We start from the raw sequence: 81,572 nt of genomic DNA, 5'->3' as shown, positions 1-81,572 counted from the left end.
GGCCTCGCCCGCACCTCCCGCCACACCCCCCTCATGATCGACGCCACCATCCGTGCCGAACTCGGACGCGGCATCACCCCCGACCGCCTCATCACCCGAGCCACCGACCGCTGGCACCTCCGCGGCTACGACGACGCCCAAACCGACGGCCGCATCCGCCGCCCCCTCGGCGTCGCCAACGCCCTCCTCCGCAACGACTGCACCAGCCCCCGCTGCGACGACGGCACCGACATCGACACCAGCCAGCCCTGCCGCACCTGCCAACGCGCCCGAGAAGACCACCGAGCCACCGCATGACCCACACCCACCTCCCTCGAGGAACGACCGCCATGCCCATCCGCCCCGAGAACCGCCACCGCTACCCCGACAACTGGCGAGAGATCAGTCTCCGCATCCGCACCATCCGAGCCGCCGGCCTCTGCGAATGCATGGGCGAATGCGGACGCGGCACCCACACCGGCCGCTGCCCCAACCGCCAAGGCCTCCTCGCCTACGGCACCGGCTCCACCGTCGTCCTCACCGTCGCGCACCTCGACCACACCCCCGAGAACTGCCACGACGACAACCTCCGCGCCATGTGTCAGGGCTGCCACCTTCACTACGACCGCGACCACCACGCCCAGACCCGATCCGCCACACGAGCAGCCGCACTCGCACAAGCCGGCCAGACCGCCATCGACCTTCAGGAGCACACGCCCATGAACCCCGCCGCCCATCGCCAGACCGAGACAACGACCCAGCCCAGCACGGAGGCACAGCGATGACCCACCCCACGCTGAGCAATGCCGAACTCCGCGTCCTCCGCGCCATGGCCAACGGCCTGTCCAACGGCCAGATCGCCCGTGAGCACTGCGTCACCGTCGACACCGTGAAGTCCCACGCGCGGCGGCTGTTCCGGAAGCTGCACGTGGAGCGGCGGATCGATGCGGTGCGGGTCGGCCGGCAGTTGGGTTTGGTGCTGGGTGGGTGTCCGATGTGTGGCCGGGAGGGCGGAGGCTCTGTGCGCCCGTCTGAGACGTTGGGCGGCGTGTCGATGTCCGTAGACATGTCCGAGGGGCCGAGCGGCTCTCAGGCGGCCGCTGGGGGCGTCTCGTGAACGGCCCTCGCTCCGACGTCCGCACCAGCCAGACGACCACGTGGCACATCGAGGTCGGCCACAGGGGTGGCTGGCACGCCACCAGCGTCGACTACGACGACCGCGACGAGGCCGTCGAGCGCCTGGCCGTCTGCCGCGACGCCGTTCCCAGCCAGCAGTTCCGCCTCGTCCGTCGCGAGCGGACCACCACCGAGACCGTCGAGGAGGCGTGATGGCGGCCAGAGGGCGTGGTCCGCGCTGTGGGAACAACCCGCGGTTCCAGATGTCCGAAGGCGACCGCGCGGAGGTGGAGAAGTTCCGCGCCTACCTCGCCGAGCGCAAGAGCCCCAAGCGCATCCAGCGCCGCCGAGTCAAGGGCTGGCGCAAGCCCGACAACTGCGTGGTCGTCAGCCGCCCGTCGCGCTTCGGCAACCCGTTCACGATCAAAGACGCCATCGCAGCCGAGATGACCGATCCACGGAGCGCGGTCACCCAGTTCTACAGCGAGTGGCTGCGCGTCGGCACCGAAGGCCACTGGTACCAGGAGACCTACCGGATCGGCCGCCAGGTCTTCGACCGCCGCCGGATCCTTGCCGACCTCCACCTGCTCCGCGGCAAGGACCTCGCCTGCACCTGCCCCCTGCCGGAGCCCGGCCAGCCCGATCACTGCCACGCCGCGGTGCTGCTGCAGCTGGCCAACCCGACCAAGGAGGCGCAGCGATGACGACCGAGCACACCCCACGCCCCGGCGCCCACTGGAACACCCAGATCACCTACGTCGAAGTCATCGACGACCAGGCCGACGACGCCGACAGCTGGGGCGAATTCACCAGCCGCCTCATCCGCGAGCAGATCACCACCGAGACACCCGGCCAGAACGAGCCCGCCCCGCTGCGCCTCAACCGCCGGCAGCGCCGCGACCTCGCCCGCGCCCTCCGCCGCAAAGGACGCACCCGATGAAGTACTCCGTCGTCCACACCAGCCCCGCCGAAGAGATCGCCGCCACCGCGACCACGCTCGACGAACTCACCGCCAGCCTCCGCGCAGCCCTCACGGAGCGCTTCGGCGAGCCCATCACCACCGCAGAGATCGGCGAGTACGGCGGCTTCCCCCTCGTCTCCGACGAGTCCCTGCCCCGCGGCGTGGTCCACTTCCGGCCGGCCGCCCGCCCGGTGATCCCGCTGCCGCTGCTCACCACCGTGTGCGAGCAGGACCACGGCGAGTCCCCGTTCGGCTGGACGGAGCCGACCCCATGAGCCAGGACACCGGCGTCCTCGTCGCCCTCATCTGCGCCGCGCCCGTCGTCCTCGGCTTCGCCACGTTCGCGGCCTGGATCGCCGTCTGCGAGCTGTACCGCCACTGGCGCGCCGTCGGCCCGTGGCTGCTGGTCGCCCTCGCCATCGCCGCGGTCATCGCGGCCGCCGCCTACATCGACTGAACGGACACCGCCATGACCGACGACCTTGACCAGCTCGCCGAACTCGCCGCCCAGGTTCTCGACGGCGACCAGCCCGCCTCCGACCTGCGCCCCGTCGTCGAAGCCGTCCTCGCCGAGGCAGCCGCCGAACGCTGGATCCAAAAGCAGCTCGACGAGACCGGCATCCGATCCATGGAGTTCCGCAACGGCGCCCACATGGACCTCGAACCCGCCCGCGAACTCGTCGCCCACTGGGTCGGTGCGGCCCGCGGACTGCTCGGCGACGCCCCCAACTACAGCGAGACCAAGCTGGAGTTCGACGTCAAGGTCGCCGAGTCGCCAGAGATGTACACCCTCGTCGTGCAGCGCCACGCCCCGGGAGCCCTGACCCCGCACGAGGCGCGGCAGGAGGCCGAGCGTCGCCTCGAAGCCGTGCGCGCCCTCCACCACCCGCGGACCGAACGCCGGGACTCCTGCTGTGTGCAGTGCGGGCTGGTCTACCCCTGCCCGACCGCCAAGGCCGCCGCCTGAGCCCGCCCGCGCCCGGCCGCCCCTGCGCGGCCGGGCCCTCAACCCCGGAGCACCACATGCCCAACCCCGCGCCCAACGAGACCCGCATCGCCCGCCACCTCGCCGCCGAAGACTGGCTCGAAGACCCAGGCGACGATGACTGGTGGAACAGCCGCCCCGAGAAGTTCCGCGCGGACTACATCGAGTCCGCCCGCGAGGTCATCGCCATGGTCCTCCCCAACGGCACCGCCCCCGCGTCCGCGGCCATCGACCTCCTCACCCGCACCGAGCACTACCTCTCCGCCCTCCACGGCAGCGTCGCCCGCCACGACCAGCTCGCCGCCAACCTCGCCTGCGCCGGCTGTGAACTCCGTGACCAGATCCGCCAGGCCCTGCCGGCCCTCACCGAGACGAGCACCACATGACCGACCAGACCGCCACCAGCTGCTCCTGCGCCTACGACCCGGCCGCCGAGGCACACCACCGCCCCTGGTGCCGCACCTTCGACCAGCCCGCCGAGCCCGACGGCCCCAAGTGCCAGCACTGCGGCGCCGACACCAGCAACGGCCGCTCCTGGGACGGCGGGGACAAGCACACCTGCCCCCGCTGCTCAGACTGGCGCGCCCAGGTGAACCGAGTCAGGGGGCGGCTCGAACTCGAGGTCGCCCGGCTGCGCGCCGGCGCTGACCCCACACCAGTCCCCGAGGCTGTCGCGCCCACCGACGCGCAGTGGCTGCACCGGCTGCTGGAGACACCGGCCGACGAGCGCCTGGAGGTGATCCGCCGCGTACTCGCAGATGCGTACCAGGGTGGCCAGTGCTTCTACAGCAACCACGGCGCGCTCGGTGATGAGCTGCGCGCGGCGCGGGAGGAGTTGTGGCAGCTGCGCGAGCGCCTCGCCGCCCGTTCCCACGTGTGGGTCAAGGGCCGCTGCCCGGCCTGCGGCGGCTCGCTCTTCCTCGGCGAGGGCGGGTACGTCACCTGCTCCCGCCTCGACTGCCCCGACCCGGACGCCCCGAACGAGGCCCTCGACCCTGCGATGCGCGCCAAGGCCGACCGGCTAGAGCCCGCCATCATCGAGCAGGAACGCCTCGCCGAGGAGCTGCGCATCACCCGCGGCATGCTCGACGACGACGGCAAGCGCACCGTCGACTCGATGCTCAGCCACGCAAAGTTCGTCACGGCGAAGGCCCACGAGGTGCGTTACGTCCTTGCCGAAGTCCTGGCCACGTTCAGCAAGGTGACCAGCACGGGGACCGGCGAGGCGCTGGGCTACCAGGGGGCGCCGATCCATCCGGACGACTTCGCGCGGTGGCTGATGATCGCCGACGGGCCGAGGACGGCACCGGATCAGCAGGACGCTGGGTTCTCGGACCCGAGTGAGTGCGGGCACGAGGCCGCATGGAGGGAGGTGCGTGCAGCCGAGGACAAGCTCCGTCGCGTGCGTGAAGTTGTCGCCGACATGCACGCCACCACCGGCGCCCGCCACTGGGCCGGCTGGCTCGACAGCGCCCTCGGCGACCAGCCCACCCCCGACCACGACCAGCCCACCTGGAAGGTCGGCGACCGTATCCGCGTCACCTACGAGGGGACCTGGCACCGCCTCGGCGACGGCGAGTACCTCATGGTCCGCGCGGGGGACGACCCGAACAATGTGTGGCACAACATCCTGCCCCGGCACTCCATCGTCGAGTTGATCGAGGCTGCGCCCGAGCCCGAGCCGCGGCCCTGCCAGTCCGGCCGGCACGTGATGCACCCGGCGGAGACGTGCGAGGACATCGACGGGCAGCAGGTTGCCGAGGTCCCGCTCGCGGAGAAGACGCTCACCGTCAAGGTCATGCACTACGCGGCTCCCGAACCGCCCCGACCCCCGGCCCTGTCCGCGGACCTGGAGCAGCAGCTGCGCGCCGCGTTCGAACGCGAGAAGCTCTGCAACTGCGCCCGCCCCTGGGTGCCGTGGCCGGGCGTGGCGGGCGGCTACCAGGTGCGCCACGCCTCAACCTGCCCCACGGCACTGGCGGCGGAGACCCACGAGGACGGGCCTCGCCAGCCCACCGGCCACGACGCCGTCGCGCACTTCTACGACAGCCTCAACGCAGTGCTACGCCAGGGCGCCGCGGACGCGATGGAGGCCATCGACAACTGGGGCGACAAGCCCGACCGGGTCGTCCACGTCGAGGGCATCCTGACAGCCGAAGAGTTCGAGGCCGTGCGCGCGGCCGGACCGCCGCCCGGAACGGTGATCACACGCGACGCCGTGCGTGAAGCGGTGGCCGCCTACTGGGGCCCGGCGAACGACGCCCCCGCCACCACGGGCAGCCTGTTCTGCACCGCCACCATCCAGGCCAACGCCCGCGGCGACATCGCCCGCTGCACCCGCGAGGCCGGCCACTACGACCCCACCGCCGACAGCCGCGACACCCCCAAGCGCGACACCTGGCACCACGGGACGTACGGCGCGGGCACGCCCGTCGACTGGGCCGACTGGGCCCGCCTGGCCAGACCGCACGCCGAGGCGCAGCGGTGACCACCGCCGCCATCCAACTGTTCACCGTCGCCGCCGTCGGCCTGGCCCTCCTCGCGGGGCTCGGCCGGTGGCGGCGGCGCCGACCCCCGAAGGAGAAATGACCATGGGATACCCCACCCAGGAGCAGCGCGAGCGCATGAAGGGCATCACGCCCGGCACGCCGCCCGGCGTCGAGCTCACCTACGAGCCCCTCACGATGACCCGCGAGCTCGGGCACCCGATCACCGTCGACACCGCCCCGGCACGCACGAAGATGGACCTCGGCCTGCTTATGAACGGCCGCGCCTACATCTACCTCCTCGGCGACGGCAGCCTGAACATCGCCGACCAGGTCGTCTACCGGATCACCGGCTACGACCCGGCGGACGGGGCGTTGCTCCTGGAGCTGGTCGCGGACCACCGGCCGGCGGATGCGCCGGGGTTCGCATGATCTGCCAGCCGTGCCGTGACGCGGCCGATCTCCGCGCCCCGGCCTCCGAGCACTGCGGAGGCGCGCCCGGCCCCGGCGCCCCATGCGACTGCCAGCACCGCACCGACCGCTACCGACCCGCGCCCGAGACGGACACCTGCCGCGTCATCGACGTCGACGGCGAACCCATCCGCCTCCATGGCTCGGGCGCGCTCACCGAGGAGGGCGTCGCCGCCGTAGGTGATGTCATCGCCGCTGCCCGCCGCCATCTCGAAACCCACCCACCCGTCGTGCCAGACGACGACGGCACCGAATCCGAGCTAACCCGCCGCATCCGCGCGCAGCAACGCGGCGTCATCACGGAGGCCTGACATGAAGCACTGGTCCGAACGACGCGAGCAGCTCTGCGCCTGGTTCACCGCGAACGGCGTCGACCCCCACGACATCCCGATCAACGGGGACTGCACCATCGTCGAGGAGAACGACCAGCGGACGATCCGCTACGAGGCGCACGTCCGCACCCCCGACGGCAAGCTCACCCTGAACGAACGCGGCACGGACGTGGCAACCGAAGTCCGCACCGCCCCGCTCATCGTCGAGCCGCCCGACTGGTGGCAGCCGTACGAGAAGCCCACCCGCGAGCAGCTGGCCGCCGAACGCGACGGCGCATACCGCGAGCGCGCCCACCTCATCGCGCTCCTCGCCGAGCTCACCCCGGGCGCCGTCATCACACCGGCTTCGGACGTCGACGAGGACGGCTGGCTGATCGTCTACCTGACGATCGGTGGCCACCAAGCGTCCTGGCACATCAGCCCGCGCGACGGCCACCTATTCGACAGTGTTGAGCTCGTCGAGCCGGACGACCCGCGAGCACGGTGGAACGGCCACACCACCGAGGAGAAGTACGAGCGGATCCGGGAGTACACGGCGCGCCTGGCCGTGGGGAACTGAGCGTCAGCCTCAGGCGTCATCTCAGACATCAACACCCCATCGCCACAAGGAGGACACGCCGTGTCCCTGCAGAACCACGTCGCCGCCAGCGCCGACCCCCGTAAGGCGACCCGAGCGGCCCTGCTGACTGCCATCACCGAAGGCGTCGACGAGGTCAAGAAGGAGGGCGGCACGCTCGACTACAAGCTGGACCGCCTGAAGACCCTCGCCGAGACGTACGCCCTGGTCGTGCACGGCAGCAGCGACTGACCCCAAACACGCAGAGGCCCTGCCAGCCTGGGACTGGCAGGGCCTCACGCATGCCCGGGGCTACTCCTCGGGCGCCACACCCCTCGTGCTCCGCCCACGCTCGCCAGCCTCGATCTGCTGCACCCGCGCCACCGAGATCCCCAACGCCGCAGCGATCTTCCGATAGCTGACCTTCTCCGCGCGCAGCCCCACCACCGCGTCCTGCCGGATCTTCCTCAACTCCGCCTGCTGCTCGGGCAGCCCGGACAGCAGGACGCCAGCACCCCGCGCCTTCGCGATCAGATCGTCGGCGGCCGCGAGACCCTCCACGGTCACTTTCACCGCATCCAGCACGGACCGGGCCTCCTGTTCTCCGCCGTCATTGCCAGGCAAAAGCCGCTCCCTTCCGGGGATGGGGGGCTCACCTGCTGGACGAGCGTACAGGGACCCTGTACGGTCGTCCATGAGGAGGCGCCCCGCCTCTCAACGCAAGCGGCCCCGGCCGGAGTTCGCAGCTCCACTGGCCGGGGCCAGACCTCCGCAGCCCGCGAAGACACACGGAGATCCACGTGAAGGGTACCGACAGCACCACCAGCCAGCCCAGTACCGAGCACCGCGACGACGTGCCCGCCCTGCCTAAGCTTCCGCGACCCGGCGAGCCCACCAGCGTTCAGCAGCTGCTCGCCGACGCCGCCGCCGACTACACCCACGCGCAGCACCCCGACACCAAGCTGGCCGCGCACATCCAGGGCATCCACGCCCGCGCCCACGCGGTTGAGAGTGCCGCGCTCGCCGTGCAGATCCGTAAGGCCGGCTGATGCTCGGCTGGCTACGAGGCGGCAACGACCGCGACATGGCCGCGACCAGATACGCCGGCCGCGAGTCCGCCACCGACCGCAAGGCCCGCAAGGAGCAGCAGCGCTCCGAACGCCGACGCCACACCCACCACCGCACCGGCGCAACCGCCGCCGACCGCGACGGCTGGACCTGGACCGACCGCCAGCGATAACCCCCCTGAACGGCCGCGCCCACCGCCATTCCCCGTCTCCCCCACGGGGCGGTGGGCGCGGTCACGACCCGGAGCACCCGATGCCCACACGCACCGCCCTGATCCTCCTCGCCGCGACCGCCTGCGCCATGACCACCACCGCGCTCCTGGTGCTCCTCATCGCACCCGACATGGCGCTCCTCGCCGCAGTCGTCGTGTACCTCGCGGCCGGCCGGATCAGCCGCCGCGTCTGGGGCATCGGCCTCGCCGTCGCAGCCGCCGCCATCTGGTACGCCGCCACTCGCAAGAACGGAGACCCCCGGTGAAGACCCGCCCCGTCCTCCGCAAGCGCCTCGTCCCCCACACCGTCGACGGCCGCGAAGAGCTCGTCCTCGACGAGTACTGGGAGCAGGTACCCGTCCCCCCGCGCGACTGGGACGGCATCGTCCTCACCGCCGTCACCGCCATCGCCGCGCTGCTCCTGGCCGTCGCCGTCGTCTGGTCCACCGCCAGCATCGGCGACCTCCTCGCCCGCGTCACCGTCACCGCCGCTGCTTATGCCGCAGCTGTCGCCTTCGACCTCGCATGGATCGTGTGCATGGCCGTCGAATGGCACGCCCGCTACGACCCCGCCGGAGCCCGCCGCCCCCGCATCGCCGGGCGCTTCGCGCTGCTGATCGCCATGGCCGCGGTCGGCGCACACGGCTGGCTCGCCGGACAGGCCGCGATCGGCATCATCGGCGCCACGGTGTCCGGCATCGTCAAGGAGCTGTGGTCCGTCGTCCTCGGCCGGCACGCCAAGCCCCTCGACCCGAAGACCCAGCAGTGGGTGGACATCCAGCGCGCGAAGGCCGGCGGCGAGTTGGCGATGATTCCGGTCCGCCGGGAGTTGCAGCGGGCGCAGGGCGCTGTCGCCGCCGAGGCCGCAGCCCTCGGAGCCGTGAATCCGGATCGGGTTCCGGACGCGGATCCGGCCGATCCGGAGACGGATCCGCACGGATCCCCGGATCCGGATGCCGACGTCGTGCCCTTGGCCTCCGGTCCGATGACCGTGCTGGAGGCAGTCCGGACCGCCACGGATGCGGGGATCCACGAGCCGGACCGGGTCCTGCGCTACGTCCAGAAGGTCGCCAACGCGAACGCCCGACAGGAGACCGTCGACCGGTACTTGCGGGGCCTGCGGAGGAGCGGATGACCGCCCTCGGCCTCTTCTTCACCGGCGTGATCGTGTTCGCAGTCGCAGTCTTCGGCGGCCAGCGCCCGGCCCCGTTCATGGCCGGGTTCGGCCTGGGCCTGTGCGGCCTGGCGTACGTGCTGGTCGTCGTCCAGTTGATCGGCTGGGGGATCAGTGGCTGACGTCGACTGGTGGCGCCTCCCTCCACCCCCGCCGATCGAGCAGCCGGCGCCGCTCACCCCGCCCGAGCCCGTCTATCCGTACGCCACGTTCCCCCCGGATCCGGAGCCGGAGGCCGACAGCGACCCGTGGTGGCACAGGCTGCGCCCCGTCTACAACGGCACCGCCCTCGTCGCCGCCCTCCCCATGGGGGAGTGGTGGGCCGGCGCCCTCACCGACTGCGCCCACGACCAAGGCCCCGCCGGGGCGTGGGTCCTGGCCGCGGTCATGCTCGCCACCACCGCCGCGGGCGCGCACGGCTACAGGCACCACACCGTGCGCCGCTGGATCACCCGCGTCCTGCTGTTCGCCGCCGTCCTCGGCCCCGTCCTGGCGCTGCCCGTGGTCCGCGCCACCGTCTACCTGATCACCGGAGTCGCCCCGTGAACACCCTCGCCGCGCCCCTCCTGCAAGGCACCACAGCCATCACCGGCGGCGGCCTCGCCATCGGCGTCTTCCTCGTCGTCCGCGAGCTCTACCTGTGGTTCCGCACCGGAGGCGGAGGCGGAGCAGCACCCGGCGGCAAGGGCAAGGGCGGGCCGCCCGGCGGAGGAGGAGGCCGCAACCCCAAAGCCCTCATCCCGTTCGGCGCGGGCCTGGCGTTCGGGACCCTCATGGTCGCGTGCCCGGCCGGCCTCCTCGGCAAGCTCGCCGGGCTGCTCCGGGGGATCGGTAACGGCATCGGCGACGGCGTCACCCGCGCCGCGACCGGCCACTCCACCGCGACCGTTGCAAACGGGTCCGCGCCCGGCCTCGACGGCAACGGAGCGATCGTCGTGGTCGTGGCGATGCTGCTGGTCATCGTCGCGTGGAAGCGCCTGGCCAAGACGCTGAAGGGCAAGTTCGGTTCGGGCGTGTGGTGCGGCACCCTCCTCGGCATCTCCAGCGGCCTGTTCGCGTTCCTCGGCCAGCTGGTGGTGCCCACCGCCAACGACCTCGGCGCGCAACTGCTGGGCACCGTCGCGAGCGGTGCCTGGACGTGAGCGCGGCCCCGACGACGATGGAGTGGATCCGGACCGCGGTCCGCCGGATCGGCGACGGATCCGTGATCCTCGCCGTGCGCATCGCCCGCTTGGGCGCGAAGTCCGGTCGCGCCCGGGCTGCCGGCATTCGGGGGTGGCTGGGGGAGAGCAGCGGCCTGGTCGACACCGCGCTGCGATGGGGCCTCCTCTACGCGGCCGCGCGGGTGCTGCTCCACGTTGCCCCCGGCCCGCTGCACTTGCTGCTCTCGACGTGGCAGTCGATCCCCAGCGCGATGTGGTGGACCTGCGTGGTGTGGGCAGTCCTGGCCTACCGGGCCAGCGGCAAGCCGAAGGAGCAGCCCGAGGGGAAGACCGGCGAGGACGACCATCCCGGCCCCGACGAGGTGCTCCGCGTACTGCACCAACTCATGGCCGACGGCCGCGGCCTGCACGTCGCTGCGGTCCGTGACCACCTTGCCCGGGCGTTCCCGTCGCGCGAGTGGAGTCAGGCCGACGTGCGCCAGGTGCTGGCCGACGCGGGCATCCGCGTGCGGCACTCGGTGAAGGTGCGAGGCGTGGGCGTGGCGGTGGGGGTGCATCGGGACGACCTGCCGCCGCTCCCCTCCCCCGCTACTGAGGAGGCTGGTAGCGGGGTAGCGCCGCAGGTCACGGCCGCTACCGCTACCGCTACCCCAGCAGTTGAGGACATCGGGGGAGGGGCTGGGTTCATTGTGAAGCCGGCCGACGACCGGCGCCAGGAGGTGGCGTAGCGATGATCGCTCGCATCTGTGCCGTCCTCGGCTTGGACTACTGCGCCGTCTGCGGGTGGTGGGTGAACTGCCCACACCAGTAGTGACCATGCACCACATCGCGTGGGTTTCAGATAGTTCGATACGCCATCAGTCGGTACGCGGAAGGATGCCCACCATGAACGAGGACCGGTCCGACAACCTGTGCGACCACTGCCACGGCCCGGACGCTGATGGGCCAATGGGGCTGGAGCACTGCGCGTGCGCGGCCGGCCTGGGCGCGGCGCCGGAGGACTGCGAGTGTCGGCCGCCGTCGAGGCGTTGACCCTGGCACACTCGAAGCGAGGCCCCACCGCGTCCCCCCGTCGCGGTGGGGCCTCGTCGTGCCACACTGGGGCTGCGCGACCAACGCACCATGCCCCTGGCCTGGAAAGGTCTGCCGGGATCAGGCCGGGACCAGGCAACTGGACCCTCAACTCGCGGGTAGTGGCCCCCGGAGACGACGACGCCCCCTCGCTTCGGCAAGGGGGCGTTGCGCTGCCCCGGGCATGGGCCAGCCCCCGCCGAGGTGGCGCCAAAGCGGGGGCTGCGGGAGGGGCCGACGGCCACTTGGGATGGGGAGCCGGCCTGCCCACCAGCACCGTAGATCGCCGTCCGTCGCCCTGGCCACCCCTGTGCGTGGATCTCCTTCGGGCGCGGGGTGCCACCGAGCGTGTCACTGTTCAATCACGACCCTGCACAGGTCCCACACAACGGCGCATCATGGCGGTCACCGCACCAACGACCCGGGGGACCCGCGATGCCCGAGCCCACCTACAGCGACATACAGCGCGCCGTCAGCCGCGAGAAGCGCCAGATCTGGGCCGCGTGGCTGTCCGGCGGCGTCATCTGGTTGATCATCACGAACGCGACGAAGAACGTCGCCGTGGTCAGCGTCATCACCCAGGTCTTGCTCGTGGTGCTCGGTATCGCCTCCACCTACATCACCATCAAGATGACCCGGGCGCTGAACCGGAAGGCCGACGCGGCGCGCCGGCAGGTGCTCGGCGACGGCTAACGGGAACGACACGACACAAGCGCGCGTTCCGGGTATACGCAGTCTTCCGCCCGCCCAGGGGTCCCTCGTACGCTGGGCCCCATACGCGGCCACACCGACCACATCGGGAGGAGCCGTCCGCTGATGGGTATGGTTCGTTACGTGGGAGCAGACCCAGACCCTCAGGAGATCGCAGTGAGCGAGCTGCCAGACTTTGAACGGCCACCCGTGATCGAGGTGGCCTGCGGAGTGCAGTTCCGTGCGGTTCAGGGCCTTCGAGGCGTGGCACTCGCACCGCTGTACAACCAGTGGCGAGAGCAGTTCCCCACCGTTCAGGAGCAGCCTCCGCTGCCCCCGGTCGTCGAGCCCAACGCGGCAGGTGGCCCCGCGATCCAGCTGTTCTTCGGGAACGGGCAGGACGTGCGCCTCTGGTTCATCGACCCATCCGGCCACGACCTGGTGCAGCTGCAGCAGGACCGCCTGATCGTGAACTGGCGTGAGGGTGAGCCGCGGGGTGAATACCCGCGCTTCGCCAGCGTGCGCAAGAACCTGGCCGACCGGCTGGCTGACCTCTCCGACTTCTTGGACCGCGACGGCCTTGGGAAGCTAGAGATCACGCACGCCGAGGTGAGCTACATCAACGCCATAGAAGCGACGGGCGGGTCTCTCGGCACGCTCGACGGCGTAGTGCGCGGCTGGCCCACATTCCCGGGCCATCACCTGGGGCAGCCAGTGGGAGCCAGGGCCGCATTCGACTTCCCCGTTCCGGGCCTCGGCCCTGCCGGGCATCTGGCGGTAGCCCTGGGGCCAGGCGGCCGGCTCAACGGCGAAGTAGCAGTCTTCATGACCATGACGGCCCAAGGCCGAACCGACGGTACGTCCATCGACGCGGCGCTCGCCTTCATCGACGACGCCCATGAGCATGTGGTTCGCAGCTTTGCAGAGCTCACGACCGAAGCGCAGCACGCACAGTGGGGGAGGCGTTCATGACGCTTTTGGATGACCGGCCAGTGACCGGCCTGACGACGCCGTATCCGTGCGACGCGTCATTCGATTGGCCTACCGGGCTGAGCGCTATGTCCACTGAGGTGCCGGTGCCAGTGGCACAGGAGCGGGCGGTCACGTTCTCCTCTGGCGGCCGCATGGCGCTGCCGGCCTACGTGCGCGACATCGAGGAAAAGATCAACCAGCTGCTGGCTCTGCAAGATGGCTGGAACCATCGCGGAGCCAAAGCAGTCAGAGATGAAGCTGTCTGGCCGACGATTCAGGTACTGCTCGCGGTGATGAACTGGCAGAGCTTGCCGGTCCAGCTCTTTCCGCTTCCGAGCGGGGGCATCCAGGCGGAGTGGCACGCGGCCGGCAACTCCATCGAGATCGAGATCGACGCCGACGGTGAGCCGTTCGTGAGCGCTGAGAGCAGCGACGGCAGGATGATCGCTGAGGGGGAGCTGGACCCTAGGTCGATGAAGGGCCTGATGAAGGACACGCGCAGGTTCCTGGCTCACATGTCACGCTTGGCTGCCAATCGCTAAGCATGGGAAACAACGAGGGGGGATGGGACCGTGGCGGGCGAAGACGACCCGACGATCCCGGATGAGGAGCTCGTCCTGCGCTGGGTGCCGGCCTTCAATCCCAGTCTGATGGTCAGGGACTCGGACACCGGGGAGGTAATCGGCCCCAGTAGCGCGGCTTTCAGCCCGGATACGGATGGTACGTCCGTGTACCTGGACTCCGTGGTGCAGGAAGAGGGTCTTGACCCAGCGGATGTAACCCACGCTGAAACGGACTCCGTCTGGACGCTGCCAGTCGATCAAGTGCGTGGGCTGGATCTTGGTGTGCGCCGTGACCCATGGCCGCGTGATGTTGGGGATCCGGATCACCCGCGTTATGCGGCCCATGCCCTGATCACGGGTCTGTTGGAGATGTCCAAGAAGCAGCGCATCAGGGCGCAGAAGGGGTTGGCGCGGTCGGCCTCCCTCAAGTGCGTGTTCATGCCGTCTGACCCGAACTGACGGTCTATCCACGTCGCCTCGGCGTACCGGGCTTCCAGGAACGCCACCAGGTCATCGCTCACGATCAGTCTCCTTCCGGCCGGCCGCCGGCGGCGTGATGGCAACGGTCCCCGTCCAGCCGTCGTCGGCCAGGCCCTCCAGCCCGTCCATGACCGCGTCGATGCGGGCCCGGTCATCGCGGCTGAGGTGGGCGAGACGGCGGTCCAGCATGGCGCAGACGAGCCGGTGGCCGACGTCCTGTTCGGGCTGGGGGTGGCCGCAGTCGCAGGCGACGGAGCGGTCCAGGTTCGGCATCAGGTCGGCCTGGAGAAGTAGGCGATCCAGCCGACTACGACAGCGCCCAGCACCCAGAGCCCCACGTCGGCCCATGCGCCGCCGACGTAGAACATGTAGGCGGGCACCGCGACGCTGACGATCACCCAGAAGAACGTGTGCTCTTCAGGGATGCCGCTCATCTGCCCTGCTCCTGGCTGCTCTTCACCAGGCGCCGGACATACTCGCGGGTCCAGCCGGTGATGCGGACGACGGAGGCCTGCGCACCGCGCTCGGTGGTGCCCTGTAGGTAAGCGACGGCCTCGGTCTGCAGGTCGGTGCGGGCGGCGTCGAGGGCGGCTTCGGCGTCGCGGTAGCGCTGGGCTGCGAGTTCGAGCTTGGCGGTGTCCATAGGGAGGAGTCTCCCACAAGATTGGCCAATCGAGTAGGCCAAGTGCCTTGACTAAGCCTACTGGGTAGGCCAACATTGGTCACGTAAGGGAGCGCCGCACCAGGGGGACCCAATGGCCAGCACCATCGACCACACCAACTGCCTCCGCTGCGGCCGCACCCTCACCAGCGCCAAGAGCCGCGCCACCGGCTACGGCCCCACCTGCGCCGCCAAGATCCGCCACGCCAACGCCGGAACCGACTTCAAGCCCCACCAGATCGCCTCCGCCCGCGAACTCATCGCCGACGGTGCGATCATCCCCCTCCGCAGTGTCGTCTTCCTGACCGTCTCCACCGACGGCACCGAGACCTATAAGACCGCCCCCACCGGCTGCACCTGCCCCGCCGGCCTGAAGGGCTCCCGCTGCTACCACCAGCTGGCCGCACGCCTGCTGCTCGCCGCCTGAGAAGGAGCGCACGTGATCCACACCGACCGTCTCGACCACATCACCGCCCACGGCATGGGCCGTCTGCCCCGCAAGATCCGTCTCACCGACGACACGGTCATCTCCGTCCACGCCGGACCCGGCGCTTACTCCACCCCGCGCCCCATGAGCCACGGCCTCGGCAACGCCCCCGAGGACTACGCCGGCCCGTACACGCACCTGGAGGTGTACCTGATGGAGCCGGGCACCGCCCCGGACACCTGGGCGGAGTTCACCGCCGACGGCGAGGCGCCGGCCGAGCGCCGCCTGTACGGCTACGTGCCGCAGGAGCTGGTGTACGGCCTGGTCGTCGCGCACGGCGGCGAGCACATCCAGCAGGACACCGGCGACGACTTGATGAAGGCACTGACGGAGGGCATGGTCGACGACGTCCTCCGAGGCAAGTAGCCCGCGCCACGCACGACTGAGGGCCCGCCCCGACCGCCCGGGGCGGGCCCTCCACCTTGCCATCGCCATTACCATCACACCATGACTACCGGTAACGAAGCCAGCGACAGCGGCCAGGTCCGCGACGGCAGAGGCCAGTTCCGGCGCACCACCGAGACCGCCGAACGCGAAGCCAAAGCCTGCGAGCTGTACAACCGCGGCTACACCTACCGCCGCATCGCCAAAGAACTCGGCTGCGACCTGCGCACCGCCTACGACGACGTTCAGAACGCGATGCGCGCGATCATCGAAGAGCCCGCCAAAGAGGCCCGCGACAAGCTGCGCTCCCGCCTGGAGTACCTGTACGAGCGGGCCGCCGAGGTCGCCGACCGCCAGCATGTGACCGTCTCCCACGGCAAGGTCATCACCGTCAAGGACCCGGACACGCAGCAGGAAGTGCCACTCGTCGACGACGCCCCCGTGCTCCAGGCGGTCGACCGCATGGTCCGCATCACCGAGCGCCTCGCCCAGCTTGACGGCCTCAACGCCCCGCAGCAGGTCACCCTTGGCGGAGAGGTCAAGTACTCCGTCGTCGGCGTGGACGTGGAGCAGCTGAAGTGACAGCGGTGGTCGAGCACGTCTACGAGCCGCGCGGGGCGGCGAGGGCGCTGTTCGACTGCCGTGAACCGGAGGTGCTGCTGTCCGGTCCGGCCGGCACGGGCAAGTCGCGGGCGTGCCTGGAGAAGCTGCACACGATGGCCCTGGTGAACGGCGGGATGCGCGGGCTGATCGTGCGGAAGACCCGCGAGTCGCTGGGGTCGACGGCGCTGGTGACGTGGCGGGAGCACGTCGCGAAGGAGGCGCTGGCGACCGGGTTGGTGCAGTTCTACGGGGGTTCGGCCGAGGAGCCGCCGCAGTACCGGTACACCAACGGCAGCCGGATCATGATCGGTGGGATGGACAAGCCCACGAAGATCATGTCTTCGGAGTACGACGTGGTCTACGTGCAGGAAGCCATCGAGCTGACGACCACCGACTGGGAGAACATCACCACCCGCCTCCGCAACGGCAAGGTCTCCTTCCAGCAGCTCATGGCCGACTGCAACCCCGACATCCCCACCCACTGGCTCAAGCAGCGCTGCAACAAGGGCGCCACGACCATGCTGCACTGCCGACACGAGGACAACCCGCGCCTGTTCGCCCCGGACGGCGCCCTCACCATGGAAGGCCGGGCGTACATCGGCACCCTCGACCGGCTCACCGGCGTCCGCAAACAGCGCCTGCGCCACGGCCAGTGGGTTGCCGCAGAAGGCCTGATCTACGAAGGCTGGGACGAGTCCAAGCACCTGCTCGACCGCTTCGACATCCCTGACTCCTGGACCCGCTGGTGGAGCGTGGACTTCGGGTACACCAACCCCTTCGTCCTGCAGTGCTGGGCCGAGGACCCCGACGGACGGCTGTACCTGTACCGGGAGATCTACTGCACCAAGCGCCTCGTCGAGGACCACGCCAAGAACATCTTGCGCGAGGTCCGGCGCTGCGCCGGGTGCTGCAAGTCCAAGGCCCGTGGCCACGACTGCCATGACTGTGAGGCGTGCCGCCTGGAGTGGACCGAGCCGAAGCCGCGGGCGATCATCTGCGACCACGATGCCGAGGACCGGGCGACGCTGGAGAAGCACCTGGGCATGTCGACCGTGGCAGCGAAGAAGTCGGTGTCCGACGGCTTGCAGGCCGGGCAGACCCGGCTCAAGCCCGCAGGCGACGGCAAGCCCCGCCTGTACATTCTGCGGGACTCGCTGGTGGAGAAGGACAAGGCGCTGGAGGCAGCGAAACGCCCCACCTGCACGGTGGAGGAGATCGTCGGCTACGTGTGGGACCGGGGCACGGCGAAGGCACAGGCAGACGAGAAGCCGCCGAAGGAAGCGCCCGTCAAGGAGAACGACCACGGCATGGACACGATGCGCTATGTGGTCGCGGAGCGGGATCTGGGTGGCCGGCCGCGGCTGCGCTGGGTGTAACGGACGGAAGGATTTACGACGATGCGACGCATGACCCTCCCCAGGGTGAAAAATCTTCGGTCACCACTCGTCTTGACAGGAGGATTTACACTGATCTCGATTGGGCTGGGCATGCGCGTTGGCCTATGGCTCGGTCTGGTTGTGGCCGGCGTCCTCGCCGTCGTCCTCGACTGGCACCTCGCCAAGGGCGACTGACCGGAGGGAGGCGGGGCGGTGGGCAGGTCCCTCCTCGGCTCCCTCGGTCAGAGCATCGCCACCGTCCTCAACCGCACCCCCGTCCCTTACGCCACCGCCGGAGCCCGCGGCAGCCTCGGCGTACCCATCGCCCACCCCGCCGGCCAAGAAGCCCAGATGCGGGCCATGGGCGGCGTCGGCACCCTCTACGCGATCGTCGACCGCATCATCACCAGCTATTCCCAGGTCGAGTGGCACCTGTACCGCAAGGCCAAGTCCGGCCGTGACGAGGACCGAGTCGAGGTCACTTCGCACGCAGCACTGGACCTGTGGAACAGCCCGAACGAGTTCATGACCGGCCCCCAGTTCCGCGAGTCCACCCAGCAACACGAGGAACTGACCGGCGAACAGTGGTGGATCATCAGCAAGCACGAGCGGTTCGACATCCCCCTCGAGCTGTGGTTCGCCCGCCCGGACCGCATGCAACCCGTCCCGGATCCCGAAGAATTCCTCACCGGCTACGTCTACCGCGGCCCGTCCGGGGAGCGGATCCCGCTCGGCCGGGACGAGGTGATCTTCCAGCGGCGCCCGAACCCCATGGACCCCTACCGGGGCATGGGCGCGGTGCAGACCATCCTCATCGACCTCGACGCCACCCGGGCCTCCGCCGAGTGGAACGCCGCGTTCTTCCGCAACAGCGCTGAGCCGGGCGGCATCGTCCAGGTCGACAAGCGCCTGTCCGACGAGGAGTTCGAAGAGTTCCGCACCCGCTGGGCCGAGCAACACCGCGGCCTCGCCAACGCGCACCGGGTCGGCGTCCTGGAGAACGGCCTGGAGTGGGTCGACCGCAAGTACACGATGCGAGACATGCAGTTCGCCGAGCTGCGCGACGCGTCCCGCGAGACCGTCCGCGAGGCATTCGGGTTCCCCAAGCCTCTGCTCGGCGCCGTCGACGACGTCAACCGGGCCAACGCCGACGCAGCCGACGCAGTCTTCGCCCGCTGGCTCGTCAAGACCCGGCTCACCCGCACCCGCGAGGCCCTGAACACCAGGCTCCTACCCATGTACGGGCCGACCGCGGAGGGCCTGGAGTTCGACTTCGACAACCCCGTCCCCGAGGACGCCGAACTGGAGGGCAAGCTCCTCACCGCCCGCGCGTCCGCCGTGAGAGACCTGGTGGAAGCCGGCGCCTACGGCCCAGCCGTCCTGGAGGCCGTGGGCCTGCCGGCGATCCCGTTCGGGCAGCCGGACGCGGACCCGGACCGGGAGCTCCTCATCAAGCTGGTCACGCGCGCGCCGACGCTGGCGCCGATGATCCTGCCGATGCTCGGCTTCCAGCTGCCCGAGGGTGCCGCGAACTCCCTGGCGGCGGCTCAGCGGCCGCAAGCCCGACTCTCGCTGCCCGCTTCGTCCGCGTCTACAGACGTGGACATCGAATGGGGGGAAGCGGTAGCGGAGCTTCTCGGTGGCGACGGTGACGACCAGGAGGTCCCGGACGTCGAGGACGCCATGCGGTGGGAAGCCGTCGCCGAGATCGACGACAACACCTGCAAGCCCTGCGCGGACAACGACGGCAAGGTCTACCGCAACCGACGGGACGCCTACAAGGACTACCCCGGCGGCTCCGGCTACGTGCACTGCGTCGGCGCCGAGTACGGCAACGACTGCCGCTGCAAAGTCATCAAGCGGCGGAAGACGAAGGAGGACGACGAGTGAGCGCCCGTCACACGCGGCGGGACTTCCTCGCCGCCGCCCAGCACATGTCCGCCGCCGGAGCGACTGTCGCGCAGCTGGTCGCTGCCGGCGTCACTGTCGGGCCTGCGCGCAGCACCGAACCCCACGGTGAGGATCGCTCCTGGTACCGCATCACGAACGCCACCTCGGACGACGAAGCGGAGATGCTGATCTACGACGAGATCGGCGGCTGGTGGGGGACCGGCGCGGAGGACTTCGTCGCGGACCTGCGGTCGGTCACGGCCCCGAACCTGAAGCTGCGCATCAACAGCCCGGGCGGGTCGGTGTTCGAGGGCATCACGATCGCGAACGCCATCCGTAACCACCCGGCGCAGGTGACCGTGCAGGTCGACGGCATTGCGGCGTCGATCGCCTCGGTCATTGCGATGGCCGGTGACCGGCTGGTGATGATGCCCCAATCGACGCTGATGATCCACGACGCGTCCGGCGTGTGCATGGGCAACGCCGCCGACATGCAGGAGATGGCCGACCTCCTCGCCAAACTGTCCGACAACATCGCCGACGTGTACGCCTCCCGGGCAGGCGGCACCCGCGATGAGTGGCGCGCCGCGATGCAGGCGGAGTCCTGGTACCTGGCGCAGGAGGCCGTTGACGCAGGCCTCGCGGACGAGGTCGGCCAGTCCGCGAAGCAGGCCGCCGCCGAGCCGGAGATGCGACAGCCTTTCGATCTGAAGGCGTTCGGCTACACCGGCGGCCCGGCCGCCACCGAACCGGAGCAGCAGTCGCCAGTCCAGGTGCAGCTCCACCTCGACGGCAAGGTCCTCGCCGAGTCCCTCATCACCCCGCTGCGGAACCTGATCCGCGATGACGCCCAATCTGCTGCCGATCCCGAGGCGCCGGCCGAGCCCACCGCAGAAGCCGACCCCGATACGACGGCCACCCAGGCCGACGACACAGACCCCGTTGAGCCCGAACCGGTCCACGACCAGGCGGCCGACGGCACCGAGGACGACAGCGCGTGGGAGCACGTCGTCGCCCATCTCCTCACGCCGGACCAGGACGACTGGGCCGCGCTCGTCTCCCACCTGACCACCGACGCGTCGTCCAGCGCGGCGACGGACGCCTGAAGGAGGCACCCAAGTGGCACCCACGATGACCATCCCGCGCAACTCCGGCGAGCTCGCGGAGATGCTGGCGGACGGCGCGAAGCTGAAGGAGGTCATGGCCTCGCGAGAGTCCCTGACCGAGTTCATCACCGCGTACGGCAACGCCCTGCAGGGCGAGGGCACCGACCTCAACCGGCTCGTCGCCGAGGAGACGCAGCGCGTCTTCGCGCAGATGATGCGCGAGAACGGCATGGACAAGCTCGGCAAGGACGGCATCCAGCGCCTCGACCTGGACCCGCAGGCCAAGCGCGGCGGCGGCATGCTGACCTCGCACCGGCAGGCCACCGCGCACAACCCGAAGGCCATCGGCGCCCAGGTCGACAGCCACTTCACCGACTCCATCGACTACGTCAACACGATCTGGCACCGCAACCCCAAGGCCGACGCGGGCAAGCTCGACGCACTCCGCAACGCCGCGAGTAGCGTCAGCCCCGCCGACGGCGGGTTCCTCGTCCCGGAGACCCTGCGCTCACAGCTGCTGCAGCTCGCCCTGGAGCTGTCCGTCGTCCGCCCGCTGGCCACCGTCGTCCCGATGGACTCCGCCCGCGTGCCGTTCCCGATGATCGACACCACCACCAACTCCGGGTCGGTCTTCGGCGGCATGGTCGCCTTCTGGGGCGAGGAAGGCGCGCCGCTCCAGGACTCCAGCCCGAAGTTCGGCAGGGTCACGCTCGACGCGAAGAAGCTCACCGGTCTGTCCGCAGTGCCGAACGAGCTGCTGCAGGACAGCATTACCTCGTTCTCCGCGCTCATCGAGACGCTGTGGCCGCAGGCCCTCGCGTTCGAGGAGGACGCCAAGTTCCAGACCGGCAGCGGAACGGGCGAGCCCCTCGGCTTCCGCGGCGCAGGCAACGCGGCTGCGATCGCCGTGACCCGCACCACCGCTAGCCAGATCAAGTACACGGACATCGTCAACATGTTCGCGCAGATGCTGCCCTCCAGCCTGTCGCGCGCCGTGTGGATGTGCTCCCCGGACGCCCTCCCGCAGCTCCTGCAGATGTCGCTGACCGTCGGCACCGGCGGCAACAGCGTGTTCGTCGTCAACGCCGCGGCCGGCATGCCGATGACCATCTTCGGCCGCCCGCTGATCATCACCGAGAAGGCCGGCGCGCTCGGCACCCGAGGCGACCTCGCCTTCGTCGACCTGTCTTACTACCTGGTCGGCGACCGGCAGGTCATGACCGCTGACTCCAGCACGGACTACCAGTTCGGCGCGGACAAGACCACGTTCCGGATCATCCAGCGCGTCGACGGCCGCCCGTGGATCCAGTCGGCGATCACCCCGCAGAACGGCAGCAGCAACAAGCTCTCCCCGTTCATCGAGCTGGCTGCCTAACCCCCCTGGCCGGCGGCGGCATTCACACCCCGCCGCCGGCTTCCACCGGGCCGGCAGTGTCGCCCCGGCTTCGCACCCACAGACAGGAGAAGGGCCATGTCGCAGAAGGCGCTTGGCAGGATCATCAACGTCACCCCCGCTGCGGACGGCGTGTGGATCGCCCTGCGGGGCTCAGCCGCCGGTGTCACGTTCTCGTGCTTCCTCACGGGCGCGGTCGGCGACACGTACACGCTGCAGGAGGCTAAGGACGCGGCCGGTACCGGCGCGCAGAACCTGGCGATCATCACCGAGTACCACACGAACACCGGCAACGGCAGCGACGCGTGGACCCGGCGGACTCAGGCGGCGGCCGCGACGATGGTCACCGCCGCGGCGGCGACGCAGAACGCGGCGGTCGTCGAGGTGGAGGGCACGTCGCTGTCGGACGGCTACCGGTACGTGAAGCTCACGTCGACCGGTGCGGGTGCGGTCACGGCGATCCAGCGCGACCTGGGTACCGGGCGCGCCCCGGCGAACCTCCCGGCGATGGCGGTCTGACATGGCCCTGTGGGAGTGCGCCGAGTGCACCGCGAAGTACTCCGTGGGCGCCCCGAAGTGTCCGCAGTGCGGATCGGTCGTGCGGGTCAACGAAGCCACCCAGCCGCAGGAGGAGGAACAGGAGATGGCCAAGGTCACACTTCACGGCGGGCCCAGCAACGACGCCGCCAACGCCGAGGCGAGCGAGCACGCGCCAGCGGAGGCCAGCCCTGAGGCGCCCGCTGAGTCGGGCTACGAGGACTGGACCGTCGAGCAGCTCAAGGATCAGCTCACCGAGCGCGGCCTGCCCAAGAGCGGGAAGCGGGACGACCTCGTGCAGCGCCTCCGCGACGACGACGCGCAGGACACGGAGTAGGCCATGGCCGAAGGCTTCTCCACCGCCGCCGCCAACAGCGCCCTGGACGCCCAGGTCACCGCCTACCCGTGGCTCAAGCTGCACGTCGGCGCACCCGGCGCAGCGGGCACCGCGAACCCGGCGACCGAGACGACCCGGAAGAACCCGAGCTTCGCCGCGGCATCCGGTGCATCGAAGGCCACGAGCGCGGACGCCGTGTGGACCGCGGTGGCGGGCACCGAGGACTACACCCACTTCTCCATGTGGACCGCATCCTCGGGCGGAACCTTCGGCGGCTCCGGCACGATCACCGCCAACGCCGTCACCAGCGGCGACACCTTCACCATCCCCGCCGGAACCCTCGTCCTCACACTGCCCGTCGCGTCCTAACCACCCAACAGCCCAGCCCGAAAGGAGGTGACCAAGAATGTCCCAGCGCGCCGACCAGGCCAGCGACCGCGTCAGCTACACAGCCAGCGCCCCACCCGCCCCCGCAACGGCGTTCACGGCCACCTTCTGGGCGCGGCTGAGGGTCGACCTCGACACCTTCTCAACGATGCTGCGCCTGCACTCGTCATCCGGCGGGTCGACCTCAATCAACATTGCGACCGGTAGCAGCGGCACCACCCCGGTCGTCGTGAGCCCCGGCAACACGAGCGGCATCATCGGCACTGACTCGCTCGCAGTCGACACCTGGCGCATGCTCGCCGTCACAGTCGCCGGAACAGGCGCCACCGACGGAAAGATCTACACCAAGACCATCGGTGGATCGACGAACGTCGCCACCGGCCAGGTGTCCGGCGGTGGCACTCCCGACGGGCTCACACTGTTCGGCCGATCCGCCGGCGATGCGGGCGAGTGGTTCAACGGCGGACTGGCCTACGTCCGCGTGTGGTCCGCTGTTCTGTCGCAGGCCGAAATTGAGGCCGAGTGGGCTTCGACCACGATCGTCCGTACCTCCGGGGTGTGGGCGAACTGGCCGCTGCTGACGAACATCAGCGACATCTCCGGCAATGGTCGGAACCTCGTCGCCGGGACGACGGCGCTGAGCACTGAGGATGACCCGCCGATCGGGAACGTCGTCACCGGCTCGGCAGCAGCCGCGTTCGCCGGCCTCACTGGCACGGCGGCCGGCACCCGCCGGGTTACCGGCACGGCTGCAGGTCTGTTCAGCGCGATGAGCGGTACAGCAAGCGGCACGCGGAAGGTCATCGGCACCGCCGCACTTGTGGGCGGCCAGTTGACCAGCAGCGCCACCGGACGGCGCATCGTCATCGGCTCCGCGGCCGCCCAACTTGGGGGGCTTGTCGGAACTGTGTCTTCACCGTCGGTCGTGATCGGGTCCGCCACCGCCACCTTTGGCGCGCTCACCGGAACGGCGCACGGCCGCGTACCAGGCGCCCCGGAACAAGGGTCGTGGTACGGGCTCCTCGACATCCTCCGCGAAGGCGAGCAGCTGCGCCGCGAGGAACTCCAACGCGACCCCGTGGCCTGTCTCGACTGCGGCGAGCCGCTCCGGGGCGGCCCGCACGGCGAACTGTACTGCCCGTTCGACGGCTCGACCTGGGCAGCGGGCAACCGCCGCACCGGCCACGTCAGCACCCGCAACTGAGAAAGGAGGTAGCCCCGTGCAGCCCTGGTACGCAACCCGCGAGGACCTCAAGCGCTCCCTCGGAGTGAAGGAGACGGCCGGCGCCAACGCCGCGATCGACCGTGCGCTGGGCGCTTCCTCTCGCTCCATCGAGGGCCTACTCCACCGCCGGTTCTACCCCGAGTTGGCGACCCGCTCCTGGGACTGGCCCAACGGGCAGGGCACGGCGCCCTGGCGGCTGAGGCTCGACAGCAACGAGCTCATCTCCGTCGAGCAGCTGCTCACCGGCGGCCAGGTCATCGACGCCGCCAACTACTTCCTGCGCCGCGCCGACAACCGGGACGACCCGCCGTACACGATGCTGGAACTCAACCTCGACAGCAACGCAGCGTTCGGCGGCGGCCCGTCCACCCAGCGCGACATTGCGGTACTCGGCCTGTACGGGTACCGGAATGACGAGACCACGGCCGGCACCCTCGCGGCCGGGATCGGCACCACGGCCGCGAACACCATCACGGTCGACGGGCCAGCTTCGGCAGCGGTCGGCGTCGGCTCACTCCTGCGGATCGACACCGAGCGGGTCATCGTCACCGAGCGGGCGCAGGCCGACACCGGCCTGACGCTGGCCGCCAACGTCGACGCCAGCATGAAGACCGTTCTGATCCCGCTCAGCGGCCCCGGGGTCGCGGCGGGTGAGACCGTGCTGATCGACTCGGAGAAGATGCACGTCACCGACACCGTCGGCAACAGCCTGATCGTGGAGCGGCAGTACGACGGCCTGCCCCTGGCCGCGCACACGGCTGGCGCCACGGTCTACGCCCCTCGGCTGCTGACCGTCGCACGCGGTGTCCTCGGCACCACCGCGGCGGTCCACTCCAACGGGGCCACCGTGCAGCGCTTCGACTGGCCCGGCCCCGTAAACGAGCTGTGCATCGCCGAAGCCGAGAGCGCCCTGCTGCAGTCCCGCGCCGGATGGGCGCGCACGATCACCAGCGGCACCGGTGGCGGGAAGGCCGCCACTTTGGACGCGCTCATCGACCTGCGCGAGCAGGTGTACACCTCGCACGGCCGTAAGGGGCGGGTGAGGGTCGTATGAGCGACGTCGAGATCCGCATGACCGGCCCCCTCTTCGACGGCGGCGCGGAGCGCGCCATGCAGCGCGCCTGCGACGACGCCCGCGATGACATCGCCGAGTTCGCAGAGGACTACGCCCTGTCCCTCATGGGCGCCACCTTCAAGAACCCGACCGGCTACTACGAGGAGCACGTCAAGACCGAGCTGGTCTCCTCGGACACCGCCCTGGTCCACGACGACGGCGTGGTGTACGGGCCGTGGCTGGAGGGCGTCGGCACCCGCAACCGGCCCCGCCCCGGGTTCCCCGGCTACGGCCACTGGCGCAAGACCAAGGACATGGTCGCCACACGCGGCCCGGAGATCGCTGAGCGCGCCGTGCAGCGTCACCTCCCCGAGATGAGGGGGTGACCCATGGCAGAGACCCCGCTCGCGATCGCCGACATCCTCGACAAGGCCATCAGCCACGCTGCCTCGGGCGGCTGGTTCGACACGGTTAACAGCTACGAGCAGCTGGAGAACGCCCCTGGCCGCGGGCTGACTGCCGCGGTGTGGGTCGATGACATCGCGCCGATCCGTGGCTCGGGCCTGGACTCCACGTCGGTACGCCTGGCCCTGTACGTGCGGATCTACACCAGCAACGATCAACTGCCGCGTGACGTGATCGACCCGCACATGGTGTCGGCGACCGACGACCTGATCCGGGCGTACGTCGGCGACTTCACCCTCGACGGCCTGGTCCGCCAGGTCGACGTGCGTGGCATCTACGGGCCCGGGCTGCAGGCGCGCGCGGGCTACCTCAACTTGAGCGGGGCCGTGTCCCGCGTCATGACGATCACGCTGCCGCTGATCGTCAACGACCTGTGGGACGAGGAGGAGTAATGGCGAAGACCGGCGGCCTCGGCGACAACCTGTACGTCCACGGCTTCAACGCCAGCGGCGACATCATGGCGCTCGGCGCGATCGGCGGCGGCCCGGCTGTCCTGCCGTTCACCGGCATCGACAAGGCCGCGTACGAGCGCAAGGGTGGCCTGCTGTCCGGGCGGATCGAGACCACCAGCTTCTTCAACCACGACTCGGTCACGCCGGCCACGCACGAGAAGCTGTCGGCGCTGCCGCGTACCGATGTGCACCTCACGTACTGCCGTGGCACCACGGTGGGCGACCCGGCCGCGTCGATGGTGTCGAAGCAGATCGGGTACGACCCGACCAGGGGCGACGACGGCTCGTTGACGTTCGGGGTCGAGGCGCAGTCCAACGGGTTCGGCATCGAGTGGGGCCAGCAGCTCACTGCTGGGATCCGTACCGACACGGGCGCGACGCTCGGCACGAGCATCGACACTACGGCGTCCGTCAGCTTCGGCGGCCAGGCGTACCTGCAGCTGTTCGCGTTCACGGGCACCGACGTCACCGTCAAGATCCAGGATTCGGCGGATAACGCGACCTTCGCTGACGTCGTCGGGTTCGCCTTCACCCAGATCACAACGAACACCCCGACCGCGGAGCGCATCGTCATCTCCAACGTGTCGACGCTGCGCCGCTACCTGCGCGCGGTCACCGTCACCACCGGCGGATTCACCAACGTCCAGTTCGCCGTCAACGTGATCAAGAACCAGATTGCTGGGGTGACGTTCTGATGCAGGTATCCCGCCCCGACCCGCTCATGCAGCCGGCCGCCTACAAGACCTACCAGGTGCTGCAGCCGCTCGCTTCGCACTGGCGCCCGGCCACGTGTGCTGAGGTCCAGTGCCCGCACTACGAGGAGGGCTGGGGCGTCCGCGTCGAGAACCTCACGCCCGACCTGCTCCACGACGCGAAGAACAGCGGCCGCCGCTACCACGAATGGCGCGTCGCGGAGGGGGAGACCTGGCTGCTGTTCGAACCGGGCCAGCCGTGCTTCCGCGCCAAGACGCACCGCATCCAGGTCGGCCGACCGCCGCTGTACGTCGTCCGGGACGGCGACCACCGCGGGAATCCCCGCGGCACGGCGGCCCGGCTGCACCACAACCCGGACAACTGGGTCGAGGACTTCGCTGGCCACCAGCAGCGCCTCGCTGACGAGATCGCGAAGGGGTGATGGGAATGGCGAAGAGCACCGGTGGGCGGCTCATCGTCGACGGGGTTGACCTGTCCGATGAATACGACGACTTCGAGGCGGCGACTCCCTCGCTCGTGCACGACATCCCCGACGACGGGCCGCACCTGTCGCGAGTGCTGGGGCCCAAGAGCTTCACCCTGCTGATCGTCAACCCCGGCGACCGCCTCTACGAGCTGGTGGACGCAGGCAAGGCCGTGCACCAGGTGACGGTCAGCGCCAGCGGCTACTCCATCACCCACCCGACGCACTTCCACAAGGGCTGGGTGGGCCGGGACGGAGTGCGCAGGATGTTCGGCTCCCTCGCCCCCGACCGGGACAACGAGGCCAAGTGGATCGAAGAGCGGCAGCCCGTCGGGGCGAACGCCGACAGAGCAGAAGGGAACTGAGCCATGGCGAAGGCATCTGGCCTCGGACAGACAACTCTCTCGGTGGACGACGCGGCCGGCACCGCGCGCGCCATCAAGAACGACATCACCAACTGGCAGATGAGCACCCCCAGGGGTGTCCAGGACGTCACCGGCGTCGACAAGAGCGCGAACGAGCGGATCCTGCTCCTGGCCGACGGCTCCGTCACCCTGAACGGGGTGTTCAACGCCGCCGCGAACCAGTCGCACGACGTCTTCAAGACCGTGTCCTCCACCTCGGTGGCGCGGACCGTCACACAGACCGTCAACGGCGTGACGCTGGCGATGGAGATGCTCCCCACCGACTACCAGCTCACCCGCGCCGACTCCGGCGAGCTCACGTTCTCCGTGCCGCTCTCCCTCGCCGACGGCACCGTCCCCACCTGGGCCTAAGGAGCATCGCATGGGATACCGCAAGACCACCCGCCGCCTCGAGGTCAGCCTCCAGGGCCACAAGGAGTTCGGCCAGGACGAGGAGTTCCCCGTCGCGTACGCGCGCGGGAAGAGCCTCCACGAGTACCTGACGCTCATGGGCTACACCGACGCCGACGGCGACGACCGCAGCGCCATCGTCCGCCAGCTGGAGGAGTTCGGGGACTCTCTCATCTCCTGGAACCTCGAAGCCGAGGACGGCACCCCGCTGCCGGCGACGCGGGAGTCGCTGTTCGCCATTGATAACGACCTGGCGCTCGCGCTGGCCACGCAGTGGATGGATGTGCTTGGCGGAAAGGTGGACGAGAGCGGCCCTTTGCCGAGCAGCTCGCCCTCTGGCGAGCCGTCCCAGGTGGAGTCCATCCCGATGGAAGCACTGTCCAGCCTCCTGCCGCCTTCCAGCGTGCCCGCTTGATCCTCGGCCTCTGCGACCGCTTCCACAAGCTCCCCTCGGAGGTGTTCGCCGAGGACTCCGAGCTGCTCCACCTGATCGAAATCGAACGACTCGGCACACCCGACATGGAGGGAGGCGACGGCGGCTATGGGCAATGACATCCAGATCAGTGTCCGCGTCTCCAACGACACCGGTAGCGGCCTGGCCGCCGTCAACACCTCCCTCCGCCGTCTGAAGGACTCCGCGAAGGACGCCGGTCAGGCGCTCACCACCCTGGCCACGAAGTCCTCCGCGGCCGCCGCCGCGCTGCTGGTCTTGCAGGCCGCTGCGGACCGGGCTGAGCACTCGCTGCGCGGCCTCCACTCCCGCACCAACCTGGCCGCTGGCAGCCTCGGCGAGCTCCGCTCCCGCCTGGATGGCGCTAACACCGGCCTGCGCTCCCTCAACACCCGCGCCCAGACCGCTGACGGTCGCCTGGAGACCCTGGCCACCCGCACCCGCACGCTGCGCACCGACCTGGACGACCTCCACACCAGCGCCACCCGTACCGGGTCGTCTCTCGGTGGCCTGCGCGGAAGCCTCGGCAGCGTTTCGACGTCGGCCGGCCGCGGGAGCCAGGCACTGAATGACCTGAAGAAGGTCGCCATCAGCCTGGCGCCGGCGCTCATCCCGATCGCGGCGCAGGCGGGCCCCATCGCGGCCGGGTTCGGTGCCGGTGCGGTGGCGCTGACGGCGTTCACCGCGGCGCTCATCCCGCAGCTGGGTGCCCTCAAGGACGCGTCGGACGCGCAGAAGAAGGCCGGCGACGCGGTGAGCAAGTACGGGGCGGCGAGCAAGCAGGCGGCGGAGGCGCAGGACGCGGCCGCGGAGTCGCTGAACACCCTGCCCGGGCCCACGAAGCGCGCGGCGGCCGCGTTCCTGGTCCTCAAGGACTCCTATAAGCAGTGGTCAAACGGCCTGGCGGGCGACACCATGCCCGTGCTGACCAAGAGCTTCGCAACGTTCGGGGCACTGCTGCCCAAGCTCAACCCCCTCGTCCGCGACACCAGCACGCAGCTGGACCGCCTCGTCACCGCGGCCGCGGGCGGCGTCAACTCGAGCGGGTTCGACGCCCTGGTCAAGCGGTTCGAGGGCTTCTCCCAGCGCACGCTGAAGGAAGCGACCGACGACCTCATCCACTTCTCCCGGGTCCTGTCCGAGGGCCGCGCGAACGGGCCCATCGCGGCGTTCATGGACTACGCCCGCGCCAACGGCCCCCAGGTCCGCCAAACGCTGAGCAGCATCTCCGAGGCGGTCACGCACCTGCTGGAAGCGGCCGCCGAGGCCGGGCCCGGGCTGCTGACCCTGGTCAACACCTTGGCCAAGCTCGTGTCCGCCGTTCCGACGTCGCTGCTGGCGAACCTCCTGCAGGTGTACACCGCCTTCAAACTGATCAAGCTTGCGGGCCTCGGGATCGGCGCCGTCACCACCAGCGTCACCGCCCTCGGCACCAGGCTCACCGCGCTGCGCGCAGCATCCGTGGCAGCCGGCGGTGGCCTCGCCGGCCTGCGGGCGGCGTTCCTCTCCCTGGGCACGGTGGCCCGGGCGACCGTCGTGGTGGCCGGCATCGCCGCGCTGGCGCTGATCCTGACGCGCCTGTCGAACATCGGGAAGGAAGCGCCACCGAACGTCGACCGGCTAACCACCTCGCTGGGCAAGCTGGCCCAGTCGGGAAAGGTGTCCGGAGAGGCCGCCCGGGTATTTGGGTCGGACTTCGGGAAGCTGGGTGACGCGCTGCGTACCCTCTCCCGGCCGAGCAATCTGGACAAGACGCAGCAGTTCCTCACCCAGCTGATCGGCATGGACTCCACGCCGGTCGCCGACGCGAAGACCGCGTTCCAGGGCCTGGACGAGGCGCTGTCGAACCTGGTCAAGGGCGGTAAGGCGGACCTGGCGGCGTCCGCTCTGGAGATGGCGATCGCGAAGCTGAAGAAGCAGGGCTTCACGGCGGATGAGGTGAAGTCTCAGCTCGACGGCTACAAGTCGGCGCTCGCCGACGTGGCGTTCGAGCAGGAGCTGGCTGCGCAGAGCATGGGCGTGTTCGGGCAGCAGGCCCTTGACGTGCAGGCCAAGCTCGATGCGCAGAAGCGGTCGGCGGATGGTTTGCGTCAGTCGATCGTGGCGTTGAACGAGACGAACCGCAGCGCGTTTGACGCGCAGACGAAGTTCGAGGCCGCGATCGACAACGTCACCAAGTCGCTGAAGGACAACGGCCGCACTCTCGATGTCGGCACTGAGAAGGGCCGAGCGAACCGTGATGCCCTGAGCCAGCTGGCGTCGGCGACGGACGACCTGGCGACGAAGAAGCGCGACGAGGGGGCCTCTTGGTCTTCGGTGAACGCGGTCTACGAACGCGGCCGGGCGAAGATCATTGAAGCGGCGCGGGCGATGGGCTACAGCCGCGGGGAAGCGAAGAAGCTCGCCGACCAGATCCTGTCGACGCCGAACAAGACCGCGTTGCTGAAGGCGGACATCAATGACCTGAAGACCAAGCTGGCAGAGGCCCGGGACCGTCTGGCGAGGGCCCCGCTGTCGAAGCGGGCGGCGATCTGGGGTGACATCGCCGACTTGCAGCGGAAGCTTGAGGCTGCGCAACGTAAGATCAACGGGCTGCGCGGCCGGATCGTGAACGTTGGTATCCACACCGTCTACTCCTACGCCGGTCACGCCGGCCCGGGCGGTGTGCCGAAGTTCGCCGACGGCGGTGAGGTGACCGGCGGCTCCGGCACCCGGGACGACGTGCCGATCCTGGCCATGGGCGGCGAGTTCATGGTCAAGAAGAAGCAGGCGCGGAAGTACCTGCCGCTGCTGGAGGCCATCAACGAGGACCGGGTGCCGAAGTACGCCTCGGGTGGTCTGGTCAAGAGCGATGCGGGGAAGCAGGCCCGGTCGGAGGCCGCGGGTCTGCTGACGATCTCCTACTTCGGGCAGCGCGCGGGCTACAAGAACAGCGAGATCGCGAACAGTCTCGGTAGCCCGGACTCCCTCGGTGATTTGGTGTCGTCGCTGAACAAGTGGCGGAGCCTGATCAAGGGGGCGACCGCGGGGGCGACGGAGTCCCGCCTGCTGAAGGCGCTGAACTCCGCGGCATCCGGTCTGATCAAGAACGAGAAGGCTTTGACGAAGGTCAACTCGGAGCTGGACAAGGCCAAGGACAAGCTGTCGTCCCTGAAGGACGCCGCGGCGCAGTTGAACAGCCAGGTCTCCTCCGGGATCCTGGCGTCCGGCAACATCACCGGCATGGCCAGCGGCGGCGGCCTGGTCACCCTCGGCGGCATCAAGTCTGGGCTGGCCGGGAATGTCGACGAGGCCAAGGAATTCGCGGCCGCACTCAACACTCTCAAGTCCCGTGGCCTGAACGGGCAGTCCATCAGCGAGATCGCACAGGCCGGTCTCAGCGGCGGCGGCCTGGCCACCGCCCGCACCCTCCTCGGCGCCTCGTCCGCGGACATCAAGGAAATCAACGCCCTGGAGTCGCAGCTCAAGAGCGCCGCAAGCAGCGCGGGCAAGACGACAGCGGATGCGTTCTACGGCGCCAGCCTCAAAGCGGCTGACGTCGTGGTGAAGGGCCTGCAGAAGCAGCAGGACCGCCTGGAGGCCGCCATGGCCAAGGCGACGGCCTCGCTGGAGCGCACGCTGGAGCGGGCGCTCGGGGTGAAGGGCAAGGCGGCCGGCGGCATCATCGGCGCCGCTTCGGGCGGCCCCCGTGCGGGGTGGACGCTGGTGGGCGAGCAGGGCCCCGAGCTGGCCCGGCTCCCGTATGGGTCGACGGTGTACCCGGCTGGCGCGACGCGGCAGATGCTCGGCGGCGGTGGCGGGGGTGGCGGGCAGGTCATCCAGGTCAACCTCGTCCTCGACGGGAAGGTGGTCGCCCGGCAGCTCATCGACCCGATGGCGTACGTCATCCGCAGCATCAACGGGGGCGACGTCCAGGGCGTGCTCGGGCAGGGGAAGGTGCGCATCTGATGGCGTTCCCGCAGGACGTGCTCGGGATCCGGGTCGAGCTGCTGCTCGGCGACACGTGGACGAGCATCAGCTCGCCGAACTATGTGATGCGCCGCGACGGCATGATCGGCATCAGTCGGGGCCGCACGGACGAGGGCGGCACGATCAACCCCTCTCGGTGCAGCCTCAGCCTGAACAACCGCGACGGACGCTTCACCAGCCGCAACCCAGTCGGCCCCTACTACGGCACGATCGGCCGCAACACCCAGATGAGGGTCAGCGTCCCCTACGGCGCGACGTACTTGCGCATGACCGGCTTCAGCGGCGAAGGCGCATCCGCCCCGGACTCCGCCGGCATCAGCGTGGTGGGGGACATCGACATCCGCGTCGACCTGTCGCTGGACTCCTGGCGCTCCAACCAGAACCTGTGCGGGCAGTACGCGCCTGCCGTCGACCAGCGCAGCTGGGCCCTGCAGCTCGGCCGGGACGGACGTCTCTCGCTGGCGTGGTCCACCGATGGCACGAGCGTGACCCGCCGGTTCGCCACGTCCACGCTGCCGGTGCCCGCGCCCGGCGACAAGCACCTGGCGGTCCGCGCCACGCTGGACGTCAACAACGGCGCCTCGGGCTGCACGATCACGTTCTACACAGCGTCCACGATCGGCGGCACGTGGGTGCAGCTCGGCGACCCCGTCGTCCAAGCCGGGACCACGTCGATCTTCAACAGCAATACCTCGCTCACCGTCGGCGACGTCCCCTCCCTGTTCGCCCACGTCGACACCCTGGAAGACGCGGCCGCCTGCGTAGGCAGGGTCCACGCCTTCCAACTCCGCAACGGCCTCGCCGGAAGCGTTGTCGCCAACCCCGACTTCGCCATCCCGGCCCCGGGCGCTGGTTCGTTCACCGACTCCGCCGGGGTGCTGTGGTCCATCGCCCAGCCCTCCGAGCTCACCGACCGCCGCTACCGCTTCCACGGCGAGATCAGCGAATGGCCGCAACGCTGGGACACCTCCGGCACCGACATCTGGACACCCATCGAAGCCTCGGGCATCCTCCGCCGCCTGCAGCAGGGCGCATCGCCCATCCACTCCAGCATCTACCGCGGCATCACCTCCCCAACCGCCACAGACCCGCCGCTCGCCTACTGGCCCTGCGAAGACGGCTCCACCGCCACCAGCTTCGCGTCCGCCCTCACCGGCGGCACCCCCATGACCTGGGTCGGCGCACCCACCCTCGCCACGGACAGCAGCTTCGCCTGCTCCGAGCCACTCCCCACAGTGGGCTCCAGCATCTGGACCGGCCGCCCGCCGTTCTACACACCGACCGGCCAGACCCAGGTCAAATTCCTGCTGATCATCCCCACAGGCGGCCTCGCCAACAACTCAGTGATCGCCCGCGTCTTCCTCACCGGCACCCTCGCCCGCGCCGACCTGGTGTACACCACCGCATCCAGCGGCGGCCTGGAAATGAAGGCCTACGACGACGCCGGCACCCTCATCAACACCACGGGCGTCAACGCCAGCTACAACGGCAACCGCCTCCGTGTCAGCATGCAGTTCGAAGAGAACGGCGCGGACGTGGACTACGCGTTCGCCACCACCGAGGCCGGCACCGGGGATGGCGGCAGCTTCCTCCAGACCGCGACGTCCCGCACCGCCGGCCGGGTCAGCCGCGTGGTGATCTCCCCGGACGCCACCATCAGCGCGGCCGTCGTCGGCCACGTCAGCGTGCACGACATCATCACCAACATCCTCGACCTCACCGAGGAACTGTCCGCCTACACGCAGGAGACCGCCGGCCGCCGCGTGCAGCGCCTGTGTCGCGAAGAGGGCATCGCTTTCCGGTGGCGGGGTGACCTGGACGACACCGCGGAGATGGGCCCGCAGGGCGTGACCACGCTGGTGTCGCTGCTGCAGGAGTGCGCGGAAGCCGACGGCGGCCTGCTGTACGAGCCGCGGGATGCGTTCGGCCTGGGCTACCGGCCGCGCACCAGCATGTACACCCAGGACGCGTGCCTGACCCTGAACTACGCCCAGAACCAGCTGTTCGGTGACCTGTCGCCGACAGATGACGACCAGCTCGTCCGCAACGACCGCACCTATGTCCGCACGGGCGGATCCTCCGCACGGTACGAGGAGACCACCGGGCCGCTGTCCACGCAGGCACCCCCCGACGGCGTCGGCAGGTACGCGGACTCCACCACGGTCAACATCTACAGCGACGACCCGCTGCCCGACATGGCCGCCTGGGCCGTCCACCTGGGCACGATCGACGAGGAGCGGTATCCGCAGGTCACCGTGGATCTATCCAACCCGCGCATCGCCGCCAACACCGCCCTGTCCGCGGACGTGCAAGAGCTCGACGTCGGCGACCGGATCATCATCACCAACCCCCCAGCTTGGCTCCCGCCCGGGCAGATCGAGCAGGTTGCCCAGGGCTTCAACGAGACCCTCGGCAACAAGGAATACAGCGTCACCGCGAACTGCAGCCCGGCCTCCCCATGGAACGTGACCTTCCTCGACAACAGCGGCCCATACGGCCGCGCCGACACCGACGGCACCGTCCTGGCCGAAGACCTCACCACCACCGAAACCGACATGGACGTCAGCATCACCGACGGCCCCCTGTGGGTAACCACCGCCGGACAACCCGCCGAGTTCCCCTTCGACGTGACCTGCGCCGGGGAACGGATGACCGTCACCGCCTGCACCAGCAGCGCCCTGGACGCCTTCGGCCGCACCTCCGCCAGCGGCTGGGGCAGCGCGGACATCGGCGGCGCCTACACCCTGTTCGGCGGCGTCGCGGGCGACTTCACCGTCACCGGCGGCACCGGCCGCATCAGCATCACCGCGATCAACTCCAGCCGGATCGCCCTGATCCCTGCGGCCGCCGCGAACGTGGACCTGCGCGCGCAGTTCCAGACACCGGCACTGGCCACCGGCGGCCCCCAGTACGGAGGCATCGTCGCCCGGGCACTCGGCGGCAACGACCACTATTACGCCCGGTTGTCGTTCAACACCAACCAAACCGTGACCCTGGTCCTACAACGCCGCCTGGCCAGCGTGCAGACCGACCTCGCCACCGTCGTCGTGCCTGGCCTCACGCACGCCGCGAACACTCCGGTGATCGTGCGCCTGCGCGTGTTCGGGTCGTCGCTGCAGGCCCGCGCATGGCTGGTGGGTGCGCCGGAGCCTGCGTGGTGGCACGCCGAGGCTTCGGATAGCACGCTCCCGGCGGCCGGGTCGATCGGGGTCCGCACCATCCTCGACGGCGCCAACACCAACACGCTCCCGTTCCTCGTCCAATTCGACAACGTCGAGGTCCTCAACCCGCAGAGGTTCACGGTGACCCGCTCCGTCAACGGCGTCGTCAAGGCTCAGTCGGCGGCGGCCGATGTCCGGCTGGCCCAACCCATGATCCTCGGACTGTAAGGAGGCCACGTGCAGACATGGCTCGCAGGCCAGCGCGTCACCGCAGGCGGCCTCAACAAGATGCTGCCGCTGGTCGCATATAAGCCGGCGACCACCAGCCGCTCGTCAAACACGACGGCGACAGCGGACCCTGACCTGGCCATCTCGATCCCTGCCGACGCGCTCGTGTCGTACATCATCGAAGCTTTCCTGAGCGTCACTGGCGCGGCCATCAGCACGGGCGACATCAAGGTGGGCCTGAGCTACTCGGGCACGCTGTCGATGGCCACGTGGATGGGCACCGGCACGACCACGGCGTCGATCACCAACACGAACTTCTTCGGTAAGTCCGTCGACGGCACCACGCAAAGCTACGGCGTCAACGGCGGCCAGTTCAGCCAGGTGGTCCTGAACGGCCAGATCACCCCCACCACGGCCGGAACCCTGTCCGTGGTCTGGGCGCAGAACACATCGAACGCCACAGCCACAAACGTGCGGCTGAGTTCGTGGATCAAGCTCACCCGCATCGACCCCTGACCCCTGCTCCACGCCCTGGAGGACTCATGGCCTGGTATCCAGGCGCCAAGAAGATGGAGCTGCAGCCGGAGTCGGACAGCCAGCAGGCCATCCGTCCGACGCAGCTCATCTGCCACTCCATCGCAGGTCCGTGGACCGCGAAGCGGACCTACGAGTACTGGCGCGACTCCACCAACCTGGAGTCGCACTTCGGTCTCGGCTACAGCGGCGACCTTGGCCAGTACATCGGCACCGAGACCCGGGCCGATGCCAACGCCAGCGCCAACCGCCGGGCCGACGGCACCGGTGCCGTCTCGGTGGAGACCGCGTCCAACGTCAACGCCAGCGACCCGTGGACCGACGAGCAGGTCGAGGAGCTCATCAAGCTCGGCGTGTGGATGCACACCACGCACGGCATGCCCCTGCGCCTGTGCCGCACACCATCAGACCCGGGCGTCGGCTACCACAAGCAGTTCGCCGAGTGGAACCCCGACGGGCACGCCTGCCCCGGCCCGGCCCGCATCAAGCAACTGAAGGAGGTCGTGCTGCCCGGGATGATCGCCCGCGCCGCCGGCCAGACCCCCGAGGAGGACGACATGCCGCTCAGCGCAGACGACCTGAAGAAGGCCGGCGAGGCCGCCTGGAAGGCCGACGTCATCACGGCCGCCGCGCCGCCGTACAACAACAGCGACTACGACACGAACAAGCAGTGGACCGCAGGCTATGCCCTCAGCTCCGCCGTGCTGACTAGCCGGAAGATCGAGGCCAAGGTCGACGCGCTCACCAAGAAGGTCGACGGGCTCGCGGTCGGCGGTGTCGACCTGGACGCCCTCGCCGCCAAGGTCGCTGACCTCCTGTCCGCCCGCCTCGCCAAGTAGCTCCGCCGGGCGCACCCGCGCCCGGCGGATCCCTCCCCGAGAAACGGATCACACCCATGTCCTCCTCTCTGAACCTGCCCGGCACCGACACCATCGTGAAGAACGCCGCCACCTACGGCAGAGACCTCGCCGAGCGCGTCACGACCACCTTCCTCGAGGGCTTCCTCGGTGGGGTCGTCGTCACCACCCCCTTCGACGGCCACATGTGGCAGGCCGCCGCCATCGGCGGAGTCAGCGCCGCGGTGTCCCTCGTCAAGGGCCTCGTCGCCCGCTGGCGGTCGGTCACCAACTCCGCGTCCCTCGCGAAGGGCGTGTAGCCCCCGTGACGTCACCGCGCCGCCTACGCCGAACGAATCGACTCACCCTGTAGGAGGCCGCCTTGGACGCCACCACCATCGGTGCAGTCCTCGCGTTCGTCGGAGTGCTGTCCGGCTCGGTGGTGGCGTTCATCGGCAAGCGCGGGGAGAACTCGACCACGCGCTTCAACTCGGTGACCGACCAGGTCCAGGAAGAAAACGCGAAGCTCAGCGAGCGCCTCGCGACCCGCGAAGCCCGGATCGACGCCCTGGAAGAACAACGCCGCCAGGACCTCGAAGCCATCACCCGGCTCCGCATCAAAATCATCCATCTCGGAGGAGACCCAGACCAGTGACCCGGACCAGGCGCACGATCGTCCTGCACTGGCGCGGCATCGCCACGTTGTGCGCGATCGTCGCGCTGTTCGGAGGTGGTCTGGTGCTGTGGCATCGCGCCGACGCCTCGGACCGCCGCGCGGCCCAGCTGGCGGCGGAAGCCGACCGCCGCGGTGACGCCGTCACGACCCTCGCCGGGAACGTCCGCGCGCTGCGTGAGCAGGTGAAGGCGGAGGGGAAGACGCCGGTGGCGCCGGACCCGGCCCGGGCGGTGGAGGATCTGCCGGACCGCACGGTGGTGCCGGTGCCGATCCCTGGCCCGCCGGGTAGCCCGGGCCCGGCGGGCCCGTCCGGTTCGCCGGGTACCGCCGGGCAGCCGGGCGCGAACGGCACGGCTGGCAGCCCGGGTGCGGCTGGAGAGCCGGGCCCGTCCGGTGCGCCTGGTCCCGCAGGTCCTGCCGGCCCGGCGGGCCCTGCGGGCAGGGACGGGACAGACGGTAGGGACGGGCAGGACGGCCGCGATGGGCAGACCTGCCCGGACGGGTACTCGCTGCAGGCGCCGGCGGGGGATCCGGATGCGCTGGTGTGCCGGCGGGATGGTGCGCTGGATCCGTCACCGACGGGCGGGCTGCTCGGACTGGGGGCGTTGATGACGGGCGCGGCGTACCGGTGGGACGGGCGTCGCTGGGCTTGACCTGCGCCGTCATAGAGGCTGGCATATTTTCACGGGGACAATTAAGCCCAAAGCCCCAACCCCCGACTGGCACGCCCGGCTACGGTGACGGCATGCCGACCGCCACCACCCTCACGCCCACCGACGCCCGCGCCCTCCTCGCCCACACCGCGCCCAGCGTGGAACTCCACGCCGGGGTCTGCCTCATGCTCTACGCAGGCCTGCGCCGCGGCGAACTCACCGACCTCCACGTCCGCGACTACACTCCCGGCGCGGAGCCGACGATCAGGATCGGCGCCCTCCGGCACCCCCGCACGATCCGTCTGGCACCCACCGCGGCCGCGGCTGTTGACGCCTACCTGGCAACACAGGACGCCGACCCCGACGACTACCTCCTGCCCGGCCTCACCGACACCAAGTTGGCTGTGAGACTCCGCGCGGCCGCCAACGCGGCCGGAGTGACAGCACGAAGCCACGACCTGCGTACCACGGCCGTGTCCGCTGTGCTGGAGTCTGGCCTGCCCATGCTGTACCTGCAGCCGTACTTCGGGCTGTCCGCAGCACTCGGCCCGAACGATCTCGACGGGCCGCCCAAGGGCTACGACCAGGCGGTCGCCCTCGCGCTCGAGGTGGCGTACCGCTAAGCCGCCTTCACTAGACCGCGCTCCGCGAGCAACCACGCCCGACGTAGCTCCGCCAAGCGTTCCAGCTCCTCCGGCGACCATGGCCGGTCGCCATGGGCGCGCACGTAGGCGCGCACAGCCTCATTCGCCTCATCAGAAGATCCCCCGGGCACACCCCAATCCTAGGTGCGCGCGCCGACACCGCACAGAAAGCATCAGGCCCCGCAACGAATCCCGTTACGGGGCCTGCGCCCGCCCTAAGACGGCGGTACGGTCCATATGTCCAGTACGGAACACGCACCAAGGCGGTGTCCAGTATGCCCGAGTGGGCGGACTACACCCAGGCCCAGAGATTGAAAATTCTGCGGGGCAAGGAATTCACCCAGGAGGCCCTCGCAGCACGCGCTGGCCTTTCACCAAAAACCATCCAGAAAGCAGAACAGGGCGGCACGGTCTCATTGGCGACACTGCTCGCCCTAGCAGCCGCACTCGGCACAGACGTCTCAGTAATCGTGGGCCAACGATCACCCGAGCAGGGCGTCAGCCGCAGCCAACGCGCCATGCTTCAAGGCATCGCGGCCGCCGTCCACGACACCGCCGCCGGCTACATCCCAGAGCACGCGCCGACGTCCACGCGGCGAGAGCTGCAAGCCGTCGTCGACAGCGCCTGGCAGATGTACTGGGCAGCGGACTACAGCGAGGCCGGGGCCCTGCTGCCTCCGCTGCTCTACGCGGCTCACAGGGCGGCGCATGAAGCCGCAGACGGTGAGAGCGGGCCCGCACTGTCCGCGCTGTCCGACGGCTACCAGGTGGCCGCCTACGTGGCCAACCAGCTGGGCAGGCGCGACCTCGCGTACACCGCGGCAACTGAAGCCTCGGCGGCCGCCCGACGCGCCGGCGACCCGATCCGCACGGCCCGAGTCGAAGGCTGCCGCAGCTGGATCTACCGCAAGGACGGCAGGGTGAAGGACTCCCTGGCCATCGCCGAGCGCGCGGCAGCCAGCATCGAACCGTCCTACTCCGCCGCCAGCACCGCGCAGCTCACGGCGTACGGCAACCTGGTCATGCACTGCGCCGTCGCGTCCTCGCGCCTCGAGCGGGAACAGCCGGCACGGGACTACCTGTCGCAGGCGCACGCAGTCGGCGCCCGGCTCGGACGGGAGTACCACGCCCACGGCGGACAGTTCGGCCCTGCCAACGCGGCTGCGAAGGCCGTTGACGTGCTGCTGGCGGTGAAGCAAGTCGGCCAGGCCCTGGACCTCATCAGTACTTTCCACGGCCAAGCCGACCTGGCACCTGCCGTCCGCCACCGCTACCAGCTGGACGTCGCCCTGGCGCAGTGCGAGGCCCGGCAGTGGGACACCTGCCTGGACACCCTGCTGGCGGTCTGCACCGAAGCCCCGGACTGGGCCCGCCACCAGACCCTGCCCGCGGTCATCGTCAGCCGCTTGCAGGGCGGCTCACAGTCCCGCCTGCGGAAAGTCTCCGCGATCCTGGGCAGCACGCCCGCATGACCGAACGGGACTCCCACGCACCGTAGGAGTCCCGCTTCAACGACTTCCCGTACTACCCCTTGACGCGCCTTCAGCATGTCCTTTCCGCAGGTCACCATCGGTGCATGGCCTCCACACCGACCCGGGTGCCGGTCGTGCTGTACGTCAGCACGACATCGGCCCAGTCATGCGAGCGCTTCCTCGAGGGAGCACGCCGATACGCAGAATGCCGAGACTGGGACGTCATTGCCGCGCTCTACGACCTGTACGGCCTCAACCGTGACGGTGCCCGACCTGCGTGGCAGCAGGCGCGGGACCTCATCGACAGCCGTCAGGCCGCAGGGATAGTGACCCGATACCAGACCATGGTCACCTCCCACGGCGACGCTCACACGCTCCAAGCCTGGCTCGCTGAACGCGGCGCATGGCTCGCCTGCACCTGGCAGGGCCAACTCCAGCTGGCGACAACATGAGCCCCGGCTACCACCAGGTCCCGGGGAGCCTCACGGGCTTGCCGTCCGGGCCGGGCTTGACCGCCAGGTGCAGCCGCACTGTGGCCGGATCGCCGTCCTCAAATGACAGCGCCTGCAGCGCCAGCTGCTCCTCGCGCAGGTGGAGCCAGGTCGCGGCGTCGATGAGGGCCCGCGTCAGGGTCGGCGCCTCGAACACTGCGGTGGGGGTGTCGGCAACGGTCACCGCGGGTTCGGCGGTGGCGGGGGACGGCAGCTCGGCCATCAGAACCTCCATGGGGGCTGAGGCCCCACCGTATCGGCCCAGTAGTAGAGGACAGGGAGATGGGTCATGAGCAGCGAGACGGCGCCGGTATCGGTGGCCGGCCCCGTGGTGTCCGCGCGCGTGACGGCTTTGGAGGGCCGGGCGCAGGTGGCCTACCGCCACTACCTGGACCACGCAGCGCTGTGCACCTCTTGCCGTACTGGCGGGGACCGGTGCCAGCCGGGCGGCACGTTGTGGACCGCGTACCGCGAGGCGAGGGACGGTGTCATCGCACGTACCTCCGTCGTTACGACACCGACACCGCCTCCGAGTAGCGAGGGACACTCCTCATGAAGAACCTGATCGCACGCGTTTGGCGCATCATCCGCGGCCCGCTGCAGTGGCGGATCCTCTGGCTCGGCCACAGCAAATTCATGGCCGGGATCACCGGCGTCGTGCGCGACGACCAAGGCCGCGTCCTGCTGCTGCGGCACCGCATGTGGCCCGAGGGCCGCCAGTGGGGCCTGCCGACCGGCTACGCCACCGCCGGCGAGGAGTTCACCGCGACCATCGTCCGCGAGGTCAAGGAAGAGACCGGCCTCGACGTGAAGCCGGGCGCCCTGGTCCGCCTCAAGAGCGGCTACAAGCTGCGCATCGAGGTCGCCTACGAAGCCGTCCTGATCGGCGGCACCCTCACCACCGACTCGTTCGAGATCCTGGAGGCACGATGGTTCACTCCGGACTCCCTGCCCAACGGCCTGCAGGAGACGCACCGGCTCCTGATCCTGGGCACGGACTCGCCAGCCGGACACGTCCGGTCGGCATCTCTCCCCGGCTGTTAGCACCCAACGAGCACCTCGCCGGCACCACCAGCCTGCCCGCCCTGCTGAGCCAGCTGGCGAACCTGCGGCGCGACGCCGGCACGCTGACGCAGCAGCACCCGGCCGTCCACTTCCGCCCGCTCCCGGTAGTCCTCCGCCACTGGACGACCGCCGGACTCAGCACGGCGCCCTTCCACGAAGGCCTGGCCATCCTACGGACCCGGTACATGAGCCTCGGGCTGTTCCGGATGCTGCCGATGGACCGTGTCCTCGTCGGCATCCGGGCAGACCGCGACGGGGCTTGGGGCGGGTTCCACTACCCCAACCAGGGCTACCGGCACCTGCAGATGCGCGCCGTCATCACCATGCAGGGGCCGCTCGATACCGGCCTGCCGGCCGACCCTGACCTGGCCTGCCTGGATCTGCTGCGCGCCTACGCCCACGACTGCCTGCACTACGGCTCGTACCGCAGCTACCGCCTCGACGGCGACGACCTGGTGCGCACCCAGTACGGCCTCAACTTCCGCAGATCCGACGGCCGGACGTACTCCGCCCCGGACCACTCCGGATCGCCCACCACCAGGAACCTGGGCATCGTGATGGAGGGGGCCTGCGACCGGGAGGCCCGGCTCATCACGCAGGCCGCGGCCCGGCTCTGCGGCGTCGTCCGGGATGCGGGGATGGCCCGCTACGCCTACCGGGACGTCACTGGCACCCTCGACGACCACGACCAAGCAGTGCTGGACGCCCCCGAAGCCCGGGCGGCCGCAGCTCCAGGGCCGGAGGCAGAGCAGTACCTCGCGGCCATGGGCGGATACGAGCGGGGTGTCAACGCCCGCTACCGCCGGTTCCTCGCCGAAGTTGGCGACGACGAGGCCGAGCTGCTTCACGACCTGGTCCTCGGGGCCATCATCTCGGGAGACCTCCGGCGGCTGTCCGGGTGGCTCGATGCACGCCGCGGTCCCAGGGCGTTCGTCGGTCTCTTCAGGGCAGCTGGCTACACCGGGGGACGCCAGAGTGCTGTCAGTCGCTGACACCGTGTCGCAGTCCCGTAGCTGACCTGTGAGTTTCCTGTTACACGCTCACGGGGACAGGACCCTTTGCCCCGTGCATCAATTGAATAGTGAAGCAACATCCACACCGAGGGCCCGCGCGATACGCCCCAGCAGGTCGATCGACGCGGCGTGGGTCCCCAGCTCGGTCCGGTAGACCGAGTGCCGGGCGACGTCAGCCCGGTGAGCCAGCTGCTCTTGTGACAGCCCACTCTCGGTCCGTAGCTCTCTGACCCTGTCGCCCACCCGGCGGCGCTGCGCGAGCAGCCACTCGGGTACGGGATCAGGAGACACCCCACGAACATCGTGGGACAGTGATCATTTTGTCAGCCACAAATATGCGGCAGTTCAGACCGCCGTCCCTCCCGGGCCTTGCTCAGGGGGGACGGTTCGGGCCCGGGTAGGCGCTTCTGGCGAGGGGCGTCGTTCCGTCCAGATGACGGGCTCGGGCTCTGAGCCGCCCCCGGTCCACTACGGTGGGTCCCGGGGGCGGTGCAATCCCGGGGGGTGAATCTCACCCCAAGGTATTGCAGAGCACAGGGGCCTCGGGTCTCCTGCAAAAACCCTGGTAAGCACAGAAGACAGCCAGTCATAGTCCGCGACTACCTGGACTGATCCGGCAGGACGCCCGGACGGGCCCGCGACCGCCACGGCGGCCGCGGGCCCGTCGGCCTTTCCGGACAGTTCTCCGGATGCGGCTCCCGTTCCCTCACGTCACTGTGGGTGTTCTGGGCATTCCGGAGGGTGAGGAGAATGCATGCGTTCCTCGATCAGCACGCTGATCGGCGGGCTCATAGCCGGGTCCGCGCTCGCGCTGTCGCTACCGGCTTCCGCCACCGCCGCGGCGGTGGAGTACGCCCCCGGCGCCCCGGGCGCCGACAACGGTGTCATAGGTGGCACGCCGGTCACCACGGAGCAGCACCCGTGGGCGGTGGTCCTGTCGAGCCGGTCCCGCTACGGGACAGGCCGTTCGGGGCAGTTCTGCGGCGGAGCGCTCGTCGGGCCGAACACCGTGGTCAGCGCGGCGCACTGCTTCAGTCCGACCGCACTGGGCGGGGACTGGGACCAGGTGCCCGACCTGCGCATCATCGCGGGGCGGACGGACCTCGCCGGTTCCGACGGCCGGGAGGTGGCGGTCCGCAACGTCTGGGTCAACCCCGCGTACGACCCCACGACCAACAGCGGCGACGTGGCGGTCGTCACGACCGCGGAGCCGTTCCCCGCGGGAAGCGCGATACGCATGGCGGCACCGGGGGACGTGAACTCCTACGAGGCGGGCGCGCCGGCACAGGTCTTCGGCTGGGGGGACACGGCGGGCCTGGGGACCTACTCGAACGTCCTGATGGCGGCGAACGTCTCGGTGCTCGCCGACTCGGTCTGTGAGCAGGCGTATCCGGGCAGTACGGAAGGCAAGTACCAGAAGAGCGACATGGTCTGCGCCGGCGACCTGGCCGGCGGGCACGACTCGTGCCAGGGGGACAGCGGCGGTCCGCTGGTGGCGGAGGGGCGGCTGATAGGGCTTGTGTCCTGGGGCGCGGGATGCGCCCAGGCGGGGCATCCCGGTGTGTACACCCGGGTCTCTGCGGTGGCGGGACTGGTCGGCCAGCACTCTTCGTGACGTGCGGCGGACAAGCCGACGGGCGGCCTCCCGCAAGGGGGGCCGCCCGTCGTGAGAGCTCGTCGCAGTGCTACGCGTCAGCGTTCGTCTTCGGCCGCGACGGCCGGGGTGGCGGTGAGCCGACCGGTCTCGTCCTGTATCTCCGTAGCGATCTTCTTCAATTCGGGCTCGAACTTACGCCCGTGGTGCGCGCAGAAGAGCAGCTCGCCGCCACTGATGAGTACGACGCGCAGGTAGGCCTGGGCGCCGCAACGGTCGCAGCGGTCCGCCGCCGTCAGCGGGCTCGCGGGGGTCAGAACTGTAGTCACGTCGCCTCTTCTCTAGCTCGACGAGCTGTCGTACCAGGGTCAACATCCAACCAGGCCCAAAGTGTTCCCGCTCAGGTCTTTTCCTTGGAAACTGTCGTTGTAGCGGCCGGATGCTACCGATTGGCGGCGAAAGATCCTCTGGCGTCTTATCTGTCGGCTTCGGGTCGTTCTGGCAGAACTGGTCAGATTGTTCGGTTGTGTCCCCCCGGCCCGGAAGCCGGTTGTTGAGGAGGACGTGCCCCGAGCCTAAATGGTTCATGCCCCCAGGGGAACGTGACATGTGTATCACTCAAACGAGGGATCGAACGTACCTTCGAAAAAGGGCTAGCATGATGCCCGTACCGGGTCGCGGCGAAACGGCCGTGCGTGACCTCGGTACCCTCTCACCGATACGGCTGAAGAACTTCATGAGGAGACGTTCGCGTGACCGCCGAAACATCCGTGCCGTCCACCGCGTTGCTGACCGGTGCAGATCGTGACGGCTCCAACTACACCGCGCGACACCTGCTCGTGCTCGAGGGCCTCGAAGCGGTCCGCAAGCGCCCGGGCATGTACATCGGTTCCACCGACAGCCGCGGCCTCATGCACTGCCTGTGGGAGATCATCGACAACTCGGTGGACGAGGCCCTGGGCGGCCACTGCGACCACATCGAGGTCGTCCTCCACGGCGACGCCTCCGTCGAGGTGCGGGACAACGGCCGCGGCATCCCCGTCGACGTCGAACCCAAGACCGGTCTGTCCGGCGTCGAGGTCGTCATGACCAAGCTGCACGCCGGCGGCAAGTTCGGCGGCGGCTCCTACGCGGCCTCCGGCGGTCTGCACGGTGTCGGCGCCTCCGTCGTCAACGCGCTCTCCGCGCGGCTGGACGTCGAGGTCGACCGCGGCGGTCACACGCACGCGATCAGCTTCCGCCGCGGCGTCCCCGGCAGCTTCGCCAAGGTCGGCCCCGAGGCGGCCTTCGAGCCGGGCAACGGGCTGGACAAGGTCAAGAAGGTGCCGCGGGCCCGCACCGGCACCCGCGTCCGCTACTGGGCGGACCGTCAGATCTTCCTCAAGGACGCCAAGCTCTCCCTGGACACGCTCCACCAGCGCGCCCGCCAGACCGCGTTCCTGGTCCCCGGGCTCACGATCGTCGTCCGCGACGAGCGCCCCGACAACGGCTCGGAGGACGGGAAGCCGGTCGAGGACACCTTCCACTTCGACGGCGGCATCAGCGAGTTCGCCGAGTACCTCACCCCGGACAAGCCGATCTGCGACGTGCTGCGGCTGACCGGCAGCGGCACCTTCAAGGAGACCGTCCCGGTCCTCGACGAGCTCGGCCACATGACCCCGACCGAGGTCACCCGCGAGCTCGGCGTCGACGTCGCGCTGCGCTGGGGCACCGGCTACGACAGCACGCTGCGCTCCTTCGTGAACATCATCGCCACCCCCAAGGGCGGCACCCATGTGCGCGGCTTCGAGGGCGCCGTCACCAGGACGTTCAACGAGGTCCTGCGCGCCACCAAGATGCTGCGCGTCGCCGAGGACGACATCGTCAAGGACGACGCCCTGGAGGGCATGACGGCGGTCGTCACGGTCCGGCTCGCCGAGCCGCAGTTCGAGGGCCAGACCAAGGAGGTGCTGGGCACCTCGGCGGCCAACCGCATCGTGGCCAACGTGGTGTCCCGCGAGCTCAAGGCGTTCCTCACCTCCACCAAGCGGGACGACAAGCAGCAGGCCCGCGCCGTCCTGGAGAAGGCCGTCGCCGCGGCCCGCACCCGGATCGCCGCCCGGCAGCACAAGGACGCGCAGCGCCGGAAGACCGCGCTGGAGTCCTCGTCGCTGCCGGCCAAGCTGGCCGACTGCCGCAGCGACGACGTGGACCGCAGCGAACTCTTCATCGTCGAGGGCGACTCGGCCCTGGGCACGGCCAAGCTCGCGCGCAACTCCGAGTTCCAGGCGCTGCTCCCGATCCGGGGCAAGATCCTCAACGTCCAGAAGTCCTCGGTCACGGACATGCTGAAGAACGCCGAGTGCGGCGCCATCATCCAGGTCATAGGAGCAGGCTCGGGCCGCACCTTCGACATCGACCAGGCCCGCTACGGCAAGATCATCATGATGACGGACGCCGACGTCGACGGCAGCCACATCCGCTGTCTGCTGCTGACGCTCTTCCAGCGCTACATGCGGCCCATGGTCGAGGCCGGCCGGGTTTTCGCCGCCGTGCCGCCCCTGCACCGGGTCGAGCTGACCAACCCCCGCAAGGGCCAGGACAAGTACGTCTACACGTACTCCGACCGGGAGCTGCGCGAGACGCTGCTGGAGTTCGAGCGCAAGGGCATCCGCTACAAGGACTCCATCCAGCGCTACAAGGGTCTCGGCGAGATGGACGCCGACCAGCTGGCCGAGACCACGATGGACCCGCGCCATCGCACCCTGCGCCGCATCAACATCAGCGACCTGGAGGGCGCGGAGCTCGCCTTCGACCTGCTGATGGGCAACGAGGTCGCGCCGCGCCGTGAGTTCATCGCCAACTCCGCAGCCACGCTCGACCGTTCGCGGATCGACGCCTGACGGACCGGTTCCCCGTGCCGGCGCCCTCCGCGGTCACCCACCCGTGGAGGGCGCCGGAGCCTCCCCACCCCCAGGAGTGGGGCACCATCACCCGATGAGGTGAAGGTTTCTGCTTGGAGGCTCCCGGATCTTCCCGCAATGTCCATGCTTGGGCGCACGGCCGATCGGCCCGTGAGGCGAGGAGAGTTCGTGAAAGAGCACGACCGGGCGGAAACCGGAGGGCTGTGGGTGGACGACCCCTGGTACGACGTCCTGGCCGCGGGGGAGTGGGAGGGCCCCGAGCCACCGCCGGTCTCCCTCCCGACGCAGGCCCGCCCGGCCGACGCGCACGCCCGGGTGTACCGCGAGGTGCAGGCCAGCGGCCCCTTCCAGGAGGTGCGTTCCCGGTACCGGCGGTTCGTCTTCCCGGCGGCCGCCGCCTTCCTCGCCTGGTACCTGCTCTACCTCGTCCTGGCGACGACCGCGCCGCGGCTGATGGCCCGGCCGCTGGTCGGCGAGTTCAACGTGGCCATGGTCCTGGGCCTCGCCCAGTTCGCCACGACCTTCATCCTGACCTGGGCCTACGCCCGGCACGCCCGGCTGCGCCGGGACCGGGCCGCCCTCGACCTGCGCTGGGACACCCAGGAGCGGATGCGGTGACCGGCAACCACCAGGGCCTGGCGCTGGTCCTCTTCACCGTCTTCGTCTCCGTCACCCTGGCGATCACCGCCTGGGCCGGCCGACGGCGCAGTTCGTCCGTGGAGTTCTTCGCCGGCGGCCGTCTCTTCTCCCCGCTGGAGAACGGATTCGCCATCGCCGGCGACTACATGTCCGCCGCCTCCTTCCTCGGCATCTCGGGGCTCATCGCGCTCTTCGGCTACGACGGCATGCTCTACTCCGTCGGCTTCCTCGTCGCCTGGCTGTTCGTGCTGCTGCTCGTCGCCGAACTGGTCCGCAACTGCGGCCGCTACACCCTCGCCGACGTCCTCACCGCCCGTATGCGCCAGCGCCCGGTCCGGATCGCCGCGGGCACCTCCGCGGTCACCGTCTCCGTGCTCTACCTGGTCGCGCAGATGGTCGGCGCCGGAAGCCTGGTCTCCCTCCTGCTCGGCGGTCAGGGATCGGCCGCCCGCACCTGGACCGTCATCGGCGTCGGCGCGCTCATGGTCTTCTACGTCGCTTTCGGCGGCATGCGCGCCACGACCTGGATCCAGATCGTCAAGACCGTGCTCCTCATGGGCGGCACGATCACCCTCACCGTCCTGGTCCTGGTGCGCTTCCACGGCGACCTCGGAGCGCTGCTGCGCTCGGCCGCCGACGGCAGCGGCCAGGGCCGGGAGTTCCTCGCCCCCGGCAGGCTGTACGGGCAGAGCTGGACCGACCGGCTGGACTTCATCAGCCTCGGCCTCGCCCTCGTCCTGGGCACCGCCGGGCTGCCGCACATCCTGTCGCGCTTCTACACCGTGCCCACGGCACGCTCGGCGCGGCGTTCGGTGGTCTGGGCGATCGGACTCATCGGCGGCTTCTACCTGATGACGATCGTGCTGGGCTTCGGCGCAGCGGCGCTGGTCGGCTCGAACACCGTGCGCGCGTCCAACGCCGCCGGGAACACGGCGGTGCCGCTGCTCGCCCTCGACCTGGGCGGGGGAGCGGGCTCCACCGGTGGAACGGTCCTCTTCGCGGTCGTCGGGGCGGTCGCCTTCGCCACGATCCTGGCCGTCGTCGCCGGCATCACGCTCGCCTCGTCCGCCTCGGTCGCCCACGACCTCCACGCGACGCTGCGCCGTCGAAGGACCGCACCGGGCGGCAGGCGCCGGGAGAACCAGGACGTGCGGGTGGCCCGGGTGGCCGCCGTCTGCATCGGCGGGGTGGCCATCGCGCTGAGCCTGTTCGCGCAGGGCCAGAACGTGGCCTTCCTGGTGGGGCTCGCGTTCGCGGTGGCCGCGTCCGCCAACCTGCCCGCGCTGCTGTACACGCTGTTCTGGCGGAGGTTCACCACCCGCGGCACGGTGTGGGCGATCTACGGGGGCCTTCTCCCGGCGGTCGCGCTGGTGGTGCTGTCCCCGGTGGTGTCGGGCAGCCCGCAGTCGCTCTTCCCCGGCGTGGACTTCCAGTACTTCCCGCTGGAGAATCCGGGCCTGGTGTCCATCCCGCTGGGCTTCGCGGCGGGCTGGCTGGGCACGGTCCTGTCCCGCGAGCGCGCCGACGAGGACAAGTTCGCCGAGGTCGAGGTCCGTTCGCTCACCGGGGCCGGAGCGGTCTGACACCCGTTCCGCCTGGCGGAACGCATCGATTGCCGCAGGCCCGCGGCGCCTCCACGCTGTGCGGCATGCCATCGAGCCGTGTGCGTTGGCTGCTGCGCGACGAGACGGGCGTGGCAGCGGTACTGGTCCTGCTGGTGCTCGTCGTGGGCATCGCCGAGCCCGACTTCCTGACGTGGTCCAACCTGACCGGGACCGCCCACAACGCCTGCTACGTGGGGCTGATGGCGGCCGGCATGGTCTTCGCCCTCGCCATGCGCGAGGTCGACCTGTCGGTCGGCGGGGTCTACGCGCTCGGCGTGACCGCCGGCGCGGTCTGCATCCGCGACGGCTGGTCCCCGTGGGCGCCGGCCGCTGCTGCGCCGGCGTCGTCGACGTCACCGACGCGGCTGCGGTGGCCGTCCCGGTCGCCGAGGGCCTCGCCCGCTTCGGCCGCCTCGACGTCGTCTTCAGCAACGCCGGGATCACCGGTGAGTCGCGGCCGTCGAGGACTACCCGGAGGAGGTCTTCCGGCGGGTCGTCGAGGTCCACGTCGTCGGAGCCTTCCTCCTGCTCAAGCACACCCTCCCGCACCTCGGGCCCGGTGCCTCCGTGATCATCAACTCCAGCGTCGCCGGACGCACCGCCGACCCCGGCATCAGCGGCTACGCGGCGGCCAAGCACGCCCAGGTCGGGCTGATGCGCGTCGCGGCACGCGAGTGCGCCGCCCGCGGCATCCGCGTCAACACCATCCACCCGGGCCCCACCGACACCCCGTTCATGCGGCGCATCGAGACCGCCGCCACCGGGCAGCCTTCCGAGCACGCGGCCAGGGCGTTCGACGCGATGGTCCCCCTCGGCCGGCACGCGGCACCCGAGGAGATCGCCCGCACCGTGCTCCACCTCGCGGGCGACGACGCGAGCTTCACCACCGGAGCCACCGTCGCGGTCGACGGCGGCATGAGCGTATGAGAGGCGTCCCCGCCATGACGACCGCCCTGCGGGCCCTGCTGGAGATCCTCGCCGACGAGGGGGTGGACCGGGTCTTCGGCAACCCGGGCACCACCGAACTCCCCTTCCTCGAGGCGCTGTCCGGGCCCCGCCCCTCGCCCGAGTACGTCCTCGGCGTCCACGAGGGCTCGGTCGTGGCCATGGCCGACGGCTACGCCCGGGCCACCCGCCGTCCCGCGTTCGCCAGCCTGCACATCGCCGCCGGCACCGCCAACGGCCTGATCGGGATGCTCAACGCCCGGCGCTCCCGCACCCCGCTGGTCGTCATGGCGGGCCAGCAGGACCGGCGCCACCTGCTCCAGGAGCCCATGCTCGCCGGGGACCTGGTCGCCCTCGCCGCCGGAGCGGCCAAACGGGCCGAGGAGGTGCATCGCCCCGAGGACCTGCCGCTCGTGCTGCGCCGCGCCTTCGCGCTGGCCCGGCAGCCGCCGCAGGGCCCGGTGTTCGTCTCCGTGCCGATGGACGTCCTCGAGGACGCCGCACCCGTGGAGATTCCCGCACGCTCCCCCCTCGCGCCGCCCGGGCCGGCCGGCGGGCTCGACCGGGCGGCGGCCCTGCTGGCCGCCGCCGGACGGCCCGCGGTCGTCGCCGGTGACGGGGTCGGCCGGGACGGGGCGGTCGCGGCGCTGGTACGGGTCGCCGAGGCGCTCGGCGCGGTCACCTACCACCAGCCGATGAACGACCACCTGGACTTCCCCGGCTCCCACCCGCTGTACGCCGGACCGCTGCCGCCCGTCAACGCCCGCATCCACGAGCGGTTGAAGGGCCACGACGCGCTGCTCATCGCCGGCTGCCGGGCCTTCACCCCCCACCACTACAGTCCCGGCCCGCCCGTCCCCGAGCACCTGACGGTCGTGCAGATCGACGCCGACCCCGCCGAACCGGGCCGCAACTTCCCCGTCGCCCTCGGCCTCACCGGGCCACTGGACTCCTCGCTGGCCGCGCTCGCCGGCCATCTGGCCCGCCTGGTTCCCGAGGACACCGCCCGCGAGCGGATACGGGAGGCGGGCGCCCGCCACGCCGAGGCACGGGACCGGCTCGGCCTGCGGGCCCGGTCGGCGCGGCACCGTGCCCCGGTCGACCCGCTCGCCGCCGCGCACGCCCTGGCCACCGCGCTGCCGGAGGAGGCGGCGCTCGTCGAGGAGTCGATCACCGTCGGGGTGCACCTGCGCGGTGTGCTGCGTCGGGACCGGCCGGGCGGCTTCGTCCACACGGTCGGCGGGGGCCTCGGCTGGGGCATCGGCGCGGCCGTCGGCCACCGACTCGGCGCGCCCGGACGCCCGGTGGTGGCCGTGCTGGGGGACGGCTGCGCGATGTTCGGGCTGCAGGGGCTGTGGAGCGCGGCGCACCACCGGGTGCCGGTCCTGTTCGTGGTGATGGCCAACGGCGAGTACCGCACCCTGAAGGACACCCTCGACACCCGTGGCGGCCGCCCCTCCGCCCCGCACCCCGGTCTCGACCTGGGCGAGCTCGACTGGCGGCTGGCCGCCCGCTTCTTCGGCATCCCCGCGATCCGTGCGGACGGCACGGAGGAACTGGCGCGGACGGTCGCGGCGGTGGGCGGGCTCGACGGCCCGCTCCTGGTCGAGGTGCCCTTGCGGGGGCACGCATGAGCGCCGAGGATGCGACCGTGACGGAGAGCCGGTCGATGCTGGCCCGCGGGGCCGCGCTGCTCGGTGCCTTCGCCGCGGGCGAGGACGGGATCCCGCTCGGCGAACTCGCCGCCCGCACCGGCCTGCCCAAGTCGACCGTGCACCGGCTGCTCGCCGAACTGACCGCCGTCGGCCTGGTGGAGCGCGGGACGGACGGCTACCGGCTCGGCCTCGCCCTCTTCGAACTGGGCCAGCGGGTGCCGCACCGGCGGCTGCGCGAGGCGGCGCTGCCGTTCATGGAGGAGCTGTACGAGGCCACCCACGAGAACGTGCACCTCGCCGTCGTCGACGGCGCCGACACCGTCTTCCTGGAGAAGCTCACCGGCCGCCGCTCGATGCAGATCATCTCGCGGGTCGGCGGCCGCCTCCCCGCCTACTGCACCGCCACCGGCAAGGCGCTGCTCGCCTACGGGGCCCCGCCCGGCCTGGCGGTGGTGCTCGGCGGCGGGCTGCGCCGTCGCACCCCGCGGACCATCGTCGTGCCGCGGCTGCTCCAGCAGGACCTCGTCCGCACCCGGGTCCGCGGCTACGCCGTGAACTGGGAGGAGGCCGAGGTCGGCGTCTCCGCCGTCGCCGCCCCCGTCTACGGGCCGCGGCTGGGCCCGAGCGCCTTCCCCGTCGCCGCCGTCTCCGTCACCGGCGCCACGCGGGGGCTGCGGCCGGACCGCGTCGCGCCCGTGGTGTGCGCGGCGGCGCGGGCGCTGAGCCATGAACTCGCCCGCCGGTGAACCGGGTCAGCCGGTCCGCGCCCACGCGTACCGGTGCTCGGGGCGGCCGGTGTCACCGTACTTGAGGGTGAGGCTGATCCGGCCCTCGCGCTCCAGGAACTTCAGGTAGCGCTGCGCGGTGGAGCGGCTGATGCCCGCGCGTGCGGCGACCTCGTGGGCGGAGAGCGGCTGCGCGGCCTCGGTGAGGACCTTGCGCACCAGGTCGGCGGTGGGTGCCGAGTGCCCCTTGGGCAGGTCCGCCGGCGCCGCACCGGCCGTGCGCAGCGCGCCGAAGATGCGGTCCACCTGCTCCTGGCCGGCCTCACCGCGCCCGCCGACGCCGTCGAGCGTGCGGCGCAGTGCCGCGTAGGCGTCCAGCTTGGCCCGCAGTCCGGCGAAGCTGAACGGCTTGACCAGGTACTGCAGCGCGCCGAAGCGCATCGCCGCCTGCACCGTCGCCACGTCACGGGCGGCCGTCACCATGATCACGTCCGCGCTGTGGCCGAGCTGGCGCATGCGCCGCACCAGGGTGAGGCCGGTCTCGTCCGGCAGGTAGTGGTCGAGCAGGACGAGGTCGACGTGCATGCGCTCCAGCGTCGCCAGCGCTTGGGCCGCGGTGTGGGCGCGGGCGGTCACCCGGAACCCGGGGAGCCTGGCGACGTACGCCGCGTTGATCTCGGCGACGCGGAAGTCGTCGTCCACGACCATGACGTCGATCATCGTGCTCCCCCCGCGGACGCCCCGGAGGCCGCGGACGCGGCCGAGGTGAGTTCCACGCCGGCCAGCGCCTCCGGCAGGACGACGGTGAAGACCGCGCCGCCGCCCGCGCGGGCGGTCACCCGGGCCATGCCGCCGTACCGTTCGGCGAGCCGCCGCACGAGCGCGAGGCCGAGCCCGCGGCCGCGGTGGGCCGGTGACCGCTTCGTCGTCCAGCCCTCGGCGAAGATCTGCTCACGGGCCTCGGGCGGTACGCCGGGACCGTCGTCGGACACCCGCAGCACGACCGTCGTGCCCTCGGCGCGCAGCTCCACCTCGACGCGCGAACCCGCCGCGTCCAGGGCGTTGTCGATGAGGTTGCCGAGCACGGTGACCAGGTCCCGCGGGTCCACGACCCGGTCCGGGAGCAGGGTCACGGGGGAGACCGACAGGGCCACCCCCCGCTCCGCGGCGATCGCCGACTTGCCGACCAGCAGCGCGGACACCAGCGGGTCCCTGACCCGTTCCGCGACCTGTTCCGCGGAAGCCCGCTGCGCGTCGGCGACCTCGCCGACGAAGTCCACCGCCTCGTCGTACAGACCGAGTTCGAGCAGCCCGAGCAACGTGTGCAAGCGGTTGGCGTGCTCGTGGTCCTGGGCGCGCAGCGCGTCCAGCAGACCGTGCGTGCTGTCCAGCTCCCGCCCCAGCCGCTCCAGTTCGGTGCGGTCCCGCAGGGTGGCCACCGCCCCGCCGTCCCCGGTCGGCATCCGGTTGGCGACCAGCACCCGCGCCCCGCTGACGGTGAGCAGGTCGGTGCCCGCGACCCGGCCGGTCAGCACCTCGGTCGTCCGCCCGGCGGGCAGCACCTCGTCCAGGGCGCGGCCGGCGGCGTCCGGACCGAGGCCGAGCAGCCGTTGCGCCTCGTCGTTGAGCAGCCGCACCCGCCCCTGGGCGTCCAGGGCGATGACGCCCTCACGGATGCCGTGCAGCATCGCCTCGCGCTCGTCGAGCAGCGCGGAGATGTCGGCGAAGGCGAGCCCGTGCGTCCTGCGCTGCAGCCGCCGCGACACCAGCAGAGCCGCGAGGACGCCGACCGCGAGCGCCGCTCCCGCGTACAGCAGCAGCACCGGCACGGTGGCCAGCAGCCGCTCCCGCACGCTGTCGTACGCGATGCCCACCGACACGGCGCCCACGATCCTCCCGCCGGCCCCGTGCAGCGGCACCTTGGCGCGCGCGGAACGCCCGAGGGTGCCCCGGTCGATCTGCATGATCTCGCGCCCCGACAGGGCAACGCTGGGGTCGGTGGAGACGTGCCGGCCGATCTGGGCGACGTCCGTGTGCGACCAGCGCACACCGCGGGTGTCCATGACGACGATGTACAGGGCGCCGGTGGCACGGCGGATCCGCTCGGCCTCCTCCTGCACCGGCCCGGTGACGCTCGGGCGCGTGGTGACCAGGTCGTGGGCGAGACCCGGGGTCGCGGCGGTGGTCTGGGCGATCGACAGCGCCTGCCGCATCGCCTGCTGGTCCAGCTGGGAGCTGAGGGGGGCGAGGAACAGCCCGGTGGCCAGGGTGATGACGCCGGTGGTGAGGACCACCTGGACGAGCAGCACCTGGGCGAAGACGCGGCGGGGCCAGCGGATGCGCATCGACGTCACCCCTGTCCTTCCCGGTGTTCCGCGCCCTTGCGGAATTCGCCCGTCCGTTCGCCTGGCTGTGAACGCAACGTAAACGCGGCCAAGGCCCGCTGCCCAGCCCCCGTGGCCCTTTCGTTGTCGTAGCGCGAGCAAAACGAGCAGAACAGGGGGTTGTGGGCACAAGGCGCAGTTGTGACCGCAAGGGTGCCGCCGTGACCCGGGCCACGCCTACCGTCCCGGCGCATGAGCACACAGACCGGCCCCGCCATCGAACTGCGGGGAGCGAGCAAAGCGTTCCGGACCCCGTCCGGGGCCCTCCACACCGCCGTCCGCGACCTGGACCTGACCATCGGCCGCGGGGAGTTCGTGGCCGTCGTGGGCCCGACCGGCTGCGGCAAGTCCACGACCCTGACCCTGGTCAGCGGGCTGGAGGAACCCACCGAGGGCGAGGTGCTGGTCGCCGGCGAGCCGGTGCGCGGCATCGGCGACAAGGTCGGCTACGTCTTCCAGCAGGACGCCGTCTTCCCCTGGCGGACCGTGCTGTCCAATGTCATGGCCGGCCCCCGCTTCCGCGGCGTGCCCAAGGCCGAGGCCAGGGAGCGGGCCCGTGAGTGGCTCGCCCGCGTCGGCCTGTCCGCCTTCGAGGACCGCTACCCGCACCAGCTGTCGGGCGGCCAGCGCAAGCGCGTCGCGCTCGCCGCCACGTTCGTCAACGACCCCGAGATCCTGCTCATGGACGAGCCCTTCTCCGCGCTCGACGTGCAGACCCGCGCGCTGATGTCCGACGAGCTGCTGGAGCTGTGGTCCGGCACGGGCGCCTCGGTCGTCTTCGTCACCCACGACCTGGAGGAGTCCATCGCGCTCGCCGACAAGGTCGTCGTCATGACCGCCGGGCCGGCCACGGTCAAGGAGGTCTTCGAGATCGACCTGCCGCGCCCGCGCCAGGTCGAGTCCGTGCGGCTGGAGCCGCGGTTCATCGAGATCTACCGGGAGATCTGGGCCTCGCTCGGCGAAGAGGTCCGCATCACCCGCGAGAGGGGTGCGGCCGATGTCGCCTGAGACCGTGGCGGCCCCCTCGGCCGCCGCCACCTCGGACCCCGCGGGCACCGACCGCGCGCGCTCGCGCGCCCGTGCCGCCCGCAACCGCAGTTACCTCGTCCACGGCAGCCGCGTGCTGCTCCTGGTCGCCGTCCTCGGGCTGTGGGAGTGGCTGGCCAGGGCCGGGGCCGTCGACCCCTTCCACTTCTCGATGCCCTCCAGGATCTGGGAGCAGATCCGCACCTGGGCCGTGGACGGCACCGCGCAGGGAACCCTGTGGGAGCAGATCTGGTACACGCTCTACGAGGCCCTGCTGGGCTGGGTCATCGGCGTCGTCGCGGGCGTGGTGCTCGGCATCGCCCTCGGGCGGATCCGTTTCCTCGCCGACGTGCTCGGCCCGTACATCAAGGTGCTCAACGCGCTGCCGCGGATCGTGCTCGCGCCGATCTTCCTGATCTGGTTCGGACTCGGCCCGGCATCCAAGGTGGCCTCCGCCGTCGTCCTGGTCTTCTTCCCGGTCTTCTTCAACGCCTTCCAGGGCGCCCGCGAGGTCGACCGCAACCTGGTGGCCAACTCCCGCATCCTGGGCGCCCGCGACCGTCAGGTCACCTTCCAGGTCGTCATCCCCTCGGCCACCTCGTGGATCTTCACCAGCCTCCACGTGAGCTTCGGCTTCGCCCTCATCGGCGCCATCGTCGGCGAGTACATCGGCGCCACCAAGGGCCTGGGCCTGCTGGTCGCCGCCTCGCAGGGCACCTTCAACTCGGCGGGCGTCTACGCCGCGATGGCGATCCTTGCGGTCGTCGCGCTGCTCGCCGAGGGCCTGCTGACCTTCCTGGAGAAGCGGCTCTTCCGCTGGAAGCCGGGCGAGTCCGGCTCCGCCCGCTGACCCCGCAACCGCCTCCCGCCCACCCCCCTTCACAAGGACGTGAACCAGATGCGCGCAACCCTCAGGGCCGCGGCCGCCGTCGCCGCCTCCGCCGTCGCCCTCACCACGCTCACCGCGTGCGGCGGCGACTCCGCCTCCGCCTCCGGCGGCAAGGGCGACAAGGTCAAGATCATGGTCGGTGGCCTGGACAAGGTCATCTACCTGCCCGCGATGCTCACCGAGCGGCTCGGCTACTTCAAGGCCGAGGGCCTGGACGTCGAACTGCTCACCGAGCCGGCCGGCGTCCAGGCCGAGACCGCGCTCGTCTCCGGCGACGTGCAGGGCACCGTCGGCTTCTACGACCACACGCTCGACCTGCAGGTGAAGGGCAAGCAGGTGGAGTCCGTGGTGCAGTTCTCGCAGGCGCCCGGCGAGGTGGAGATCGTCTCCAACGCGGCGGCCGGCGACCTCACGGGCCCTGAGGACTTCAAGGGCAGGAAGCTGGGCGTGACCGGCATCGGCTCGTCCACGGACTTCCTCACCAAGTACCTGGCCGTCAGCAACGGCGTGAAGACCAGCGAGTTCACCCCGGTCGCGGTCGGTGCCGGGCAGACCTTCATCTCCGCGATGGAGCAGGGCTCGATCCAGGGCGGCATGACCACGGACCCGACCGTGGCCACGATCCTGGACAAGGGGCTCGGCAAGGTGCTCATCGACATGCGCACGCCGGAGGGCTCGCGGCAGGCGCTCGGCGGGCTCTACCCGTCCTCCAGCCTCTACATGCAGACGGAATGGGTGGACAGCCACAAGGAGACGGTGCAGAAGCTCGCCAACGCCTTCGTGAAGACGCTCCGCTGGATGTCCACGCACAGCGCCGCGGAGATCGCCGCGAAGATGCCCGCCGACTACGCGCAGGGCGGCGGGCAGGAGCTCTACGTCAAGGCGATCGAGAGCACGCTGCCGATGTTCACCAAGGACGGCGTGATGCCCGAGGGCGGACCCGAGACGGTGGAGCGGGTCCTCAAGGCCTTCAACCCCAACCTGCAGAACGCCGAGGTGGACCTGGGCAAGACCTACACCACGGAGTTCGTCAAGAGCGCCGGCTGAATGCCGCTGATCTCCATCCGCAGCGGCGCACCCAGGGCCGCCCCGCAGCTCTCGGGCCGGGGCGGCTCCGCCGCGACCGGCGTCACCGCGACGTCCCAGGCCCGCCCGTCGCGGTGCCGCACGCGGGTGCCGTGCTCACCGTCCACGGTCAGCGCCTCGGCGTCCAGCTCGCCGGTCAGCCGCCGCACGGCCAGCTCGGCGGCCTGGCCCGGACGCTCCCACGCGGAACGTCCGCGGCAGCCCTCCAGCACTATGTCGCCCTCGCGGGCGGCCGCCAGCACCTGCCGGGCCAGCGCGGCGTCGACCCGGCCGTAGGCGTAGCCGTACGGCAGCACCAGCATCGTCGGCGAGAACCGGTGCCCGCCCAGGTGGGTCACCTCCCACACCTCACCGAGCCCCGAGGCGGCCAGCTCCGCGGCGAGCGGCCGGCCGTTGAGGGCGCAGCAGCGGTCGCGTTTGCCGTTGGTGCAGACGAGGGCGAGCGGGTCGCCCTCGTACGGCATCCCGAAGCCGCGGTGGTCGCCGCGGCCCAGCGCCCCGAAGTCCAGGCCCAGCAGCGCGGCCGGGTCCTCCACGACCGCGTCCCGCACCCAGGAGCCACCCGGCACGGTGTGCGCCACGTACGCCGTGCGCCGCCGCACGTCATGCCGGTCCGCGTGCCGCCCGGGCCGCCGGATCAGCCCGACCCGTACCCCGGTCCCGGCCGCGGCCCGCTCCAGCGCCCTGCCCACCCGCGGATCCAGATGGCTCCCGGTCAGCGCCTTGGGACCCCACGGCCCCGGCTGCTCCAGCAGCAGCCAGGTCCGCGCGGTGGCCGCCGTCGCGGCGACGGGCTCCGCCAGCGAGCTGGACGCGGAGGTGCAGGTGCTCATGAAGGTAAGCCTAACCTTCCGCACCACCCCCGGCTCTCCCGCCCCTCCCGTTCCGAGCGGTTCGCGCTGCGGGTGCCTTGCCGTGACATGACGGGGCCTCCCCGCTATCGAGCTGCGGGGAGGCCGACGAGGGGTATATTTGCAGGTCAGGCGTCCGGGATCTCGCTCTTCGCGCGTACGAGGGTCTCACGTGAGATCACGACGATGCGTTCGTAGTCCGCGCGTCCGGCATCGGCCGGCAATTTTCCGTCAAGTGCGGCCGTCGCATCGGTGCCGATGACGGCGAAGTCACCGTTCGCCAGTTCGAAGATGTCCGGACACGTGGTGCCGTTCATGCTTCCGCGTTCGCGTGGGGACGCACCGATGCGTCGCAGGATATCCATGGTACGAGAGATTGCCAGTGAGTGGCGTGCGACGGAGCATTATTCGTGCCGTTGGAGTGACGCCTGGAGCGGCGTGCGACTGCGTCAGATGCTCCCGCGGCTCTCGAACTCCTGGATCGCCCCGTCGATGATCGCGCCGAAGAGACGTTCTTCGCCGGTCGGGTCCAGGACAGCGCGATGTGCCGCGGTGAAGGCCCAGTACTCCCGGAATTTGCGGCTCTGGACGAGTACCCGCAACTGTCCCCGTATCTCGGACAGCGGAAACGTACCCAGCCTGTACGCCAGGAAGTAGTGGGAGAAGACCAGGTTCGCGTACAGCATCTCGCGGCCCTGCTCGGCGGACACCTCGTCGAATCCCGCCCAGACGATCATGAGTTCCGGGTTGTCGATGGCTAGCTTCAACAACTCCACGTGCAGGGTGCGTAAGTCCGCTTCGGCGCTGCGGTACAACTGGGCGTGCGTACGCGAGAGTTCGCGGCGCTGCAGGGACAACTCCCGCCGCTGGTGCCGGGCCTTCCGCTGCTGCACGCCGAACGTTACGAGCACCGCCGCCAGCGCCAGCCCCGAGAAGGCGGCGTTGGCGGCCATGAAGGTGGACGCGGCGGAGTCCTGGCCGGGGCTTGAGGGGGAGGCGAGGGCCACCATGAGCTTGCCCAGGGCCACGGCGACGGCGGCCGTGAGCACCAGGACGGCGGTGACCCCGATGACCAGCAGGGCGGCGATTCCGCCCACCTCTCTGGAACGCGCCATGTGACCCCCCGATCGGCGCACGCCCGCCCGTCATGGCGGCGGCAGCCCGAAGAAGCGAAGCTCCGGGCAGGTACGAGCGGCTCTGATCGACTGCCTCGGAGAGGTGAGAAGCACGCAGGGACGTACGGGTCCGGCACCCGCCGTCGAATGAGTGTTACCCGCAGGGAACGGTCGTGAAGCGCGCTATTCAGGACAGGTGGGCGCTGTATTGGCCCAGGTTGAGGGTGAGGCGACGCTTCGGTCCCTCCTGCCACGGCGGCACCCCCGGGTGCCGGGCGTCCCAACGGTCTTGCGCATGAGCGCAAACCACTTGCATGCCATGTCGTATGCTTGCGCTCATGACGCGACGGCTTGCCGAAGTAGCGAAGAAGGTCGGGGTCAGTGAGGCCACCGTCAGCCGTGTGCTGAACGGGAAGCCGGGGGTGTCGGAGGGCACCCGGCAGGCGGTGCTCACGGCGCTGGACGTGCTGGGGTACGAGCGGCCGACGCAGTTGCGGGGGAACCGGGCCCGGCTGGTCGGGCTGGTGCTGCCGGAGCTGCAGAACCCGATCTTCCCGGCCTTCGCCGACATCGTGGGGGCGGCCCTCGCCCAGCAGGGTCTGACGCCGGTGCTGTGCACGCAGACCGCGGGCGGGGTGTCGGAGGCGGACTACGTCTCGCTCCTGCTGCAGCAGCACGTCTCCGGCGTGGTCTTCGCCGGCGGTCTGTACGCGCAGGCGGACGCGCCGCACGACCACTACCGCCTGCTGGCCGAGCGGAACCTGCCGGTGGTGCTGATCAACGCCGCGATAGAGGACCTCGGTTTCCCACGGGTGTCGTGCGACGACGCGGTCGCCGTGGAGCAGGCCTGGCGGCACCTGTCCTCGCTGGGCCACGAGCGGATCGGCCTGCTGCTCGGGCCCACCGACCACATGCCGTCGCGGCGCAAGCTGACCGCGGCGCGGGCCGCGGCCGCCGCGGGCGGCGGGTCGCTGCCCGACGAGCACGTCGGGCGGGCGATGTTCACGCTGGAGGGCGGCCAGGCCGCGGCCGCCAAGCTCTGGGAGCGCGGGGTCACCGGGATCATCTGCGCCAACGACCCGATGGCGCTCGGCGCGGTGCGGGCGGCGCGCCGGCTGGGGCTGTCCGTGCCCGGCGACGTCTCCGTGGTCGGTTACGACGACTCGGCGTTCATGACCTGCACCGACCCGCCGCTGACCACGGTGCGGCAGCCTATCGAGGCGATGGGCCGCACCGCCGTCGAGCTGCTCGCGCTGAAGATCGCGGGCAAGCAGGTGGCTTCCGACGAGCTGCTGTACGAGCCCGAGCTGGTCGTCCGCGGGACGACGGGGCCTGTTCGCGGCTGAGCGGCCGCGCGCCCCGCGGACCGGGCGGTTCCGACGACGTCGGAACCGCCCGGTCCGCGTTTGCGGCCTCGGGGTTCCCGCTCCGTTCCCGGTGTTCGCTTCCTTCGTTGCCGAGCTGCGCAAGGCCGTCAATCTTTTGCGAAATCTGCGCGAGATCTTGCGGACACCTGTTTGTGGTGCTTGAGTGTGCGACGCCCCCGCTGCGTGTGGTCGGGGGCTTCCACGCTCATGCCCGAAGGGGACCACCGATGAGAAGCTCCTGGTTCCGCCCCGCTCGCCGTGCCTCCGCGGCCACGCTCGTCTCCGTGATGGCCCTGGCCGTCCTCACCGCCTGCGGCACCAGCAGCAGTGCGGACAACGACAACGACGCGGCCGGCGGTTCGTCCGACCCCACCGCCCCGCTGGACCCGAAGGCCAAGGTCACGCTGACCATCGACTGCATGCCGCCGGCCGCGAAGAAGGCGGAGCTCAAGGAGTGGAAGGAGGACGTCGCCGCCTTCAACAAGAAGTACCCGAACGTGACGATCGACGGTAAGTCGACGCCCGGCCAGTGCGAGGAGCCGGCCCGCTTCACGGCCGCGCTGAAGGCCAAGTCCCAGCCGGACGTGTTCTACACGTACTTCACCGACCTGCAGCAGGTGCTCGACAACGACGGCGCCGCGGACATCTCCGCGTACGTCACCGACAAGACCGTCCCGGCCCTGAACGACATCGACCCCAACGTGCTGAACGTCCTGAAGAAGGACGGCAAGCTCTACGGCCTGCCCACCAGCAACTACACCATGGGTCTGCTGATCAACCGCAAGCTCTTCACGCAGGCCGGCCTCGACCCCAACAAGCCGCCGACCACCTGGGAGGACGTGCGCACCGCGGCCAAGGCGATCGCCGGCCTCGGCAAGGGCATCGCCGGCTACGGCGACTACAGCGCCCAGAACACCGGGGGCTGGCACTTCACGGCCACGATGTACGGCCTGGGCGGCGACGTCGTCTCCGCGGACGGCACCAAGGCGGGGTTCAACACCGACCTCGGCAAGCAGGTCGTGCAGAACCTGCACGACATGCGCTGGACCGACAACAGCATGGGCCAGACGCAGCTGCTCAAGTGGGGCGACCTGCAGAAGCAGATGGCCACCGACAAGCTCGGCATGTTCCTGGCCGCGCCGGACGACATCACGTACATGGTCCAGCAGCTCGGCGCCGACTACGCCAACTTCGGCATGGGCCCGATCCCCGGCGGCAAGGCCACCCTCTTCGGCGGCAACGACTACATGATCAAGAAGGGCAGCTCGCCCGACAAGATCAAGGCCGCCATCGCCTGGCTGAACTTCAAGACGCTCAGCGTCGGCAAGGGCCAGTTCGAGTACGCGCGTTCCAAGGCGGACGGCCTGCCCGTCGGTCTGCCCCAGCCGGCCTTCTTCATCGGCGCCAGCAAGACCAAGGACGACCAGCTGAAGACCGAGAGCGCCACGATGCCGGTGGAGAACTTCCGCGCCTTCATGGACAACCCGATCCCCGGCAAGGCCGAGCCGGCGAAGGCCCAGGAGATCTACAAGGTCCTGGACAACGTGATGTCCGGTGTCCTCACCAACAAGAACGCGGACCCCGCCAAGCTGCTGTCCACCGCGGAGACCCAGGTCAACCAGGTCCTCGCCAACCAGTAGCCCAGGCCCCCTCGGCACCCGGCACCCAGGAGCGACGATGTCGGCCCCCAGCGCCCCCACCCTGCCCACCAGCACTCCCGCGAAGAGCCGGTCGCGCCGTACGGTGCGCCGCCCCGCCCCGGACGGCCGCCGTCCGGGGCGGGCCGGCCGCGCCCTGCGCCGCAACCTCACCGCGCACGGCTTCCTGATCGGCGCCGTGCTCTGCTTCGGGTTCTTCTCCTGGTACCCGATGGTCAGGGAGGTCCTGCTGGCCTTCCAGAAGACCGAGGACGGGGCCACCACCTGGGCCGGCTGGTCGAACCTGAACTACGTCTTCCACGACCCCGCGTTCTGGCAGGCCTGGCGCAACACCCTGCTCTTCACCGCCCTGGCGCTGCTGCTCGGCTTCGCGGTGCCGTTCGTCATCGCCCTGCTGCTCAACGAACTGCGGCACGCGCGGGGCTATCTGAGACTGCTGGTGTACCTGCCGGTGATGCTGCCTCCGGTGGCCTCGGTGCTGCTCTTCAAGAACTTCTACAACCCCGAGTACGGCCTGTTCAACCGCATCTTCGAGGTGCTGCACCTGCCCCAGCAGCAGTGGCTGCAGTCCACCAGCACCTCGATGCTGTCGGTGGTCATCGCCTCCACGTGGATGAACATGGGCGGCGCGACCCTGATCTACCTGGCCGCGCTCCAGGGCATCCCCGGCGAGCTCTACGAGGCCGCCGAACTCGACGGCGCCGGGCTCCTGCGCAAGATCTGGCACGTGACGATCCCGCAGACCCGGCTGATCCTGTCGCTGATGCTGCTCATGCAGATCATCGCCACGATGCAGGTGTTCACCGAGCCCTTCCTGCTGACCGGCGGTTCCGGGCCGGAGGGCTCCACCACCACCGTCGTCTACCTGATCTACCAGTACGCCTTCAGCTTCAACAACTACGGCAGCGCCGCGGCGCTCGGCCTGGTCCTGCTCGTACTGCTGGCGGTCTTCTCCGCCGGGTACGTGCGGCTCAGCCGCGCCACGGACGAGTAGGGCGGGGAACCACCGATGAGCAGCAGCACCCGAACGCTGATATCGCCGACGCAGCTGGCGAGCCGCCGCGGCAAGATCGTCTACCGGACCGTCCTCGCCCTGGTACTGGTCGCCTTCACGCTGGTCTTCCTCGGCCCGCTGTACTGGATGGCCTCCAACGGCCTGAAGTCCACGGAGGAGTTCGCACAGATCCCGCCCACCGCCTTCCCGCACGCCCTGCACCCCGAGAACTACAAGAGCGCCTGGGACGTGATGGACCTGTCCCACCTGCTGCTGAACACCCTCTGGTACGCGTTCGGGGCACTCGCCTTCCAGCTCGTGTTCGACGTGGCGGCCGCCTACTCGCTGTCCAAGCTCCGTCCGGTGCTGGGCAACGTGATCCTCGGGATGATGCTCGCCACGCTGATGATCCCGGCCACCGTCCTGGTCGTACCGCAGTACCTGACGGTGCTGGACGTGCCGGTCTTCCAGCGCAACCTGCTCAACTCGCCCTGGGTGATCTGGCTGCCGTCGGTCACCAACGCCTTCAACATCTTCCTGCTGAAGCGGTTCTTCGACTCGGTGCCGCAGGAACTGCTGGACGCCTCCTCCATCGACGGAGCCTCCCCGCTGCGCACCCTGTGGTCGGTCGTCCTGCCGATCTCCCGCCCGATCCTCGGAGTGGTCTCCATCTTCGCGATCGTCGGGGTCTGGAAGGACTTCCTCTGGCCGATGCTCACCCTGCCCGACCCGACGAAGCAGACGCTCAACGTCGGCATCTACTCGCTCGCCAGCGGGGTGCCGGAGAACTGGCTGGTCGCGGCCATCGCGATGGCCTCGGTGCCCACCCTGCTGATCTTCCTGATCTTCCAGCGCAACATCATGAGCGGCCTCACCGCCGGCGGCCTCAAGGGCTGAGACCCGGCCCCGACGGCCTCCGGCCGCACCCGTCCAGCACCACGCCGCCCGCCACGGGGCTGGCGGCGCGGTCCCAGCTGCCCGAAAGGACCAGTCACGTGGCAGACACCCACCCGGCCGAGGCCACCGACGCGTGGTGGCGCGGCGCCGCCATCTACCAGGTGTACGCACGCAGCTTCGCCGACGGAGACGGGGACGGCACCGGCGACCTCGCCGGGGTGCGGTCCAGACTGCCGTACCTGGCCGCGCTGGGTGTGGACGCGCTCTGGTTCAACCCCTGGTACCCCTCGCCGATGGCCGACGGCGGCTACGACGTCGCCGACTACCGGGCCATCGACCCGGCCTTCGGGACCCTGGCCGACGCCGAGAAACTGATCGCCGAAGCACGCGCCCTGGGCATCCGCACCATCATCGACATCGTCCCCAACCACATCTCCGACCAGCACGTCTGGTTCCAGGCGGCCCTGGAGGCCGGGCCCGGCAGCGCCGAGCGCAAGCTGTTCCACTTCCGCACCGGCCGCGGCGAGGACGGCGAGCTGCCGCCCAACGGCTGGCGTTCGCAGTTCGGCGGCTCCGCCTGGACCCGGCTCCCGGACGGCGACTGGTACCTGCACCTGTTCGCCCCGGAGCAGCCCGACCTCAACTGGGCCCACCCCGCGGTGCGACGGGAGCACGAGGACGTCCTGCGCTTCTGGTTCGAGCGCGGCGTGGCCGGGGTGCGCATCGACTCGGCGGCCATGGTCGCCAAGGACCCTGACCTGCCCGACTTCGTGGAGGGCACCGACCCGCACCCCTACATCGACCGCGACGAACTGCACGACATCTACCGTTCCTGGCGCAGCGTCGCCGACCCCTACGACGGCGTGCTGATCGGCGAGGTGTGGCTGCCGGACACCGAGCGCTTCGCGCGCTACCTGCGTCCCGACGAGCTGCACACCGCCTTCAACTTCGACTTCCTCGCCTGCCCGTGGGACGCCGGCCGGCTGCGCGCCTCCGTCGACGCGACGCTCGCCGCGCACGCGCCGGTCGGTGCCCCCGCGACCTGGGTGCTGGCCAACCACGACGTGACGCGTACGGTCACCCGGTACGGCCGCGCCGACACGGGCTTCGACTTCAAGACCAAGGCCCACGGCATCCCCACGGACCTGGAGCTCGGGACCCGTCGCGCCCGCGCCGCCGCCCTGCTGACCCTGGCCCTGCCCGGCTCGGTCTACCTCTACCAGGGCGAGGAACTCGGGCTGCCCGAGGTCGAGGACATCCCGGCCGAACTGCTGCAGGACCCGATGTACTTCCGCTCCGGCGGCACCGACCCGGGCCGTGACGGCTGCCGGGTCCCGCTGCCCTGGTCGGGGGACGCGCCGCCGTACGGTTTCGGGGGCGAGCACCCCTGGCTGCCGCAGCCGGCGGACTGGGCGCGCTACACCGCCGAGGCGCAGGAGAGCGACCCCGGTTCCCTGCTGAGCCTGTACCGGACGGCCCTGGAGCTCCGCCGCGCGGAACCCGGCCTCGGCGAGGGCCCGATGGACTGGCTCGACGGTCCCGGCGACGTGCTCGCCTTCCGCCGCGCGGGCGCCTTCGCCTGCGTGCTCAACCTGTCCGCGGACCTCGCCGCGCTCCCTGCGCACCGGCAAGTCCTGCTGGCCAGCGGACCGCTCGCCGAGGACGGCCGGCTGCCCCGGGACACCTGCGTGTGGCTGCGCCTGGACGACCCGGCAGGACCCGGCGGGGCGCAGGCGTACGCGTCCTGACACCGCGTACGCCGAGGGGCGCGGCACCCGTACCGGGTGCCGCGCCCCTCATCGCTGTGGACGTGCCGGTCACACCGGCCCGGCGACCACCGAGACCCGCTTGGTGAGGGCCACGCCCGAGCCGTCCCGGCGCGGGTCCTTGGGCGGGAGGTCGGCCGGCGCACCCGTGGAGGTGGCGGCACGGGCCGGGGTGCAACCGGCCCAGGCGAGGAGCAGCATGTCCTCGCCCTTCAGGAAGCGCTGGCAGCGCACGCCGCCGGTCGCCCTTCCCTTGCGCGGGAACTGGTCGAACGGCGTGAGCTTGGCCGTGCCCTCCTCGGCGCCTGCGAGCGTCTCCCGGGTCCCGGCGAGGGTGAAGACCACGGCGTCGGCCGAGGGGTCGACGGCGGTGAAGGAGATCACCTTCGCGCCGTCCGTCAGCTTGATGCCGGCCATGCCGCCCGCCGGGCGGCCCTGCGGACGGACCTGGCCCGCCGGGTAGCGCAGCAACTGCGCGTCGTCGGTGATGAAGACCAGGTCCTCCTCACCGGTGCGCAGTTCGACCGCGCCGACGATGCGGTCGCCGTCCTTGAGCGCGATGACCTCCAGGTCGTCCTTGTTCGCCGGGTAGTCCGGCACGACGCGCTTGACCACGCCCTGCTCGGTGCCGAGCGCCAGACCCGGCGAGGACTCGTCGAGCGTGGTGAGGCAGAGCACCTGCTCGTCCGCTTCCAGCGACAGGAACTCCGCGAGCGGCGCCCCGCCCGCCAGGTTCGGGGCACCGGAGGTCTCCGGCAGGATCGGCAGGTCGATCACGGCGATCCGCAGCAGGCGCCCGGTGGAGGTGACCATCCCGATGTCGGCCCGCGCCGTCGTCGGGATCGCCGAGACGATCACGTCGTGCTTGACGCGCTTGCCGTCGCCCGGGGCCAGGGCCTCGCCGTTCGCCGTACGGGCCAGCAGCCCGGTGGAGGAGAGCAGCACGCGGCACGGGTCGTCGGCGACCTCCAGCGGCACGGCCGCGACGGGGGCCGCGCCCGGCTCCATCAGCAGGGTGCGGCGCTCGGTGGCGTACTTCTTGGCGACCGCCGCCAGCTCGGCGCCGACCAGCTTGCGCAGCTCGGTGTCGGACTCCAGGATCCGGGTGAGCTCCTCGATCTCGGCGGTCAGCCTGTCCCGCTCGGACTCCAGTTCAATCCGGTCGAAGCGGGTCAGCCGGCGCAACGGGGTGTCGAGGATGTACTGGGTCTGGATCTCCGACAGCGCGAAGCGCTCGATGAGGCGCTCCTTGGCCTGGGCGGCGTTGTCGCTGGAGCGGATGATCGAGATGACCTCGTCGATGTCGACCAGGGCGACCAGCAGGCCCTCCACCAGGTGGAGGCGGTCCCGGCGCTTGCCGCGGCGGAACTCGCTGCGCCGCCGGACGACCTCGAAGCGGTGGTCGAGGTAGACCTCCAGCAGTTCCTTCAGGCCCAGCGTGAGCGGCTGGCCGTCGACCAGCGCCACGTTGTTGATGCCGAAGGACTCCTCCATGGGGGTCAGCTTGTACAGCTGCTCCAGGACGGCCTCGGGGTGGAAGCCGTTCTTCACCTCGATGACCAGCCGCAGTCCGTGCTCGCGGTCGGTGAGGTCCTTGACGTCCGCGACGCCCTGCAGCTTCTTCGAGCCGACCAGGTCCTTGATCTTGGAGATGACCTTCTCCGGGCCGACCGCGAACGGCAGCTCGGTCACCACCAGGCCCTTGCGGCGGGCCGTCACGTCCTCCACGGCCACCGTGGCGCGGATCTTGAACGTGCCGCGGCCGGTCTCGTACGCGTCCCGGACGCCGTCCAGGCCCACGATCCGGCCGCCGGTCGGCAGGTCCGGGCCGGGGACGTAACGCATCAGCGTCTCGAGGTCCGCGTTCGGGTAGCGGATCAGGTGGCGGGCGGCCGCGATGACCTCGCCCAGGTTGTGCGGCGGCATGTTGGTCGCCATGCCGACCGCGATGCCCGAGGCGCCGTTGACCAGCAGGTTCGGGTAGGCGGCGGGCAGGGCCACCGGCTCCTGCTCCTGGCCGTCGTAGTTCGGCGTGAAGTCGACGGTGTCCTCGTCGATCGACTCGACCATCAGCATCGCGGCGGGGGTCGTGCGGCACTCCGTGTACCGCATCGCGGCCGGCGGGTCGTCGTTGCCGAGCGAGCCGAAGTTGCCGTGGCCGTCGACCAGCGGCACGCGCATCGAGAACGGCTGGGCCATGCGCACCAGCGCGTCGTAGATCGAGGAGTCGCCGTGCGGGTGGAGCTTGCCCATCACCTCGCCGACGACGCGGGCGCACTTCACGAAGCCGCGCTCGGGGCGCAGCCCCATCTCGTTCATCTGGTACACGATCCGCCGGTGCACCGGCTTGAGCCCGTCGCGGGCGTCCGGGAGGGCGCGCGAGTAGATGACCGAGTAGGCGTACTCGAGGAAGGACCCCTGCATCTCGTCGACGACGTCGATGTCGAGGATGCGCTCCTCGAAATCGTCCGGCGGCGGGGTCTTCGTGGTGCGGCGGGCCATCAGGGCGCTGCTCCTTCGGCTGGACCTCATCGGATAAGGACACGGGACTGTCGCGGACCATTGTGGACCGCCCCACCGACAGCCCGGACCACCCCCCCGCCTCATACGTGGCGGTGACGGGAACTTCGCGGGCCGTTTGTCCGCTGCCTAGAGTGGCAGGTCTCAGCACAAAACAACGAGTACGCGACCGGAAGGACAGCTTGCCCATGGGTCACACGGCCACGCCGGAGGCAGAATCCGGCGGCCTCACCGCGACCGAGCACCGCCTGGCCAACGGCCTGCGCGTCGTGCTCTCCGAGGACCACCTCACCCCGGTCGCCGCGGTCTGCCTCTGGTACGACGTCGGTTCCCGCCACGAGGTGAAGGGCCGTACCGGACTCGCCCACCTCTTCGAGCACTTGATGTTCCAGGGTTCGGCGAACGTCAAGGGCAACGGCCACTTCGAACTGGTCCAGTCCGCCGGCGGCTCCCTCAACGGCACCACCAGCTTCGAGCGCACCAACTACTTCGAGACCATGCCGGCCCACCAGTTGGAGCTCGCGCTCTGGCTCGAGGCCGACCGCATGGGCAGCCTGCTGTCCGCACTGGACCTGCAGAGCCTGGACAACCAGCGCGACGTGGTCAAGAACGAGCGCCGCCAGCGGTACGACAACGTCCCCTACGGCACCGCCTTCGAGCGGCTGACGGCGATGGCGTACCCGGACGGCCACCCGTACCACCACACCCCCATCGGCTCGATGGCGGACCTGGACGCCGCCTCCCTGGAGGACGCGCGCGCCTTCTTCCGGACCTACTACGCCCCGAACAACGCCGTCCTCGCGGTCGTCGGGGACATCGACCCGGAGCAGACGCTGGCCTGGATCGAGAAGTACTTCGGCACCATCCCGTCCCACGACGGCAAGCCGGCGCCCCGTGACGGTTCACTCCCCGGGGTGATCGGCGGGGAGCTCCGCGAGGTCGTCGAGGAGGACGTCCCCTCGCGCGCCCTGATGGCCGCCTACCGGCTGCCGCACGACGGCACACGCGAGTCCGACGCCGCGGACCTGGCGCTGACCGTCCTCGGCGGCGGTGAGTCCTCCCGGCTGCACAACCGCCTGGTGCGCCGGGACCGCAGCGCCGTCGCGGCCGGGTTCGGCCTGCTGAGGCTGGCCGGGGCGCCGTCGCTCGGCTGGCTCGACGTGAAGACGTCCAGCGGCGTCGAGGTGCCCACCATCGAGGCCGCCGTCGACGAGGAACTGGCCCGCTTCGCCGAGGAGGGCCCGACCCCGGAGGAGATGGAGCGGGCGCAGGCCCAGCTCGAGCGCGAGTGGCTGGACCGGCTCGCCACGGTCGGCGGCCGCGCCGACGAACTGTGCCGGTACGCCGTGCTGTTCGGCGACCCGCAGCTCGCGCTGACCGCCGTCAAGCGCATCCTGGACATCACCGCGGACGAGGTGCGCGCCGTCGCCGCGGCCACCCTGCGGCCCGACAACCGCGCCGTGCTGGTCTACGAGCCCACGGGTTCGGCGGCCGCTTCCGGCGAGGACTCCGACGAGGACGAGGAGGGCGCGGACCAGTGACCGACGTCCACACCACCATGACGTTCCACCCGCAGCCACGGCCGGGCCAGCCCAAGCCCTGGGACTTCCCGGCCCCCGAGCGGTCCACGCTGCCCAGCGGGCTGACGGTGCTGCGCAGCCGGCGCCCCGGCCAGAAGGTCGTCGCCGTCGAGGTGCTGCTCACGGCGCCGCTCGACGCCGAGCCCGAGGGCCTGGACGGCGTCGCCACGATCATGGCCCGGGCCCTGTCCGAGGGCACCGACAAGCACACCGCCGAGGAGTTCGCCGCCGAGCTGGAGCGCTGCGGGGCCACCCTCGACGCGCACGCCGACCACCCCGGCGTCCGGGTCTCCCTGGAGGTCCCCGCCTCCCGTCTCGACAAGGCCCTCGGCCTGCTCGCCGACGCGCTGCGCGCCCCGGCGTTCCCGGACGGCGAGGTCGAGCGGCTGGTGCGCAACCGCCTCGACGAGATCCCGCACGAGCTCGCCAACCCCGCGCGGCGCGCCGCCATGGCGCTGTCCAAGGAGCTCTTCGCCGCCGACCTGCGCTGCTCCCGGCCGCGCCAGGGCACCGAGGAGACGGTCGCGCGCATCGACGCCTCCGCCGTCCGTGCCTTCTACGACACGCACGTACGTCCGTCCACCTCGACGGCCGTCGTGGTCGGCGACTTCACCGGGATCGACCTGGAGGGGCTGCTCGAGAGCACGCTGGGGGAGTGGAGCGGCAAGCCCGCCGAGCGCCGCCCGCTGCCCGCGATCACCGCCGACGACACCGCGCGCGTCGTGATCGTCGACCGGCCCGGGTCCGTCCAGACCCAGGTGCTCATCGGCCGCGCCGGCGCGGACCGCCACGATCCCGTCTGGGCGGCCCAGGTGCTCGGCACGTACTGCCTCGGCGGCACGCTGACCTCGCGCCTGGACCGCGTCCTGCGCGAGGAGAAGGGTTACACCTACGGCGTGCGGGCCTTCGGCCAGGTGCTGCTGTCCACGCCCGAGGGCACCGGCGTCTCCCTGCTCGGCATCAGCGGGTCCGTGGCGACCGACGTCACCGCGCCCGCGCTGGCCGACACCTGGCAGGTGCTGCGCACCCTGGCGGCGGAGGGGCTCACCGACGAGGAGCGCGACGCCGCCGTGCAGAACCTGGTGGGCGTCGCACCGCTGCGCTACGAGACCGCCTCGGCGGTGGCCGGGACCTTCGCCGACCAGGTCGAGCAGTCCCTGCCGGACGACTTCCAGGCCCGGCTCTACGAGCGGCTGGCCGTCACCGGCACGGTGGAGGCGACGGCCGCGGCCGTCAACGCCTTCCCCCTGGACCGGCTCGTGGTCGTCCTCGTCGGCGACGCCTCCGCCATCGCGGACCCGATCCGCGAGCTGGGCATCGGCCCGGTCGAGGTCGTCACGGGCGGCTGACCGGTAGCTCCACACCGCGGCCCCGGGTGCCCCTGCGGCGCCCGGGGCCGCGGTGCGCGGGGGTGCCCGTTCAGCGGCCCAGCCGGGCCGCCGCCACGTTGATCCGCATGCCGCACGGAACCCGTCTGCCGGCTCCGCTCAGGCCGGCGGCCCGGTCCAGGAACACGGCGCGCAGCTCCTCGGTCGGCTCCTCGTCCAGGACCTCCATGTCGTAGAACGTCCCGGTGAGGGCGGACCAGACCTCGTGGGGCGTCCCGTCCATGGCGATGACGACCGTCTCCCAGGACAGCGGCGCGAAGCCCAGCGGTGCGAGGAGCCCGTCGAGCCCCTCCCGGCTCCGTGTCCTGCGGTCGCCCAGCCGAGGAAGGCGCCGCTTCGCCGCCTTGAAGTACGGCACGGCCAGCGTCAGGAAGAGCTCCACGGCCTCGCCGGGGACGGGCCCGCCGCCGACGGCGACGGCGAACGTGCCGCCCGGCGCGAGCACCCGGGCGGCCTCGGCCACGACCCGGTCGGCGTCCGACATCAGCATGAGCGCCATGTGGGAGACCACGGCGTCGAAGGAGCCGTCGGCGAAGGGCAGCTCCTGCGCACGCCCCTGCCGCAGGTCGGCGCCGGCCAGCGCGGGCCGCCGGCGGGCGAGGGCCAGCTCGCCCTCCGACAGGTCGACGCCGGCCGGAACCCCGGCCCCGCGCCGGGCGAGCAGTTCCAGCAGGGCGCCGTCCGCGCAGCCGAGGTCCAGGACCCGCCGGGCGCCCGCGACACGCTCGGCGAGCACCTCGTAACTCGTCCGCCCGTCGCGGGTGGGGGCGGCCTCGGTCCCCTCCGACTGACGCCCGGGCATCCGGTCGTGGAAGGCGCGCAGGAAGTCCTCGGCGGCGCGGGCGGCGTCGGTGGCCGCCCCTGGTGTCGTGGTCACCCCGTGACCCTACGTACGCGGTGCCGCCGCCGGGTCCCGTTCGGCCGGGCCGGACGGTGACGCCGGTCACCGCGGACCGCGCCATGGACGTGCGGGGCTTCCCGGAGGGGCGCGCACCGCCGGGGAGCTGCGGCATCGCGGGATTGCGGACGGTTGCGACCGGTTGGCGGCCGGTGTGGCATCCCGCACATATTGCCGGATTTTTTTGGAGCCGGGAGCAACGCCTGGTTAACGTCCTCGGGTTGTCCGGCGGAAGCAGCCGCCTCCCGCGGCACCGGAGCAACGATCGCCGAGTCCCCGTCGGGCGTGAGCCTGGGGAGCCGGGGACCCACCTGAGATGTCCCTGGGGTGAATCGGGCGGCCTGCCGCCGCCCGTAGGAGACCTTCCTGCTCCGAACCCGTCAGCTAACCCGGTAGGCGAGAAGGAAGGAAAGGATCCCCGCCTGCCCATGGCGTCGTTCTCCATACGTTCCACCCTGGCCGGCGCCGCCGCGCTGACCACCGTGACCACCGGCGCGTTCGTCGTGCCCGCCGCGGCTGCCGACGCCAGGGCCGAGGGTTCCGCCTTCGCCCGCTGCGCCGCGGTCGCCGGGGACCTCGCCGCGCACCTCGCCGACCAGGCCTCGGCCCAGCACCGGGCCGCCGTCGTCGCGCGCAAGCGCCACGACGCCGATGTCGCGCGCGCCAAGCGCGTCGCCCGTGAGCGCGCCGCCAAGGAGGCCGCGGCCAAGGCAGCCAAGGCCAAGGCGGCCCGGGAGAGCGGCACCGCGCACGCCTCCCGGGGCGCCGCGAAGGGCCGCGGCACGCTCGGCGGCTGGATGCTGCCGGTCGCCGGCTCCATCGGCACCCCCTACCACGCGACGAGCAGCCTGTGGTCCTCCGGCTACCACACCGGCGTGGACTTCCAGGCCTCCGTCGGCACCCCGGTGCACGCCGCCGGCGCGGGCACCGTCGTCGAGGCGGGCTGGGGCGGCTCCTACGGCAACAACGTCGTGATCCGCCACGCGGACGGCATGTACACCCAGTACGCCCACCTGTCCTCGCTGGGCGTGTCCGTGGGCCGGACCGTCTCCGCGGGGCAGCAGATCGGCCTGTCGGGCGCCACCGGCAACGTGACGGGGCCGCACCTGCACTTCGAGGCCCGTACGGCACCGTCCTACGGCGCCGACGTGGACCCGCTGGCGTACCTGCGTTCCAAGGGCGTCCGCATCTGAGCCATTCCCCTCCCCCCACACGAAGGCCCCGGTTCCCCCCGCCGGGGCCTTCGGCATGCCGGCGCTTCCCGGCCGCGGGTGTCCAAAAATGCTCCATGAATTCAGGGCGGCCGTCGGAATCGGCGGCGTGCTGGAATAGAGTCGCGGCAGAAACGCCGGCTCCTCCGTTACGCGGGGATTAAAGGACGGCCGTCGGCGCGCACCGAAAGGAACCTGCTATGTGGGGTCGTACGTGAAGGGGGCCGGCGGCGCGGGCCGCCCGATTTCGGCCCGGGCGGTGTGCACCGCGATCCGTGACGACATCATCAGCGGGTTCTTCGCGCCGGGGAGCCGGCTGACCGAGGAGCAGCTGGCCAAGCGCTACGGGGTGTCCCGGGTCCCGGTGCGCGAGGCGCTGCGCACCCTGGAGTCCGAGGGCTTCGTGCGGACCCGCCGGCACGCCGGGGCGTCCGTGGCCGAGCCGACCGAGCAGGAGGCCGCCGACCTGCTGGACATCCGCGCCCTGCTGGAGCCGCTGGGCGCCGCGCGGGCGGCGCAGCGGCGCACCGAGGCCCATGTGAAGGTGCTGCGCGGGCTCGTCCGGCTGGGCCAGGAACGTTCCCTCCGGCGCCAGTTGTCCGACCTGCCCGCGCTGGACGGCTGGTTCCACGAGACGCTGGCCCAGGCGTCGGGCAGCCCGACCCTGGTGGCGCTGCTGACCCAGCTGCGGCACAAGATCGCCTGGGTGTACGCGGTGGACACCCCTGGGCGGGCCGTGGAGTCCTGGGAGGAGCACGGGGCGGTCGTGGACGCGGTGGCGCGCGGTGACGCGGAGCGGGCCCGGCGGCTGATGGCGGCCCATGTGGAGCGGGCGACGGCGGTGCACCGGCTGCGCCGTCCGGAGAGCACGGGGCGCGGCGCCGCGGCGCGGTGAGGAATCGGAAACACGCCGTACACACTTCGCGCGGCCGGGTTTAACAGAAGTGCCGTATACAACTTGGGGAATTGTGCGCGGGGTATTTCTGCGCCCTATTGTGCTGCGCGCTGCCCGAAAATGACTTCGCAATGGCGAAGGGGCGGGTCCGCGAAATCCGGCCGGATTTCACGCGCAGGCCCGCCCCTTTTGCCGCACCGCGGCTTCGCGCGCTGTCAGACGGTCTCGGGGAGCTCGTCCAGCCCTTCGGAGACGAGCTTGGCCAGGCTGTCCAGAGCGGCGTCCACCCCCTCCGCGTCGGAGGCCAGCACGACCTCCTCGCCGCCGGCCACGCCCAGGCTCAGCACGGCGAGCATCGAGGCGGCGTTGACCGGGGCCCCGTCCGCCTTGGCGATGGTGACGGGGGCGCCCACGGCGGTGGCGGCGCGGACGAAGATCGAAGCGGGACGTGCGTGCAGGCCCTCGGCCCAGCCGATGGTGACGCGGCGCTCAGCCATGGTGTTGCCCTTCGGGTCGTTCCTGGGAGGTCTAGACCAGTCTGCCATGCCTCGGACACCGGTCCGTCCCCACATCGTCGCACCGGTCCCGCGACCGGCAGGTGCCCGTACGCTTGGGCCATGACGACGCCGTCCGCCGCAGAGCGCGACTACCCGGTCCACTGGGAGGCGGACGTGGTCCTGCGCGACGGCGGGATCGCACACGTCCGGCCCATCGCGCCGGACGACGCGGGACGGCTGGTCAGCTTCTACGAGAAGGTCTCCGACGAGTCCAAGTACTACCGCTTCTTCGCGCCCTACCCCCGGCTCTCCGACCGGGACGTGCACCGCTTCACCCACCACGACTACCGCGACCGCGTCGGCCTGGCGGCCCTGGTCGGCGGCGAGTTCATCGCGACCGTCCGCTACGACCGCACCGACGACGGCGAGGCCGAGGTCGCCTTCCTGGTCCAGGACGCGCACCAGGGCCGCGGGGTGGCCTCCGCCCTGATGGAGCACATCGCGGCGGTGGCCCGCGAGCGCGGCATCCGCCGCTTCATCGCCGAGGTGCTGCCCTCCAACCGCAAGATGATCAAGGTCTTCACCGACGCGGGCTACACCCAGCAGCGCAGCTTCACCGACGGCGTCGTCAGGCTCGAATGCGACCTGGAGCCCACCGAGCAGTCCCTCGCCGTCATGCGCGCCCGCGAGCAGCGCGCCGAGGCCCGTTCCGTCCAGCGGCTGCTCGCCCCGGCCTCCGTGGCCGTCATCGGCACCGGCCGCCGGCCGGGCGGCGTCGGCCGCGGAGTGCTCCGGAACATCGTCGCGGGCGGCTACACCGGCCGCGTCCACGCCGTGAACCGCTCCTTCCCCGAGGAGCTGCGCACCCTGGACCCCGAGGGCGTCCCCGCCCACCGCTCCGTCGCCGAGATCCCCGACACCGTCGACCTCGCCGTGATCGCCGTGCCCGCCGACGACGTCGCCGAGGCCGTCGACGCATGCGGCCGGCACGGCGTCCTGGGCCTGCTGGTGATCTCCTCCGGCTACGCCGAGTCCGGCGCCGACGGCCGCCGCAGGCAGCGCGCCCTGGTGCGGCAGGCCCACTCGTACGGGATGCGCGTCATCGGCCCCAACGCTTTCGGCATCCTCAACTCCGCCGAGGACGTCCGGCTCAACGCCTCCCTGTCGCCCCAGACCCCGGACGGCGGACGGCTCGGCCTGTTCACCCAGTCCGGCGCCATCGGCATCGCCCTGCTGTCGGGGCTGCGCCGGCGCGGCGCCGGACTGTCGTCCTTCGTCTCCGCCGGCAACCGGGCGGACGTCTCGGGCAACGACATCCTGCAGTTCTGGTACGACGACCCGGCCACCGACGTCGCCCTGCTCTACCTCGAAACCCTCGGCAACCCGCGCAAGTTCTACCGCCTCGCCCGGCGCACCGCCGCCGTCAAGCCGGTCGTCGTCGTCAAGGGCGCCAGGCACTCGGCGGCCGCCCCGCCCGGACACGCGGTGCCCCCCGCCCGTATCCCCGACAGCACCGTCTCCGCCCTGCTGCAGCAGGCCGGCGTCATCCGCACCGACACCGTCACCGAGCTCCTCGACACCGGACTGCTGCTGTCCTGCCGGCCGCTGCCCGCGGGGCCCCGTGTCGCGGTCCTCGGCAACTCGGAGTCGCTCGGCCTGCTCACCTACGACGCCTGCCTCACCGCCGGGCTGGAACCGGGCCTCCCGCTCGACCTCACCACGGCCGCCGGCCCCGAGGACTTCCGGGCCGCCCTCACCGCCGCCCTCGCCGACCCCGCCCACGACGCCGTCGTGGTCACCGCCATCCCGCGCGTGGGCTCCGACCTCGGCGAGACCCCCGCGAGCAGCGACGACCCCGCGCTGGCCGAAGCGCTCCACGCCGCCGCGGACGAGGCCGGCACCGGCAAGCCCGTCGTGATCGTCCACACCGCCCTGGAGGCCATGGCCACCCGCCTCGCCGCGGTCCGCATCCCCGCGTACGGCGCCGCCGAGCGCGCCGTGAAGGCACTGGCCAGGGCCGCCGCCTACGCCCAGTGGCGCAGGGACGCCCAGGTGCCGGGCAGGGTGCCGGAGTTCGAGGACGTCGACGAGGCGGGCGCCTGCCAGGACGTCACCCGGCTGCTCGACGAGGCGGCGGAGCCCGCCGGGGACACCCACGGCGTTCCCCTCGACGACTCCGCGGCCGCCGCCCTGCTGGCCCGCTACGGCATCACGGTCCGGCCCACGCTGCCCGCCCCCGGGATCGACGCGGCCCTGGAGGCGGCCCGGCGGCTCGGCTACCCGGTCGCCCTGAAGACCACCGCGCCCCACCTTCGGCACCGCGCCGACCTCGGCGGCGTACGCCTGGACATCGCCGGCCCCGACGACCTCGGCCGCGCCTTCGAGGAGCTGACCGCCCGGCTGGGCAAGCCCGAGGAGCTGCACCTGGTCGTGCAGGCCATGGCACCGCGCGGCGTCGACACGGTCGTACGCGCCACCGTCGACCCGGCCGCGGGCGCCGTGCTCTCCTTCGGCATCGCCGGCGCCCCCTCCGAACTCCTCGACGACATGGCGCACCGGCTGGTCCCGGCCACAGACCGGGACGTCGCCGAGCTGGTCCGCTCCATCAAGGCGGCCCCGCTGCTGTTCGGCTGGCGCGGCGCGGAGCCGGTGGACACCGGCGCCCTGGAGGAGCTGCTGCTGCGGGTGTCGCGGCTGGTCGACGACCTGCCCGAGGTGGTCTCCGTCGACCTCGAACCGGTCGTGGTGGCCCCCGCCGGCCTCACCGTGCTCGGCGCCTCCGTGCGCCTCGCGCGGCCCCCGGCCCGCACGGACCTCGGGCCTCGTGCACTGTCGTCCTTCTGAACACGTGCTCCGCACTAGGATGGTCGCCATGGCGAAGACCGGTACGACGACCCAGGGGCTGCGCGCGGCGATCGAGCGCAGCGGCTACTACCCCGCCCTCGTGGCCGAGGCCGTGGAGGCCTCCGTCGGTGGGGAGGCGGTCGCCTCGTACCTGGTCCACCAGGAGACCACCTTCGACGCGAACGAGGTCCGCCGGCACGTCACCGTCCTGGTCCTGACCAGCACGCGCTTCATCGTCAGCCACACCGACGAGCAGAGCGCCGACGACACCTCCCCGAGCCCCTACGCCACCACCTCCACCGAGTCGGTCAAGCTGGAGCGGATCTCGTCGGTCGTGCTGAGCCGGGTCGTCGCCAACCCCGAGTCGTACACCCCGGGCACCCTGCCCCGCGAGGTCGTGCTGACCATCGGCTGGGGCGCGGTCAGCCGCATCGACCTGGAGCCCGCCGCCTGCGGCGACCCCAACTGCGAGGCCGACCACGGCTACACCGGCTCCTCCAGCGCCGACGACCTGAGCCTGCGGGTCAGCGAGGCGGGCGACGGCCCCGAGACCGTCCGCCAGGCCCTCGCCTTCGCGCAGGCGCTCTCCGAGGCGACCGCGGGCGCGGCCTCCTGATGGTCCATCCCGCCCCGTCCTACGAACCGCTCGACCCGTACGCCGCGCCCGCCCCGCGCTACGGCAGCGGCTCGCTGAGCGACCTGCTGCCCGCGGTCGCCGCCGGGCTCGGCATCACCGGCGCCCCGCGGACGGCGCTCGACCTCGCGCCCGCCGACCGGGTCTGCGTGTTCCTCGTCGACGGCATGGGCTGGGAGCTGATCCGCCGGCATCCCGACGAGGCGCCGTTCCTCACCTCCCTGATCGCCGGCTCGGCCACCGGCAGCGGCCGGCCGATCACCGCGGGCTTCCCCTCCACCACCGCGACCTCGCTCGCCTCCGTCGGCACCGGGCTGCCGCCCGGCGCGCACGGCCTGGCCGGGTACACCGTGCTGAACCCGGACACCGGCGAGCTGATGAACCAGCTGCGCTGGCAGCCGTGGACCGACCCGTACGTCTGGCAGCCGTACCCCACGGTCTTCCAGCTCGCCCAGGCCGCCGGCATCGAGACCTGCCAGGTCACCTCGCCCACCTTCCAGCACACCCCGCTGACGAAGATCGCCCTCAGCGGCGGCACCTTCCACGGGCGGCTCACCGGCGAGGAGCGCATGGACCTCACCGCCGAGCGGCTCGCCGCGACCGACCGGGCGCTGGTCTACACGTACTACAGCGAGCTGGACTCCATGGGCCACCGGCACGGGGTCGACTCCGACGCCTGGCGCGGCCAGCTGATGATGGCCGACCGGCTCGCCCAGCGGCTCGCCGAGCAGCTCCCGCCGCGCAGCGCGCTGTACATCACCGCCGACCACGGCATGATCGACATCCCCTTCGACCCGGAGTCCCGGATCGACTTCGACGAGGACTGGGAGCTGCGCGCCGGCGTCGCCGTCCTCGCCGGCGAGGCCCGGGCCCGTCACGTCTACGCCGTGCCGGGTGCCGCAGCCGACGTGCACGCGGTGTGGAGCGAGGTGCTCGGCGAGCAGATGTGGGTGGCCTCCCGTGAAGAGGCGGTCGCCGCGGGCTGGTTCGGGCCCGTCGTGGAGGACCGGGTGCTCGGCCGCATCGGCGACGTCGTCGCCGTCGCCCGGGACGACATCGCGATCGTTGCCACCCGCTCCGAGCCGGGGGAGTCCACCATGGTCGGCCTGCACGGCTCGATGACCCCCGTGGAGCAGTTGGTGCCGCTGCTCGAAGTCCGCACCTGACGCACCGCCCTCCCTCCCCAC

General features: G+C 70.9%; 95 protein-coding genes, 3 pseudogenes and 1 riboswitch. Of the genes and pseudogenes, 83 read left to right on the top strand and 15 right to left on the bottom strand.

Translation table 11 applies throughout. From position 1 onward, the window contains the following. The 15 genes and pseudogenes from PV350_RS04950 to PV350_RS04880 form a co-directional block, all read left to right on the top strand. Window positions 1-297 (top strand): annotated as a pseudogene (locus PV350_RS04950) (hypothetical protein); the annotation flags it as partial. A gap of 32 nt (window positions 298-329) precedes the next feature. Beyond that, on the top strand, window positions 330-764 hold the full coding sequence (locus PV350_RS04945; RefSeq protein ID WP_500332981.1) for a hypothetical protein: 435 nt from the start codon (window positions 330-332) through the stop codon (window positions 762-764). Further along, window positions 761-1,096: a response regulator transcription factor gene (locus PV350_RS04940; protein ID WP_500332980.1), complete on the top strand. Its 336-nt coding sequence runs from the start codon at window positions 761-763 to the stop codon at window positions 1,094-1,096. The genes PV350_RS04945 and PV350_RS04940 overlap by 4 nt, the downstream gene beginning before the upstream one ends. Next, entirely contained in the window at window positions 1,093-1,308 is a 216-nt protein-coding gene (locus PV350_RS04935) for a hypothetical protein (protein ID WP_500332979.1), read from the top strand. Before PV350_RS04940 ends, PV350_RS04935 begins: the two co-directional genes overlap by 4 nt. Window positions 1,309-1,358: 50 nt before the next feature. Next, window positions 1,359-1,799: a DUF4326 domain-containing protein gene (locus PV350_RS04930; protein ID WP_500332978.1), complete on the top strand. Its 441-nt coding sequence runs from the start codon at window positions 1,359-1,361 to the stop codon at window positions 1,797-1,799. Then, complete coding sequence (locus tag PV350_RS04925) at window positions 1,796-2,035, top strand: hypothetical protein (protein WP_500332976.1); 240 nt, start codon at window positions 1,796-1,798, stop codon at window positions 2,033-2,035. Before PV350_RS04930 ends, PV350_RS04925 begins: the two co-directional genes overlap by 4 nt. Continuing rightward, window positions 2,032-2,331: a hypothetical protein gene (locus PV350_RS04920; protein WP_500332975.1), complete on the top strand. Its 300-nt coding sequence runs from the start codon at window positions 2,032-2,034 to the stop codon at window positions 2,329-2,331. Before PV350_RS04925 ends, PV350_RS04920 begins: the two co-directional genes overlap by 4 nt. After that, window positions 2,328-2,513 carry a hypothetical protein gene (locus PV350_RS04915; protein WP_500332974.1) on the top strand — a complete coding sequence of 62 codons (186 nt, stop codon included), beginning with the start codon at window positions 2,328-2,330 and terminating at the stop codon, window positions 2,511-2,513. Before PV350_RS04920 ends, PV350_RS04915 begins: the two co-directional genes overlap by 4 nt. Before the next feature lie 12 nt (window positions 2,514-2,525). Further along, complete coding sequence (locus PV350_RS04910; RefSeq protein WP_500332973.1) at window positions 2,526-3,023, top strand: hypothetical protein; 498 nt, start codon at window positions 2,526-2,528, stop codon at window positions 3,021-3,023. Between the two features lie 56 nt (window positions 3,024-3,079). Then, the gene (locus tag PV350_RS04905) at window positions 3,080-3,427 is read left to right on the top strand and encodes a hypothetical protein (protein ID WP_500332972.1); all 348 of its coding nucleotides are present in this window, start codon (window positions 3,080-3,082) and stop codon (window positions 3,425-3,427) included. Continuing rightward, window positions 3,424-5,529, top strand: coding sequence for a hypothetical protein (locus tag PV350_RS04900; RefSeq protein WP_500332970.1), 2,106 nt, complete (start codon window positions 3,424-3,426; stop codon window positions 5,527-5,529). Before PV350_RS04905 ends, PV350_RS04900 begins: the two co-directional genes overlap by 4 nt. Before the next feature lie 103 nt (window positions 5,530-5,632). Next, on the top strand, window positions 5,633-5,959 hold the full coding sequence (locus PV350_RS04895) for a hypothetical protein (RefSeq protein ID WP_500332969.1): 327 nt from the start codon (window positions 5,633-5,635) through the stop codon (window positions 5,957-5,959). Next, the gene (locus PV350_RS04890) at window positions 5,956-6,309 is read left to right on the top strand and encodes a hypothetical protein (RefSeq protein ID WP_500332968.1); all 354 of its coding nucleotides are present in this window, start codon (window positions 5,956-5,958) and stop codon (window positions 6,307-6,309) included. The genes PV350_RS04895 and PV350_RS04890 overlap by 4 nt, the downstream gene beginning before the upstream one ends. Before the next feature lies 1 nt (window position 6,310). Continuing rightward, window positions 6,311-6,889 carry a WDGH domain-containing protein gene (locus PV350_RS04885; protein WP_500332967.1) on the top strand — a complete coding sequence of 193 codons (579 nt, stop codon included), beginning with the start codon at window positions 6,311-6,313 and terminating at the stop codon, window positions 6,887-6,889. A gap of 60 nt (window positions 6,890-6,949) precedes the next feature. After that, window positions 6,950-7,138, top strand: coding sequence for a hypothetical protein (locus tag PV350_RS04880; RefSeq protein WP_500332966.1), 189 nt, complete (start codon window positions 6,950-6,952; stop codon window positions 7,136-7,138). 60 nt (window positions 7,139-7,198) lie between these two features. Here the strand turns inward: PV350_RS04880 and PV350_RS04875 are convergent, their stop codons facing one another. Continuing rightward, window positions 7,199-7,471 (bottom strand): hypothetical protein, encoded by a 273-nt coding sequence (locus PV350_RS04875; RefSeq protein ID WP_500332965.1) that lies wholly within the window; start codon window positions 7,469-7,471, stop codon window positions 7,199-7,201. A gap of 215 nt (window positions 7,472-7,686) precedes the next feature. Here PV350_RS04875 and PV350_RS04870 point away from each other — a divergent pair, with 215 nt between their 5' ends. The 12 genes from PV350_RS04870 to PV350_RS04815 all read left to right on the top strand — a co-directional run bounded on the left by PV350_RS04870 (window position 7,687) and on the right by PV350_RS04815 (window position 14,257). After that, complete coding sequence (locus PV350_RS04870) at window positions 7,687-7,935, top strand: hypothetical protein (RefSeq protein WP_500332963.1); 249 nt, start codon at window positions 7,687-7,689, stop codon at window positions 7,933-7,935. 35 nt (window positions 7,936-7,970) lie between these two features. After that, window positions 7,971-8,126, top strand: coding sequence for a hypothetical protein (locus PV350_RS04865; RefSeq protein WP_500332962.1), 156 nt, complete (start codon window positions 7,971-7,973; stop codon window positions 8,124-8,126). An 80-nt stretch (window positions 8,127-8,206) separates the two neighbouring features. Continuing rightward, a complete protein-coding gene (locus tag PV350_RS04860) occupies window positions 8,207-8,431 on the top strand; it encodes a hypothetical protein (RefSeq protein WP_500332961.1) in 225 nt (74 codons plus the stop codon). After that, window positions 8,428-9,300 carry a protein transporter Sec31 gene (locus PV350_RS04855; RefSeq protein ID WP_500332960.1) on the top strand — a complete coding sequence of 291 codons (873 nt, stop codon included), beginning with the start codon at window positions 8,428-8,430 and terminating at the stop codon, window positions 9,298-9,300. The genes PV350_RS04860 and PV350_RS04855 overlap by 4 nt, the downstream gene beginning before the upstream one ends. Further along, window positions 9,297-9,461: a hypothetical protein gene (locus PV350_RS04850; protein ID WP_500332959.1), complete on the top strand. Its 165-nt coding sequence runs from the start codon at window positions 9,297-9,299 to the stop codon at window positions 9,459-9,461. The genes PV350_RS04855 and PV350_RS04850 overlap by 4 nt, the downstream gene beginning before the upstream one ends. Next, the gene (locus PV350_RS04845) at window positions 9,454-9,885 is read left to right on the top strand and encodes a hypothetical protein (RefSeq protein WP_500332958.1); all 432 of its coding nucleotides are present in this window, start codon (window positions 9,454-9,456) and stop codon (window positions 9,883-9,885) included. The genes PV350_RS04850 and PV350_RS04845 overlap by 8 nt, the downstream gene beginning before the upstream one ends. Beyond that, the gene (locus tag PV350_RS04840; RefSeq protein WP_500332957.1) at window positions 9,882-10,481 is read left to right on the top strand and encodes a hypothetical protein; all 600 of its coding nucleotides are present in this window, start codon (window positions 9,882-9,884) and stop codon (window positions 10,479-10,481) included. The genes PV350_RS04845 and PV350_RS04840 overlap by 4 nt, the downstream gene beginning before the upstream one ends. Next, window positions 10,478-11,230: a hypothetical protein gene (locus PV350_RS04835; RefSeq protein WP_500332956.1), complete on the top strand. Its 753-nt coding sequence runs from the start codon at window positions 10,478-10,480 to the stop codon at window positions 11,228-11,230. Before PV350_RS04840 ends, PV350_RS04835 begins: the two co-directional genes overlap by 4 nt. Before the next feature lie 778 nt (window positions 11,231-12,008). Continuing rightward, window positions 12,009-12,266, top strand: coding sequence for a hypothetical protein (locus PV350_RS04830; protein WP_500332955.1), 258 nt, complete (start codon window positions 12,009-12,011; stop codon window positions 12,264-12,266). A gap of 174 nt (window positions 12,267-12,440) precedes the next feature. Then, window positions 12,441-13,235, top strand: a complete 795-nt coding sequence (locus tag PV350_RS04825; protein ID WP_500332954.1) for a TIGR04255 family protein — start codon at window positions 12,441-12,443, stop codon at window positions 13,233-13,235. Continuing rightward, window positions 13,232-13,777: a hypothetical protein gene (locus PV350_RS04820; protein WP_500332953.1), complete on the top strand. Its 546-nt coding sequence runs from the start codon at window positions 13,232-13,234 to the stop codon at window positions 13,775-13,777. The genes PV350_RS04825 and PV350_RS04820 overlap by 4 nt, the downstream gene beginning before the upstream one ends. A 30-nt stretch (window positions 13,778-13,807) precedes the next feature. Beyond that, window positions 13,808-14,257 carry a hypothetical protein gene (locus PV350_RS04815; RefSeq protein WP_500332952.1) on the top strand — a complete coding sequence of 150 codons (450 nt, stop codon included), beginning with the start codon at window positions 13,808-13,810 and terminating at the stop codon, window positions 14,255-14,257. 51 nt (window positions 14,258-14,308) lie between these two features. Here PV350_RS04815 and PV350_RS04810 read toward each other — a convergent pair whose 3' ends face one another. From PV350_RS04810 to PV350_RS04800, 3 genes are read right to left on the bottom strand one after another with little or no spacing between them, the layout of a single operon-like run. Further along, complete coding sequence (locus tag PV350_RS04810; protein ID WP_500332950.1) at window positions 14,309-14,551, bottom strand: hypothetical protein; 243 nt, start codon at window positions 14,549-14,551, stop codon at window positions 14,309-14,311. Further along, window positions 14,551-14,712 carry a hypothetical protein gene (locus PV350_RS04805; protein WP_500332949.1) on the bottom strand — a complete coding sequence of 54 codons (162 nt, stop codon included), beginning with the start codon at window positions 14,710-14,712 and terminating at the stop codon, window positions 14,551-14,553. The genes PV350_RS04810 and PV350_RS04805 overlap by 1 nt, the downstream gene beginning before the upstream one ends. Next, on the bottom strand, window positions 14,709-14,921 hold the full coding sequence (locus PV350_RS04800; protein WP_500332948.1) for a hypothetical protein: 213 nt from the start codon (window positions 14,919-14,921) through the stop codon (window positions 14,709-14,711). Before PV350_RS04800 ends, PV350_RS04805 begins: the two co-directional genes overlap by 4 nt. A gap of 112 nt (window positions 14,922-15,033) precedes the next feature. On the opposite strand from PV350_RS04800, the gene PV350_RS04795 reads away from it, so the two are divergent. The 32 genes and pseudogenes from PV350_RS04795 to PV350_RS04640 all read left to right on the top strand — a co-directional run bounded on the left by PV350_RS04795 (window position 15,034) and on the right by PV350_RS04640 (window position 41,703). After that, window positions 15,034-15,366: a DUF6011 domain-containing protein gene (locus PV350_RS04795; RefSeq protein ID WP_500332947.1), complete on the top strand. Its 333-nt coding sequence runs from the start codon at window positions 15,034-15,036 to the stop codon at window positions 15,364-15,366. A gap of 12 nt (window positions 15,367-15,378) precedes the next feature. After that, entirely contained in the window at window positions 15,379-15,792 is a 414-nt protein-coding gene (locus PV350_RS04790) for a hypothetical protein (RefSeq protein WP_500332946.1), read from the top strand. Window positions 15,793-15,873: 81 nt separating this feature from the next. Next, the gene (locus PV350_RS04785; protein ID WP_500332945.1) at window positions 15,874-16,392 is read left to right on the top strand and encodes a hypothetical protein; all 519 of its coding nucleotides are present in this window, start codon (window positions 15,874-15,876) and stop codon (window positions 16,390-16,392) included. After that, on the top strand, window positions 16,389-17,789 hold the full coding sequence (locus PV350_RS04780) for a phage terminase large subunit (RefSeq protein ID WP_500332944.1): 1,401 nt from the start codon (window positions 16,389-16,391) through the stop codon (window positions 17,787-17,789). The genes PV350_RS04785 and PV350_RS04780 overlap by 4 nt, the downstream gene beginning before the upstream one ends. 30 nt (window positions 17,790-17,819) lie before the next feature. Further along, entirely contained in the window at window positions 17,820-17,984 is a 165-nt protein-coding gene (locus PV350_RS04775; RefSeq protein WP_500332943.1) for a hypothetical protein, read from the top strand. Window positions 17,985-18,002: 18 nt separating this feature from the next. After that, window positions 18,003-19,679: a phage portal protein gene (locus PV350_RS04770; protein WP_500332942.1), complete on the top strand. Its 1,677-nt coding sequence runs from the start codon at window positions 18,003-18,005 to the stop codon at window positions 19,677-19,679. Then, on the top strand, window positions 19,676-20,785 hold the full coding sequence (locus PV350_RS04765) for a head maturation protease, ClpP-related (RefSeq protein ID WP_500332941.1): 1,110 nt from the start codon (window positions 19,676-19,678) through the stop codon (window positions 20,783-20,785). Before PV350_RS04770 ends, PV350_RS04765 begins: the two co-directional genes overlap by 4 nt. A 13-nt stretch (window positions 20,786-20,798) precedes the next feature. After that, window positions 20,799-22,160 (top strand): phage major capsid protein, encoded by a 1,362-nt coding sequence (locus PV350_RS04760; RefSeq protein WP_500332940.1) that lies wholly within the window; start codon window positions 20,799-20,801, stop codon window positions 22,158-22,160. A gap of 96 nt (window positions 22,161-22,256) precedes the next feature. Then, on the top strand, window positions 22,257-22,697 hold the full coding sequence (locus PV350_RS04755) for a hypothetical protein (protein WP_500332939.1): 441 nt from the start codon (window positions 22,257-22,259) through the stop codon (window positions 22,695-22,697). 1 nt (window position 22,698) lies between these two features. Beyond that, entirely contained in the window at window positions 22,699-23,052 is a 354-nt protein-coding gene (locus PV350_RS04750) for an SAP domain-containing protein (RefSeq protein WP_500332938.1), read from the top strand. Window positions 23,053-23,055: 3 nt separating this feature from the next. Then, window positions 23,056-23,421, top strand: coding sequence for a phage tail fiber protein (locus tag PV350_RS04745; protein WP_500332937.1), 366 nt, complete (start codon window positions 23,056-23,058; stop codon window positions 23,419-23,421). 37 nt (window positions 23,422-23,458) lie between these two features. Continuing rightward, the gene (locus tag PV350_RS04740; RefSeq protein WP_500332936.1) at window positions 23,459-24,643 is read left to right on the top strand and encodes a LamG-like jellyroll fold domain-containing protein; all 1,185 of its coding nucleotides are present in this window, start codon (window positions 23,459-23,461) and stop codon (window positions 24,641-24,643) included. 16 nt (window positions 24,644-24,659) lie between these two features. Beyond that, window positions 24,660-25,718: a hypothetical protein gene (locus PV350_RS04735; protein ID WP_500332935.1), complete on the top strand. Its 1,059-nt coding sequence runs from the start codon at window positions 24,660-24,662 to the stop codon at window positions 25,716-25,718. Next, complete coding sequence (locus PV350_RS04730; RefSeq protein WP_500332934.1) at window positions 25,715-26,104, top strand: hypothetical protein; 390 nt, start codon at window positions 25,715-25,717, stop codon at window positions 26,102-26,104. The genes PV350_RS04735 and PV350_RS04730 overlap by 4 nt, the downstream gene beginning before the upstream one ends. Window positions 26,105-26,107: 3 nt before the next feature. Then, the gene (locus tag PV350_RS04725) at window positions 26,108-26,575 is read left to right on the top strand and encodes a hypothetical protein (protein WP_500332933.1); all 468 of its coding nucleotides are present in this window, start codon (window positions 26,108-26,110) and stop codon (window positions 26,573-26,575) included. After that, the gene (locus PV350_RS04720) at window positions 26,575-27,330 is read left to right on the top strand and encodes a hypothetical protein (protein ID WP_500332932.1); all 756 of its coding nucleotides are present in this window, start codon (window positions 26,575-26,577) and stop codon (window positions 27,328-27,330) included. The genes PV350_RS04725 and PV350_RS04720 overlap by 1 nt, the downstream gene beginning before the upstream one ends. Next, window positions 27,330-27,770: a hypothetical protein gene (locus PV350_RS04715; protein WP_500332931.1), complete on the top strand. Its 441-nt coding sequence runs from the start codon at window positions 27,330-27,332 to the stop codon at window positions 27,768-27,770. The genes PV350_RS04720 and PV350_RS04715 overlap by 1 nt, the downstream gene beginning before the upstream one ends. Window positions 27,771-27,775: 5 nt before the next feature. Then, the gene (locus PV350_RS04710) at window positions 27,776-28,177 is read left to right on the top strand and encodes a hypothetical protein (protein WP_500332930.1); all 402 of its coding nucleotides are present in this window, start codon (window positions 27,776-27,778) and stop codon (window positions 28,175-28,177) included. A 3-nt stretch (window positions 28,178-28,180) separates the two neighbouring features. After that, a complete protein-coding gene (locus PV350_RS04705) occupies window positions 28,181-28,588 on the top strand; it encodes a hypothetical protein (protein WP_500332929.1) in 408 nt (135 codons plus the stop codon). 10 nt (window positions 28,589-28,598) lie between these two features. After that, on the top strand, window positions 28,599-29,042 hold the full coding sequence (locus tag PV350_RS04700; RefSeq protein ID WP_500332928.1) for a hypothetical protein: 444 nt from the start codon (window positions 28,599-28,601) through the stop codon (window positions 29,040-29,042). After that, window positions 29,039-29,179: a hypothetical protein gene (locus tag PV350_RS04695; protein ID WP_500332927.1), complete on the top strand. Its 141-nt coding sequence runs from the start codon at window positions 29,039-29,041 to the stop codon at window positions 29,177-29,179. The genes PV350_RS04700 and PV350_RS04695 overlap by 4 nt, the downstream gene beginning before the upstream one ends. Before the next feature lie 157 nt (window positions 29,180-29,336). Further along, window positions 29,337-33,026, top strand: a complete 3,690-nt coding sequence (locus PV350_RS04690; RefSeq protein WP_500332926.1) for a coiled-coil domain-containing protein — start codon at window positions 29,337-29,339, stop codon at window positions 33,024-33,026. Continuing rightward, window positions 33,026-36,436, top strand: a complete 3,411-nt coding sequence (locus PV350_RS04685) for a hypothetical protein (protein WP_500332925.1) — start codon at window positions 33,026-33,028, stop codon at window positions 36,434-36,436. Before PV350_RS04690 ends, PV350_RS04685 begins: the two co-directional genes overlap by 1 nt. Before the next feature lie 9 nt (window positions 36,437-36,445). Continuing rightward, window positions 36,446-36,952: a hypothetical protein gene (locus tag PV350_RS04680; RefSeq protein WP_500332924.1), complete on the top strand. Its 507-nt coding sequence runs from the start codon at window positions 36,446-36,448 to the stop codon at window positions 36,950-36,952. A gap of 26 nt (window positions 36,953-36,978) precedes the next feature. Next, window positions 36,979-37,809, top strand: a complete 831-nt coding sequence (locus PV350_RS04675; protein WP_500332923.1) for a peptidoglycan recognition protein family protein — start codon at window positions 36,979-36,981, stop codon at window positions 37,807-37,809. 56 nt (window positions 37,810-37,865) lie between these two features. After that, the gene (locus PV350_RS04670) at window positions 37,866-38,126 is read left to right on the top strand and encodes a hypothetical protein (protein ID WP_500332922.1); all 261 of its coding nucleotides are present in this window, start codon (window positions 37,866-37,868) and stop codon (window positions 38,124-38,126) included. 62 nt (window positions 38,127-38,188) lie between these two features. After that, on the top strand, window positions 38,189-38,461 hold the full coding sequence (locus PV350_RS04665) for a hypothetical protein (protein ID WP_500332921.1): 273 nt from the start codon (window positions 38,189-38,191) through the stop codon (window positions 38,459-38,461). Continuing rightward, entirely contained in the window at window positions 38,458-39,135 is a 678-nt protein-coding gene (locus tag PV350_RS04660; RefSeq protein ID WP_500332919.1) for a collagen-like domain-containing protein, read from the top strand. Before PV350_RS04665 ends, PV350_RS04660 begins: the two co-directional genes overlap by 4 nt. A 92-nt stretch (window positions 39,136-39,227) precedes the next feature. Beyond that, window positions 39,228-39,758 (top strand): tyrosine-type recombinase/integrase, encoded by a 531-nt coding sequence (locus tag PV350_RS04655; protein WP_500332918.1) that lies wholly within the window; start codon window positions 39,228-39,230, stop codon window positions 39,756-39,758. Window positions 39,759-39,850: 92 nt separating this feature from the next. After that, window positions 39,851-40,231: pseudogene (locus tag PV350_RS04650) on the top strand (helix-turn-helix domain-containing protein); the annotation flags it as partial. 66 nt (window positions 40,232-40,297) lie between these two features. Beyond that, complete coding sequence (locus PV350_RS04645) at window positions 40,298-41,251, top strand: helix-turn-helix domain-containing protein (RefSeq protein ID WP_500332985.1); 954 nt, start codon at window positions 40,298-40,300, stop codon at window positions 41,249-41,251. A gap of 104 nt (window positions 41,252-41,355) precedes the next feature. Beyond that, a complete protein-coding gene (locus PV350_RS04640) occupies window positions 41,356-41,703 on the top strand; it encodes a hypothetical protein (RefSeq protein ID WP_500332917.1) in 348 nt (115 codons plus the stop codon). Between the two features lie 7 nt (window positions 41,704-41,710). Here the strand turns inward: PV350_RS04640 and PV350_RS04635 are convergent, their stop codons facing one another. Further along, a complete protein-coding gene (locus PV350_RS04635) occupies window positions 41,711-41,965 on the bottom strand; it encodes a hypothetical protein (protein ID WP_500332916.1) in 255 nt (84 codons plus the stop codon). A 329-nt stretch (window positions 41,966-42,294) separates the two neighbouring features. Here PV350_RS04635 and PV350_RS04630 point away from each other — a divergent pair, with 329 nt between their 5' ends. Both PV350_RS04630 and PV350_RS04625 read left to right on the top strand, forming a co-directional pair. Continuing rightward, entirely contained in the window at window positions 42,295-42,786 is a 492-nt protein-coding gene (locus PV350_RS04630) for an NUDIX domain-containing protein (protein ID WP_500332915.1), read from the top strand. Window positions 42,787-42,992: 206 nt separating this feature from the next. Then, window positions 42,993-43,799, top strand: coding sequence for a hypothetical protein (locus PV350_RS04625; RefSeq protein ID WP_500332914.1), 807 nt, complete (start codon window positions 42,993-42,995; stop codon window positions 43,797-43,799). Between the two features lie 78 nt (window positions 43,800-43,877). Here PV350_RS04625 and PV350_RS04620 read toward each other — a convergent pair whose 3' ends face one another. Continuing rightward, window positions 43,878-44,063 carry a helix-turn-helix transcriptional regulator gene (locus PV350_RS04620; protein ID WP_500332984.1) on the bottom strand — a complete coding sequence of 62 codons (186 nt, stop codon included), beginning with the start codon at window positions 44,061-44,063 and terminating at the stop codon, window positions 43,878-43,880. Window positions 44,064-44,574: 511 nt separating this feature from the next. Between PV350_RS04620 and PV350_RS04615 the strand changes: the two genes are divergently transcribed. Then, window positions 44,575-45,435, top strand: a complete 861-nt coding sequence (locus tag PV350_RS04615; RefSeq protein ID WP_500332913.1) for a S1 family serine peptidase — start codon at window positions 44,575-44,577, stop codon at window positions 45,433-45,435. Between the two features lie 77 nt (window positions 45,436-45,512). Here the strand turns inward: PV350_RS04615 and PV350_RS04610 are convergent, their stop codons facing one another. Continuing rightward, window positions 45,513-45,743, bottom strand: a complete 231-nt coding sequence (locus PV350_RS04610; RefSeq protein WP_499514468.1) for a DUF7455 domain-containing protein — start codon at window positions 45,741-45,743, stop codon at window positions 45,513-45,515. Between the two features lie 423 nt (window positions 45,744-46,166). Between PV350_RS04610 and PV350_RS04605 the strand changes: the two genes are divergently transcribed. From PV350_RS04605 to PV350_RS04580, 6 genes and pseudogenes are all read left to right on the top strand, one after another. After that, window positions 46,167-48,296 (top strand): DNA gyrase/topoisomerase IV subunit B, encoded by a 2,130-nt coding sequence (locus PV350_RS04605; protein WP_499514469.1) that lies wholly within the window; start codon window positions 46,167-46,169, stop codon window positions 48,294-48,296. A 189-nt stretch (window positions 48,297-48,485) separates the two neighbouring features. Continuing rightward, the gene (locus tag PV350_RS04600) at window positions 48,486-48,935 is read left to right on the top strand and encodes a DUF485 domain-containing protein (protein WP_500332912.1); all 450 of its coding nucleotides are present in this window, start codon (window positions 48,486-48,488) and stop codon (window positions 48,933-48,935) included. Continuing rightward, window positions 48,932-50,539, top strand: a complete 1,608-nt coding sequence (locus PV350_RS04595; protein WP_500332911.1) for a monocarboxylic acid transporter — start codon at window positions 48,932-48,934, stop codon at window positions 50,537-50,539. The genes PV350_RS04600 and PV350_RS04595 overlap by 4 nt, the downstream gene beginning before the upstream one ends. A gap of 540 nt (window positions 50,540-51,079) precedes the next feature. After that, a pseudogene (locus PV350_RS04590) lies at window positions 51,080-51,487 on the top strand (SDR family NAD(P)-dependent oxidoreductase); the annotation flags it as partial. 14 nt (window positions 51,488-51,501) lie between these two features. Next, on the top strand, window positions 51,502-53,139 hold the full coding sequence (locus tag PV350_RS04585) for a thiamine pyrophosphate-binding protein (protein WP_500332910.1): 1,638 nt from the start codon (window positions 51,502-51,504) through the stop codon (window positions 53,137-53,139). 17 nt (window positions 53,140-53,156) lie between these two features. Next, window positions 53,157-53,906, top strand: coding sequence for an IclR family transcriptional regulator (locus PV350_RS04580; RefSeq protein ID WP_500332909.1), 750 nt, complete (start codon window positions 53,157-53,159; stop codon window positions 53,904-53,906). A gap of 6 nt (window positions 53,907-53,912) precedes the next feature. On the opposite strand, the gene PV350_RS04575 is transcribed toward PV350_RS04580, so the two are convergent. Next, window positions 53,913-54,605, bottom strand: coding sequence for a response regulator (locus PV350_RS04575; protein WP_499514474.1), 693 nt, complete (start codon window positions 54,603-54,605; stop codon window positions 53,913-53,915). Then, complete coding sequence (locus PV350_RS04570) at window positions 54,602-56,230, bottom strand: sensor histidine kinase (protein WP_499514475.1); 1,629 nt, start codon at window positions 56,228-56,230, stop codon at window positions 54,602-54,604. The genes PV350_RS04575 and PV350_RS04570 overlap by 4 nt, the downstream gene beginning before the upstream one ends. Window positions 56,231-56,461: 231 nt before the next feature. Here PV350_RS04570 and PV350_RS04565 point away from each other — a divergent pair, with 231 nt between their 5' ends. The 3 genes from PV350_RS04565 to PV350_RS04555 are packed head-to-tail and all read left to right on the top strand — an operon-like array spanning window position 56,462 to window position 59,231. After that, the gene (locus tag PV350_RS04565; protein ID WP_499514476.1) at window positions 56,462-57,277 is read left to right on the top strand and encodes an ABC transporter ATP-binding protein; all 816 of its coding nucleotides are present in this window, start codon (window positions 56,462-56,464) and stop codon (window positions 57,275-57,277) included. After that, window positions 57,267-58,145 carry an ABC transporter permease gene (locus tag PV350_RS04560; RefSeq protein ID WP_499514477.1) on the top strand — a complete coding sequence of 293 codons (879 nt, stop codon included), beginning with the start codon at window positions 57,267-57,269 and terminating at the stop codon, window positions 58,143-58,145. Before PV350_RS04565 ends, PV350_RS04560 begins: the two co-directional genes overlap by 11 nt. 48 nt (window positions 58,146-58,193) lie before the next feature. Next, a complete protein-coding gene (locus PV350_RS04555; protein ID WP_500332908.1) occupies window positions 58,194-59,231 on the top strand; it encodes an ABC transporter substrate-binding protein in 1,038 nt (345 codons plus the stop codon). Here the strand turns inward: PV350_RS04555 and PV350_RS04550 are convergent. From PV350_RS04550 to PV350_RS04540, 3 genes are all read right to left on the bottom strand, one after another. Next, entirely contained in the window at window positions 59,198-60,103 is a 906-nt protein-coding gene (locus tag PV350_RS04550; protein ID WP_499514479.1) for a ferredoxin family protein, read from the bottom strand. The genes PV350_RS04555 and PV350_RS04550 overlap by 34 nt on opposite strands. Window positions 60,104-60,249: 146 nt before the next feature. Next, window positions 60,250-60,486, bottom strand: a complete 237-nt coding sequence (locus PV350_RS04545; RefSeq protein WP_499514480.1) for a hypothetical protein — start codon at window positions 60,484-60,486, stop codon at window positions 60,250-60,252. A gap of 84 nt (window positions 60,487-60,570) precedes the next feature. Next, window positions 60,571-61,236 (bottom strand): DUF6082 family protein, encoded by a 666-nt coding sequence (locus PV350_RS04540; RefSeq protein WP_499514481.1) that lies wholly within the window; start codon window positions 61,234-61,236, stop codon window positions 60,571-60,573. A gap of 338 nt (window positions 61,237-61,574) precedes the next feature. Here PV350_RS04540 and PV350_RS04535 point away from each other — a divergent pair, with 338 nt between their 5' ends. The 5 genes from PV350_RS04535 to PV350_RS04515 all read left to right on the top strand — a co-directional run bounded on the left by PV350_RS04535 (window position 61,575) and on the right by PV350_RS04515 (window position 67,900). After that, on the top strand, window positions 61,575-62,582 hold the full coding sequence (locus PV350_RS04535; protein ID WP_354796787.1) for a LacI family DNA-binding transcriptional regulator: 1,008 nt from the start codon (window positions 61,575-61,577) through the stop codon (window positions 62,580-62,582). Between the two features lie 248 nt (window positions 62,583-62,830). Continuing rightward, on the top strand, window positions 62,831-64,243 hold the full coding sequence (locus PV350_RS04530) for an ABC transporter substrate-binding protein (protein ID WP_499514482.1): 1,413 nt from the start codon (window positions 62,831-62,833) through the stop codon (window positions 64,241-64,243). 37 nt (window positions 64,244-64,280) lie between these two features. Then, window positions 64,281-65,255, top strand: coding sequence for a carbohydrate ABC transporter permease (locus PV350_RS04525; RefSeq protein ID WP_499514483.1), 975 nt, complete (start codon window positions 64,281-64,283; stop codon window positions 65,253-65,255). A gap of 15 nt (window positions 65,256-65,270) precedes the next feature. Further along, the gene (locus tag PV350_RS04520; RefSeq protein WP_499514484.1) at window positions 65,271-66,152 is read left to right on the top strand and encodes a carbohydrate ABC transporter permease; all 882 of its coding nucleotides are present in this window, start codon (window positions 65,271-65,273) and stop codon (window positions 66,150-66,152) included. 98 nt (window positions 66,153-66,250) lie between these two features. Further along, on the top strand, window positions 66,251-67,900 hold the full coding sequence (locus PV350_RS04515; protein ID WP_500332906.1) for a glycoside hydrolase family 13 protein: 1,650 nt from the start codon (window positions 66,251-66,253) through the stop codon (window positions 67,898-67,900). Between the two features lie 69 nt (window positions 67,901-67,969). Here the strand turns inward: PV350_RS04515 and PV350_RS04510 are convergent, their stop codons facing one another. Beyond that, complete coding sequence (locus PV350_RS04510; protein ID WP_499516970.1) at window positions 67,970-70,420, bottom strand: DNA gyrase/topoisomerase IV subunit A; 2,451 nt, start codon at window positions 70,418-70,420, stop codon at window positions 67,970-67,972. A 206-nt stretch (window positions 70,421-70,626) separates the two neighbouring features. Here PV350_RS04510 and PV350_RS04505 point away from each other — a divergent pair, with 206 nt between their 5' ends. Both PV350_RS04505 and PV350_RS04500 read left to right on the top strand, forming a co-directional pair. Then, a complete protein-coding gene (locus PV350_RS04505; RefSeq protein WP_499514486.1) occupies window positions 70,627-71,979 on the top strand; it encodes a M16 family metallopeptidase in 1,353 nt (450 codons plus the stop codon). A 17-nt stretch (window positions 71,980-71,996) separates the two neighbouring features. Next, window positions 71,997-73,367, top strand: a complete 1,371-nt coding sequence (locus PV350_RS04500) for a M16 family metallopeptidase (protein ID WP_500332982.1) — start codon at window positions 71,997-71,999, stop codon at window positions 73,365-73,367. A gap of 70 nt (window positions 73,368-73,437) precedes the next feature. Here PV350_RS04500 and PV350_RS04495 read toward each other — a convergent pair whose 3' ends face one another. Then, window positions 73,438-74,283, bottom strand: a complete 846-nt coding sequence (locus tag PV350_RS04495; RefSeq protein ID WP_500332905.1) for a class I SAM-dependent methyltransferase — start codon at window positions 74,281-74,283, stop codon at window positions 73,438-73,440. Window positions 74,284-74,560: 277 nt separating this feature from the next. Further along, window positions 74,561-74,717, top strand: a riboswitch (cyclic di-AMP (ydaO/yuaA leader). A gap of 15 nt (window positions 74,718-74,732) precedes the next feature. Here PV350_RS04495 and PV350_RS04490 point away from each other — a divergent pair. Continuing rightward, the gene (locus tag PV350_RS04490) at window positions 74,733-75,497 is read left to right on the top strand and encodes a M23 family metallopeptidase (protein WP_499514488.1); all 765 of its coding nucleotides are present in this window, start codon (window positions 74,733-74,735) and stop codon (window positions 75,495-75,497) included. 220 nt (window positions 75,498-75,717) lie between these two features. Continuing rightward, window positions 75,718-76,410, top strand: a complete 693-nt coding sequence (locus PV350_RS04485) for a GntR family transcriptional regulator (RefSeq protein ID WP_499514489.1) — start codon at window positions 75,718-75,720, stop codon at window positions 76,408-76,410. Window positions 76,411-76,625: 215 nt separating this feature from the next. Here the strand turns inward: PV350_RS04485 and PV350_RS04480 are convergent, their stop codons facing one another. After that, window positions 76,626-76,907 (bottom strand): HPr family phosphocarrier protein, encoded by a 282-nt coding sequence (locus PV350_RS04480; RefSeq protein WP_499514490.1) that lies wholly within the window; start codon window positions 76,905-76,907, stop codon window positions 76,626-76,628. 120 nt (window positions 76,908-77,027) lie between these two features. On the opposite strand from PV350_RS04480, the gene PV350_RS04475 reads away from it, so the two are divergent. From PV350_RS04475 to PV350_RS04465, 3 genes are read left to right on the top strand one after another with little or no spacing between them, the layout of a single operon-like run. Next, window positions 77,028-79,751 (top strand): bifunctional acetate--CoA ligase family protein/GNAT family N-acetyltransferase, encoded by a 2,724-nt coding sequence (locus PV350_RS04475; RefSeq protein ID WP_499514491.1) that lies wholly within the window; start codon window positions 77,028-77,030, stop codon window positions 79,749-79,751. Between the two features lie 28 nt (window positions 79,752-79,779). Continuing rightward, window positions 79,780-80,367 (top strand): DUF5998 family protein, encoded by a 588-nt coding sequence (locus PV350_RS04470; protein WP_499514492.1) that lies wholly within the window; start codon window positions 79,780-79,782, stop codon window positions 80,365-80,367. Continuing rightward, on the top strand, window positions 80,367-81,551 hold the full coding sequence (locus PV350_RS04465) for an alkaline phosphatase family protein (protein WP_500332904.1): 1,185 nt from the start codon (window positions 80,367-80,369) through the stop codon (window positions 81,549-81,551). Before PV350_RS04470 ends, PV350_RS04465 begins: the two co-directional genes overlap by 1 nt. Window positions 81,552-81,572: the final 21 nt, after the last annotated feature.

Origin of the sequence: Streptomyces sp. PA03-6a (assembly GCF_033792765.1) — a bacterium.
Lineage (GTDB): Bacteria > Actinomycetota > Actinomycetes > Streptomycetales > Streptomycetaceae > Actinacidiphila.
The sequence above is the reverse complement of the archived record's forward strand: the minus strand, read 5'-3'. Positions and strand labels throughout refer to the sequence as shown.

Excerpts from the sequence above, each read along its gene's own strand:
- PV350_RS04945 (WP_500332981.1), top strand. The coding sequence starts at position 330 with ATGCCCATCCGCCCCGAGAACCGCCACCGCTACCCCGACAACTGGCGA.
- PV350_RS04940 (WP_500332980.1), top strand. The coding sequence starts at position 761 with ATGACCCACCCCACGCTGAGCAATGCCGAACTCCGCGTCCTCCGCGCC.
- PV350_RS04930 (WP_500332978.1), top strand. The coding sequence starts at position 1,359 with ATGTCCGAAGGCGACCGCGCGGAGGTGGAGAAGTTCCGCGCCTACCTC.
- PV350_RS04925 (WP_500332976.1), top strand. The coding sequence starts at position 1,796 with ATGACGACCGAGCACACCCCACGCCCCGGCGCCCACTGGAACACCCAG.
- PV350_RS04920 (WP_500332975.1), top strand. The coding sequence starts at position 2,032 with ATGAAGTACTCCGTCGTCCACACCAGCCCCGCCGAAGAGATCGCCGCC.
- PV350_RS04915 (WP_500332974.1), top strand. The coding sequence starts at position 2,328 with ATGAGCCAGGACACCGGCGTCCTCGTCGCCCTCATCTGCGCCGCGCCC.
- PV350_RS04910 (WP_500332973.1), top strand. The coding sequence starts at position 2,526 with ATGACCGACGACCTTGACCAGCTCGCCGAACTCGCCGCCCAGGTTCTC.
- PV350_RS04905 (WP_500332972.1), top strand. The coding sequence starts at position 3,080 with ATGCCCAACCCCGCGCCCAACGAGACCCGCATCGCCCGCCACCTCGCC.
- PV350_RS04900 (WP_500332970.1), top strand. The coding sequence starts at position 3,424 with ATGACCGACCAGACCGCCACCAGCTGCTCCTGCGCCTACGACCCGGCC.
- PV350_RS04895 (WP_500332969.1), top strand. The coding sequence starts at position 5,633 with ATGGGATACCCCACCCAGGAGCAGCGCGAGCGCATGAAGGGCATCACG.
- PV350_RS04890 (WP_500332968.1), top strand. The coding sequence starts at position 5,956 with ATGATCTGCCAGCCGTGCCGTGACGCGGCCGATCTCCGCGCCCCGGCC.
- PV350_RS04885 (WP_500332967.1), top strand. The coding sequence starts at position 6,311 with ATGAAGCACTGGTCCGAACGACGCGAGCAGCTCTGCGCCTGGTTCACC.
- PV350_RS04865 (WP_500332962.1), top strand. The coding sequence starts at position 7,971 with ATGGCCGCGACCAGATACGCCGGCCGCGAGTCCGCCACCGACCGCAAG.
- PV350_RS04860 (WP_500332961.1), top strand. The coding sequence starts at position 8,207 with ATGCCCACACGCACCGCCCTGATCCTCCTCGCCGCGACCGCCTGCGCC.
- PV350_RS04850 (WP_500332959.1), top strand. The coding sequence starts at position 9,297 with ATGACCGCCCTCGGCCTCTTCTTCACCGGCGTGATCGTGTTCGCAGTC.
- PV350_RS04830 (WP_500332955.1), top strand. The coding sequence starts at position 12,009 with ATGCCCGAGCCCACCTACAGCGACATACAGCGCGCCGTCAGCCGCGAG.
- PV350_RS04820 (WP_500332953.1), top strand. The coding sequence starts at position 13,232 with ATGACGCTTTTGGATGACCGGCCAGTGACCGGCCTGACGACGCCGTAT.
- PV350_RS04810 (WP_500332950.1), bottom strand. The coding sequence starts at position 14,551 with ATGCCGAACCTGGACCGCTCCGTCGCCTGCGACTGCGGCCACCCCCAG.
- PV350_RS04805 (WP_500332949.1), bottom strand. The coding sequence starts at position 14,712 with ATGAGCGGCATCCCTGAAGAGCACACGTTCTTCTGGGTGATCGTCAGC.
- PV350_RS04800 (WP_500332948.1), bottom strand. The coding sequence starts at position 14,921 with ATGGACACCGCCAAGCTCGAACTCGCAGCCCAGCGCTACCGCGACGCC.
- PV350_RS04795 (WP_500332947.1), top strand. The coding sequence starts at position 15,034 with ATGGCCAGCACCATCGACCACACCAACTGCCTCCGCTGCGGCCGCACC.
- PV350_RS04785 (WP_500332945.1), top strand. The coding sequence starts at position 15,874 with ATGACTACCGGTAACGAAGCCAGCGACAGCGGCCAGGTCCGCGACGGC.
- PV350_RS04775 (WP_500332943.1), top strand. The coding sequence starts at position 17,820 with ATGACCCTCCCCAGGGTGAAAAATCTTCGGTCACCACTCGTCTTGACA.
- PV350_RS04755 (WP_500332939.1), top strand. The coding sequence starts at position 22,257 with ATGTCGCAGAAGGCGCTTGGCAGGATCATCAACGTCACCCCCGCTGCG.
- PV350_RS04750 (WP_500332938.1), top strand. The coding sequence starts at position 22,699 with ATGGCCCTGTGGGAGTGCGCCGAGTGCACCGCGAAGTACTCCGTGGGC.
- PV350_RS04745 (WP_500332937.1), top strand. The coding sequence starts at position 23,056 with ATGGCCGAAGGCTTCTCCACCGCCGCCGCCAACAGCGCCCTGGACGCC.
- PV350_RS04740 (WP_500332936.1), top strand. The coding sequence starts at position 23,459 with ATGTCCCAGCGCGCCGACCAGGCCAGCGACCGCGTCAGCTACACAGCC.
- PV350_RS04730 (WP_500332934.1), top strand. The coding sequence starts at position 25,715 with ATGAGCGACGTCGAGATCCGCATGACCGGCCCCCTCTTCGACGGCGGC.
- PV350_RS04725 (WP_500332933.1), top strand. The coding sequence starts at position 26,108 with ATGGCAGAGACCCCGCTCGCGATCGCCGACATCCTCGACAAGGCCATC.
- PV350_RS04720 (WP_500332932.1), top strand. The coding sequence starts at position 26,575 with ATGGCGAAGACCGGCGGCCTCGGCGACAACCTGTACGTCCACGGCTTC.
- PV350_RS04715 (WP_500332931.1), top strand. The coding sequence starts at position 27,330 with ATGCAGGTATCCCGCCCCGACCCGCTCATGCAGCCGGCCGCCTACAAG.
- PV350_RS04710 (WP_500332930.1), top strand. The coding sequence starts at position 27,776 with ATGGCGAAGAGCACCGGTGGGCGGCTCATCGTCGACGGGGTTGACCTG.
- PV350_RS04705 (WP_500332929.1), top strand. The coding sequence starts at position 28,181 with ATGGCGAAGGCATCTGGCCTCGGACAGACAACTCTCTCGGTGGACGAC.
- PV350_RS04700 (WP_500332928.1), top strand. The coding sequence starts at position 28,599 with ATGGGATACCGCAAGACCACCCGCCGCCTCGAGGTCAGCCTCCAGGGC.
- PV350_RS04685 (WP_500332925.1), top strand. The coding sequence starts at position 33,026 with ATGGCGTTCCCGCAGGACGTGCTCGGGATCCGGGTCGAGCTGCTGCTC.
- PV350_RS04675 (WP_500332923.1), top strand. The coding sequence starts at position 36,979 with ATGGCCTGGTATCCAGGCGCCAAGAAGATGGAGCTGCAGCCGGAGTCG.
- PV350_RS04670 (WP_500332922.1), top strand. The coding sequence starts at position 37,866 with ATGTCCTCCTCTCTGAACCTGCCCGGCACCGACACCATCGTGAAGAAC.
- PV350_RS04655 (WP_500332918.1), top strand. The coding sequence starts at position 39,228 with ATGCCGACCGCCACCACCCTCACGCCCACCGACGCCCGCGCCCTCCTC.
- PV350_RS04645 (WP_500332985.1), top strand. The coding sequence starts at position 40,298 with ATGCTTCAAGGCATCGCGGCCGCCGTCCACGACACCGCCGCCGGCTAC.
- PV350_RS04640 (WP_500332917.1), top strand. The coding sequence starts at position 41,356 with ATGGCCTCCACACCGACCCGGGTGCCGGTCGTGCTGTACGTCAGCACG.
- PV350_RS04635 (WP_500332916.1), bottom strand. The coding sequence starts at position 41,965 with ATGGCCGAGCTGCCGTCCCCCGCCACCGCCGAACCCGCGGTGACCGTT.
- PV350_RS04630 (WP_500332915.1), top strand. The coding sequence starts at position 42,295 with ATGAAGAACCTGATCGCACGCGTTTGGCGCATCATCCGCGGCCCGCTG.
- PV350_RS04625 (WP_500332914.1), top strand. The coding sequence starts at position 42,993 with ATGAGCCTCGGGCTGTTCCGGATGCTGCCGATGGACCGTGTCCTCGTC.
- PV350_RS04615 (WP_500332913.1), top strand. The coding sequence starts at position 44,575 with ATGCGTTCCTCGATCAGCACGCTGATCGGCGGGCTCATAGCCGGGTCC.
- PV350_RS04585 (WP_500332910.1), top strand. The coding sequence starts at position 51,502 with ATGACGACCGCCCTGCGGGCCCTGCTGGAGATCCTCGCCGACGAGGGG.
- PV350_RS04575 (WP_499514474.1), bottom strand. The coding sequence starts at position 54,605 with ATGATCGACGTCATGGTCGTGGACGACGACTTCCGCGTCGCCGAGATC.
- PV350_RS04570 (WP_499514475.1), bottom strand. The coding sequence starts at position 56,230 with ATGCGCATCCGCTGGCCCCGCCGCGTCTTCGCCCAGGTGCTGCTCGTC.
- PV350_RS04565 (WP_499514476.1), top strand. The coding sequence starts at position 56,462 with ATGAGCACACAGACCGGCCCCGCCATCGAACTGCGGGGAGCGAGCAAA.
- PV350_RS04560 (WP_499514477.1), top strand. The coding sequence starts at position 57,267 with ATGTCGCCTGAGACCGTGGCGGCCCCCTCGGCCGCCGCCACCTCGGAC.
- PV350_RS04555 (WP_500332908.1), top strand. The coding sequence starts at position 58,194 with ATGCGCGCAACCCTCAGGGCCGCGGCCGCCGTCGCCGCCTCCGCCGTC.
- PV350_RS04550 (WP_499514479.1), bottom strand. The coding sequence starts at position 60,103 with ATGAGCACCTGCACCTCCGCGTCCAGCTCGCTGGCGGAGCCCGTCGCC.
- PV350_RS04545 (WP_499514480.1), bottom strand. The coding sequence starts at position 60,486 with ATGGATATCCTGCGACGCATCGGTGCGTCCCCACGCGAACGCGGAAGC.
- PV350_RS04540 (WP_499514481.1), bottom strand. The coding sequence starts at position 61,236 with ATGGCGCGTTCCAGAGAGGTGGGCGGAATCGCCGCCCTGCTGGTCATC.
- PV350_RS04535 (WP_354796787.1), top strand. The coding sequence starts at position 61,575 with ATGACGCGACGGCTTGCCGAAGTAGCGAAGAAGGTCGGGGTCAGTGAG.
- PV350_RS04530 (WP_499514482.1), top strand. The coding sequence starts at position 62,831 with ATGAGAAGCTCCTGGTTCCGCCCCGCTCGCCGTGCCTCCGCGGCCACG.
- PV350_RS04525 (WP_499514483.1), top strand. The coding sequence starts at position 64,281 with ATGTCGGCCCCCAGCGCCCCCACCCTGCCCACCAGCACTCCCGCGAAG.
- PV350_RS04520 (WP_499514484.1), top strand. The coding sequence starts at position 65,271 with ATGAGCAGCAGCACCCGAACGCTGATATCGCCGACGCAGCTGGCGAGC.
- PV350_RS04510 (WP_499516970.1), bottom strand. The coding sequence starts at position 70,420 with ATGGCCCGCCGCACCACGAAGACCCCGCCGCCGGACGATTTCGAGGAG.
- PV350_RS04505 (WP_499514486.1), top strand. The coding sequence starts at position 70,627 with ATGGGTCACACGGCCACGCCGGAGGCAGAATCCGGCGGCCTCACCGCG.
- PV350_RS04500 (WP_500332982.1), top strand. The coding sequence starts at position 71,997 with ATGACGTTCCACCCGCAGCCACGGCCGGGCCAGCCCAAGCCCTGGGAC.
- PV350_RS04490 (WP_499514488.1), top strand. The coding sequence starts at position 74,733 with ATGGCGTCGTTCTCCATACGTTCCACCCTGGCCGGCGCCGCCGCGCTG.
- PV350_RS04480 (WP_499514490.1), bottom strand. The coding sequence starts at position 76,907 with ATGGCTGAGCGCCGCGTCACCATCGGCTGGGCCGAGGGCCTGCACGCA.
- PV350_RS04475 (WP_499514491.1), top strand. The coding sequence starts at position 77,028 with ATGACGACGCCGTCCGCCGCAGAGCGCGACTACCCGGTCCACTGGGAG.
- PV350_RS04470 (WP_499514492.1), top strand. The coding sequence starts at position 79,780 with ATGGCGAAGACCGGTACGACGACCCAGGGGCTGCGCGCGGCGATCGAG.
- PV350_RS04465 (WP_500332904.1), top strand. The coding sequence starts at position 80,367 with ATGGTCCATCCCGCCCCGTCCTACGAACCGCTCGACCCGTACGCCGCG.